Here is a 113,571-nt window from a genome sequence, read left to right as displayed (position 1 = left end):
GGAGAATTCCGGAAAGCACCCTGTTTACGGTGGCGGCCCTTGGCGGGGCTTTGGCTATGCTTGCGAGCATGCTGCTCATCCGTCACAAAACCCGGCACAAAAAATTCATGGCGGGTCTTCCGGCGATCCTGGCGCTGCAGATTCTCACGGCGGGGCTTTGCGTTGTGCTTCTCTGAAGATCCGGCTCATTGAAACGGGCACCCGGAGTCCAAACGGACAAGCAAGGCAACATTTTCCCGAATTGACATGGTTCGATAAAAAAGCTATAATTTATTCTTGCGACGATATGGATAAAAAATCTTTGCAATATTTAGAAATATGAGGTTTTCGGATATGAATCGAAAAAGACGCTCCCCAGATCGCAACGAGCTCTCTTTGGGCGATCTCCTCTATTGGCTGATGCGGAAAAAATGGCTGATCCTGCTGGTGACGGCCGCCGCCGCTGCCGGGGGATATTTTTATGCATATGCAACCCATATTCCCCAATATACCACCACTGCTACTATGGTGTTCAACGTCACCCAGCAGTCCTCGAACCCATTAAACACCACCGATACCCTGCGCCTGGTGGACACCTTTTCGGAAATCGTCAAGAGCGACCGGGTGGCGGAGCAGGTTTGCAGCGCTTTGGACCTGACTTTGTCGGCGGAGAAGGTCAAGTCCTTTGTTTCGGTTTCCGTCACGGAAAACACGCCTCTTGTAAAAATCCAGGTGACCACCACGGATCCGAAGCTCTCTTATAACATCGCTCAGCAAATGATGGTCTATTCCCCTCAGGTGATTAACGATACTTTGAAAACCGGATCGGTCAACGTGCTCGACCAGCCCAAGGAGCCTACCGCTCCCATCCCCTTCGCTCCGCTCAAGAATATTCTCGTCTTCGCCGTGGTTGCATTTCTGGCCATGTGCTTGGGTGTGGTAGTCTATAGCCTGCTCTTTACCAAGATTAAAAACGCCAGGGATGTGGAGCAGAACTTTGACAGCGAAGTGATCGGCGAAATTCCCCACGTCAAGGGAAGGGACAAAAAACGCGCCCATCTGGTCACCGACAACGACATCTCCGACAGTTTTCTGGAAGCCTACGCTTCCTATTCCATCATCCTGATGCGGGAGCTGGAAAAGCTACAGGTGAAGAGGTTTATGATTACCAGCACCCATCAGTCGGAAGGCAAGTCCACCGTCGCTATCAATACTGCTATGAGCTTGGTAAAAGCGGGCAAGCGGGTGCTTTTGCTAGACGTGGACCTGAAGCGGCCCACGGTTTACCGGCGGATTGCACCGGATAAGGCCGCCATTGATATTCATTCTCTGATCGAAAAGGAAATTCCCGCTCAGTCGGCCATTCTGAAGACCGACTACGGGTTCGATATTCTGCCGTGCATCTATCCGAGCAAGGAATCCTCCAACCTTCTCTCCCTGATCGACTTTAACGAACTGCTCGAAGGGGTAGAGGCGCAATACGATTATATCATTTTCGACACGCCGCCGGTAGGTATCATTTCGGATGCTATGCTTCTGATGAAATACGTCAACACCGTCGTGTTCGTCATCAAACAGGAGGAATGCACCATTCGAATGATCACCGATACAGTGGAACGCTTGGATAAGGCGGGCGCGGAAATCGTGGGTATGGTGCTCAACGACATCCGCCATCACAACCTAGGTTCGGGCTACACCTATAAATATGGATACGCGTATCATTATAAATACGCACGGTACTACTCCGACACGGACAAGACCAAGAACAACGATCACAACTGAGGAAAGAACAGCCGGACTTGGGACTCAATATCCCAGGGCCGGCTTTTTTCTCCGATGGAAAAGAGGAATGCCTAATGTATGTGGATTTTCATTCTCATCTTCTTCCCCGGGCCGATCACGGCTGCCAGACCACGCGGGAATCTATGGCGATGCTGCAAACCGAGCTTGCCCACAAAATAGAGACCGTGGTGGTATCGCCTCATTTTTATCTCAAGCAAAATTCCATTGAGGAATTCCTCGCCCGCCGGAAAAAAGCGCGTGCAAGGCTCGAAGAGGTCATAACGGAACGGGGTAAGCCGGTGCCGCAGATCCGGACCGCCGCGGAGGTACAATTGTCTACCGGCGTGTCCGAGCTGGAAGGGCTAGACCGGCTTTGCATCGAAGGAACCCGCTTTATTCTCATCGAGCTGCCCTACACCTTCTGGGGCAGGGCAGTCTTTCGTTCTTTGGACCAAGTAATGGAGGAGCATAAACTCCGGCCGATCATCGCCCATCTGGAACGCTTCCCGGCAGAAAACAGCCGGGATCTTCTTCGCCGGTATGCGGACAGTGACCTGATCATCCAGATCAATGGATATTCTCTGGTACAGATGTTCACTCGCCGCCGTTCCCTGTCCATTCTGCGATGCGGGATGCCCATAGTTCTAGGAAGCGACTGCCACGGAGACCGGGACAATATTTTAGATCTGGCAAAAGCGTACCGGATGGCGGAGGAATACCTGGGGAAGGAAACGCTTTTGGCGCCGATTGCACGAGTGTTCGGCGAAGAAAAGAACAGGACGGGACAAACGCAATAGAAAAAAGCGGAGCCTGAACGCTGTTGTCCAGATTCCGCTTTTTGTTTCTCCATAAAAAGGCTCTACATCAGAAAACGACCTGAGAAGAAGGCTCGCAGGACCGACCCGATCCCCTGCAGAATCAAAATCACACCTGTCACGGCACCCAAAGTCAGTGCGCCCGCCACCGGGTCCAGGAAGGACAAAAATCCGCCTACCACGAACAGGATACCCAGTGCCAAAAACCAACCCCAGCCCCGCACACCGATCATTTTCAGATCAAAGGAGTTGACGATCTTGGAAATACCGGAGAAAAGGAGCCACATACCGAAAATAAAGGGCAAGGTGAGCATGGTAAAGGCCTGGTTGAATAGGACGAAAAGCGCCAAAATCACGGTGAGAATCCCATCCGCCAAAAACCAGCCAGAGCCGTGCATATAGGTATGTCCCTTGGCAAAGATAACGATGTCCACCGCACCGGAGATCAACATTACGATGCCTAAAAAGACTGCCAGGGTCGTAAGCGCGACGCCGGGCCACGCCAGACAGATCACACCGGCCGCCATCAAAAGCACTCCGGCGACTACCCACAGAATACGGGATACGGTCTTGCTCATATCATCACACCCTTTTTGTTGCTATCTGCATACTACCTCTCAAATATGAAAAAAGTCCATTCGAATCATGAACAAACCGTAAATTTAGCACTCGATATAATAGAGTGCTAAATTATAAACCACCATAAAATCGAATTTCCTGCCGTAGTCGGCGCAGTAAGAAAAAAAAAGGACAGGAAAAAAGAGAATAGAGCCTCAAAGTCGTATAGCTTGTAAGTGAACAAGCATCTAATCCGGCTACAAAAACCGTTTCTCTTCTTCCTGAGGAAAATCCGGAAAAGGCCCCAGGCCGGCTGAAGAAATTACTGTTTTACTAGGAATGCGATTCGAATACAGGATTTTCTATTCCTGTCGTCTGTGTTCCAGGCTTGCACAAACAAACAACAGGCAAACCGGTTTTGTTTTCTGTTGGACGTTGGCTGCAGGAAAAGAGGCACTGCTATATAGAGCAGTGCCTCTTTTCCGCTTATGCCTGGAAGAATACATGAAATGCCTGATGGGCCATATACACGTCCAGCTTGCTGACCAGCTCAAAGGGGGCGTGCATGGAGAGGACCGGAACCCCTACGTCCACCACGTCCACGTTCAGCGACGCGATGAACATGGCCACCGTTCCTCCGCCGCCGGCGTCCACCTTGCCAAGCTCGCCAATCTGCCACTTGATGCCGTGCTCGTCAAACAGGCGGCGCACCTTTCCCATAAACTCGGCGGAAGCGTCGGAGGTGCCGGATTTGCCTCTGGCGCCGGTGTATTTGGTGACCACTACACCGTAGTTGACATAGGAGCTGTTGCGCGGCTCGCTCACGTCCGGCCAGGTGGGATCGAGGGCGGCGTTTACATCCGCCGAGAGGCATTCGGAGTTGGCCAACACCACGTAGGACGGTACGCCGGCCGCGTCCGACAGGGCGGTGATAAAGTCTTTCAGATAAGCGGAGTTGAGGCCGGTATTGCCGTCCGAACCGATTTCTTCCTTGTCGGTGAGGACGGTGACCGCCGTGTGTTTGGGCCGATCGCACGCGAGAATGGCGGTCAGGGCCGGGTAGGCGCACACCCGGTCGTCATGACCGTAAGCGCCGACAAGGGACCGGTCGAGACCCACGTCCTTGGCTTTGTGGGCGGGAACCAGAGTCAGCTCGGCGGAAAGGAAATCCGCTTCCACGATGCCATACTTTTCGTTGAGCAAGCGCAGGACATGGAGCTTTACAAGCTCGTCTTCCTTGGCCTTGGCTTCTCCCAGAGGACGCGAACCGATGACCACGTTGAGCTCCTCGCCCTTGATACCCTGGGCGAGCGTGCGCTTCATCTGTTCGTCCGCCAGGTGGGGCAGCAGGTCGGTGATGCAAAATACCGGGTCGCTCTCCTCCTCGCCGATGCACACGTCCACGGCAGAGCCGTCCTTCTTGATGATGCGGCCGTGAAGCGCCAAGGGCATTACCGTCCACTGGTACTTTTTGATGCCGCCGTAGTAATGGGTCTTGAAATAGGCAAGCTCCCCGTCTTCATAGACCGGGTTGGGCTTTAAGTCGATCCGGGGGGAATCAATATGGGCGGCGGTGATGCGCACCCCTTCGGTCAGCGGCTTTTCGCCGATGACGGCGAGAATGATCGCCTTGCCGCGGTTGACAAAGTATACCTTGTCGTTGGGCGCGTATTGTTTTCCATAGGCAAAGGGGACGAAGCCCGCCTGCCGGGCGGCGTTCTCGGCATAGTTTACCGCTTCCCGCTCGGTTTTCGCCTGGTCTAAAAATGCCTTGTACCCGTCGCAGTACCCGTCGGCTTTGGACACGTCGCCCTCAGAGAGGCCCACCGCTAGGTTCTTGCGAGTCATGAGCAGCTGCTTTTTCAGAGCGTCAAAGTTTTGTTCCATGATAAATCCCTCCATCAGCGGAAAATTTCCGCGTTTTTCTTTTATTTCTGCGAACTGGCTGTATCGTAATAAAGACGCTGGTAGGTTTGCCGCGCGTCCTCTACCTTCTTGACATAATTGCGGGTTTCTTCAATGGGAATGTACGATAAGGTTTCCCCATCCTTCGAACACTCCGGGTCTTTAAGCCATTGATTGACCCGGCTACGGCCCGCGTTATAGGCGGCCAGCGCCTCGTCCTGGGTTTCAAACTCGGTCAGCAGAATGGAAAGGAGCTGAGTGCCGTATTTGATGTTGACCGCGGGATCGTTTAAGTCCTCCGAGGTCAGCGGCTCGTCCCACCCGGTCATGAACCGGATCCAATCAAAGGTGGCGGGGGTAATCTGCATCAGGCCGATGGCGCCCGCGTGGGACTCCACCTGGGGCCGAAAGCCGCTTTCTGTGCGGATGACCGCATAGATCAGCGCCTCGTTGACGCCGGTGTCCGCGCTCGCCTGAGTGACCAGGGCCTGATATTCCTCCGGGCGGGGATAAGAGCTGTGCATAAACTGGGTGTATCCAAACCGGAGCACCTGCACCGCCACCGCCAGCACCAGAATCCCGACGACCGTACCCAGCAGTATCTTTTTGCCCTTCATCCGGTCATCCTCCTGCGAAGTGTTTCCATTAGCGTCCTTACCTGTGTGTTCAGATGCGCGGCGTCCCCGTTGTTTTCGAGCACATAGTCGCACCGATCGGTATAAAAGGACGCGGGCGGCTGGGCGGACATACGCAAGCGTGCTTCAGCCAGGCTGATCCCGTCCCTTGCCATGATGCGGGCAAGCCGTGTTTCTTCATCGGCCACCACGCAGGCGGTAACGTCGCAGATTTGGTCCGCACCGCTCTCGAAAAGCAGGGGCGCGTCAAACAAAAGAAACGAGTTTCCAGCCGCTGCCAAAGCCTCCATCCGGCTTTTCGCCCGCCGGCAGATGGCCGGGTGGGTAATGGCGTTGAGAGCGGCGCTCCCTTCCTTGCTGGAAAAGGCCCGTGCAGCTAGAAGCCTGCGGTCCAGGGACCCGTCTTCCCGAAGAATGTCCGACCCGAACCGGTCGCTCAGTTCCAAAAGCAGAGGGGAACCCGGCTCCATGACCTCCCGGGCCACTAGGTCTGCGTCGACGACGGCGAAGCCCAGGCCGGAAAGGAGGCCGGCGACCGTGCTTTTCCCCGCGCCGGTGGGGCCGGTCAACCCTAGGATTACATGACTCACAGTTCGATCACCTCGAATGCGGCGGCGCGAATAAGCCGGTTATAAACGGCAAGCCCCACGCCTGTCTGCTCCGGGCAGCGGGCATAGGCGAGAACGGCGCCCAATTGGTCGATCGTCCGCAGAGCGTCGAACAGGCGCCGTGCCTGCTCCTCCCCGTCCTTTTCAGGGCCAAGAGAAACCGCCGGCACCTGCACAGCGGCAACGTCCTCATCAAAGCACAAGGCTGCCGCGCCCTCTCGCTTGTGCGCGTTTACATACCGGATATAGTCTTCCCCGCCGCCCTTTAGAATAACCACCCTGGCTTTGGGTGAATAGTGTTTGTATTTCATGCCGGGAGAGGACACCACCGCATTTTTTTGCACCGCGTGGGTAACGGCAGGGTCAATCTCCACAGCACCGAGTACCTCTTCGAGCTGCTCATGGGTGACGCCACCCGGGCGCAAGAGCCTGGGCCGGTTTCCGGCCAGTGAAACCACGGTGGATTCGAGCCCGACGCCACAGTCGCCTCCGTCCACCACCGCTTCGATCTTTCCACGCAGGTCATGAAGCACATGCTCGGCCTTGGTGGGACTGGGACGGCCGGAGGTGTTGGCCGATGGAGCGGCCAGCGGCAGGCCGCTTGCCTCAATGATGGCTCTCGCTACCGGGTGGGAGGGAAAGCGCACCGCCACCGTTTCAAGCCCGGCGGACACTTCATCCGGGATGCAAGAGGCTTTGGGCAAAATGATGGTCAGAGGCCCCGGCCAGAACTGGTCCGCCAGCGCCAGCGCCTCATCCGGCACAGAGGCCACCAGCTTGGGTAGGGTATCCAGAGACGCGATATGCACGATCAAGGGATTGTCCTGCGGGCGGCCTTTGGCTTCAAAAATCCGCTTAACCGCGCTGCCGTCGAGCGCGTTCGCCGCCAGGCCGTATACCGTCTCGGTAGGAATGGCCACCAAGCCTCCCGCTTTCAGAAGAACGGCGGCTTTTGCGATATCTTCTTTCTTCGTTCCGTTGAGCAGTGCCGTTTCCATGGGCTTATTCCTCACCGGACGCTTTGAGTTTTTCCGCCCGGTCGGCGGTGATGAGGGCGTCGATCACCTCATCAAGATCCCCGTTGAGGGCGCTTTCCAGCTTATAGAGCGTCAGGCCGATGCGGTGGTCGGTGATGCGGCTCTGGGGATAGTTATAGGTGCGGATACGTTCGGAGCGGTCGCCGGTTCCCACCTGGGCCTTGCGCTCGGCGGCGATGGCGTTCTCCTGCTCGGCCCGTTTGCCGTCGAGGATTTTCGCCTTGATAAGCTTTAGGGCCTTATCCTTATTCTTATACTGGCTGCGCTCGTCCTGGCACTCCACCACGATGCCGGTGGGAATGTGGGTGATGCGGATGGCGGACTCGGTCTTATTGATGTGCTGCCCGCCGGCGCCAGACGCGCGGAAGGTATCAATCTGCAAATCGGCGGGATTTAAGTCCAGCTCCACGTCCTCCGCTTCCGGCAGCACCGCCACCGTTACCGTAGAGGTATGAATGCGGCCCTGGGACTCGGTTTCCGGCACCCGCTGAACCCGGTGCACCCCGCTTTCGAATTTGAGCCTCGAATAGGCTCCTTCCCCGGAAATCAGGAAGCTGATTTCCTTATAGCCGCCGAGCTCGGTTTCGTTGGCGGAAATGACTTCCGTTTTCCATCCCCTCTGCTCAGCATACATGCTGTACATCCGAAAAAGGGAGGCGGAAAACAAAGCCGCCTCTTCCCCGCCGGCGCCGCCGCGGATTTCCACGATGACGTTTTTGTCGTCGTTGGGGTCGTGAGGCAAAAGGAGCACCTTGAGCTCCTCGGCAATGCGCTCCATGTCCGCCTTGGACTGGGCCCATTCCTCCTCGGCAAGCTCTCTTAGCTCTTTTTCCAGCGCCGAATCCCCCATCATGGCCTTGGCCTGGGCGCAGTTTTCACTGGCCTTTTTATAGTCCCGGTAGGCTTCTACAATGGGAGTCAGCTGTTTATGCTCGCGCATCAGGGACCTGTATTCCTCCTGGTTGGCGATGACCTGGGGGTCATAAAGCCGCCCGGAGATTTCCTCGTATCTCTTTTCGACTTCTTCAAGTCTGTCAAACATGGCGTTCCCTCCGTGTGTGTTGTGCGTATTTTGGGTTCGAAAAGGGACACGCTAGAGCGGCCCGTTTTTGTTTTCGCCGGCCGAGGCAGGCAGAATTTTTTTGATGTTGCGCTCCGCCTTCACCCGGGGCACCATAATTTCGTGCCCGCAGCCCAGGCAGCGGATGCGAAAGTCCATCCCCGAGCGCAGCACCAGAAAGCGGTTGCTGCCGCAGGGATGCTTTTTCTTCATTTCTAAGGTATCCCCTACATTGACGTTCATGCCGCCGCCTCCTTTGCCGGGATTGTTTTAGCCGTCCTTACGTAAGAAAAACCTGGTATCGCCACAGTAGAGTTATTATACCACACTGCGGTAAAAAAGCCAGAGGCTTTTTGTCGTTCCCTTCCGGCAAAAAGGCTTTCGGCGGGCCGATGCAGGCGGACTTTGCTAGAAACAGCTTTCTTTTTTGATAGCATTTGGAAAAAAGATACAAATATCATCCTTTCCACATTGTTGCATGTATGCCGCTTTTTCATACGGGCAAAATAGGACTGAAACAAAGGAAAGTAAGGTGGCAAGAATGAGTACCCGAATCATTGCAGAGTTTGAAAATATAGATTCCGCCGAAACGGCGGCGCGCCTCATCCGTTACCGCATCAACGACGTACACGCGGTACGGCTCAATTCCCGCGAGGAAATCCACGATGTACGCAGAGGCGACGTGACCATGGCGTTCCCCATCAACGACGACGTCTCCATTGCTCCGGTTCCGCTGATGTCCTCCTACGGCTCGGCGGGGGACCTCTCCAGCGCCTTTCACCCCTACCGTTCGGTGGACCCGAAGGAGTACGAACCGGCGCTGCGGCAAAACACCATCCTCACCGTGGAGGTAGACGACGACTGCGCCGGGCTTGCCAGCAACCTGATGTACAGCCAAGGCGGGCACGACGTGAAAAAAGTAATCGTCTCCTAAAAAAGGAACCTTTGGTCCGTGTTCGGGAAGCCTCCCGGGCGCGGGCCTTTTCTTTTTGGCATAGCCTTTGCTCGTTCTGCATAGATATTGGCTGAAGGCAACTTTGAACAGCAAAAACTGCGGCGTTTTGATTGAAGGAAAGCCCTCCGGCCGGGGCGGTGCGCTAGGAAAACAAGGACCGGAGGGCATCCAGCGTAAAAAAAGGAGGCATATGAAAACGTGAACACATTCAAACCGGAAGGCTATCTTCTCAACTCTCTGGAAAACAAGTCCCGCACCCGCAGCCGCGCCGCCTTGGCGGACGCCATTGCGGAACAGCATATTTTAGAAGCCAAGGCTGTCTTGTGCGACAGCGCCCACAACCTCTGGGTGGACCTGGGGTGCATGCGGGGCATGATTCCACGTCTGGAAGGCGCCATCGGCATTGAGGAAGGAAACCTCAGGGACATCGCCATCATTTCCCGGGTCGGAAAACCCGTCTGCTTTGTCGTCACCGGGTTTCAAAGCGACGAAAAGGGCGAATACGCTCTGTTATCCCGCCGGGCGGTACAAAAGGAATGTCTGGCCGATTACATAACGAGGCTCACGCCCGGCGACGTCATCGACGCCCGGATTACCCATCTGGAGCCCTTCGGCGCGTTTGCGGACATCGGCTGCGGACTGCCGTCCCTGCTCCCCATCGACGCCATTTCCGTTTCCCGCATTTCTCATCCCAGGGACCGGTTCCAGACCGGCATGGATATCCGCGCGGTGGTCAAGAATGTGGAGGAAGGCGGACGCATTACCCTTTCCCACAAAGAGCTTTTAGGCACCTGGGAAGAAAACGCCGCCTTGTTCGAACAGGGGCAGACGGTGGCGGGCACCATCCGCAGCGTGGAAAGCTATGGGATTTTCGTGGAGCTGTCCCCCAACCTGGCGGGGCTGGCGGAGCCGCGGGACGACGTGTACGTGGGCCAGCAGGCCAGCGTTTTCATTAAGAGCCTGATTCCGGACCGGATGAAGGTAAAGCTCATCATCATTGACTCCTTTGAAGCCTGTGTGCTGCCGGAGGAACCCCGGTATTTCTTTGAAGGAGAACATATGGACCGGTGGCAGTATTCGCCGGAAAGCTGTTCGAGGGTGATCGAATCGGTCTTTGAGCCACAGGAATGAATACCAGCCAAAGCCCCGTGTTTATAATAGCACGGGGCTTTTTCTTTTTTTCATGCAATGGAGGAGCGTTCCCCTCTTTTCTTTTTTCTTTTGTTCCGGTATACTAAACGGGACGGAAAAAACGAGAAATGAGGTGCTCTATGAAACAGGAAACTAGATTTTATAACATCCTCTTTCCGGTATGGCTGCTGCTGATTTATCCGGTTGGCTGGATTTTCGTCATCATCGGAAACTTTCTGATCGACACCATCGTGTTCCAGGTGGGCGGAAAGTTTCTCAAAGTCAAGCGGTTGGACCTTGTGTACAAAAAGACCATATGGAAGGCGTTTTTGCTGGGGCTGGCGGCGGACCTGGCGGGGTCCGGCCTTCTTCTTCTGGCCGTGCTGGGGCCGGACGGCTGGTGGATGAATACCATTGGAGGGCCGGTATCCCAAAACCCGTTTCAAAGCTTCCCCGCCTTTCTTTTGGTCCTGCTGGTGGTAGCCTTATGCGGCATCCTTATCTATTGGTTCAACCGGAAGCTTACCTTCCGAAAGGTGGACCTGCCTGCCCGCAGCAAGCACATTCTTTCCCTGTACATGGCTATTTTCACCGCTCCCTATCTCTTCTTTCTGCCCACTGAATGGCTTTACTGAGCGATGGCGGAATAAGAAGCTGTTTTTCGGATAAGGCAAGACGCACCGCCCCATGGATAGGTTTATTCCCCTAAGGACACGCTCCCAACGGACTAATTTGGCCGATCGCTATAAAAAAGCGGCTGCATATGCAGCCGCTTTTTTCCTTGATTTAATCGTCCGCCGACGCCTTGGGATTTCGCAGGGTCTGGCGGGTTTTTCGAAGCTCGGCAATCTGATGGGTGAGCACGTCGTCATTATTCTTGACCTGACGGCGGTGGTCGTTTAACAGCTGAGTCATGACGTCTTCCTGGTTCTTCGCCGCTTCGCGCACATGGGAGAGATTGGCGGTAAGGGCGTCGTCCGCCCGCTTCATCAGGTCGTCAATGTAATCGCTGGCTGCTTTGCGCATCTCCCGGGCTTTGAGCTGGGCCTGACCGAGCATGTCGTTTGCCTTCTGCTGGGCCTGCTTGACAATTTCCTCCTGTCCGACCAGCGCGCGCGCCCGTTCCTCCGCGGTACGGATGATGGATTCCGCCTCCCGCCGGGCGGTGGCGATGATGTCGCCCCGGTCCGACACGATGGCGCGGGCCTGACGCAGCTCCTGGGGCAGGTTTAAACGGATGTCGTCGATGAGCTCTTGGATTTTGCCCGAATCCACAAAGCATTTCCCACCCGACAGCGGGACCAGAAAGGACTTTTCCACCATTTCGTCCAGCTGGTCGAGAATATCTTCTACGGTCATGATTGGTCATCCCCCTTTTTAAGAAGCCTTTTGTTGATATCGTCAATGATACAGGTCGGAACGAATTCGGAGATGTCCCCTCCATACATGGCGATCTGACGAACCACACTGGAGCTCAAAAACATGTTTTCCGCGGTGGTAGTCAAAAATACGGTTTCCAGGTCCGGATTCAGGCGCTTATTGGCAAGCGCCATCTGAAATTCATACTCAAAGTCGGACACTGCCCGCAGGCCCTTGACCAGCGCCTTGGCTCCTTTGATGCGGGCATAGTCGGCCAGCAGGCCGTCGAACGCGTCCACTTCCACATTGGGCAGGTCGATGGCCCTCTTTAAGAACGCCACCCGTTCCTGGGCGGTAAAGCATGGGGTCTTGGCGTAATTGCCCATAACGGCGACGATCACCCGGTCGAACATGGACGCAGCCCGGCGGATGATGTCCAGATGCCCCAGCGTCACCGGGTCAAAGCTGCCCGGGCAGATTGCGGTAATCAATCTTCCGTACCCCCTCTGTAGACCGACAGGCGGATTTTTCCGTACCGGTAGGTGCGTATCAGGGCAAAGCCCCCGCCGATTTCTCCGGGCGGATTTTCCCGCTCAGAATGCTCGCAGAGAATGACCCCGCCGGGGTTCATTTTTGGGGCAAGCAGGGGGAGCGCCTTTTCCACAAAGCCCTTTTCATAGGGCGGGTCCAAAAACGCAAGGTCAAAGCGGTCGGCGGTACTCAGCAAAAAGGCGTCGTACCCGGTGGTGAACACCTGGGCCTTGCCTTCAAAGCCTACCGTCTCCAGGTTCTTTCGTACCACCTCCACGCTTTTGGCGCTTTGGTCCACAAACACGGCGGATGCGGCTCCCCGGCTGAGGGCTTCGATGCCCATCTGCCCGGAGCCTGCAAACAGGTCGAGCACCTTGCGGCCCTCCACCTCGAACTGTATGATGCTGAAGGCCGCTTCCTTCACCCGGTCGGAAGTGGGACGCACATCCTCCCCTTCCCGGGTAATCAAACGCCGGCCTCTGGCGGTTCCTGTTATGACTCGCATGGGTTTTCCCTCCATGTGGTGCTCCCCGTCCGGCAGCGAACGACAGCCGGTATGCGTGGGGATATTTTATTTATTATCCCATTTTTCGTCGGTTCTTGTCAACCCCGGACGATTTCTTTCTGCTCCGGATTGTTGCGGTAAACCTCCCTGGAAATGACAATTCCGTTTTTCAGGGTATATTCCCGGTTGAGATAGTCGTAATAGGTGCCGGGCGTAACCAGGCCGTTGATGCCCAACACGTCGGTCCCGGAAGAGCCGATGACCTCGTCGGCCAGCTTGACGCAGTTGGTAGTAAGGACAAAATAGGTTTTAAAAGAGCTTTTGGTGAACTTATAAAATTTCGCTTCCGTCACCCGGTAAAGCCGGCTGGCGTATTCCTTATACTTGTCCAAATCCGTTTCCCCGCGCCTCATCGCTTCCACCACCGGCGGATCCCATTCATAGAGATAGCTGAAGATTTCATCCATCTTCTGATCCACTCGCTTTTTCTGCTCCTCGGTCAGGCGAAGGCCGAAGCAAAACAGAGTTTTTCCCGCATAATTATTGCAGAAATTCACGTATTTTTCCTTTTTGTCAATGGTAAAAAGCACCCCGTCTCCCATGCCGCCGTCCAGCTTTTGAGACGCCTTGTCATAGCAGCCGTAGGAGATAACCTGGCCCCGGTAAAAAAGGTCCATATGCCCCATGACGCCGGTACCTTTTTCCATGACGTGGATGAACACCTCAATATCCGGCGGGTTCTCATCCTTGACCGGGCTTTGAGGGACCTCCTCCTGCTTGGAGGACTGAAGAAAATTGTTGATCTTCGAAAGCATCAGCTTGGGCATAAAGGAGACAAATACCACCGGCAACGTGATGCGGATGTGTCGCTTGATCTTACCGGGGTTCTTAAAGGGTAGTATTTCCCGGAAAAAGTCGATCAAATAAGTCGATCCGTAAAAAATCAGGAAAATCCCGATGATGAGCATGACGGTAGACACGCTCTCGTAGGGATTACTCATAATGACGACGGAAAACACGATCATGACCAAGCCGGAAACCAGCGGGTAAAGCCGGTAAATCAACTTGTCCTCCGTGTACTGGAAAAAGGAGATGAGCTTGATGATAGCTAGAATCATCATATAAAGTCCCAGCAGAATGGGTAAAACCGCCTTGAACTTATCCGGGTCCAGATACAAAAGGACACCCAAGCCAATGGTCAAAAGGCCCGATAGAATCTTTAAAAGACCGTTTTTGAAAAAAGGCTTGCTGGATACCGCGGTAACCAACTGCACCACTCCAGCGATAGCCAAGAGCCCTGAAGTGACCAGGTAGACAATGGACAGCAGAGACTCTCTCCAGATAATCGCCGCAATCCCAAAAAACACAAATGCAAAACAAGACAACAGCAGCGAGCTGGCGCTGACGTAGCTTTTGATCATAGACCTATCTCCTGTCCCTTATTCTTCCATCGTGTCAAAATAAAGCCGGATGGCTTTCGCCGCCGGTGCCGATACTCCTTTGACCGCGGCAAGTTCTTCTTCGCTTGCCTGCTTGATACGCCCCACGCTTCCAAAATGGGAAAGCAGGGCCTTTGCGCGGGCGGGCCCCACTCCTGGAATCGAAAGCAGCGTGGAGGACAGTGCCGACTTGCTGCGCCGCTGGCGGTGGTACCCGATGGCGAACCGGTGAACCTCTTCCTGAATGGTGGAAACCAGGGTATAGGCGCTGCGGGTCATGGAAATGGCGATTTCCCCGTCCAGCGACGCGATGGCGCGGGTGCGGTGCTTGTCGTCCTTGACCATGCCAAAGAGCGGAATCGAAAGGCCGAACTGCCTGAGCACCGGAGCTACCGCCGCCACCTGACCTTTCCCCCCATCGAGCAAAATCAGGTCCGGTAGGCGGCCGAAACCCCTGCCCGTGTCCTTTTCCTCCTCGTAGTGGGAAAAGCGGCGGGTGAGCACCTCGTTCATGGAGGCATAGTCGTCCTGCCCCTGGAACCCTTTGATCTTGAACTTTTTATAGGCCGACCGCAGAGGCCGTCCGTCTTCAAACACCACCATGCCGGCCACGTTCTCGCTGCCGGCGGTGTTGGAAATGTCGTAAGACTCGATGTAGTGGGGCGGTTCGGAAAGCCCCAGAAGCCGTGACAGCTCGTCAAGCGCCGCCGCTTCCTTGCCGGTCCTCCCATTTTGCTGGGCAAGCTTTTCGGAAGCGTTCGACCGGCACATTTCCACGAGTCTTTTCTGTTCCCCGCGCTGGGGGACATGGATATGTACCCGCCGGCCCGCCTTCTGGCTAAGCCACGCCTCCAGAAGCGGCGCGTCCTCCACCGGCTCGTCCAGCGTGACCACGGGAGGCACTGTTTCCCGGATGGAATAGTACCGCTCCAGAAATTCCTTGCGTGCGGCGACAGCCGTGTCGATCTCCCCTAAGAGGAAATCCTCCCGGTCAAAAAGCCGCCCGCCCTTGAACCGGAACACCTCCACCGCCGCCTGAGTTCCAAGCGTGGCCAACGCGATCACGTCCTGCTCGGGAATATGGGAATCCACGATCTTCTGCTTCTCGGTGATCTTCTTGATGGCGTTGATCTTGTCCCGAAGCTTCGCGGCCCGCTCGAACTCCAGATTTTCCGCAGCCCGTTCCATCTGTTCGGTGAGGGATTTCACCGAAAAGCTGCTGCCGCCTCTGAGAAAATCAATGGCCTGGGAGACAAACTCCCCGTATTCCTTCTCGGAAAGCTTTCCCCGGCAGGGGGCGCAGCACTGGTCGATATAAAAATTCAGGCAGGGGCGGCCCTTGCCGAACTCCTGGGGGAATTTGCGGCTGCAGGTGGGGAGCTTAAAAATCTTGTTCGCCTCGCCTACCGCCTGTTTGACCGTCCAGGAGCTCACATAGGGGCCTAGATAATTGGCCCCGTCCTGCACAATCTGCTTTTCGCTGGTGATACGCGGCCAGGGTCCTTGGGTGATCTTGACGTAATGATAGCCCTTGTCATCCTTCAGGAGAATGTTATACTTGGGCGAATGCTGCTTAATAAGGCTGCATTCGAGCACCAGCGCTTCAAACTCGCTGTCGGTAACGATATACTCAAAGTCCTCTACCCGGCTGACCATCTGGCGCACCTTGTCGGTATGCCCGCTGCCGGCGCCGAAATACTGGCTGACCCGGTTTTTAAGCGCCTTTGCCTTGCCGATGTAGATAATCTTGCCCTGCTTGTCATGCATAATATATACGCCCGGCTCCAAGGGAAGGCGCCTGGCCTTTTCCCGCAGCCGTAAAAGGGTATCCTCCAAAATTGCCCTCCTTTAAAAAACGCGCGGTTTGAATCGGTTACTGGATCATTTGGATTTTGCGTGGCAGAATGCAGGCCGCGATGATATAGGCGATGAGGCCGGCACCCGCACACAACACAAAAGTCCACGGATGTGTATCAGACCTGGGTCAATGCCTAAACACTTGGCCATCCTGCCCTCTTCCATCCTGTAAAGCCGCTTGGGCTGCATAGTACCGCGCCTTTCCGCTTTCCTCTCCCGGTGCCGGCAAAAACGGCGGCCGAATTCCTTTATAAGAATGATTTTCCATCTAAGTATATGCGAAGGAAGTGAAAAAAACAAGAGGGCCGACTTTTCTCAAGTCCGCCCTCTTCATGATATCGGGAATATTCCTCCTGGTATAAGCGCAGCGGGTTGATTCGTTGACGCTTATTCGGCAAAGCCGGACTGTACCAGGTTCACCAGGCTGTCCACAGCCTGCGTCTCATCGTCACCGTCCGCAATGATGCGGATCGTCGTTCCGCCGACGATGCCCAAAGAAAGGACGCCCAGAAGACTTTTCGCGTTGACCCTGCGTTCTTCCTTCTCCACCCAGATGGAAGACTTGTATTCATTTGCCTTCTGGATAAAGAAGGTAGCGGGCCGCGCATGCAGACCTACCTGATTCTGAACGGTGACATCTTTATAAGTCATCTTCGAAATTTCCCCCTGTCAATAGCAATTCACTCTAGTATTCTTCCTTTTATCCTATTATAAGCAAATTTGCCCGCAACGTCAACGATTTTGGTTTCCAATCGGGGCCGTGCGCTATATTTCGTATTGATGACCATAGCGCGCTGCAATAAATTCCGCCACGTTTGTTTAATTTGACCCTTTTCTTTTCCCGGCTTGGACAATTCCACAAATAATTATACAGCATTTTCGTTCCCATTATACCGAATCCCGCTCAAAATACCGAATGGGTTTCAGAAAATAATGGAAATTTCCTGTTATTCCCTATTTTTTGACTTTTCCCGGGCATGGATTTGTTCGAGCAGCTTCTGGTCGAGCCGGTCAGGCACAAAGGATTCCATCAAATCGGGGCGGCGATCCATCGTACGCCTCAGAGACTGCTCCCGCCGCCAATCGGCAATGTTTTTATGATGCCCGGACAGGAGCACCCCCGGCACCTCGCGGCCGTGCCAGACCGGGGGTCTGGTATACTGAGGATATTCCAGCAGGCCGCTAAAATGGCTTTCCTCGGTAAAGCTCAGCTCGTCCGCCAGCACGCCGGGTACCAGGCGAAGCACCGCGTCGGCCACCGCCAGGGCCGGCAGCTCACCGCCGGTGAGAACAAAGTCCCCCAGTGAAATCTCCTCATCCACCAGCTCTTCGATCACCCGTTCGTCGATTCCCTCGTAATGGCCGCACAAAAACGCGATGTGCTCCATCTTGGAAAGCTCCACCGCCCGCCGTTCGGTAAATACCTTTCCCTGGGGGGAAAGGTGGATCAGGTGGGGACGGGAGCCGGCGGCCCGGCACACCGCCTCAAAGCAGTCGTAAATGGGCTGGGCCTGCAAAAGCATACCCATTCCGCCGCCGTAGGGGTAGTCGTCCACCCGGCGGTGGATATCCAGGGTATACGCGCGGATGTCGTGACACTCCACCGTGACGAGCCCTTCCTGCCGGGCGCGGCCTACGATACTTTCCGACAGCACCGCCTCGCACATGGCGGGAAACAGGGTGAGCATGTCAATGCGCATCGTCAAACAACCCCTTGATGGGACGGATCTTCATAATACCGCCCTCGATGTCGGTTTCCACAATCACGTCGGGGATGGCGGGAATGAGCACTTCGCCCTGTGTGGTTTTCACATGGTAAACGTCGTTGGCTCCGGTGCGGCTGACGTCGGACAACTCTCCGTAGGTTTCGCCGGTATCCGCGTCCTGCACCTGAAGGCCCTGCAGGTCCTGGATGAAGTATTCCCCGGGAGCGAGGGTCACATCCGCTCGGTCGATGTACAAAACCCGGTCCCGCAGGGTTTGGGCGGCTTCGATGCCGTCAATCCCTTTGAGCTTTAGCAGGACCATCGTCTTGTGGGGGCGGGCGCTTTCCACCGTCACCGGCTCTTCCCCTTTTTTGAAATAGAGGGTATCAAACCCGCACAAAAAGTCCGGGCCGTTGGCCCAGGGCTGCACCCGCAGTTCCCCGCGGATGCCGTGGGTCCCGGTGACCTTGCCTACCTCCAGATACCGCTTTTTCATGTTCCGCTCCCTTCCCCGGCCTTTTGCCGCCGGATTGCTTTTCGCCTCCTGACCACGCCAAAACGGCGGGGCGGCGGTCCCGCACAAGCCAAACGGCTGGAATCCAAAGCGCAATGTGCCCGGGATTTCAGCCGTTTTGATGGTTTCTTAGTCGATTTCCACCGCGATCTTCTGGGAAGTGCGGCTGGCTGCAGCACGCATGACCGTGCGCATTGCCTTGGCAATGCGGCCCTGCTTGCCGATGACGCGGCCCATGTCGTTTTGCGCCACATGCAGATGGTAAACCGTCACGCCCTCTTCATTGGGTTCGTCGACGGTCACATTCACCGCGTCCGGGTCTTCCACAAGGCCCTTGGCAATGATGATCAGAAGTTCTTTCAACAGTTCCACCTCTTGCCCTTACAGAACGTCGTTCTTCTTGAACAGCGCCTTGACGGTATCGGTCGGCTGAGCGCCGTTGGCGATCCACTTCTTGGCCTTTTCCGCGTCCACCTTCACGGTAGCCGGCTCGGTCAGGGGATTGTAGTAGCCGATCTCCTCAATGAAACGGCCGTCACGGGGATAGCGGGAATCCGCCACTACGATGCGGTAGAACGGGGCTTTTTTCGCGCCCATGCGGCGCAGTCTGATTTTTACTGCCATTGGTCAGTTACCTCCTGAGAATAATAAAATGTAGTATCGTCAACACCAACAAACAAGTTTGCTTGGTACGCTGCGACTTTGTTACCTGGGGAACGCGCCCGGAGGGGGCATCCCCATCATCCGGCGGCGCTTCTTTCCCTTGCCGCCGAACTGCTTCATCATCTGCTGCATTTGCTCGAGCTGCTTGATGAGGCGGTTGACATCCTCCACCTTCGTGCCGCTGCCCGCGGCGATGCGGCGCTTACGGGAAGGATTGATGGCGTCCACACACGCCCGCTCCCGCTTGGTCATGGACAGGATGATGGCCACCGTGCGGTCCATCTGTTTGTCCATCTGGGAGTCGTCAATGTCCGCTTCTTTCAAATGCTTATCCATGCCCGGCAGGCTGCTCAGAATCTGCTTGATGGGGCCGAGCTTGCGCACCTGGGCAAACTGATCGAGCATGTCGTTGTAATCCATTTTGTTTTCCGAAAAACGCCGGGCCATCTGCTCGGCCTTTTTCACGTCCAGCTGGGACTCGGCCTTTTCAATCAGGCTCAGCACATCGCCCATGCCCAAAATCCGCGACGCCATGCGTTCCGGATGGAAGACTTCGATTTCCTCGATCTTTTCGCCGGTACCCGCGAACTTGATGGGCTTTCCCGTGACCGCCCGGACCGAAAGGGCCGCGCCGCCGCGGGTGTCGCCGTCGAGCTTGGTGAGAACCACGCCGTCAATGCCCAGCGCCTCGTCAAAGGCCTTGGCCACGTTGACCGCGTCCTGGCCGGTCATGGCGTCCACCACCAGCAGGATTTCATGAGGGCCTACCTCCGCCTTGATCCGCTTAAGCTCGTCCATAAGCGTCTCGTCGATGTGCAGCCGGCCGGCAGTATCCAGAAGCACTAAGTCGTTGCCGTAGTCCTTGGCGTGCTTGACCGCTTCCTTGGCGATCTTGACGGGGTTTCCCTGGCCCTGCTCAAAAACAGATACCCCTGCCTTTTCTCCCATGACCTTAAGCTGGGTGATGGCGGCGGGACGGTACACGTCGCAGGCGACCAACAGGGGCCGGCGGCCCTGCTTCTTAAACATATGGGCCAGCTTGGCCGCATGGGTGGTTTTACCCGAGCCCTGCAAGCCGCAGAGCATGACAATCGTAGGGGGCTTTGGCGCGGAAGCAATGCGCACGTTCTCGCCGCCCATGAGCGCCGTCAACTCTTCGTTGACAATCTTAATCACATGCTGGGCAGGCGTAAGGCTTTCCATGACCTCGGCGCCCACCGCCCGTTCGGATACCTTGGCCACAAAGTCCTTGGCGACCTTGTAGTTCACGTCCGCCTCCAGCAGGGCCAGGCGCACCTCGCGCATGGCTTCCTTGACGTCGGACTGGGACAGCTTTCCCTTTGACCGCAGCCGCTTAAACGCATTGCTCAGCTTATCCGAAAGACCTTCAAAGGCCATTGTGTCTCCTCCATTCGAGCACGTTTATTCCTCGTCGCACAGCGCCGCGGCCACCTTCGCGATCCGCCGCGCCTGCTCCTTTATAGTCGGCGAACCGCCGCAGCGGATGTTCGCCTCTTCAATCAGCCGGGCCGCTTCCAGAATGCTTTGCAGGCCCTCTTCCATTTTTCCAAACCGCTTGGCAAGCCCTAACCGCTCCTCCATTTCAAAGAGCTGGGCTTCCCCCCGCTTGATGGAATCCCGCACGCCCTGACGGGTAATTCCTTCGTTTTGCGCAATTTCCGCCAGCGACAGGTCGTCGTTGTAGTACAGGTCGATCACGTCGCGCTGCTTATCGGTGAGCATGTCGCCGTAAAAGTCCAGCAACACCGAGACTTGTAGGTTCTTTGCCAACCGAAACGCCCCCTCGCCTGTAAAGAAAATTGCTTTACAGGTTTGTATTATACAAGGTTTTCCTCCCACTGTCAAGGCTTTTTCTTTACACCGGTTTCTCTTTTTTGCATTTCCTCTCGTTTCCCAGCTTTATAGAGGTGTGCTTCTTCACCATGGACGCCATAAAAAGCCTTTGACCGGCAGGTGTTTCAAAGCGTCCAACCCGCCGCTCGAAAACGGGTGCTTGTGCTCTGAGCGAGGCTTATGCTATTTTATGGCTTGCTTCGCTCCAGCTACAAGGGCTGCCTTAACCGGCGTTGCCGGTGGACCAACCAAACAAAGAGGCATTCCTTTCGGAACGCCTCTCCTGCAACGATTATTTCATGCCGATGCGGCCGATGTCGGTGCGGTAGTGCGCCCCGTCGAACCGGATGGTTTTTACCGCGTCGTACGCTTTGTTAAGCGCTTCGTCCAGGGTGTCCCCCAGCGCCGTCACGCCCAGCACCCGGCCGCCGTTTGTAAAGAACTTGCCGTCCTGATACGCGGTGCCCGCGTGGTACACAATCGCGCCGTCAGCCTGGCCGTTTTCGTCAAGCCCGGTGATTTCGATGCCCTTGGGGTAGCTGCCCGGGTACCCGCCCGACGCCATAACCACACAGGCGCAGGCTTCCTGGGACCACTGTATGCTAAGCTCATCAAGGCGCTCGTCGATCACTGCGTCGATGATGTCCAGCAGGTCGGTTTTCAGCCGCGGGAGCACCACTTGAGTCTCCGGGTCGCCGAACCGGGCGTTGTACTCGATGACCTTCGGGCCCTTCTCGGTAAGCATCAGGCCGAAATAGAGGCAGCCCTTGAAAGGGCGGCCCTCCTCGTTCATGGCCTTGACCGTGGGCAGGAAGATTTCCTCCATGCAGCGCTTTGCCATCTCGTCGGAGTAAAAAGGGTTGGGGCTCACGGTACCCATGCCGCCAGTGTTGAGGCCCTTGTCCCCGTCCAGCGCACGCTTGTGATCCTTGGAGGAAACCATGGGGCACAGGGTCTTACCGTCGGTAAAGGACAGCACGGACACCTCCGGGCCGGTAAGGAATTCCTCGATGACCACCCGGCTGCCGGATGCGCCGAACACTTTGTCCTCCATAATGGAGTGAAGGGCGTCCTTGGCCTGCTCCTCGTTCTCCGCCAGGATGACTCCCTTGCCCAACGCAAGGCCGTCCGCCTTGATGACGGTGGGATAGGTGTTCTGCTCCTGAATGTAGCGCAGAGCCTCTTTCGGATCGTCGAATACTTCGTATCCAGCGGTGGGGATGCCGTACTTTTTCATCAGGTTCTTGGAAAAGACCTTGCTGCCTTCAATCAGCGCGGCGTTCTGCCGGGGGCCGAAGGCGCGTATGCCTTCCTTCTCCAGCGCGTCCACCAAGCCTGCCATCAACGGATCGTCGGGTGCGACGAACACCAAGTCTACCTTCAGCTCCTTTGCGAGCTTGACGATTCCGTCCACATCGGTGCCGGACACGTTGTGGCACACCGCGTCCCGGGAGATGCCGCCGTTGCCCGGCGCGCAATGGATGGCGCCACAGCGCTTGCTTTCCTTAAGCTTGCGGATGAGGGCGTGCTCCCGCCCGCCGCCGCCGACCATTAAGATATCCATTGGGATTCCTTCCTTTCGGGAGAAAATAAAGTTTAGTGCTTAAAATGGCGCATGCCGGTAAAGACCATGGCGATGCCCGCCTTGTCGGCGGCGTCGATGCTTTCCTGGTCGCGGATGGAGCCGCCGGGCTGGATGATGGCGGTGATGCCCGCCTTCTGGGCGGCTTCTACGCAGTCAGGGAACGGGAAGAAGGCGTCCGAACCCATGACGCTGCCCGCCGCCTTATCGCCGGCGTACTTGATGGCCAGCTCCAGGGCGGTGATACGGTTGGTCTGACCTGGGCCGATGCCCACAGTGGCGTTGTTCTTCGCCAGGGCGATGCCGTTAGACTTCACGTGCTTGACCACTTTCCAAACAAACCGAAGCTGCTCCATTTCTTCAGGGGTAGGCTCACGCTTGGTGACGCATTTCAGGTCCTCCTCGTGCAGAAGCTCGGTATCCAAGCTCTGGACCAGCAGGCCGCCGGCTACCTTCTTCATATCCAGAAGGTCCTTGGAGTTGGGCTTTGCCAAGTTCGGCAGCTTTAAGAGACGAATGTTTTTCTTCTGGGTGAGAATCGAAAGCGCATCCTCATCAAAGGCAGGCGCCAGGATGATTTCCAAGAAAATTTTTGCCAGCTCCTGGGCGGTATCCTTGTCCACCGGGCGGTTTAACGCCACGATGCCGCCGAAAATGGAAACCGGGTCGGCGTCATATGCGTTTTTGTACGCTTGGCAGATGGTTTCGCCGGTGCCCACACCGCAGGGATTCGCATGCTTGACGGCCACCGCCACCGGCTTTTCCTCACCAAACTCCTTGAGCAGGTCGAGCGCGCCGTTTGCATCGTTGATGTTGTTGTAGGAAAGCTCCTTGCCGTGGAGCTGCTCGGCTGCGTCAAGGGTATTGTCGTGGTTGCCGATCTCCCGGTAGAAGGCGGCCTTCTGGTGGGGGTTCTCGCCGTAGCGCAGGTCCTGCACCTTCTCATAGGTCAAAGACAGGTCGTCAGGCAAGCCCTCTTCCCCGCGCTGGCGGCGCAGGTAGGTGGAGATCATGGTGTCGTACTGGGCGGTATGGTCAAATACCTTTCCCGCCAGGGCGAACTTGGTGTCTCTCGAAACCGACCCGTTCTCTTTATACTCCGCGATCACCTTGCCGTAATCCGCCGGATCCACGATCACCGATACGTCCTGCCAGTTTTTCGCGGCAGCGCGGATCATGGTGGGACCGCCGATGTCGATATTCTCAATGGCGTCCTCCAGGGTAACGCCGGGCTTTAGGATGGTCTGCTTAAAGGGATAGAGGTTGATGGCCACCACGTCGATGGGGGTGACGCCCAGCTTCTCAAGCTGCTGCATATGCTCAGGGTTGCCGCGCATGGCAAGGATGCCCGCATGGATCATGGGATGCAGGGTTTTTACCCGGCCGTCCAGGCATTCCGGGAACCCGGTCACATCGGACACGCCGGTGACCGGCACGCCCGCTTCCTTCAAAGCCTTGGCGGTTCCGCCCGTGGAGATCACCTCAAAGCCCAGAGCCACCAATTCCTTTGCAAAATCCACAATGCCCGTTTTATCGGACACGCTGAGTATCGCACGTTTCTGATTCATCCCGCAAGTCTCCTCTTTTCGTTTCTCGTGTAACCGAACACAGGACACCCGGCGAACGTTTGCCAGGTGCCCTATGTATTTACCGAATTCTGGTGTGATTGCCGTCGATCTCCACCCGGCCTTCGCAGAACAGGGAAACCGCCTTGGGAAGCAGCTTCCATTCCGCTTCTTCCATCACCCGCCGCTGCAGGGTTTCCGGCGTGTCCGACTCAAGCACCGCTACCGGCTGCTGGAGCAGGATGGCGCCGCCGTCGGTCACTTCGTTGACAAAGTGCACCGTCGCGCCGGTCACCTTTACGCCCTTCTCCAAGACCGCCTCGTGGACCTTCAGGCCGTAAAAACCGTCCCCGCAGAAGGAGGGGATCAAAGAAGGATGGATGTTTAAGATTTTGTTGCTGTACCGGGAAAGGACCCGCTTTCCTAAAATGGAGAGAAAGCCAGCCAGCACCACAAGGTCCGCCTTGCATGCATCCAAAGCCTCGGTGAGCGCCTGGTCAAACTGCTCGGGAGTGCGGCCCTTGCGGGCTACCACTTTGGCGGGGACCCCCGCCTTCTTCGCCCGCTCCAAGGCATAGACGCCTTCCCGGCTGGCGATGACCTGGACGATCTTCCCGTTTTTGATCTCGCCTCTCGCTTGGGCGTCCAAAAGCGCCTGCAGATTGGTGCCGCCGCCCGATACCAAAACCGCGATGTTTAGCATAGCTCGACACCCTCGCCGTCCTTCACTTCGCCAAGGGCGCAGGCGTTCTCGCCCGCTTCCTTGAGCACGGAAATCGCCTTATCCGCTTCGTCGGCCGGCAGGGCGATGCACAGACCCACGCCCATGTTGAAGGTGTTGAACATGTCCCGCTCAGGCACGCCGCCGGTACGCTGGAGCACATGGAAGATGGGCAGCACCGGCACGGCTGCTTTTTCAATGCGGGCCATCTGGCCGGGACGGAGCATACGCGGGATGTTCTCATAAAAACCGCCGCCGGTGATGTGAGAAACAGCATGCACGTCGCATTCCTCCATGAGCTTTAAGAGGGGTTTGACGTAAATCTTCGTGGGAGTCAGCAGCTCCTCGCCCAGGGTCTTGCCCAGTTCCTCCACATGCAGGTTCAGGTTCTGCTCGCCCACATGGAAGATCTTGCGCACCAGGGAGAAGCCGTTGGAATGCACGCCCGAGGAGGACACGCCGATGAGCACGTCCCCAGGTTTTACCTTGCTCCCGTCGACAATCCTGTCCTTGTCCACCATTCCTACCGAGAAGCCAGCCAAATCGTATTCGTCCACCGGGTAAAAGCCGGGCATTTCCGCCGTTTCGCCGCCGATAAGGGCGCACCCCGCCTGCACGCAGCCTTCCGCCACGCCGGAGACGATGGCCGCCACCCGTTCGGGAACGTTGCGGCCCACGGCAATGTAATCCAGGAAGAAAAGGGGCTTCGCGCCCGAGCAGACCACGTCGTTGACGCACATGGCCACGCAGTCGATGCCGACGGTGTCGTGCTTATCCAGCAAAAACGCGATCTTCAGCTTGGTGCCTACCCCGTCGGTACCGGAGACCAGCACCGGGTTTTTTACACCGCTCAAATCCGGCTCAAACAGGCCGCCGAAGCCGCCGATGCCCGACAGCACGCCCGGAATCTTCGTGCGCGCCACGTGGGATTTCATCAATTCCACCGCTTTGTAGCCGGCGGTCACGTCAACGCCCGCCGCCTTGTAGCTGTCCGAAAAACTGTTCATTCCTACCACCATTTCCCCGGCGGCCTTCCTTTGCCGCCAGTCTCTCATAGTCAAACGGCAACCGCCGCCGTATCGCTTATTTTGGGCTTACGCCTTTATTTTCTGATCGTATTTATCCTTGGGCATCTCGTCGGGCACCTCAATGGGATACCGGCCGGTGAAACAGGCGTCGCACATACTGAGGTTCGACTCCTTGGCGATGGCGTGCACCCCTTCGATGCTCAAGTACCCCAGGGAATCCGCGCCGATGTGGTCACGAATTTCGTCGATGGACATCTTACATGCAATCAGGTGCTCCCGGGAGCTGATGTCGGTTCCGAAGTAGCACGGGTGCATAAAAGGCGGAGAGGAGATGCGCATATGTACCTCTTTCGCGCCTGCCGCCCGCAGGTTGGCTACGATATTCGCGCAGGTAGTGCCGCGGACGATGGAATCGTCCACCAGTACCACTCGCTTGCCCTTGACCGCCGCGCCCAAAGCTCCCAGCTTGATGCTCACCGAGCGCTCCCGCTGCTTCTGGGTTTCCTGGATAAAGGTGCGGCCTATATACCGGTTCTTCACAAAGCCCATGCCGTAGGGAATCCCCGATTCATAAGAATATCCCAGAGCCGCGTCCAGCCCCGAGTCGGGCACGCCCATAACCAGGTCCGCTTCCACTGGATGCTCCTGAGCCAGGATACGTCCCGCGTTCTGGCGGGCAAAATGCACGCTCTGGCCGTCGATAACCGAGTCGGGCCGGGCGAAATAGACAAACTCAAAAATACACAAAGACGACTTCTGGCCGCAGTGGTCTTTGAGGCTGCGAAGGCCGTTTTCATCCACCACTACCACCTCACCGGGCTCCACATCGCGCACATAATCGGCGCCCAGAGAGGTCAGTGCGCAGGTCTCCGACGCGAAGCAGTAGCTTTCCCCGATTTTGCCGATGCACAGTGGCCGGAAACCTTGAGGATCTCTGGCGGCGATGAGCTTCTTGGGGGACATCATGACAAGGGAATAGGCGCCCTTGAGCTTTTTCATGGTGTTGACCAGCGCCTGCTCGATGGAACCGGCGTTGAGCCGCTCCCGGGCGATGATATAGGCGATGATCTCTGCGTCGCAGGAGGTCTGGAAGATGGCGCCGCCGTATTCCAGCTCCTTTTTGAGCTCAGGAATGTTCACAATGCTGCCGTTGTGGCCGATGGCAAGGGTCCCCTTGACATAGCGCATCACCAGCGGCTGAGAGTTCGCCCTCTCCAGCTTGTCGCTGGGGGAATAGCGCACGTGGCCGATGGCCAGCTGCCCGCTTCCCAGCTTCTTGATGGTCTTTTCGTCGAACACGTCGGGCACGAGCCCCATGTCCTTATGGACGGTGATGACGCCGCCGTCGTTGACCGCAATGCCCGCGCTTTCCTGGCCCCGGTGCTGCAAGGCATAGAGGGCCAGATAGGTCTCCTCCGCCACCTGCAATCCGTCTTTGTTGTAAATCCCAAATAGTCCGCATTCTTCGTGAGGCTTGTGCGCCATGCTAACACTCCTTATCCGTTTCGTCCTGGGTTTCTTACGTTCCCGCATCCGGCTTACAGGGCAGCGAGCTTTCCCTCAAGCGCCGCGTCCTTTTTGAGCACGCCTTCGGTCATGTCCTTCTTCATGGCGGTAAGCTTTTCGGCCACCCCTTCGTCGGACAAGGCCAGTATCTGGGCGGCCAGGATGGCCGCGTTCTTCGCCCCGTCAATGGCGACGGTGGCCACCGGGATACCGCTTGGCATCTGCACGGTGGCAAGCAGCGCGTCGAGCCCGTCAAGCGTGGAAGATTTGATCGGAATGCCGATGACCGGCAAGGTGGTATGGGCGGCCAGCACGCCCGCCAAATGGGCGGCCTTCCCCGCCGCGGCAATAATCACGCCGAAACCGTTGTCTTTCGCGTTCGACGCGAAGGCCATCGCCTGGGCCGGGGTGCGGTGGGCGGACATGACATGGGCCTCCACCGGGATGCCGAATTCCTTGAGCTGCTTGACGGCGGCGGACACCACCGGCAAATCGCTGTCACTTCCCATGATGACGGCTACCTTTTTCGTTTGCTGCATCGTCCTTCTCTCCTTTTCTCCAAAGCCTGTCCGCCTCAAAAACAAACAGGAAGGCTGCGACGCATAAAATCGACGCAGCCTTATCTTCTTTCCAACGCTATGGTCTGTCCGAGGCGGCAAAAATGGACACACGACCCGTGGGATGTCTCCTGCCACATACAAAACAAACGTTTTTGAGCACGGTTTCGCCACCCCACACTGTTTTCTACCTGCTATTTTATACGATTTTTCGACCAAATTCAAGGAATCCGCCAACGAATCGTAAATTTTGTGTAGTTATCAGCATAAGGGCCGAAAATAGTTTCTTCTTTTGTGCATTATTGTTTCAGTTGCACATCATTCTTGGCCAGTTCTCCAATGGAGGTCACCAGGCCCGCCAGGCCCTGGATCTGGGACGGAATGATGATCTTAGTGGCCTTACCGTCGGCCGCCTTGCCGAAAGCCTCCAGGCTCTTGATGGCGATGACCTGCTCGGACGGGGACGCTTGGTTTAACAGCTTGATGGAGTCGGCCAGAGCTTCCTGCACCTTCATGATTGCCTGAGCCTCGCCCTCCGCCTCGCGGATTTTGGTTTCCTTCACTGCGTCGGCCCGCAGAATGGCCGCTTCCTTGTGGCCCTCAGCCACAAGAATCTCGCTGCGCTTCTCGCCTTCCGCCCGGAGAATCGCTTCGCGGCGTTCCCGCTCGGCTTTCATCTGCTTCTCCATGGCGTCCTGAATCTCCCGGGGCGGGAGGATGTTTTTGAGCTCTACACGGTTGACCTTGATGCCCCAGGCGTCGGTAGCCTCGTCAAGGATGACGCGGATCTTGGAGTTGATCACGTCGCGGGAAGTCAGTGTGTGGTCGAGTTCCATTTCACCGATGATGTTACGCAGGGTGGTGGCGGACAGGTTCTCAATGGCGGAAAGAGGCCGCTCCACGCCGTAAGCATACAGCTTTGCGTCGGTAATCTGGTAATAAATAACCGTGTCGATCTGCATGGTGACGTTATCCTTGGTGATGACCGGCTGGGGCGGAAAATCCACCACCTGCTCCTTGAGGGAAACCTTCTTGGCAATGCGCTCCACAAACGGAACCTTCCAATGAATGCCCGTACCCCATGTGGATTTGTACGCGCCCAGACGCTCCACCACATAGGCATTGGCCTGGGGTACAATTTTGATGTTTGCAATCAGAATGATGAGCGCCAGAACCACAAGAGCAATGACAACATAAATGACGAAATCCATAATACCCTCCTAAATTGCACGTTCTTTTTACAGACCGTCCTTTGAAAACGGCCTGATTGCGACAAAGAGAAAACAGCCGCCCTTTCTACCGCAATACCAGCGGCAGAAGAGCAAACACAATACCCATAGCCATAAAGAGAACACCGCCCGCTTTGGTGCTCATCCGGTACCAGTCGGACGGTTCCTCCGCCCGGTAGGATTTCCACCGCTCCGTGACCGCCCAAAACCACTGAGGCTTTAAAAACAGGAACAGACCGATAAGAATACAAATGATACCAAGCGCTATGCTCCACCCCATGTTCGCTTCCTCCTTAGGGGATGCACCCACAGCTGACCCAGGTCAGACGGGTCCAGAGAAATCTTCCTCTTATTTCTGCGGTCCTTCGTCCTCCACCGGCACCACAATCAGCTTGACCCCGTCAATGGCCTCCACCCTGACCCTGGCTCCCTCGGCGATGGCCGAGCCGTCGGCGGACCGGGCAGTCCAAATGCTGCCAAGCACCTTCACCTGTCCTTTGGCAAGGGAATTGTCAATGGCATCGGTAACCACGGCGGTCTCCCCCACGTATCGGTCGGCGTTGGTGCTGACCTTTTTGACGGCCAGGTACTTTTTCAAAAACGGCCGGGTCAGAGCCAGCGACAGAATGGATACGGCAACAAACACAATCAACTGCACCCAAAGCGGGGTGTTAAACAGGTTTGCAACAAACGCGCCCACGCTGCCCACCACAAACCAAATGGCGACCAACTGGGTGGTCCCCGCCTCTACCAGGGCCAGAACAAGAATGGCGACCAGCCAGACAATTGCGAAAACATCCATCCAGCCTCTCCCTCCTTCCAGGAACGATGATTCTCATGCATATGCATTCACGCAGCCGGTTTATTCCCGGCCTTCTGCGCTATGGCACGATTATACCACACCCAAATACGAAATACAAGAGATTTTACGCGAAAAAGTCAATAATATTTACACGCAAACGTGCCGCTTCTATACCAATAGCGTCAACCACCTTTCGCGGTCCGTTTTCTCCGTTTCCGGCCGGGCGCAAAGCGCCCGGTATCGTTGCACCAAAGAATCACGGCTCCCGCCGCCAGAGAAACAACGGAAACGATCCCGCCGAGTGGGAGGCCCTGCGGCACAAAGGTAAATTCTATTTCATGTTCCCCGGCGGTGAGATTTACCGCCAAAAACGCATCCGCAATCCGTACAAGCTGCGCAGGTTCTCCGTCCACAGTGACCGAGAAGCCAGGGTCGGCGGGAATGGAAGTAAAGAGAAGGCCGCCCTCGCCTGCGTCCACCCTGCCCTTGATAGAAGAATTGCCTTCCTCGATGGCAAACATCTGGTGCCCCTTGAGCATCCCGCACATGGCGGAGAACCGGTCGGCATCGAAGCCGTACAATAGGGGCGCCTGGAGCATAACAGGAGAACGATTGATGGAAAAGCTGACGACCACTTCTTCTCCGGCTTCAAAATACCCCAAGTCCATCAGGCCGATAAAGTCATATCCCGTTCCGTTGAGGGGTATGCCATTTACATAGACCGTGGAGGTATCGGAAAGGCCGGCGCTCTTGATAGAAAAGCACAGGTTCTGGGATTTGGGATTGACAAAGCGGTAGCGCATGGTACCGGCATAGCCGTTTTGGGACTCAATATAGTCCCACTCTCCCTGTCCGGTAATCTTCAGGTTGTCGGAAGGGATGGCTTCCTGCAGAGGGATGCGCGTGTAAACGGGCTTATTTTCACCGGTCATAGCGCAAAGCAGCTCGTTTTGCAGCTTGCAGGGGTCGTATTCCTCCGGATCATAGGTAAAGTCCTGCAAAGAGGAATCTACCATGTATCCCAAAGACAGGGCGTTTTCGTTTTGATAGACGTGTTTTCCGCTTTCCAGGGATTTTAGCTGAGTAAAACCCGCCCGGCGTTCGTCGCTTCCCAGCACGTACTTGACGCCGAAAAGAGAATCGGTTACCGTGGAAGCCCCGTAATACCGCCAAAACCGGTTCTGGACGTTGGACACCATTCCCAGGTGATTGACAAAGCGGGAGGTTTTCTGATTGGTAAAGGAGCTGTAATGAGCGATGCCGTTGTAATCCAGAGACAACGCGTCGTTGGCGTTTCGCATGTCGTGGTTTTCCAGGCGGTACCAGCCGTCGTCCATCTCCTTGACTGCCTGCACCGCTTCTCCGGTAATACGAAGATGGTTTTCGTATTTGCTGTGGTTGTCGTAAGGAAGCTCCCGGTCAATGGACCGGATGAGCTCGCTTGCGTTTGCAAACATCTCCACGCTCACAAGCAGGCACAGCCCCACGCATACCATCTTTCTCATACGGGGCCGGTATTTCATAAGCAAAACCGCCCCTCCATAGAGAGCCAGCAGCACCGCTGAAACCGCCACCACTTTGACAGTCACATCGGTGCGGGTATTGGGCAGCAGCACTTTGAGCCCCAGCCCGTCCATGGTGTCGTAAAGCCAGTCGGAGCTGGTCACAAGCAGCATGAGGGCCGCGAAGGCGGAGGGGGCGGCAAAGCTGACGGCCACGTGCCGCCAGGTAACGCCGTCCAGGTTGCGAACCGCCTTGACGGCCAGCAGCAGCATATAAAAGCAGACCGCGAAGGTATACCGGTAGGGAAACCAAGTGGGCTCGTCCCCGCCGTGCCAGAACAGGTTGATAGGCCAGACCATCATGCTGATGAAAAACACGGCTAGAACGCCGGCGGATACCCATTTGTCCCGCTTTTCGATGTTACGATTTAAGAAATAGAGGGGAAGCAGAAGCAGGGTCAGCATACCGCAGAAGAGATTGGGCAGACCGTAGGTAATGGTGTCATAACTGCCGAAAAACAGTTTTCCCAGCACGTCCAGGGGATTGAGGACCATAGGACCCACGCTGCCGGTTTCAATATAGTAATAAACGTATTGAAGGGAAAGATAGGTAGGGACAAGCAGCACGGCCGCCATCCCGGCGGCCAGAATCCCACTCAGGGCAAACCGCCAGAACCGATTCCAGAATTCCCGCAGGGTCAGCCCCTTTTTGCGCAGCAGTTCACTGACCAGATAGATAGTGGAAAAAATGGCGATCATAAATCCGATGTAAAACTGGGTCAAAAAGCACAGGGTCATGCAGATAGTGAAAGGAGCCATCCGTTTCTTCTCCATCAGACTGTGCAGGGAAAGGGCGACCAGCGGAAGCAGAATCACCCCGTCGAGCCACATGATGTTGAGCGCATAGACCACCACATAACTCATAGCGGCGTACATCACCGAGAAGGTCACATTTTTGGCGTTCCTTAAGCCGAGGATCCGTTTGGCAAATATGCTGAAGGTAAGCCCCGCGCAGGCTGCCTTGAGCAGGGTGATGAAAAAGAGCGCATCCTGCACCTGAGTGCGCTCAAACAGCAGCACCAACAGGGAAAAGGGACTTGCCAGGTAAAAGCTGAAAATCCCCGTCAGGTTCATACCCATGCCGGTATTCCAGCTGAAGAACAGGCTGTCCCCACCCTTGACCGCATCGTAGAGCCAGGAATGGAAATCTACATATTGCTGGCTCATGTCGGTGACCAGAACCGACTTTTCCCCAAAGGGAAAAACGCCGAACACCGCGTAGGCGGCAAGCAACACTGCCGCGGGCAGCAGGAAAGACAACGTATAGGTAGCCGCATTCGGCCAAATTTCTTTTCGTCTCAACGGTTTCATGCTCTCCTCACCTGACCGAAAAATCAAACGGCGCCCTGCTTTCCCCAGGAAATTCCGTCGCTTAATTTGAGAAATTTTCCCTCTAAGCCTACAATACTCTTCCCTGCAAGTCAATAACGAAACCATGAATTTTGTCAAACAGGTTTCCGCATTTTCTCCTGTTATCATGGGCAGGGGCACCGCCCCTATGCGCTTTGGGCCATAAAAAGGAACGGCGGACAAGAAAAAATATGCATTTCTCTCTGTCCATTGGCAAAAAAACGCTTGCTTTTCGTAACATTTTCTGCTATCATAGCAATGTTGACTTACTCGAGGTTCTAAAGGAGGTGCAGACACATGGCAAAGTGCGACATCTGCGGTAAGGATGTATCTTTCGGAATTAAGGTTTCCCACTCCCATCGCCGTTCCAATCGGACGTGGAAGCCCAATATCAAACGCGTGAAAGCAATCGTCGAAGGCAGTCCCAAGAGAATTTATGCCTGCACCCGTTGCTTGCGTTCCGGCAAGGTAACCCGTGCGATATAACAAAGCAGACAGCTGAGAGCGAACCGTTTTTAAAACGGTTCGCTCTTTTTCGTTTATTCCAGGAAAAAGGCCGCCCCCATATTTTCGCCGCTGCTTTTTTCGGCATTCATAGCGCCTTCCTTTTTCGTGACAAAGCGGCGGCATGGTCTCATTCTTTAAAAAGCAGCAGCCGGAAGGGAATTTTCCCTTCCGGCTGCTGCTATCACGATCACGTCTGCCAAACGACAGACCGATTTCCCAACATCCGAACAGCTTATTTCAGGTTGAAGACCGTCTCGATTTCCTCAACCTCTTCGTCGCTGATGATGTTAACCTTGCCCAAAACCTCGGAATCAATGATGGACTTAGCGGAATACTCGGCTACCTCCAAACGGTCGAAGGCGTTTAAGAGGCTGGCGCCCGTGACGATGATGCAATCGTTCTCCACCAGGACCACCGGGTTAGAGGGAGTGAGCATCTCGGCGACCATTTCCGGCTGCATGAAGGAAGATCCATAGGGGACCTTGCTTACCGTGCGCAACTGGATGTAGCTCTCCGGAATGGTGCGGCTGTCAAACTCCCGGTCGGTGACTGCAAAAGCCATAATGTGGGGCGCGTGGGCGATGATCACGGAGTTGATCTCCGGATGCTTGTCGTAAATGTTCTTATGCAGCATGACCGAGCGGCTGGGGGTCTTGCCGGCCTCCCGCTGTTCACCGTCGATACGGACAATGTCCTCCACCTGCAGGTACTTGCGGTCCTTCATATAAGGGGTGATGAGGAAGGAATTGTCATTCAGGCGCACGGAGAAGGTGCCCTCGGTGCTGTTGAACAGTCTCTGGTCGTAAGAACGGTGAATGAATTCCACCATTTCCCGGCGGGAATTGTTTTCGTCCGCATAGTGGCGATTGGGAATGAACTCGTCGAGCTCACGGCAGGTGTTTTCCTTAAGATGGGACATGCGCAGGTGCTTGTCGGTCAGGGAATGCACCGTGCCGATGCGATTGGCGTTGATCTCCAGGCGGGCGCAGGACTCCAGGGTCTCGAACGCCATGAAGGCCTTGAAGATGTTCTCAGAGCCGACTACCACGCCGTGGTTTTCCAGCATAACTACATTGTAACCCTCTTCAAAGACGCTGGCGATCTTGTCGCCCAGCTCCTTGCTACCCGGAATGGCATAGGGGGCGAAGCCCACCCGGCCGCAGACCAGGTCCACGTTGGGGATGATGTGGGTGTCCGGGATGCGGGAAACGTTGGAGAACGCCACCAGGGCCGGCGGATGGGCGTGCAGCACCGCGGACAGGTCGGGGCGCAGCTTGTAGATCTGCTGATGGAAGGGAAGCTCCACGGAAGGCTTGTGTCGGCCGATGATCTGCCCGTCAGGCAGGACATGCACCATGTCCTCCCGGCGCAGGTTGCCCTTGTCGATGCTGCCAGGAGTGATCCAAATATCCCCTTCCGGCGTGCGAATGGAAAGGTTCCCGCCGGAGGTGGTCGTCATACCGTACTGATAAATGCGCTCCATCATAATGACGAGCTGGTCGGCCGGATGAAGTAACTCAAAATTCATTTACAATGCACCTCTCACATAATTTATACTTTGTGGATTTTATCTAATCCTGGCGGTGAAAATCCAGCCAGGTGGTTTCCGCTTCGCTTCGTTTGGGACGTTCCATCAAGTCGGTGATGGCGAGCTTGGGGTCCTTATCGTGGAAAAGCACCTGATAGCACTCGGCGGTAATGGGCATTTCCACGCCGTATTTTTGAGAAAGCTTATAGGCCGAATGGGTGGCCAAGTATCCTTCCACCATTCCCACCTGCCTGACCGCCTCCTTGGGTTCTATCCCTTTGCCGATCAGAATGCCTGCCCGGCGGTTTCGCGAATGCATACTTGTGCAGGTGACCACCAGGTCGCCGATGCCGGTCAGGCCCGCAAAGGTCTCCTGCTTGGCCCCCATCTTCACGCCCAGGCGGGCGATTTCAGTCAAACCCCGGGTCATCAGAGCGGCCTTGGTATTGTCCCCCAACCCAAGCCCGTCGCAGACACCGGCGGCCAGCGCGATGATGTTTTTCAGCGCCCCGCCCAACTCTACACCGGTCAGGTCGGGATTGACGTAAACGCGAAGCGCAGAATTCATCAGGGTATCCTGCACAAAGCAAGCGGCTTCCTTCGACCTGGAGGCGGCCACCACTGTGGTGGGAACCCCTCTGGATACCTCCTCCGCGTGGGATGGACCAGATAAAACCGCTACCCGTGCCTCGGGCAGTTCTTCCTCGATGACCTGGGACAGCCGCAGCAGATGCTCTTCTTCAAAGCCCTTCGCCACGTTAACCACCACAGTCCCCTCAGCCAGCACGCCCTTTAAAAGCCGCGCCGTATCCCGCACGGCAAAGGAGGGCACCGCCAGAATCACCAAATCCGCCTGCGCAGTGGAAGCCAAGTCCCCGGTGATCTCGATGGAATCCGGGATTTTCACCCCAGGCAGCAGCTTTTTATGCTCCCGTACCTTAGATAGACGCTCCACCTCTTCCTCGAACACCGACCACATGCTCACCTGGTGGCCGCTGCGGTCGGCCATCATGGCAAGGGCCGTTCCCCAGCCGCCGGCGCCCATGACACGAATCTTCGCCATCAGCCTTCTCCTTCTTTCTTTTTCGCACCGATCTGCTTCTCCTCGCCGCGGAAAATCCGCACAAGGTTGGTGCGGTGTTTGGCAATGACAATCACGCCCATGACCAAAGCGATCGTTGTGGTAATGACCACCATGGTAAAGTTCGCATGGGTGGGCGCGGAAAAATAATCGAGAAAATAGGTCATGCTAAAGGTTGCCAGAGGGTAAGCCACTGCGGCCGAAACCGACGCAAGAGACACCATCCTCGACAGCACCAGCACCACCACAAAAACCGCCACCACAATGAGAAAAATGCGCCAGTCCACAAACAGGATCATCCCGGCGGTGGTGAGAACCCCTTTGCCGCCCTTAAAGCCGAAGTAACAGGGGAACAAGTGCCCCATCGTGCAGCAAAAGCCCGCCAGATAGGTGGCATAGAGCATCCGGGTGTCCATGGAAACGTCCGCAGCGCCCAGGTACTCAAACAGCAACCGGCCGATTACAATGGCAATCGCCACCTTGGCTACGTCCCCTACCGCCGTCAAAATACCCGGCAGCTTTCCAGAGGAACGCAGCACGTTGGTCATCCCCGCGTTGCCGCTCCCCTGGGTGCGCACGTCTTTACCGGTAAACAGCCTGGAAAAGATGACCGCCGAACTGATGCTTCCAAGCAGATACGCGGCCGCCGCCGTAAGGACGAAGGCCAGCGCGTTTTGCGCGATAAAATCCCCAATCTCACCAAAAAAGCCGGCCATGCCGCTTTTGCCTCCCCTTTACGGCGCACGTTTCCCCGCGCCGCTGCGATTTTGTGCGTGCCGTTACGCCTTGCCGTCGCCCCGTTCCCGGATGATAAAGCGCACCGGCGTTCCTTCCAGGCCGAACACTTCCCGAATCCGGTTCTCGATGTAGCGCTGGTAGGAAAAATGAAAGAGCTCCGCCCGGTTTACAAAACAGACAAAGGTGGGCGGACGAGTGGATGCCTGAGTGATGTAGTAGATTTTCAGCCTCTTGCCCTTGTCGGACGGGGGCTGCACCCGGGCGGTGGCGTCCCCGAGCACGTCGTTGAGCATTCCGGTGGAAATGCGCATGGCGTTCTGGCTGTTGACAAACTTAATCAACTCCATCAGCCGATCAACCCGCTGGCCGGTCTTTGCGGATATAAAGATGATGGGCGCGTAGGACATAAAGGAAAAATCCTGCATCAGCTTCTTGCGGGCTTCGTCCATGGTACGCCCGTCCTTCTCCACCGCGTCCCACTTGTTGACCGCGATGAGACAGGCCTTTCCCGCCTCGTGGGCAAGGCCCGCCACCTTGGAATCCTGCTCGGTGAAGCCCTCGGTGGCGTCGATGAGGATCACGCAGACCTGGGCCCGCTCAATGGCCATCTTTGCCCGCAGGATGCTGTATTTCTCAATGGCGTCCTCCACCTTGGACTTGCGCCGGATGCCGGCGGTGTCAATCAATAGAAAACGCCCGAACTGGTTTTCAATCTCCGTGTCCACCGCGTCGCGGGTGGTGCCGGCAAGGTTGGAAACGATCACCCGCTCCTCGCCGGTGATGCGGTTAATCAGGGAGGACTTGCCCACGTTGGGCTTGCCGATGACCGCTACCTTAATCAGGTCCTCGTCCTCCTCGTCCTCTTCTTCGGGAGGGAGCAGGTCGTACACCGCGTCCAAAAGGTCGCCGGTGCCGTGGCCGTGCGCAGCGGAAACCGGTATGGGATCGCCCAAACCCAGATTGTAAAACTCATAGAATTCCGCTGGCGGCGCGCCGATGGAATCGCATTTGTTGACGCACAAAAGCAGCGGCTTGCCGCTTTTCTGCAACAGCACCGCGACCTCCGCGTCCGTTGCCACAACCCCGCTTTTCAAATCGGTCACCAATACAATAACGTCCGCCTTTTCAATGGCCAGCTCCGCTTGGCGGCGCATCTGGGACAAAATGATATCCTGGGAATAGGGTTCGATGCCGCCGGTATCCACCAGGGCAAAACGCCGGTCGCGCCATTCGCAGTCGGCGTAAATTCGGTCACGGGTGACGCCGGGCGTATCCTCCACAATGGAAAGACGCACACCGGCCAATTTATTAAACAGGGTGGATTTCCCCACATTCGGCCGCCCTACAATCGCTACCAGCGGTTTCGACAAACCATGCACCTCCTAAGACTGCGTGCAACAATTCGGATCCGTCGTTACCGACGGGGATGACGGGTACCCCCAGCGCCTCTTGCAGCTGCGACAGGGACACGTCGTCTAAAAACAAATCACCTTCCCGGCGCAGCATACTCGACGGAAGGAGCACTTCCTCCCCAAGCGCGCGGCCGGTGAGCTGACTCATGATATCTTGCCCGGTAATCAGGCCGGAAACCGTAATCTGCGGCCCAAAAAATTCGTTTTCAATGGCTATGACCTGACCCTCTAAATTATGCCACCTTTTTTTCGCCTCGTCAATGAGCGAAGTGATAAAAGGTGCGGCTGCTTTTCCCGTAACTATGGTGATTGTGCGCGATTTTGTCAGATCGCCCCGGGTGGCTGCAAGCGCCTCGCGAAACTGGGCGCAGAGGAGGGAAAGCATTCCCACGCCGTTTTCCAGCTGAACGAATTCCTCATAAAAGGAGACGGGCGGAATGGGACGCTTCGCTTTGAGATAGAACTCGTCCGCCGGGTAGCAAAGCCGGGTGCCGAATTTCTTTAAGCATTCCTCGCCGAAGGCTTCCGCCAGGTCCACTACCGCCCCCGCTGTCTTCTCATCAAAGGCGGTCAGGGGGGCAAGCCCCTCCCGGAACTTCGTAAGCCCCACCGGCACCATGCAGATGCTCTGCACCGCCGGGCGCAAAGCCGCCAGGTCCCGCAGGGACCGGGCCAGCTCCTCCCCGTCGTTGTAGCCCGGGCAGAGGACAAGCTGGCAGTTGAGAGAAATGCCGCCGTCGGCCAGCATGTTGAGATACCGCAGCACCTCCCCGGCGAAGCGGTTGCCCATCATCTTCACCCGCAGGGCGGGGTTGGTGGTGTGCACCGACACGTTAACGGGGCTGATGCGCATGTCTATGATGCGCCTGACCTCTTCCTCTTTCAAGTTCGTCAGGGTGATGTAATTGCCGAACAGGAAGGAAAGGCGGGCATCGTCGTCCTTGAAATAAAGGCTTTCCCGCATCCCCTTGGGAAGCTGGTCGATGAAGCAGAAGATGCAGTGGTTGCGGCAGCTTCGCTGCTGGTCCATCAGGTAGGTTTCAAACTGCAGACCTACGTCCTCGTATTCCTCCTTGCGCACCAGCACCGTGCGCACCTTCGCCCCCTGCTGCACCGTCAGGCGCAGCTTTCGCTCCAGGGTGTAAAACTGATAGTCGAACACGTCGGTAACAGCGTGTCCATTGACCGATAAAAGCGCATCCCCCCTGCGCAGGCCCGCCCGTTCGGCCGGGCTTTGCGGGTCGATTCCCGTAATGGGCACCGCCATGAAGCATCCTCCTCGTCGTTTGCGCATCCGGCCCGCGGCAAACAGGCGCAAGGCCCTTTGCCGCAGGGTTTCTCTTCTAGTGTTGCCGTTCTTTTCAAAATCACGCATTTCGCAACCAAGACCGTTTTCCAAAAAAAATAGAGAAGGATTTCTCCTCCTCTAATTCTTTTTCGAAAGGCTTAGGCTTCCTGGGCCGCTTTTACGATGATCTGTCTCCCCCGATAGGTTCCGCAGCTATCGCAAACTCGGTGAGGCCGCTTCAACGCCCCGCACTGCTCACATTTGATGAGAACAGGGGCCTCGATCTTCCAGACATTGTTGCGTCTCTTGTCGCGTCTTGCTTTCGAATGCTTTCTCTTCGGCACCGCCATGGTCAGCACCTCCCTCTTATAATAACACTAATCCAATAGCTTTCGTAACGCCTCAAGGCGCGGGTCCACCGGCTTTTTCTTGCAGCCGCAGTCCCCTTCGTTGAGGTTTTTGCCGCACTGCGCGCACAAGCCCTTACAGTCTTCCCTGCAAAGATGCTTCATGGGCAGAGTAAGCAAAAGGTCCGACATCACCAGCTCGTCCAGGTCGATCTCTTGGGATTCCACCAGGATCAGCTCGTCGTTGTCTTCCCTGTTCAAAGAGGTTACCAGCACATGCTCCACCGGCACCGAATGCGCTTCTTTATACGAGGTCATACACCGGTCGCATAGAAGCGATAGGGTGAACGCGGCGGTAAGCGTCATGTACACGATAGAGGATTTGCCTTGAAGCTTCCCCGTCACGTGGATGGGAGAGCATCCGGCCAGCAGAGCTTCGTCCGGCGTAAAGGTATAGTCCACATGACGGACGCCGTCCTCTGCAAACAATGTTTTCAATCCAACAACCATAGGTCACCTCATATACCACGATACAATATTATATCTTCGGCTCCTTGCTTTGTCAAGGAAATTCTTTCTCTTTTGGGAAATGCCCCGTCTTTTGTCACAAAAGGGCGAGAAGCTCCATAGGAGAAGCGATCAAATGCCCGGCGCCGTTTTCCAGCAGTTCCTCTTTGGTGCGAAAGCCCCACAGCACGCCCACGCCGGTCGCGCCGCTGTTTTCGGCCGTGCGCATATCCACTCCTGAATCCCCTACAAACAGGCAGTCAGCCGGTTCGGCCCCAAGCTCGCCCATCACCTTCCAGGTCAGCCCCGGGTCGGGTTTGACCCGATAGCCCGGCTGGTTGCCGGCGATGGCGGCAAAGGTGCCGGGGGCGAACAGTTCGGCCAGAATCCGCCTGGTCTGGTCGTCGGGCTTATTGGATACCACCGCCGCCTTTACGCCTCTTTTCTTGAGGGCGGAGAGCAGCTCCACAATGCCCGGGTAGGGCTTCGTTTTGTCGCAGCAGTGTTCCAGATACCGCTTGACGTAGGCGCCCCGCAGGGCCTGGATGCGTTCCTCGGTGGCTTCTCCCGGCGGCAGAATCCGCTCCATGAGCTTGGGCACCCCGTCGCCGACAAAATAGCGGAAATCCTCCACCCGCTCCTGTCTCGGATATCCGAACTGCCCGAGCGCGTAATTGGACGCGTCTGCCAAGTCCTCAAGCGAGTCAATGAGCGTTCCGTCCAGGTCAAATAGCACAAACCGTTTTCCCATGAAAAGCCGTCCCCTTCGTCTATTCTTCGCTGCGGGCCGCCAACGCCTGCAGCTCGTCTTTGGTAAAGTAATACTTCTTGTCGCAGAACTGGCAGCAGACCTCCGCCTTACCTGTGTCATCCGCAAGGCCGGTCAGGTCCTCCTCCTTCAAGGTCAAAAGCGCCTGTTCCACCCGCTCGCGGCTGCAGTCACACCGGTAGGATACCTCCGCTTCGTCGAGCAGGTCGGTTTCAAACCCGTCGAGGGCTTTTTGACAGATGTCGTCAATGGTCAGGCCCTGCGAAAGCATTTGGGTGATGGATGGGAGGGCCTCGATGTTCTTTTCCAACGCAGCCACCGCCGCTTCCTCGGCAAAGGGCAGCAGCTGGATGAGCAGGCCGCACGCGCAGTTGACGGTCAGATCGGGATTGACGAGTACCCCCAGGGCGCAGACGGTGGGTACCTGCTCGCTTACCGCATAGTAGCTGGTGATGTCCTCGGCGATTTCGCCCGAAACAATGGGGCACTGGCCCACATAAGGCTCGCTCATTCCCGTGTCCCGGATGACGGCAAGGCGGCCGTCCCGCCCCACGGCGCCGCCTACGTCCAGCTTTCCCTTGGCGTTTAGGGGCAGCTCTACGATGGGGTTTTGGGCGTATCCTTTGACGTTTCCTACGCTGTCAGCCACGGCGAGAAGCGTCCCGCAGGGGCCGCCGCCGTTTAAACGCAGGGTAATGGTGTCCTTTTCCCCTTTGAGCATGCTGCCCATCAAGCTCGCTGCGGTCAAAAGCCGCCCTAACGCCGCGGTCACCACCGCTGAGGTTTTATGAATGCGCTCGGCTTCCCCCGCCAGGTCGGTGGCGTCCACCCCGCAGGCGACAATGGAGCCGTCTTTGGTTATCCTTCGAATGCGTCTTCCCATAGTTTCTTCCTTTCCTCGAAAAAACGGCAGGCAAAAAGCCTACCGGCATTTTTCCACGATATAGACCGCCCGCTGGGTCTCCTCCCTCACTTCCCGCATGGTCATTTCCTCGAACACGTCGAGCACCTCCAGGCCAGCTTCGTGCAGCCAGCCGGTCAGTTCCTCTCTCGTATAAGCCCGCTCGCGAAAGGACTCGCTCATACGGAAATAACGCCCGTCCTCTTCCTCTTCGAAAAAGTCCAGGTCAATGTCTACCGTCCGGGTGGCCGGGTCATACCCGCACTGCCAGACGCAGTAGAGATCCCCCAGGTCGTAAACAAAGGAGTGATCCCCCAATACCTTTTCGTGCTTATAAGGAGTATTCACGTCAAAGAGAAAGATGCCTCCCGGCTCCAAAAACAGGGACACCCTCGACAGCGCCTTCTTTACCTCCCTAGGATCGGTGATGTGGTTGAGGCTGTCGAGCGTGCATACGGCGCTGTCCACCGTGCCGTAAAGGTCCAGCTCCTGCATGCTCTGGCACAAAAAGAGCACCTCGAGCCCCTGCTCCACGGCCTTTTCCCGGGCCACCGTGAGCATTTCCACCGAATCGTCCGCGCCGATGACGTCGATTCCCCGCCGGGCAAACTCACAAGCCATGCTTCCCGTGCCGCAGGCCAGGTCCAGAAGGAGACGGGGCGGACGGGGGGAATACCGGCCGAACAAGTCCAAAAGATAAGCAGCCCGGGCGGGATAGTCCACATTGCCGGTCAGGGCGTCGTAATAGGCGGCAAAGCAGGTGTATCCGCCGCTCACTTGTCACGAATCCTTTCAAAAACCAGCCGGTATCCGTCGCAGCCATAGGCAAGGGAACGCTTGACCCGGCTGATGGTAGCGGTGCTGGCTCCGGTAGCGGCGACGATTTCGCTGTATACGTGGTTCTCACTGAGCATTTTGGCAACCACCAGGCGCTGGGACATGGCCTTGAGCTCCGGCACCGTGCACAAATCCTCGAAAAAATCGTAGCACTCCTCCATGTTCTGGAGGGCCAAAATCGCCTGGAACAGCAGGTCCACATTTTCATCCTTTACTTTGGCGTTCATGTTATGCACCTCTTTTACAGCGCCGCGGACAAGCTCGCCCGCGGAAAGCTCGTATTCTTATTTATAATTTATCACACTGCATTGTAAAAGTAAAGCGATGTGTTTGGTTTCCCAAACGGTTTTTTTCGCCTTCGCCTATCGAAGCGCGTTAGGGACAGTCCAGAAAGCCGGCGCTATATCGAAGGTGCAAGGATACCCGGCACAGGAACAAAAGCGCGCGCGAAAAACAGCTTCTTTACGGTGTTTTTTTATTCCTTCATTCCTAAAAGGCGCAGGGCGTTTTTATAGAAAATCTTATCGTAGAGCTCCGCCGGCAGCTGAAGCTCATAAAGCTGTTTTACCGCCTCCCCTTGGTTTACCCAGGGGCTGTCGGTGCCGAAGAGCACCTTGTCCGGGTCCCAATTGCGGATGATGCGGGCCATCTGCTCTTTTTGGCACCAGCCGTAGGTATAGCTGGTGTCGATATACAGGTCCTGGCCCATTAAAAGGTCCTCCACGTCGTCCCAGTACCGCCAGCCGCCGGTATGGGCGCAGACGATGGTGGCTCCCTTGAGCTCTCTTAAGACGTTTAACAGCCGCTTGGGCGTAGAATGGTGCACATCAGGATAGGAAATGTCCGCCCCGGCATGGATGACGATGGGCAGCCCTTCCTCCGCCGCCAGGCTCATGGCCCGGATGGTCTCAATGTCGTCGAGAAACACATCCTGGAAATCCGGATGGAACTTGACCCCCCGAAGCCCCAGCCGCTTAATGGCGCGAATGTCCCCCCTCACGTCTTTGCTCAAGGGATGCACACTTCCAAAGGGGATAAGCCCCGGGATTTTTTGTAGTTCCCCGGCAAAATGCAGAATGGATTTCGTCTGGGCGGGACGGGTGACGATGGGCAGCACCACGGAGAAGTCCACCCCGTTTCGCTCCATGGAGCTGAGCAGCGCCGGATAGGTCCCCTCGATGGCCGCCTGAGTGGAGCTGGACGCTTCCAGCGAACCAATGGCTTTGGCGGCAATCTTCTCCGGGAATGCGTGGGTGTGAAAGTCAATGAGCATGATCGTTTCCTCCTGGTCTGAAATTCCACATTCGGCTGCATTTGCACGAAAAAAACACCGGTTTCTTTGCAAAACCGTGCAAATTGTAATTATCTGGATATTATTCATATTTTATTAACAATTTGCCAAAAGGGTTCTATTACAATAAGGTTTAGTTTCTCGCAACCGTCGCCGCGCCCAGGGCGCAGGACGTTCCACATACAAGACACTGAAATCAAAGGAGTGCATGAGCTTGAAGAAGATCATCAACAGAAAGGTTTACAATACCGAAACCGCCGACAAAGTGGGAACCGCCGTTTCCGGCACGTTCGGCGACCCGGCCGGATACGAGGAATCCCTCTATAAGACCAAGAAAGGCCTGTATTTCCTGCACGGCATCGGCGGAGCCGAGTCGCCCTATCCCGAAGAGGATATCAAGGCTCTTACCGAAAAGGAAGCCACCGCTTGGATGGCCAAGAACGCTCAGTAGCTTTTTTTCGTCGGAAAATCCCCGAAGGGACGGTTTTGTCCCGGTCGGGGATTTTTTGTTGCGCTGAAAAGGACGGCGAAGGACTGCGCCGATAGGGCGCCGCTCTTCTCTTGCTTACCGCGCCTGCCTCTTTTGCTGGCGGATATCCCGTCCCAAAAAGACCAGCCGGTCGTACCCGCCGATGATGCGGGAGGTAAATCGCTCGGTGTATTTGTCGTTTAAGTCCTTCATGGACAGGTTCGTGCTGATAATGCTAGGTTTGGCCGCAAGCAGCCGGGAGTTTACCAGGTTATACATGGAAGCGGTGACAAACTGGGTGGTAAACTCCGTGCCCAAATCGTCTAGAATCAGCAGGTCGCACTCGAGCATGGCTTTCGCGCTCTCCCCTTCGTTTCCCCGCCCGAACCGTTCCTCCTCGAGCTTGGCCATCAGGTTCTGAACCGACCCGTAGATCACGCCAAACCCCTTGTCGATGGCGGCCCGTGCAATGGCCAGGGACAGGTGAGTCTTTCCAAGGCCGGTGGAGCCCTGCATCAGGATGCTGCGGGAATGGGCCCCGAACGAATCGGCGTAGGCTTTGCAGTAGCGCAGGATGGTTTCCATCTGCCGCCTGGGAGACGTGTTCCCATTTTGCAGGGGCTCGTCTGGGTAATAGGAAAGGGAAAAGGTTTCAAAGGTATAATCTTTCGCGGGGGTCAACTCATTTAGACGGCGAAACGCCTCCTGGCGCATCAGCTCCTTGACGCATTCGCAAAGCCCGCCGTCGCAGTATCCCTCGTCATGACAGGCCGGACAGCAGTACTGGAGAAGCAGGTAGTCTTCGGGATAACCATGGGACGAAAGGAGCGCGTTATACTCCTCTTGAAGCCTCAAATTCTCCTGCATTAGCCGCTCCAAGTCCGCCTCCACGTTTTGAGAGCCCAACACCGCCCGCGCCGCCTCAAACCCGGCCGACGCAATTTTGCGCTCCAAGTCAAAGAGCTCAGGCAGGGACGCCTGCAGCTCCGCCCGGCGCCGTTCGGTCTGCATGCGCATGGCGTTTCGCCGCTGGGACAGTGTCTGCATGGCGGCCAGATAAATTTCCCGGCTGTATCCCATCTGGATTCGGCCTCCCTTTCGTCACCGTTTGGTGTGATTGTCAAAATTTTGGGGCATGACGCTGGTCATGCGGTCGTACTCCTCCAAATCGAAGGAGGGTGCCCGTTCCTGCCCGGCCAGCTTTTTCTGGGTGCTGGGCTTGGCCGCGGCCAGCGCGTCCGGGGGGGCCCCCCCCCCGCCCCTCTCCCACCGTTCGAGTACCTTATTGATATATGCAAGACTTAGCTTGCCGGTGTTGTCCACGCATTCCTCATAGGCAAGGCGCACCATATCGGCGGAAAATTTCCACAGGCCGAACCACTTGTCCGCATACCCTTCCTCCCGGGTGCTGGGCACGCGGGGGGAAATGCCCACGGCTTTGCAGAGCCTGTCCCAGTTTTTGCGGGAGGTATGGATTTCGTTGAGCTTCTGCTCCGCTTTTTCCACCGAGTCGATCTCTTCGTTTGCCCAGCTGACGGCCACCTTCTCAATGTAGCGCATGTTGGCCTTGTCCTCCGACAGGGCGAACTCGATCACCATCAGAATCACCCCGCAGGGCAGGCCGTTATAATCGTGCAGCCAGACCAAGGTGGAGGTTTCCGCCGGAGAAAGCAAACGGCCCAGCCGAAGCTGCGCCTCCTGAAGCAAAAAGGCAATATCGCCGCACTGGGCGGCCCGTTCGTTTACCTCCTCGCTGGTGGGCTTGGGGGTAGCGACCGTCAAAGCACGGGCTGGTTTGAGGGCCGCCTTTTCCTCTTTTGCGGGCGGCTCTTTTGAAGAAGGAGGCTGCGGTTTTGCGTCGGCAGGCTTTTCCTCCGCCTTCGGCGGGGCGAGCGCCCCCGTTTCCTCTTTCCGGAGGATTCCAACCTCCACCCAGTATTGCAGGGCGTCGGCCGCGTCCATCCGGGAAAGGCCCACCGCCTTGGCCAGAGCTTCCATCCCAGTGTCCTCCCCCGCGTGGCGCAGCAACCACAAAAGCACTTTCAGCTGAGCGGAACCGGCGAGCTTCAAATGCTGATCCACAACGGCGCTCGGCACGGCGAACACCGCGTTCCAAGCGCCCAAATTCAATTGATAATCCATGCCGATCCCGTTCCTTTTCGTTACGCCCGCCGCCGTCTGAGCTCTTCCGTGTGGGTTTTGGGCTTGGAATGAATGTAAACGCTGAGCACCAGACCGATCCCCAGGTACAGGGTGGTGGTGGAGGATCCGCCGGCGCTGAAGAAGGGCAGGGTCACGCCTACCACCGGCAGCAGACAGATGTTCATACCCACGTTCATAAGGGTCTGGGCCGTCAGGGTAGCGAACATACCCATGCACATCAAAGAGCCAAGCATATCCTTGGCATTTCGGGAAACAAAGAAAATCCGCAGGATGATGGCAACCAGAATCGCAATCACCAGCACCGAACCGATAAAGCCGAAGGTTTCCCCGGAAACCGAAAAGATAAAGTCATTCTGCCGCTCGGGCAGGTTAATCTGCCCGCTGCCCGCAATGCCCTTGCCGGTCAGCTTGCCCGAACCAATGATCATACGGGACTGGTACTGCTGGTACCCTTCGTCCAGCCGGGCGTTTTCCGGGTGAAGAAAGATGGTAAACCGGTCCCGCTGGAAGGGCTGGAGCACGTAAAACCATAAAATCGGCGCGGCAATGGCCGCAAGCACACCGCCGATGACAAAATACCGCAGCTTGATTCCCGCGGCAAACATCATTACCACAAAGATAAACAGAAACACAAGCGCCGTCCCATCGTCCCCCTGGAGTATAATCATGCCCACCGGCACCGCTCCATGGATGCACAAAAGCAGCAGGTTCAGAGGGGAATTGAGCCGGTCCCTGGTTTTATACAGATGCAGGGAAAAGGTAATAATAAAAGCGATTTTCAAGAGCTCGGAGGGCTGGAAGGTCATCCCGATGCCTGGAATCATCAGCCAAGCCTTGTCATCCGCGGCGCCGGTGTCCATCCCGATGAAATAGGTCAGCACCACCAAAACGACCGAAATAGGCGCTAAAATCCACCAGCACGCGGCGAGAATCTCATAATCGACGGCCGATATGATCAGCGCGGCGATGACGCCCAGCACCACCGACGCGAACTGCTTGACGAACTGCATGGTAATATCCAAACCGCCCACCGTTGCGAGCACCGTGCTGCTGTCTTTCATGTCGTTGGCCTGCCCGGCCACCAGCAGCAAAACGAGGCCATATCCGGTGGCAAGCAGGCAAAGCAGCAGCAGCAGCTTGTCCGTTTGCCGGAAATACTCCCCGATGGACGAAAAAACTTTCCGCATTCTCTTCACCTCAATGCTCTTATTATATCTGCCCCGCTCTCTTCGCGCAAGGGCGAATGGTCTATCCAGGACGGGAAATTTTCGCCCGTGTGTATTTGCTTTGGATTCAAAGCGGCTCAGGGCAACACCGTCCATGAAATTCATCCGACAGCCTAAGTTCCTTTGAGAATGCAGCCGGGCGAAATTCGTTTCTATCATACCTTCTGTGTGGGAGACAATTGTGAACAAGTCCCGAATTTTTGCGTTATTTTGTAGTGAAAATGCGGAATAACAGACGGCAAAACCAACAGGAAATCTTTCACAATTCCGCCTTGCATCCCTCCCAAAAAGGGGGTACAATATTTATTATATAGTTCTAAAAAATTCATTTGAAAGCAGGGAGGGCTCGATTTGATATGGCATAACCACTGCGCCGCGGATGTTGCGGCCGAGCTGCAAAGCGACTTGGAGAAAGGGCTGACCGCCGAGAAAGCGGCCGAGCGCCTTGCGATATATGGAAAAAACCGCTTGAGCGATCAGAAAAAGAGAACCTTCTTGCAGCGCTTCGCCGCGCAGATGAAAGATTTCATGGTCATCATTTTGCTCATAGCGGCGGCGGTCTCCATTATTGTGACCATTATGGAGGGAAAAAACGACTGGCTGGAGCCGATTGTAATCGTGGCCATCGTGGTGCTCAATGCGATGCTGGGGGTGATCCAGGAATCGAAGGCCGAGGCGGCGCTGGACGCGCTCAAAAATCTGGCTGCTCCTCATGCGAAAGTGGTACGGGGGGGAGAAATCTCGGTGGTCAGCGCCCAGGAGTTAGTGCCGGGCGACGTGATTTTTCTGGAAGCGGGGGACTTTATCCCCGCCGACGCCCGTCTTGTGGAAGGGCAAAGCCTGCGGTGCGACGAGTCGGCGCTGACGGGCGAATCCATTCCGGCGGAAAAGGACGAAACCACGCAATTTGAAGAGATTGCCCCTTTGGGAGACCGACGCAACATGGTATACGCTGGCTGTACCGTTTCCTACGGCCGGGGAAAAGCCATCGTGACCGATACGGGGATGAACACCGAAATGGGCAAAATCGCCGCCATGCTGGGCACCCAGCTCGACGACGTAACCCCGCTGCAAAAGAAGCTCGCCAAGCTGGGGAAAACCCTGGGGCTGCTGGCGCTGGGAATCTGTGTGATCATTTTCCTTTACGGGATCATCACCGGGCAGGGGATTTTAGAAATGTTCATGACGGCGGTGGCACTGGCGGTGGCCGCTATTCCGGAAGGGCTGCCCGCTATCGTCACCATTGTGCTGGCCATGGGCGTATCCCGCATGGTCAAGAAAAACGCCATCATCCGACGGCTGCCGGCGGTGGAAACGCTGGGTTCGGCCTCGGTCATCTGCTCGGATAAAACCGGGACTCTGACCCAAAACCGGATGACGCTGACCAAAACCTATGCCAACGGCAAGCTTTTGGACTTTGATCCCAAAACCGAAGACCCGTCCCGGGATTTTCTTTTAAAGCTGGCGGTGCTTTGCAACGACGGACGCATCGAAAAGCAGGCGGACGAGACGGTGCGCTACATCGGCGACCCTACCGAGACGGCGCTCATCGCTGCAGGAGACCTACTGGATCTGAAAAAAGGTGAACTGGAAATCGATTTTCCCCGCATGGCGGAGATTCCATTTGACTCGGACCGCAAGCTGATGACCACCGTCAACTTTGTAGATGGACGCAATATCGCGGTGGTCAAGGGCGCGCCGGACATTTTAATGAACCGGTGCAGTAACCAGGCTGTCATCAAGGACGCGCTCAAGGCCAACGAAACGATGGCAGGGGAAGCGCTGCGGGTGCTGGCCATCGGCTACAAGGAGCTGGACGAAATTCCGGCAAACCCCACCCCCGACGAGCTTGAACAGGATCTGCGTTTCGCGGGGCTTGTTGGGATGATCGACCCGCCCCGAGAGGAAGCGATGGACGCCATCGCCACCTGCAAGACGGCGGGCATCACCACGGTGATGATCACCGGCGACCATGTGACCACCGCCTCGGCCATTGCAAAAAAGCTGGGAATTATGGAAGGCGGCAAAGAAGCCATTACCGGCACTCAGCTGTCCCAGTTAAGCGACGAGCTGCTCAGCCGGGACATCCGCAAATACGCGGTGTTTGCCCGGGTGACGCCGGCGGATAAAATCCGCATCGTGAAGGCTTGGCAGCAAAAGGGCGAAATCGTCGCTATGACTGGCGATGGAGTCAACGACGCGCCCGCTTTAAAAGCAGCGGACATTGGCTGCGCCATGGGTGTCACCGGCACCGACGTGGCCAAGGGAGCGGCGGACATGGTGCTCACCGACGATAATTTCGCCACCATTGTCACCGCGGTCAGGGAAGGCCGGGGCATTTTCGACAACATCCGCAAGTCGGTTTATTTCTTGCTCAGCTGCAACCTGGGAGAGGTGATGGCGGTCTTTGTCTCCATGCTCATCTGGCACACCTCCCCGTTGCTTCCCATCCAGCTTTTGTGGATTAACCTGGTAACCGACAGTCTCCCTGCCCTGGCATTGGGGGTGGAGCCGGCGGAGTACGACATTATGAAGCGAAAGCCCCGCCCCAAAAACGAAGGCATTTTCGCCGGAGGCATGGGGATTGTCTGCGCGCTGCAGGGCGTCATGTTCTGCGCCATTACGGTGGCGGCCTACCTTCTGGGACGGACCCATTTCTTCTCCGGCGGGGACGACCCGGTGATGGGCCAAACCATGGGATTTGCGGTTCTGGCTTTCAGCCAGCTCTTTCACGCTTTTAACGCCCGTTCCCGTCATTCCCTTTTTCGCATCGGCCTGTTCTCCAACCTGCGAATGCTGGGCGCCTTCGCCGTTTCCGCGCTAGTCATGCTGGCGGCCCTTCTGGTCCCGCCGCTGCAAACCCTGTTCGGCCTAACGGCCCTTCCTCTGCACGAATGGGAGTGGATTGTAGGTCTTTCTCTTTCCCCCATCGTGGTGGTGGAGCTTTCCAAATTTGGGATATGGGTCTATCGGAAATGCAGGCGCAAAAAGAAACTCGGCGAGTAAAAAACAAAGAGACGAGGGGCAAGGCCGGATGGCCTTGCCCCTCGTCTCTTTGTTGGAGAAGGAATTCATCTATCGAAGCTGCCGTTCTTCTTTCCCCCGCCAGGAGGTCCATAGCAGAGGAAAGAAACGCAAGGAACGGCATAGGAGTAAGCAAACGCTACCATTAGTCTCTTCCCGTGGGAAAAAGATTAATCTCCCCACGATGCTTTTCCAGACGGGTGGAATCGGTAATATGGTACACAAGGGTCAGCACGGCTGCGAACAGCAAACACAGGTATCCGACACCCGTGAGAGATAATCCGATCGCAGCCGGCCGCCAAGAGGACAGCAACCAAAAAAGAAAAAGCCCGAAAAGCGGAAGAAAAAGGGAAACAGCCGCCCGTACACGCAGGCGTTTGGAAAACGCCAAAACAAGGACGCCCGCTGCCGGGATCACCAAAAAACCAACGGCACAAAACCAGAAGCCTTCCCTTAGGAAAGAAGCTGTGCACAAAAAAGCAAAGCCGCTGATTTCTTCCCCGCCTCCAGACGAGTCCGTCTGAAAAAAGGGAAGAAACAGGACGAGCCACAGCAAGACGTACAAGGCCATCTGCGCATATTTGATCATCCGCATAGCCTTTTCATCCTCCCCTTTACCAGCCAGACAATTCGCTGCAACCCATACAAATGTATAAGTTTCTTCCTGATTTTAGATAATAATACAGCAGAATCTTATGAGTGTCAACCCCAAATTCGAAGATTTATTACAATTTTTACGAAGAATTCGACAATTTCTTATAATAAAGAAAAGAGGAGGGGAAATCATGATTGGTGAACGCCTGCAGGAGCTGCGCAAGGACCACGGCATGTCCCAGCTGGAGCTGGCGCAGAAGCTCCATGTCTCCTTTCATACCGTCTCCTCCTACGAACGGGATCGGAGTATGCCCAATGACGAAATCAAGCTGAAAATCGCCAAGCTGTTCGACGTCTCTCTGGATTTTCTTCTGGGGCTTATCGACGTCCCCCTTTCCTACAACCGGGAGCCAAACTGTCTGCCGCTGCCCAGGGATTTTTCCGAGCAGGAAGTGGAACAGGTGCGCAACTATGTGGAATTTCTGACGTTTCAGCGGGAAAAGGGGCACGAGAAGGCATGAAAAAGCGGTGAATCCCGATGACAAACTTTGGTTTGGCTATTGCAATCGGGCTCCTGGTTTGTTATGCTTTTCCGCATAGGAGGTGTTTCTGATATGAGTAAGGAACACGGCATAAAATTATACGCATTGACGCTCGATTGCAAAGACCCGCATGAATTGGCGAAATTCTATGCGGCGCTGCTCCAATGGGAAATTCCCTTTTATGATGAAGAATACGCATGTGTCGGCGCTCCGGGAGCGGCCCAGGGCGCATATCCCGGCATCACGTTTCAAAGGAACCCGGAATACAAGCCGCCGGTGTGGCCGGCCGAGCCTGGCGCGCAGCAGCAAATGGCGCACATGGATTTCGCAGTATATGATTTGGAAAAAGCGGTGCAGCATGCGATCCAGTGCGGCGCGGCTATGGCGGATCAGCAGTTTTCGGACGGTTGGAGAGTGATGTTTGACCCCGCAGGGCATCCTTTTTGCTTATGCAAGATGTCCCCCCTGTTTGAAAGCGCCGTTTTTGCGCTGCGGTAGGAAACCACAGGGCAACATCCCATTTCCCATTTCAGCGGCCGCCTTCGATGCATTCGGTACAATCAGTCCGATTGGCTTAGAACACAAAACCGGTGAGGATTTTTCCTCACCGGTTTTTGCTTTCGTATTCCCGCCTATTCTATGGCAGTATTTTTTGCCGGGCCGTCCGGCAGGGCGCTTACCAGGGCGGCGAACTGCTCGAGCGTCAGCTGTTCGGCCCGGGCGGTCGGAGAAAGCCCGGCGGACTCAATGGCGGCAAGCAAGGTTTCCTTTGGCATGGAAAGCCCGGCGCTGACCGCATTCAAGATGGTTTTGCGCCGCTGCCCGAAGGCGGCCTTGATGACGGCGAAGAGCCTGCGCTCGTCTTGCACCTGCACCGGCGGCGTTTTCCGTACCGTCAAAGAAATCACCGCCGAGTCCACATGGGGCGCGGGCAAAAAGGAACCCCGGCTGACTTCAAAGAGGACCTTGGGGCTCGCGTAATACTGCACCGCCAGCGAAATGGCGCCCGAGGCACGGGTGCCGGGTGCGGCACAGATGCGCTCGGCCGCTTCCTTCTGCACCATGACGGTGATGGAGGAAACCGGCAGGCGGCTTTCCAGCAGGGCCATAAGAATAGGCGAAGTGATGTAATAGGGCAGGTTCGCGCAGACGGCCACCTGCATATCTGGGAACTCCTCCCGCAGGAGAGCGGCCAGGTCCAACTTTAATACGTCGCCGTTTATCACCTTAACGTTGTCGAATTCCTCCAGCGTTTCCGCTAAGACCGGCAGCAATCTGCGGTCCAGTTCGACAGCCACCACCTTTTTCGCCTGCTTGCAAAGCTCTGTGGTCAGCACTCCGATGCCGGGGCCGATTTCCAGAACGCCAGTCTCCTTGTCCGCTCCGCACAAGCCCGCCATGCGGGGGCAGACGGTGGGGTTTATGAGAAAGTTCTGCCCCAAGGACTTGGAGAAGGAAAACCCGTGCCGGGAAAGAAGGGTCTTGATGGTGCCGATGTCGGAAAGGCGGTCCATGCGTGTTCCTCGCTTTCGTATTGGATCAAAGTAACGATTGCGTATTCGGAAAAAATCCGGTATGATGAAGAAAAAGAGGCTTTTTGGAAAAAGCCGAACAGGAGGGAATCCCCCATGACCAGACGGGACAAGGAGAACTATTATCTGGACATCGCCCAGACCGTAGCCGAGCGCGGCACCTGCCTGCGCCGCAACTTCGGCGCCATCATCGTCAAAAACGACCAGATCATCGCCACCGGCTACAACGGCGCGCCCCGGGGCCGGAAAAACTGCTGCGACATCGGGGTGTGCATGCGCGAAAAGCTGGGGATTCCCAAAGGGGAAAGGTACGAGCTGTGCCGCTCGGTCCATGCGGAGGCAAACGCCATCATTTCCGCCGCCCGAAACGACATGATCGGCAGCACCCTGTACATGGTCTGCCGGGACGCGAAAACCAATGAAATCGTCCCCGGTACCAGCCCCTGCTCCATGTGCCGCCGGCTCATCATCAACGCCGGTATCAAACGGGTGGTCATCCGCAACACCGAGCAGGAATTCACCGCCGTCTACGTCCAGGAATGGGTGGACAACGACGAGGTCCTCACCGGAGTGGGCGGGTATTGATCCGCTTTTCCTGTTAGGCGTCCCGGACGATTTGCAGCAGGTAGAATTTCAGGTAATAGGACTGCTCGTCCGCCCAGAGAATGGGATGGTCGGGAGACTGGGTGCGAAATTCCAGCTGGCGCACCCGGCAGCGGGCGTCCCCGGCGGCCTGGCGGATGACCTGGGCAAAAAGCTCCTGGGTCATAAAATGCGAGCAGGTGCAGGTGGCGAGATATCCCCCGTCGCGCACCAAGGCCATGGCTCGGCGGTTGATCTCCCGGTAGCCTCGCGCCGCCGCCTTCACCGAGCTGCGGGACTTGGTAAAGGCAGGCGGATCGAGTACCACCACGTCGTACCGCTCTCCCCTCTCCTCGAGCTTCGGAAGCAGGTCGAACACGTCGGCGCACCAAAACTCCACCCGGTCCTCAAAGCCGTTTAAAGCGGCGTTTTTCCGGGCCTGTTCCACTGCAGTCTCGGACGCGTCCACCCCCGTCACCCGCCTGGCGCCGCCTTCCGCGGCGTTTAGCGCGAAGGACCCGGTGTGGGTAAAGCAGTCGAGCACTTTGGCCCCTTTGCACAGCTTGCGCAGGGCCAGGCGGTTAAAACGTTGGTCGAGAAAATAGCCGGTTTTCTGCCCTTCGGCCACGTCCACCTCAAACTTGAGGCCGTTTTCTTCAATCTGAATCTTCGTATCGAAAGGCGCACCCAAAAAGCCGGAGAACAGCTCCATTCCTTCCTTGCGGCGCACCTTGGCGTCGGACCGTTCGTATACGCCGGTGACCGGGAAGCCTTCCGCTTCCAGCCGATCGCACAACAGGCGAAGAAGGATGCCTTTGAGCCGGTCGATGCCCAGCGCCAGGGACTGGACCACCAGAACACTTCCATACTTGTCCACCGTCAGGCCCGGCAGAAAGTCCGCCTCGCCGAACACCAGGCGGCAGGTCTGGAGCCCCGTCACCGCTTTTCGCAGATTTACACAGGCATCAATCCGGCTGCGCAGGAAGTCTTCGTCGATTTCCTGCGCGTTTTTTCTGGTAAGCAGCCGCACGGTGATCTTCGACCGGGTGTTGAGAAAGCCGGCGCCTTGAAAATAGCCGCCGAAATCCATCACGTCCACAATATCCCCGTCTTTTGGCTCTCCCTTGATTTGGGCGATCTCATTGTCATACACCCAAAGGCCGCCGGCCTTTAAAGCCCGGCCCTCGCCTTTTTTGAGCCATATCTGTCCTCTTTGCAATGCGCCTCTCCCCTTTCCTGACAAAACTTCGAGCATTATACCACATCTTCTTCGAAAAACATACCAGTTTCGGCCGTTCTTTACGGTTTTCTGCAAAAAAACTGCTTTACTTTGCTGTGCTAATATAGTAGAATACCAGTGGAATTAATCCCATAAACCCGGATGTTTGCGGGAAAACGCGGCGGGAAACGCCATCGGTAGCGGCATGCGTTTGAAACCGCGGCAATTTTGTTTAGGAGGGTATTTTTGCATGAAAAAGAAACTGACACTGGTCCTGGCTTTCGTTATGGTACTGACCATGTGCCTGTCCTTTGCGTCCTGCAGCAAGGCCGAGGGCAAGCTGGTGGTTGGCGTGGACAACGCGTTTCCGCCCATGGGCTTCGTGGACGACAAGGGCAACCTGACCGGATTTGACATCGAGCTTGCCAAGGAAGTGGGCAAGCGGCTCAACCTCGACGTGGAAATCCAGGCCATTGACTGGAAACGCAAGCAGGACGAGCTGGACGCGGGCAATGTGGACTGCCTGTGGAACGGCTACACCATCACCCAGGAGCGCCTGGATGCCTGCACCATCTCCGAGCCTTACATGAAGAACCGCCAGATCATCGCCGTCAAGGCCGATTCGGACATTGCGTCTTTGGACGATCTCAAAGGCAAAAAGTTGGCGCTGCAGTCGGAATCCTCCGCCGCCGAGGCGCTGGACAGCAAGCCGGATTTCAAGGCTTCTCTGGGTCAGGTGCTTCTCTTCGACGACAACAACCAGGCCCTTCTCGATCTGGAAGCGGGCGGCTGTGACGCGGTACTGCTGGACGAAGTGGTGGCCAACTACCACGTGAAAACAGATGCCAAGATTAAAGTGCTCGACATTTCTCTGGCCGACGAAGAATATGGAATCGGCTTCCGCAAAGCGGACACCGCCCTGTGCGAAAAGGTGGAAAAGGCGCTGCACGAGATGAAGGAAGACGGTTCTTTGGCGGAGCTGTCCACCAAGTGGTTCGGCAAGGACGTAACCACCGTCAAATAAGAATAATCCTTAAAATATCGAACAATTTGGGAGCCCGCGCGGGCAGACGGCGCGGGCTCCTTTGGAGGTTAAATGCAGATGGACGGTTTTCTCGCATGGCTGCAGGATTTCGGGAGCTTGTTCGGCCAGCTGGCCGAAGGCTTCGGCACCACGGTGCTGATTTTCCTGCTTACGCTGGTGTTCGCGCTGCCCCTGGGCATGCCGCTGGCGCTGGGACGGATGTCCAAGTGCGCCTGGATTCGCAAGCCCATTGAAATCTTGCTGCTCATCGTGCGGGGCACGCCGTTGATGCTGCAAATTATTTTTGTGTATTTCGGCCCCTATTTTCTGTTCGGGATTCCTCTTTCCGGATACCGCTTCCCGGCGACCATCATTGCCTTCTCCATCAATTACGCGTGTTATTTCGCGGAAATCTACCGGGGCGGCTTGGAGTCCATCCCGGTGGGGCAGCACGAGGCGGCGCAGGTGCTGGGCTTTTCCAAAAAGCAGACCTTTTTCCGCATTGTGCTTCCACAGGTGTGCAAGCGGATTCTGCCGCCTATGTCCAACGAGGTCATCACTTTAATTAAGGACACGGCTTTGGCACAGACGGTGGCGGTGATGGAGCTGTTTCGGGTGGCGAACGCCGCGGCAAACGCCCGCACCTCCTTGATGCCGATTGTGCTCGCCGGTGTTTTCTATCTGTTCGGCAGCTTCGTTATCACGCGGGTCTTCAACTTTGCAGAGCGCAAGCTCGGCTATTATCGGTAAAGGGGGCGTCAGACAATGGCAGTATTAGAGGTATTAAACGCCCGCAAGTCCTTCGGTGAAAACGAAGTGCTCAAGGACATATCCTTTTCCGTGGACAAAGGAGAAGTGGTGGCCATCATCGGGCCCTCCGGATCCGGAAAATCCACCCTTCTTCGCTGCTGTACCATTCTCGAACGGCTGGACGCCGGCTGCATCCGCTATTCCCAGGACACGCTGGTGGAGACTACAGTGGACGGCAGCGCACGGTACGCGGACAAGACGACTATGAAACGCATCCGGCAGCGGTTCGGCCTGGTTTTTCAGAGCTTTAACCTGTTTCCCCACCTGTCGGTGATGGATAATCTGACAGAAGCGCCCGTCCATGTGGTTGGGGTAGACAAGGGAGCGGCAAAGAAAAAGGCGGTGGAGCTGCTGGCGAAGATGGGCCTGTCCGACAAGGCGGGCGCATATCCCTTCGAGTTGTCCGGCGGGCAGCAACAGCGGGTAGCGATTGCACGAGCCATGGCGCTCGACCCGGAAATCCTCTTTTTCGACGAGCCCACCTCGGCCCTCGACCCGGAGCTGACCGGGGAAATCCTCAAGGTCATGCGGGAGCTTGCCCAGGAGCATATGACCATGGTGGTGGTGACCCATGAAATGTCCTTTGCCCGCAACGTAGCCGATCGGGTCATTTTCATGGACAAGGGCCTCATTGTGGAGCAGGGCGATCCACGCAATGTGATCGACCATCCGGAAAACGAACGCACCAAACTTTTTTTACAGAAAATTGCAGAAAAATAAAAAAATCACCCCGGTCCTCAAAAAGGATCGGGGTTTTCTTCTGGGCAGGTCCGCACGGTATCATGATCGCGGCAATCCCGGGAATACTAAGGCTGCAGGGATTTTGATGCCTGCACCGTCATAAGGAAAGGAACGAATGGTTTTGGACAGGAATCCGCCTAAGATGCTCCTTCCCTTCCGAAATTCGGTTGCAATCAGGGCGGTTTTGTGATAGAGTATAGTATATTATTTGCATCCATATGGATAAATTGCCCCTGTTTTGTAGCAAAACAAACCGATTATGGGATGCGCGTTGTTTGCTGAAAGGACTGTTTCTGCTTTTATGAAGACAATAACCATGATGTCGGAAGCCGATATGACCAAAGGGCATGGCGTCTTATCCGTGTACGACGAATTGATGATGCTGTTGGAGAATTACTATCCGGATAAGTATATCGTGCGCAAAAATTCCCTGGCTCATGCGGATATTTTCCATTACCACACCATCAATCCGGAGTTTTACCTTTCCATTCCTCTGGTGCGCAAAAAAAGCATCACGGTGGGCTTTGTCCATTTTATGCCCAAGACCTTGGATGAAAGCCTTCACCTTTGGAAGATTGCAAAAATTCCATTTTATAAGTATATCATCAAATTCTATCATTCCATGGATTACCTGGTAACCGTTAACCCTCATTTTATCAAAGAACTGGTGGATGCGGGCATCGAACGGGATAAAATTACCTATATTCCCAACTGCGTTTCCTCGGAGCATTTTTTTGAGATGTCCAAGGAGGAAAAGAAAGCGCTGCGGGAGAAGCTGGGCATCCCGCAAGACAAGCGCGTGGTCATCGGCGTAGGCCAGCTGCAAATCCGCAAGGGCGTGCTGGACTTTGTTGAGGTGGCGAAAAAAAATCCCGACAAGCTGTTTTTATGGCTGGGCGGGTTCTCCTTCGGCAAGATCAGCGACGGCTATAATGAAATCAAAGAGCTGATGGAGCATCCCCCGGAAAACGTAAGGTTTGTGGGGATGGTGGAGCGCTCGGAAATGAACGACTATTATAATGCCTCCGACCTGCTGCTGCTTCCTTCCTTCGCGGAGCTCTTCCCCATGACCATCCTGGAAGCGCTCAACTGCAAGCTTCCCATCGTGGTGCGCAATCTGGAGGAATATCAGGGTATCGTGTCCGACTATTGCCTGTTGTGCGAGGATGTGGACGGGTTTGACCGGGAAATCAACCGGCTATGTAGGGACAGCGCCTATTACGAAGAGGCGAGAGCCAAGTCCGCGGCGGGACGTGACTATTATTCGACGCAAAACGTGGCGAAAATGTGGGATCAATTCTACAGCGGCCTGACCAAAAAGGTACGCAGCAAAAAACTTTCCTGTGATAAGGGCGGGGTGGCACGTTGAAGTCGAACAAGCTGAATATTTTTGTCTTATTGACCTGCAGCCTGATTATTGTCGGGTTTGTCTTTTTTTCCTCGGGCGTCGAAAATCTGGTGCATAACTTCAACTCCCTGAATTTTTGGTGGATCGCGGCTGCGATCGGCTGTATGCTTCTTTACTGGCTGCTGGAATCCGTGATTTTGCATATTATGATCAAGCCCATGTACAAAAAGCAGAAGTTTCTCAATTCGGTGCGTGTTTCCATGGGCGGCCAATATTTTAACTCGATTACCCCCTTCTCCTCCGGCGGACAGCCCTTTCAGGCCTATTACCTGAAAAAGCAGGGCGTACAGCTGGGTGTGGCCATCAACAGCCTACTTTCCAAGTTCATCATTTATCAGGTGGCGCTGGTTATCGTTTCGGCGGTGCTCTTGGGTCTACGGCTGGGATACTTCCAGCAGAAGGTCAGCAATTTTGCCCTCATTGTGCTGGTAGGCTTTCTCATCAATCTGATCGTGATGCTCTGCCTGATCGGCTTTGCTCTCTTCAAAAACACCACACGCAAAATCAGCCGGGGAATCATCCGGTTTCTTGCTAAAATCCGGATTTTTAAGGACCCGGACGAGAAAATTGCGTACATGGACGGGGAACTGGAAAAGTTCAGCGCTTGTTTTAAGGAAATGGTTAAGGACCTGCCTACCATGATCGTTTCTTTTCTGTTGTCTATTGTACAATTGATCGTCTATATGGCGGTCCCTTACATGATCTACAAGGCCTTCGGCCTGAGCGAAATCGATTTTTTGACTATCATCGCCGCCCAATCCTTTGTGATGATGATATCCTCCTTCATCCCGATTCCGGGCGCGGGCGTTGGTGCGGAGGGCTTTTTCTATTTCTTCTTCCAGCAGTTCTTCATTAAGGAGGGCCAGCTGGGTCTTGCGTTGATTTTGTGGCGGGTGATTACCTTCTACTTTACCATTGTGGTAGGTGCTTTCTTTGCCGTTAAGGCGAACAAAAAGAACGGGCCCGAACCGGACAGCATCGAAGAAGATGTTCCTGCAGGCGAAGAAGACATACAAGTTTAAACAACAAAAAACAGCCGCCGGTGAGCCAGCGGCTGTTTTATTGCGTTTATACTTACCACATGGAAAATCCAAAAATGTCCTGGCAGCAGTACCAAACCGTACGGGATACTGCCGCGGGGGTTCAGCCCTTATCCCGCAGCCGCTCCACCAGCGCCTCCTCCGGGGTCACATAGGCGGTCTGGTTGGTGGTGTAAATCACCATACCGGGTTTGGCGCCCTGGGGCTTCTTGACAAACTTGACCGGCGTATAGTCCACCGGTACCTGAGCGGAATCCTTGGCCCGACTGTGGAAGGCGGCGAGAGACGCCGCTTCCTCAATGGTCCGTGCAGGGACTTCCCTGCCCCCGGTACAGACGATCACATGAGAGCCGGGGATGTTCTTGGTGTGAAACCACAGGTCCGACCCTTTCGCCTGCTTGAGGGTCAGGCGGTCGTTTTGCTGGTTGTTGCGCCCGACCAGGATGGGAAAGCCATCGGAGGAGGTAAAAGCAAGGGGCTTTAAGGGCGCGGGAGCCTTCTGCTGCCGCCCTCCTTTTGCGAGCCGCCCGTACCCCTGGCCCGCCAGTTCCGCGCGGATTTCAGACAGCTCCCGTTCCGTATCCGCCCGGGACAGGGCATCGAACACCGTATCGATGTAATCGAGCTCCTGCATTCCCTTTGCAATCTGCTCGTTTAAGATTTTTTCCGCCGTTTGGGCCTTGCGGTAATCCTTATAATACTTCTGGGCGTTTTGTACCGGGGTTTTCGCCGGGTCCAGCGGAATGCGGATGGGAGGGTTCCCTTCCTCGAAGAAGTTGTCCACCTGGGCCACCGGCATCCCCTTTTCCAGATGATATAAGTTCGCGTTGAGCAGGTCGCCGTACCGGCGCAGGCGTTCCCGGTCGGCACACTGCAAAAGCTCCGCTTTCTGGGCGTTGATCTTTCGGGAAATCCGCTCGGAGGCGTTTGTCAGGGTTTTGAGCAGATCCTGGGCCCGGTGGCGGATGCGGTCCACCCGGTCCCGCTCGGCATAGAACCCGTCGAGCAGCTCGCTGTAGCTCTCAAACGGGGTCAGGGCGGCGGCGGTCCCGTACTGGGTGATGGTGAGGAAGGAAAAATCAATGGGTTTTCCCTGGGCCACGTCGGTGACCATCACAGGACGGCCTTTTTGTGTCTCTAAAATGTCCTTGATCTGGCTCAGATAAAACTGCAAGCGTCCTTGTTCGGTTTCATTAAGAGCGGCGCTGCGCAGGGCGGCGCCCCGGCCGGTATAATGGGCGATCTCCCGGCAGACGATGGGCGACACGCCCAAAAGCAGGCTCAGAAGCGCCTTTTCCAGCGCTTCGTCCTTTCGCCCGGCAAGGGCGGCAACCATATCCGAAGGCTCGTCCTTCGTCAGATCCATCCGCCCAGGGGCCTGCGGGGGCAACACATACCGCATCCCCGGCAGCACCATGCGCACCGAAGACATGTCCGCGTCCACCCGCTTGACCGCGTCGATGATGCGCCCATCCTCCCCGATGAGGATGAGGTTGCTGTGCCGGCCCATAATCTCCACCGCCAGAGTCAGGGCCACATGGTCGCCCAGCTCATTGGTGGTGTCAAAGTCGAGAAAAAGGACTCGTTCCAGCCCCGGCTGGCGGATGGCAGTAAGCTTCGCCCCGGTCAGGTGCTTGCGAAGCAGCATACAGAGCATGGGGGGCTTCGCGGGATTTTCGGGGGCGTGGGTGGTAAAATGAATCCGGGGCGAGGAGGCCCGGCAGGACAATAGAAGCCGTCTCGACCCTGCCCGAGAGCGCACGGCAAGCACCAGCTCCTCCTTAGAGGGCTGGTAAACCCGTTCCACTCGCGCGTCCGGAATTGCGTCGAACAGTTCCTGTTTTAATAAATATAGCAGCGCTCCGTCCAGAGCCAATGGGATACACAACCTTTCTTTTGAAAACCCCCGCCGGCAGCGTCCGCCTTTGAGCGGCCGGAGCCGGCGGGGTATTGCGTTCTTTTTTCGCCGTCATCAGGAGACCGTACCGAAAAAGGGCACTCTTCTCTTTTCCCTGCAAGGACCGGCGTCTTCAAACGCACCCTCTCCCCGCCGCTTCCTTCGATTGGGATGGGTGCTGCTTGCGCGTCTCTTTGGGCCTTCTTTTTCATGAAAAGCCCGGTTTGTAACAAGAATAACCACAAAAGCCGGGCTTACTCCTTCTCCAAAACCTTGACGATCTCCGCCACGAACAGCTTGTGGTAATCCTTGCTGGGGTAATAGGTTTCATCCAAGGTCTTGTCAAGAAATCCGGCAGGGTCTAAGTCGCTCGTATAGAGCTTTTTGCATACAAGAATGCGTTCAGCCTGGGAAAAAGCCGCGGTCCCGTCCAGGAAAAAAGGAGTCAGCCCGGTTTCCTTGGCCTTATCATAATCCCGGCCTGACTTGCTGCCGCAGAACTTGAGCGCGTCTCTCCATTCTTCTGAAAAGAAGGAAAGGGTGAAGAGGTCGTTTTGCTCCACAAAGCCCAGGGTATACCGCTGGGGCCGGATGCCGATGGTCACGACGCATTTGTTCCACATGATGCCCATTCCGCCCCAGCTGGCGGTCATGGTATTGTACCCGGTTTCATCCCCTGCGGTCACGAGCATCCATTTGTCGCCGATGTCGGAAAAAACGTTGCTTTCGATTTCTTTGGGGCTGATTTCTTTGTATGCCATGGTGTTCCCTCCATTATGTCAATTGTTTCAGCCGAACAGACGAAAAATTCTACGAATTGCCGGCAAAAGAATTGCTATTATTGTAGCATATTTTGCGTGGGTTTCAAAGGGGATTGCGGTTGAAAAGCACACAAGGGTTCGGTATAATATATGTGGTTTTTCGCAGCGGTACCACGAGAGAACCGCCGAAGCTATCGGCAGACCTTTTTCGACCGCGGGCGGACATTTTGTGCAGAGTGCTGAATTTGCAGTAAAATGAATATTTATACGGTTTTATCTTGCATTTTATTCAGGATGAGTGTATGATTATTCACAACGAAAGAGAGGGACTTATTATGGGTAAGATTAAGAAAGTAGTATTGGCGTATTCCGGCGGACTGGACACCTCCATCATCATTCCATGGCTCAAGGAAAACTACGACAACTGCGAGGTCATCGCGGTAGCGGCGGACGTGGGTCAGGGCAAGGAGCTGTCAGGCCTGGAAGAAAAGGCGAAGAAAACCGGCGCCTCCAAGCTCTACATTGAGGACCTGACCAAAGAGTTCGTGGAAGACTGCATTTGGCCGACCCTGAAGGCAGGCGCCAAGTATGAGAACATGTACCTGCTGGGCACGGCGTTTGCCCGTCCGGTCATCGCCAAGCGGATTGTGGAAATCGCGCTGGCGGAAGGTGCGGATGCCATCTGCCATGGCTGCACCGGCAAGGGCAACGACCAGGTCCGCTTTGAGCTGACCATCAAGCACTTTGCTCCCCACATGCAGATCATCGCCCCCTGGCGCACCTGGGAGCTCAAGTCCCGGGATGAGGAGATCGACTACGCGGAGGCGCACAACGTCCCGCTGAACATCACCAGAGAGACCAACTATTCCAAGGACAAGAACCTGTGGCATCTGTCCCACGAGGGCCTTGACCTGGAAGACCCGGCCAACGAGCCCAAATACGACGAGATTCTGGAAATGGGCGTTTCTCCCGAGCAGGCGCCCGACAAGCCCACCTATGTGACCATCTCCTTTGAGAAGGGCGTGCCGGTTGCCGTCGACGGCGAGAAGCTTAGCGCGGTGGACATTGTCAAGAAGCTCAATCAGCTGGGCGGCGAGAACGGCATCGGCCTTCTGGACATGGTGGAAAACCGGCTGGTGGGGATGAAGTCCCGCGGCGTGTACGAGACGCCCGGCGGCGCCATCCTCTACTACGCCCACGACGCGCTGGAAACCCTCACCCTCGACCGGGATACCCAGCATTATAAGCAGCAGCAGGTGGCAGGCCAGTTTGCCGACCTGGTGTATTTCGGCAAGTGGTACACCCCGCTCAGGGAAGCCCTGTCCGCCTTTGTGGACAGCACCCAGGAAACCGTCACCGGCGATGTCAAGCTCAAGCTTTACAAGGGCAACATCATCAACGCCGGCATGACTTCTCCCTACTCCCTCTACGACGAGGAGATTGCCACCTTTGGTGAGGACGAAGTGTATAACCAGATGGATTCTCAAGGCTTCATCAACCTGTTCGGCCTGCCCATCACGGTCAAGGCCATCAAGGACGGCAAAGGCAAGAAATAAGGTTTGCGTAAAAGCTGCCCGGGACTGCTAAACGCGGCCGGGCGCATGCCCTAGGAATTGGACACATCATTTTAAGCAGGCGTTTGGGCGGGAGTGAAAGCTCTCGCCTTGTCTGCATCAATGGAGGGATGGCCTTGAAGCTGTGGGCCGGAAGATTTTCCAAGGAAGTGGACAGCAAGGTAAACGATTTTAATTCCTCGATTTCCTTTGACAGCCGGATGTACCGGGAGGACATCGAGGGTTCCATCGCCCACGCCACCATGCTGGGCGAGCAGGGAATCCTTTCAGACGGGGACGCGATGCAGATCATCGCCGGGCTCAAGCAGATTCTTGCCGACATCGAGGCGGGAACCTTGGCCATCGACCCGCAAGCGGAGGACATTCACACCTTCGTGGAAGGGGAGCTGACCGCTCGCATCGGCGACGCGGGCAAGCGCCTGCATACCGGGCGAAGCCGCAACGACCAGGTGGCGCTGGACCTGCGCTTGTATCTGAAAAAGCAGGTGGATCTGCTTTATGGGGAAACAAAGGCGCTGTGCGAAGTGGTAGCCAAGCAGGCGGACGCATATGCGGACACGGTGATGCCCGGCTACACCCATTTGCAGCGGGCCCAGCCCATCACCTTCGGCCATCATCTGCTGGCCTGGGGCGAAATGCTTCTGCGGGATTTGGGCCGGCTACAGGACTGCAAAAAGCGCATGGACTGCTCGCCCTTAGGCTGCGGCGCGCTGGCAGGCACCACCTATCCCTTAAATCGGGAACGCACGGCCGACCTTCTGGGGCTGGCGGCGGTGGCGCGCAATAGTCTTGACGGCGTATCCGACCGGGATTACGCTTTGGAGCTTTGCTCCGCCCTCTCCATTTTGATGATGCACCTCTCCCGCTTTTCCGAGGAAATCATCCTCTGGTGCTCGTGGGAATTTAAGTTTATCGAGCTCGACGACGCTTATTCCACCGGCTCTTCCATCATGCCGCAGAAGAAAAACCCGGATGTGGCGGAGCTGGTGCGTGGAAAGGCGGGCCGGGTGTACGGTGACCTGATGGGGCTTTTGACCGCGATGAAAGGCCTTCCTCTTGCCTATAATAAGGACATGCAGGAGGACAAGGAGGCGGTTTTCGACGCGGTGGACACGGCCCATCTTTGCCTGACTACCTTCGCCCCCATGCTCGCTACGATGAAGGTCCTTCCCCAGAACATGCGCAAGGCGGCGGCCGGCGGCTTTATCAACGCCACCGACTGCGCCGATTATCTGGTGAGCAAGGGCCTCCCCTTCCGGGACGCCTATAAGGCCACCGGTTCTCTGGTTGCCAGATGCATTGAACTGGGAACCACGTTGGAGGCGCTGCCCCTTGAGGAATACAGGGCGGTGTGCGACCGATTTGATTCGGACGTATATGACTTCATCAGCTTGGACACCTGCGTGTCCCAGCGCAAGGTGCTGGGCGGCCCGGCGCCGGAGAACGTGAAGGCGCAGGCACAGGCGATGCTAGAAAGGCTCAAGGAGGGAACCGCGTTATGATTCGAGCGGGAATTGTAGGCGCCACCGGTTATGCGGGGGCGGAGCTTTGTCGGCTTTTGTATGCCCATCCGGAAGTGGAAATTGCGGCGGTCAGCTCGGTGAGCTTCGAAGGGCAGGCCCTTTCGGATGTATATCCCGCCTACCGCGGGTTTCTCGACCTTATCTGCGGCAACCAGGAAGAGGTGGTGGAAAAGAGCGACGTGATCTTCGCCGCTCTTCCCCACGGCCTTTCCCAAGAGTTGGCGGCCCAGTGCATAGAGAAAAACAAGGTGTTTATCGACCTGGGGGCGGACTTCCGCCTGGAAAACGAAGAGGACTACAAGGAATGGTACGGCGGGACCTATTTGGACAAAAGCCTGCACGCGCAGGCGGTTTATGCCATGCCGGAGCTTTTCCGGGAGCAGATCAAGGGAAAAAAGCTGATTGCGAACCCGGGCTGTTACACCACCGGCGCGCCTCTGGCTCTGGCGCCGGCGGTGAAGGGTGGTCTGGTGGAACCCCAAGGGATCATTGTGGACTCCAAGTCGGGCGCGACCGGCGCGGGACGCGGCCTTTCCCAGACCACTCATTTTACCGAGCTCGACGGGGCGTTTCACCCCTATAAGGTAGCCTGCCACCGGCACACGCCGGAAATCGAGCAGACCCTCTCCCACCTAGCGGGGAAACCGGTGCGCATCACCTTTGTCCCCCATCTGCTGCCGGTGGACCGGGGGATTATCTCCACCTGCTACGCAAGGATTATGCCGGGCGTAACCAAGGAGCAGATCCGTCAGGCATACGAGGACTTTTACAAAGACGAAACCTTTATCCGTCTGCTGCCCGACGGCAAGGTTGCGGACATCAAGGCGGTCAAATACACGAACCTGTGCGACATTTCCCTGCATGTGGACACACGCACCGGCACGCTGGTTGCAGTGTCGGCTTTGGACAACATGGTAAAGGGAGCAGCGGGGCAGGCCATCCAGAACATGAATATCGTGTTCGGCCTGCCGGAAGAAACCGGGCTCAAGCTCGTCCCGCCCGCGTTTTAACCCCATTGTTTTGTCGCCTTTTGGGGCGAAAAACGGGATCGCAAGGTTCTCTCCGGTACCCGGAGAGGCAAACAAGGAGGAATCACCAATGGCTTATACCTTGATCCCCGGCGGCGTCACCACACCGGCCGGGTTTACCGCGGCGGGAACTCACTGCGGGGTACGCAAGAACAAAGAGAAAAAAGACCTGGCCATGATCTACTGCGAGAAGCCCTGCGGGGCCTGCGCGGTCTATACGCAGAATTTGGTCAAGGGCGCACCCATCCTGGTTACCCAGAGAAACATTCGCCAGGGCCGGGCGCAGGCGGTCATCTGCAACTCCGGTAATGCCAACACCTGCAACGAGGACGGGGTGCAGAAGGCCAACCGCATGTGCGAGCTGACGGCGAAGGCCTTGAAGATCGACACGAGGGACGTAATCGTCGCTTCCACCGGCGTCATCGGCCAAACCTTGCCCATCGACCCCATTGCCGAAGGGATCCCTGTCCTGGCCGCAAGCCTCTCCAAGGAAGGCGGGGCGGACGCGGCCGAGGCCATTATGACCACCGATACCGTGCGCAAGGAGCTGGCGGTGGAATTTTCCATCGGTTCGGCCACCTGCCGCATCGGCGGCATGGCCAAGGGCTCTGGGATGATTCATCCCAACATGGCCACCATGCTCTGCTTTTTGACCACCGACACGGACATTCACCCTGAGCTTCTGGACAAGGCTCTTCACGAGGCGGTGGGCCAGAGCTTCAACATGGTTTCCATCGACGGGGACACCTCCACCAACGACATGGTGTCCATCATGGCCTCCGGTCTTGCGAAAAACCCGAAGATCACCGATTTCGGCGACGGGTATCAGATCTTCCTCTGTGCCCTCAAAGCTTTGTGCACGGCGCTGTGCAAGCAGGTGGCAAAGGACGGCGAAGGGGCTACAAAGCTGCTGGAATGCCGGGTAACGGGGGCGAAATCTCTTCCGGCGGCGAAAACGGCGGCGAAATCCGTCATCTGCTCGAGTCTCGTAAAGGCCGCCATGTTCGGCGCGGACGCCAACTGGGGCCGGGTTCTCTGTGCCCTCGGATACGCAGGCACTCCTATCGACGTGACCGGTGTGGGCGTTGCCTTTGAGAGCAGGGCCGGGCGCATCCAGGTCTGCGAAAACGGGGCGGGTATGGACTTTGACGAGGAAAAGGCCAAGCAGATCCTTTTGGAGGACGAAATTCTCATCGACGTGACCCTCAAGGACGGCGAAGCAGAGGCGACCGCCTACGGCTGCGACCTGACCTACGAGTATGTGAAGATCAACGGCGACTACCGCACCTAAGCCTTCGACCGGTTTATCCATTATTCTGACGAAACAGGTGATACCATTTGCAGCAGCAACCCAATTTTATCTCCAACTACGATAAGGCGAAGGTGCTGGTTACGGCCCTACCCTATATCCAGAAATATTACGGAAAGACCATCGTGGTCAAGTACGGCGGCAATGCCATGATTTCCGAAGAACTCAAGGACGCGGTGATGAGCGACATTGTTCTGCTCACCTTGGTTGGCATCCATGTAGTGCTGGTCCACGGAGGCGGCCCGGAGATTTCCGATACCCTCAAAAAGATGGGCAAGGAAAGCAAGTTTGTGGGCGGCCTGCGGTACACCGACGAGGAAACCATGGAAGTGGTGCAGATGGTGCTGGCGGGCAAGGTAAACAAAGACCTGGCCCAGCGCATCGCCGGCCACGGCGGCAGGGCCATTGGCCTGTGCGGTTTGGACGGAGCGATGATCACCGCTGAGAAAAAGCAGGGCATGGACCTGGGGTTAGTTGGCGAGATTACGAAGGTGGACGTGTCGGTCATCCAGGACGCGCTGGATAAGAAATACATCCCGGTGGTGGCCACGGTGGCGGCGGGAGAACACGGCGAATCCTATAACATCAACGCCGACATCGCCGCCTCCCGCATCGCGGCGGAGCTAAAAGCAGAAAAGCTCATTTTGATGACCGACATTCCCGGCCTGATGCGGGACGTTTACGACGAAAGCACCCTCATCCCGGTGGTACAGGTCAGCGAGGTCAACTCCCTCAAACGGGACAATATCATTTCCGGCGGCATGATTCCAAAGATCGACTGCTGTGTGGATGCGGTGCGCCGTGGGGTCAACCGGGCCCACATCATTGACGGCCGGGTTCCCCATTCCATCCTGATCGAAGTTTTGTCCGACGAGGGCATCGGAACCATGTTCCTGTAACCAAAGAGGCTGGGTGGATTCCCAGCCTTTTGCCAAAAGAAAGGACGCGATGCGCATGACCATATCTGAAGCAATGGAGCGGGAGTCCCAGTACCTGATGCCTACCTACAAACGCTTCCCCGTGGTGCTGGAAAGCGGGAGCGGCGCTACGGCTACCGATGTGGAGGGAATCTCCTACATCGACTTTGGCGCCGGTATCGGCGTCAACTCCTTAGGCTACTGCGACGAGGGCTGGGTCAAGGCGGTCTGCCAGCAGGCGGGCAAGCTCCAGCACATCTCCAATCTCTACTATAGCCCCATCCAGATTGAGCTGGCTGAAGCGCTGGTCACTCTGACGGGTATGAGCCGGGTGTTTTTGTGCAACTCCGGCGCGGAAGCCAACGAATGCGCCATCAAGGTGGCACGCAAGTACAGCTTTGACAAGTACGGCGAGGGGCGCAGCACCATTCTGACGCTGCAAAACTCCTTCCACGGCCGCACGGTGACCACCCTGGCCGCCACCGGACAGGATGGTTTTCATCAGTACTTCTCCCCGTTCACGGAAGGGTTTGATTACATCCCAGCCAACGACAAGGACGCGTTGCTCGAAAAGCTGGGTCCTGGCGTGTGTGCGGTGATGCTCGAATGCATTCAGGGGGAAGGCGGGGTTTGCCCGCTTGACGCCGATTATGTCCGCTTTGCAGCCGAGGAATGCAGGAAACGGGACGTGCTGCTGTTGATCGACGAGGTGCAGACGGGAATCGGCCGCACGGGGACGCTGCTGGCAAGCGAGCAGTTCGGCGTGAAACCCGACGTGGTGACCCTTGCCAAGGGCCTGGCCGGCGGGCTGCCCATCGGCGCGTGCCTTTGCTCCGACGGCCTTAAGGACACCATGAGCGCCGGCATGCACGGCTCCACCTTCGGCGGCAACCCGGTTTCCTGCGCGGCTGCTCTGTACGTGCTCGACCGGGTTTCCAAGCCCGCTTTCCGAACCGAGGTCAAGGAAAAGGGCGCTTATCTCAGAGAACAGCTTCTGGCCCTTCCTCACATCAAAGAGGTGCGGGGTATGGGGCTGATGCTGGGCGCCGTGCTCGACGAAGGGCTCGCCGCGGGTGAAATCGCGGTAAAATGCGCCAAAGAAGGGCTCTTGGTCTTAACCGCAAAGGCGCTTTTGCGCTTTTTGCCGCCGCTGACCATTACCAAAGATGAAATCGACCGCGGGCTTGCGGTTTTAAAAACCATTTTGACAAGGGAGGACTCGTAATATGAACCATCTTCTTCGCATGCTGGACCTCTCCACCGACGAAATCACCCAGATTCTCAACCTGGCGGACCAACTCAAGTACGAGCTCAAGCACGGCATTGAGCATAAGCTCCTGGCCGGTAAGACACTGGGCATGATCTTTCAGAAGGCGTCCACCCGCACCCGGGTTTCCTTTGAGGTGGGCATGTACCAGCTGGGGGGCTACGCTCTGTTCCTGAGTGCCAACGATCTGCAGATCGGCCGGGGCGAGCCGGTGGAGGATACCGCCCGGGTCCTTTCCCGGTACTTGGATGGCATCATGATCCGTACCTTTGAACAAGCGGAGGTGGAGGCGCTGGCGAAGCACGGCTCCATCCCGATCATCAACGGCCTGACGGACATCTCCCATCCCTGCCAGGTGCTGGCGGACCTTCTGACTATCCGGGAGATGAAGGGCCGGTTCGACGGGCTCAAGATGTGCTACATCGGCGACGGCAACAACATGGCAAACTCCCTGATCGTAGGCGGCCTGAAGGTGGGGATGCAGGTATCGGCGGCCTGCCCGGCCGGGTATGAGCCGCTGGTGAACGAGGACCCGTTTGTAAAAGGCAACAAAGCCTATTCCTTCTGCAACGATCCGATGGAAGCGGCCAAGGGAGCGGACGTGGTGATTACCGATGTGTGGGCCTCCATGGGCCAGGAATCGGAGGCTGCCAAGCGCAGGGAAGCCTTCCAGGGCTACCAGGTGAACAAGGAGCTGATGGCGGCAGCCAACGGCGACGCCATGGTTCTTCATTGCCTGCCTGCCCACCGGGGCGAGGAAATCGCGGCGGACGTGTTTGAGGCCCATGCTTCGGAAATCTTTGAGGAAGCGGAAAACCGGCTGCATGCCCAGAAGGCGGTCATGGTCCTTTTGATGGGCGAGAAAAAAGCGTAAGGAAACCCCAAAAATTTACGGCCCCAATTTCGTGTTTTTTTCCGCCTTTTTCGATCATTGCCCTTGCTTTTTTTCCTAGGCGTGTTAAAATAGACACGTAACAAAAAAGGAGGTGTACATAATGGCCTATTTTATCAACGACGAATGCATCAGCTGCGGCGCTTGCGAGGCGGAGTGCCCCGTTTCCGCGATTTCTGCTGGTGACGGCAAATATGTCATCGACGATAGTCTCTGCATCGATTGCGGTGCTTGCAATGGCGTATGTCCGGTCGGCGCCCCGCAACCCAAATAAACAAGGTTTTACGCCAGACAAAAGGCGGAACGCTTTTGAGGGACGGCAGGTAGAATATTTTTTCTGCCGGGTTTCCCTGCTTTGGCGTTCCGCCTTTTTCCGTATCCATAGCAAAAGGAGAGTCTTTATGCAGCAGAGCAAGCGCCTGCCCCTGGGCGGCGGGCATGTGATCTTTGTGTCCCGCCGGCACACCTTCGGCACCGACGCGCTGCTGCTGGCTCATTTCGCCGCGCCAAAGATTTCCGACCAGGTTTGTGACCTGGGTACCGGCTGCGGGATCCTTCCCTTGCTCTGGCTGCGGGATCAAGCGGTCGGTACTCCTATAGACGCGGTGGACATCCAGGCCGATGCCTGTGCTCTTCTCGGCCGCAGCCTGTTGGAAAACAGCTGGGAAGGACGGGTGCGCCCAATCTGTGAGGACTTAAAGGATCTTTCTCTGCCTGCCGGAATGTACAGCCTGGTGACCTGCAATCCCCCCTACCGGCGTCCCGATTCAGGAAAGCTCTGTGAGGACGAGGGGAAAAACATCGCCCGGTTCGAGCTCTGCTGCACGATTTATGACGCGGCCAAAAGCGCTGGCCGCCTGCTAAAAACAGGCGGGCGTTTTTGCCTGTGCCATCTGCCCGAACGGCTTACTGACTGCGTACAGGCCATGCGGGAGGCGGGAATCGAACCCAAACGGCTGCGCCTGGTAGAGCAGCAGGCCGGGGCGGCTCCCTGGCTTTTGCTGCTGGAAGGAATCAAAGGCAGGCAGAACGGGCTGAAGTTACTCCCCTCTCTGACGCTGCGGAAGACAGATGGGACGGCTACGGAAGAAGCCCGCAAAATTTATGCGGGGTTTGACCTCTGACTCTGGCTTAGTCCGGATTCGCCCTCTTTTTACAAGGGCCAACAAAGAAAGAATGCTATACTGGAATCAAGAAGGAGGCAACCGCATGCCCGGCAGACTGGTCTTGGTGGGAACCCCCATCGGCAATCTAGCGGATTTCTCTCCCCGCGCCCGGCAGGCGCTGGAGGAGTGCGACCTGGTCGCGGCGGAGGACACCCGCGTCACCCTCAAGCTCTTAAACCACTTTGCCATCAAAAAGCCCCTTGTCAGCTATTACGAGCACAACCGCCGGGAAAAAGGCGAGCTCATCTGCGCGCGGCTTCTGGCGGGGGAAACCGTCTGCCTGGTCACTGACGCGGGGATGCCCGCCATCTCCGACCCGGGAGAGGACCTGGTGGCCCTGTGCGCCGAACAGCAAATCGAGGTGGCGGCGGTACCGGGGCCCAGCGCGGTGGTGACGGCGCTGGCTCTCTCGGGGCTTCCTACGGGCCGGTTCTGCTTCGAAGGGTTTTTAAGCACGGCAAAGGTCAGCCGCAGCGAGCACCTGGAGGAAATCAAGACGGAGCGGCGCACGCTGGTGTTCTACGAAGCGCCCCACAAGCTTCCTTCTACGCTCAAGGACTTGTACGAAGCCCTGGGAGACCGGCGGATTGCCATCTGCCGGGAGATGACCAAGCTGCACGAAGAAGTCATCCGCACCACTCTTGGAGAAGCCGCCCGGCGCTTTGCAAAAGAAACGCCACGGGGCGAGCAGGTTCTGGTCATCGAAGGGGCGCCCAAGCTGGAGCCGCAAACGCTTTCCCTTAAGGATGCGGTGGCGCTGGCAAGGGAGCAGATGGACGAAGGGCAGGCAGCCGCCCAGGCGGCTAAGGAAGCGGCAAAAATTAGCGGCCTAAAAAAGGGTGACATCTACCGGGAACTGATGAAAGCGGACAACGCCGCCGAGAAAATACAGAAATAAGGAGTGAGACTCATGGAAAAGAAACTAGAAAAGCGGTACGGACTGGAGCTGGCGGTAGGCGCGGCGGTGCTGGCCGCCAGTACGATTACCGCCTATTTTCTGATGCGAAAGGACCGTAAATTGCTGGAAGAAAAGGTCAAAGCGTTCATCCGCTTAGGCGAGCGATACCGGCATCTGACCGGGCCGCTTTTTGACACCATTCCCCAGCGCCAGCTTTATCGGGCGGTAACGGCCAACTTAGACGGAAAACTCAAAGACGCTGCCGATCCCAATGAGGTGCTCTCCTCTTTTACTCCCGAGCAAAGTACCATCTACATTATCCACGACGTATGCCGTTCCATTGTGTCGGGCGGGTTTATTAAACTTTTTACCGGCGAACACAGCGTGTTTGCCCAGAGCGCGCCGGAAATTTTCGAGCAGGTGGGCGCCCACGACTACACGGATATTTTAAGCCGGGCAAACGCCATCTTTGAGGGCGGGGTCAACGCCTCTGAATTTCAGCCGCTGGACGCCGCGTTTTTGACCTTGCTGAAAACCAATCCCATCTCCCAATGCTGCGGCGTGTTCATTTCTGAGCACCGTTCGGCGTTTCTGGATGCGTAATCAGTTGCGTTTAGGGAAAACAAAAAATAGGGAAAAATTTTTTCAAATTTCTCTTGATATTATACCAAATTAGTGTATAATAAGAATAACATCAATTTATAGGAGGTTTTATCATGGTTGATTTTGAAAACAGCAAGACAAAAGCAAACTTAATGGCCGCATTTGCCGGGGAGTCCCAGGCGCGCAACAAATACACCTATTATGCTTCCAAAGCAAAAAAGGAAGGTTATGAGCAGATCGCTGCGATCTTCGCGGAAACCGCCGCCAACGAGAAAGAACATGCCGAACTGTGGTTTAAGCACCTGCATAACGGCGAGATTCCCGATACCCTTACCAACCTCAAGGACGCTGCCGACGGCGAGAACTTTGAATGGACCGATATGTACAAGAACTATGCCGAAATCGCCCGTGAGGAAGGCTTCACCGCTCTGGCTACCCAGATGGAGTTGGTTGCGAAGATCGAGAAGACCCATGAAGAGCGTTACCGCAAGCTGATTGCAGCCATTGAGAACGGTACTGTTTTCAAGAAGGATCAGCCGGTGATGTGGGTATGTCGCAACTGCGGCCATATTCATGTGGGCGTTGCCGCTCCGGAAATCTGTCCTACCTGTAAGCATCCGAAGGCTTATTTCGAGATCAAGGCGGAAAACTATTAATTTCTATCGCCAGTTGTACCATAGAAGTCAAAGCAGTCACCCATTCATCTGGGTGGCTGCTTTTTTATACGGCGTTTGTTCCATCCGGAAAGGGACGGCACCTGTTCCCTGTCCCGCCGCCTACCTGCGGCATCCAGCTTAAGGAGAAGGCGCCCCCAATCAAAGCCGGCCGCACCGCGAGAAACGCGGCGCAAAAGCCCGGGCTTTCCGCTATCCTTGTTCCATGTCCTCTTCCCACACGATTGCGGCCGCGTATATCCTGCTCTTTCCTGCGAGCAGAGTCGCTTTTTCGTGGTTTGCTCATACCATCCGGCGCGCCCTTTTTCCAGGTGTCCTACGGACGTGCGGGCGGCTTTGACGATTTGCCTGGCCCCGAGCATCGCGGCAGACCGGTTCAAACAGCAGGCACGGACATTCGCCGACAAATGCCTGCCCGGTCTTTATAAAAAAACCGGTATGTCCAGAGCCGGGCTCTGGACATACCGGAAATACCATGCTTTCGTGATATTGCACCCGTTACGGATTGACAATCTCCGCGTCCACCTGGGGGATATCCGCGCTGGCAGCCGAAACCGACAGGGTAATGGTGGTCTTGCTGGCGTCCGACAGAGCCTTAAGCTTGTTGGCAAATGTGCCGAAAGCCTCCAGATCGCTGCCACCGATCTTCAGAGTACCGTCGATGAAGATATCGGTCACATCGTAGTTGGCTGCGCAGATGCCGCTGACAAAGCCGAAGAATGCGTCAAAGCCGCAAATTTGATAGGCCTCCGCGTCAACGAGGCGGATCTGATGGCTGATGTCATAGGTAAGCTTGGAGCCTTTCTCAATAAAAACCACGTCGCCCTTCGTATTCTTCATAGCGTCGTTGGCCAGATCAATCAACACCTTGGTTTTGCCGGTTCCTTTTTTGCCGACGATTAACTTAATCATGGTCATTACCTCCTAAATATTTTCGTTGCACACAGCGGTGAAAGAAGCTTCTATTTCTCAAATGCCCCAAAGGCAGGTTACGCGGGTTATTTGAGCCGCTGCTCGAGCAGTTCCTTCTGTTCCTCGTAGCCGGGCTTGCCCAGCAGCGCGAACATGTTCTTTTTGTAGCTTTCCACGCCGGGCTGGTCAAACGGGTTGACGCCCAGCAGATAACCGGAAATGGCACAGGCCTTTTCGAAGAAATAGGTCATATATCCATACTCGTAGGCGTTGGCCTCGGGGATGGAAAGAACCAGATTGGCCACGCCCCCGTCGGTATGAGCGAGAACCGTGCCCTCAAAAGCCTTGCGGTTGATATAAGACATGGGCTTGCCAGCCAGGAAATTGAGGCCGTCGCCGTCGTTTTCCTCTTTTTCAATACAAATGTCCTGCTTTGCCTTTTCAAAGAGCACCACCGTCTCGAACATGGTGCGCGAGCCGTCCTGCACGAACTGGCCCATGGAATGCAGGTCGGTGGAAAAGTTGACCGAGGCCGGGAACAGACCCTTGCCGTCCTTGCCTTCGCTCTCGCCGTAAAGCTGCTTCCACCATTCAGCCACCATGACGAAATTGGGCTCGTAGGCCACCAGCAGTTCGATGGCTTTGCCCTTGCGGTACATAATGTTGCGCAAAGCCGCGTATTTGTAACAATCGTTCTTCTCAAGGTCGCAGACCGCATAGGCTTCCCTCGCGTCCGCCGCGCCTTTCATCATCGCGTCAATGTCCGCTCCGGACACCGCGATGGGGAGAAGGCCTACCGCCGTAAGCACCGAGTACCGGCCGCCTACGTCGTCTGGTACCACAAAGGTCTCGTACCCTTCCTCGTCCGCCAGCTTTTTCAAGGTGCCGCGGGCCTTGTCGGTGGTGGCGAAGATGCGTTCCTTCGCCCCGTCCTTGCCGTACTTCTTTTCAAGATAGGCCTTGAACACCCGGAATGCGATGGCGGGCTCGGTGGTAGTGCCGGACTTGGAGATGACGTTTACCGACACGTCTTTGCCCTCGCAGATGGAAAGGACCTCGGAAAGAGCCGTGGAACTGATGGAATTGCCGACAAAATAAATATCCGGCGTGTCTTTTTTCAGGCTGTTATAAAGCGGAGAATTTATAAACTCCACCGCCGCGCGGGCACCCAGGTAGGACCCGCCGATGCCGATGACGATCAAAACGTCAGAATTCTTCTGAATCTTCTGGGCCGCCTTTTTGATCCGGGAAAACTCCTCCCGGTCATAATTGACCGGCAAATCCAGCCAGCCGATAAAGTCGCTGCCCATACCGGTGCCTTTGTTAAGCATCTCGTGCGCCGCGGCCACCTGCGGAGCAATCCCGCAAAGCTCATGGGCGCGGACAAAGCCGTTCATATGCCTATCAATCAGTTTCACTGCCATGCAACCGCCTCCTAAATAGGTTGGTTTCATTTTACCGTATTTCCACCATATTTGCAAGGCGAAGGCATGTCAATTTTTACTTTTTGTGTAACATTTACAGTTTCGTCATGTTTAAACCGCCAAAAGCCCTTGGATGAGCAGACAAAACGCCTTGAAGAAGGACATCTTTTCCACGCTCTCCGCCGCCACTAAGGGAACTTCCGCGAGGATCTCGTCCCCGGAGGTAATGACCGCTTTGCCGATCTGCTGTCCCTTTTCCACTGGGGCCTCCACCTGTTCCATCAGTTCGATACTGGCGGACAGTTCCCCGGCTTTGGCCTTCTCGATGAGAATTTTGCTCGTGCCCGATACCTCGACCATCACCTCCGGCTGCATGCCATGGCTGACCGGGATGGGGACAATCTCTTCCATGTTGATAGGCGGCTCTACCAAAGCGTAGTTGGCAAAGCCCCATTCGAGCATGCTGCGCGCGCCGTTAAACTGGTCGTTTTTCTCCTCGCCGCCTAAAACCACCGCCACCAGGTGCAGGTCGTTTTTCATGGCCGAGGCGGAGACGCACCGACCGGCGTTGTTGGTGGTGCCAGTTTTCAGGCCCGTGGCCGGCTCATAGAAGCGGATAAGCTTGTTGGTGTTGGCAAGGCCGGTGGCCCCGTCGCGCAGCGAACCGGTCCAGATTTTCGTATAGTCCATGATCTTCTCGTGCTTTAACAGCTCACAGGACATGACGGCGATGTCGTGGGCGGTGGTCATGTGTCCATCCTCGTCAAGGCCGTGGGCGTTTTTGAAGGTGGTGTCGTTCATCCCCAGCTCCTGGGCCCGCTGGTTCATCAGGGCAACAAAAGCTTCCTCGGTGCCGGAGATATACTCGGCCAGGGCTACCGCCGCGTCGTTGGCGGAGTTGACCATCAGGCCCTTCATCAGATCGTCCACCGACATGGTTTCCCCCGCTTCCAGGAAGATGGTGGTGCCTCCCATGGCCATGGCGTTGGGGCTGATGAGCACCATGTCCGTCAGCGAGATGCTCCCCTTTTCCACCGCTTCCATGGTCAGCAGGGCCGTCATAACCTTGGTAATGGACGCGGGCGCCCGTTTTTCATTGGAATTCATTTCATAGAGAACCTTCCCGGTGGTGACCTCCATCAAAATGGCGGACTTGGCCTTGACTTGAATCTGGCCGGAATCTTCGGGGGCGATGGTGGGCAAAATCCCCCCGTCGTCGGTCAGCTCCGACGTAATATCCGACGCACTGGCAAGGGCGCCGGTAGACCCGCATAGCACCAAGACAACCGCCATGAACAAAGACAAGAATTTTGTCAGTTTCCTCATTACTGCACACCTCCGCAATCTTCTGTGCTAAAGCTTATGCGGGGAAAGGCGAAAACATGTACAAAGAAACGAAAGACCGCCGGGCTTGTCCGATTTTCCCGGACGCCCGGCGGCCCGCTTGGCAAAAAAAGAGGGGCAAGCCCTAAAAAGGGCCTGTCCCTCATACGGCAATGCGTTTTTACTTCGCAAGGAAAGGCGCGATCTCGTCCATAAACTTGGAATTGCCCTCGCAGTCAGCCTGCAGCAGAAGCTTCTGGGAAAGGTCCAGGCTGAAAATACCCATGATCGACTTCGCGTCGATGACGTACTTGCCCAGCACCAGCTCCACGTCGAAATCATACTGGTTGACGATGTTGACGAAGTCCTTTACGTCCTTGATGGAATTGAGCATGATGTTTACGCTTACCATCTTTCATTCCTCCAAATCGTTATTTTTCTGACTATCTTATTATAGTCGCCCGTCTGCGGATTATCAAGAGTTTGTGGCGCGAACCTTGAAAAAAGGACAGTTTTCCTATATAGTTAGGAGGAAAATCCAAATTATTTGTGAGGCGAAGAACTTGACAATTTGTTTTCATACCCTCGGCTGCAAGGTCAACCAGTACGAGACCGAAGTGATGGCCGAACGAATGCAGAGGGCTGGATATACCCTGGCCAAAGCGGATGGAGAATGCGACGTAATCGTCATCAATTCCTGCACGGTGACCGGGGAAAGCGACACGAAGGTGAGAAAGCTTCTGCGCCGGTGCAGGCGGGAACATCCGGGAGCGGTCATCGCGGTGACCGGCTGCTATCCCCAGGCGGTGGACGGGGCGGCGGACGCGCTGCCGGAGGCGGACATTGTGATGGGCACCCGCAACCGTGCCTTCCTGCCGTCCTATGTGGCGGACTTTTTGGAGCACCGCCAGCGCATTGTCGCCATCCGCGCCCACGAGGAAGGCGAGAACTTCGAGGCGATGCAGGTGGGAGGCTTCGAGGAGCGCACCCGAGCCTTTGTCAAAATCCAGGACGGGTGCAACCGCTACTGCTCCTACTGCATCATTCCCACCGCCCGGGGGCCCATTCGTTCCAAGCCCCTTTCCTCCATCACGGAGGAGCTGGCCGCTTTGGCAAAGGCGGGCTACCGGGAGGCGGTGCTGGTGGGGATTAACCTGTCCGCCTACGGAGAGGAATCCAGCCTGACTTTGCCGGACGCCATCGAGGCGGCGGTATCGGTGGAAGGAATCGAGCGCATCCGGCTGGGGTCTTTGGAGCCGGACAAGTTTGACGACGCTTTTATCGCCCGGCTTGCCGCCTGCCAGAAGCTTTGCGGGCAGTTTCATCTGTCCTTGCAAAGCGGGTGCGGCGAAACTCTTCGCCGGATGAACCGGCACTATACGCCCGAAGACTACGAAAAAGTGGTGATCCGGCTGCGCGCGGCCTTTCCTAACTGCGCCGTCACCACCGACGTGATGGTAGGCTTCCCTGGGGAAACCGAAGAGGAATTCGAAGAGTCTCTTGCCTTTGTCAACCGTATCGGGTTTGCCAAGGTGCACACCTTTGCCTATTCCCCCCGCCCGGGCACGGTGGCCGCCGGCTTACCTGGCCAGGTGCCCAAGGAGGAAAAGGAGCGGCGCAGCCGGCGGATGATCGCCGAAACCGCCGCCCACCGGGCTGCTTTTCTAACATCCCAGGCCGGCCGGAAGGAACCGGTCTTGTTCGAGCAGGAAGCGGCCAGCGGCGTGTGGGAGGGGTACACGCCCAATTACACGCCTGTGCGGGTATGCAGTGGGACCGCCTTAAACGGAAGGATTCTCCCGGTGCGCCTGACCGGCAGCTATGGAGACTGGTGCGTGGGGCGGCTGGCAGAGCCCCAAGAGGAGGAGGAAACATGACTAAACCGATCATCGCCGTTTCCAGCGGGGACCCGGCCGGAATTGGGCCGGAAATCGTTTGCAAAGCCATGGTGGACAAGGAATTGGCCGAAACTGCCCTTTGTGTCGTAGCAGGAAGCCGGAAGGTTTTTGAAGAGGTACTGGGCCGTCTTTCCCTGCCGCTGGCAATCCGCTCCGTCCAAGCCCCAGAAGAAGCCGTCGCCGGGCCTGGGATCCTTAACCTTATGGATTTGGATAACATTGACATGGATCGGTTCGCTTACGGGGAGATTAACTCTATGTGCGGCCGGGCGGCCTATGCATACATCGAGCGGTGCGTTTCCCTGGCAATGGAAGGAAAAGTGCAGGCGGTATGCACGGCGCCCATCCACAAGGAGGCGCTGCGTGCGGCGAAGGTTCCCTACATTGGTCACACGGAGATTTTCGCGGCCCTGACCCATACCGAGGACCCCCTGACCCTCTTTGAGGTACGGGGGATGCGGGTGTTTTTCCTCACCCGGCACGTATCCTTGCGGGAAGCCTGCAACCTTGTGACCAAGGAGCGGATCGTTTCCTGCACAAAGCGCTGCTTTGCCGCCTTAGAACGGCTGGGGGTGCGGGACGCGACGATTGCGGTGGCGGGGCTCAACCCCCACAGCGGGGAACACGGCCTCTTCGGCAGCGAAGAAGTCGACGAGGTTACACCGGCGGTGGAGGCGCTAAAGGCGCAAGGCTACCGGGTGGAAGGCCCCATCGGGGCGGACTCGGTCTTTCATCTGGCGCTGACCGGGCGGTATCAGGCGGTCCTCTCCCTCTACCACGACCAAGGGCACATCGCCGCCAAAACGCTGGATTTTGAACGCACCATCGCCATTACCAACGGCATGCCGATCCTGCGCACCTCGGTGGACCACGGCACCGCCTTCGATATTGCTGGAAAAGGCGCGGCAAGCCCGGTCAGCATGATCGAAGCGATTCGCCTGGCCGCCCGTTACGCTCCCTTTTTCCAGGGATGCCGGTAGGTTCAAGCGTTCTGCACGAGGCCGGCGGTATGGCCGGCGATCCCTGGACGGAACGGCACCATGCTTTGCTTTCTTGGGAGATGTCCGGGGCCTATCTCTTCAGGTTTTCGGGCGTCCCATTAAGCCTGCTGCTCCTAAGACGCTGTAAGTAAAGGAAGGGAGGACTGCACGTGCAGTCCTCCCTTCCTTTACTTATTTACCAGTTCCTTCACACCCATCAAATAGGGCAGCGCCTCCTCCTGCGGCATGGGTTTTGCGTACAAAAAGCCTTGGATCAGCTCGATCCCGCACCGCTGTGCAAACGCCGCCTGTTCCCCGGTCTCCACCCCTTCGGCAATCATCCGGATGCCCGCTTGTCCAAAAGTGCGCGACACCGCTTCCACCAAAGTGGCGCACCGGTCGTTGTTGAGGGAAGACCAGATCAAGCTGCGGTCGATCTTGACCATGTCCACCGGCAGATGCATGACATACGACAGATTGGAGTAGCCGGTGCCGAAATCGTCCAGCGCGAACTGCACGCCCTTTTTCGCCAGCTTCTCCATCACCGACAGCACCGCCTCATAGTTGGAGGCCACCACGCTTTCGGTGATCTCCAGCTTTATGAAGCGCGCCGGGATCTGGTAATAATCCAAGATCTCGGCAATATGGTCGGCCAGGTCCCTTTGCATAAACTGCAGCACCGAAAGGTTCACCGATACGCCTTCCAGCTTGGCCCCTTCGTCCAGAAGCCGGCGTACAAACTTGCATACCTTGGCAAGGACCAAATAGGTCATCTGCACAATCAGACCGGTTTCCTCTGCTATGGGGATGAACTCGTCCGGGTAAATGGGGCCCAGCGGGGTGTCCGGCAGACGAAGAAGCGCTTCCGCCACGGGGAAACCGCCGTCTTTGCAGCGGTAAATCGGCTGGTAATAAACCTCAAAGCCCTGGTTGAGCAATTCCTCCTTGAGAATCTCGGTGACCGCATGCTTGCGCTTCATCCGTGCCACCATCCGGTCGTCGCATACCACTACCCGGCCGGTGCTGCCTTCCTTTGCCTCGGCCACCGCGCATTCCAGAGCGCTGACCAGTTCCTCCACCGACAGCTTCAGCTGCCAGGCCCTGGCCACTCCGATTCCCGCGTACACCATACAGCCCGAGCCGAATACGTCCCAGGGCTGGGAAAACTGCTTGCGCATCCGGCGGATGCGTTTGTCCGCGTCTGTCTCGCTTTCCATCAGCACGGCAAATTCGTCGCCGCCGCAGCGGTACACCCGGTCGGGAGCCGCCTCTTTGGACAGGAATGAGGCAATCTGGCTGAGCACCCGGTCGCCGCTTTTCTGACCGAAGGTGTCGTTGATGAACTTAAAGTCCATCAGCGACACCACCACAACGGTGATGGGATGCTTTTGCCGCAGGCGCAGCTCCAGCATGGCGGTATAGGCCTGCCGGTTAGAAAGGCCGGTGAGCGGGTCTACGGTTATGCGCTTATTCTGCAGATAAAGATAGATGACCAGCAGGGCGCACGCCGCGGCCGAGCCGGACAAAATGTATTGCGGTACAACCTGCTGCACCACTATGACCACGGCTGCCACCAGGGGAAATGCGTAGAGAATGCGGCGGATGGACGGATCAATATGCTTCCTGCGCAGGGCAGTGATCAGAAGACAGCCGACGCAATAGGCGTAAAAGACCACATAGGGCAGAATCTGAAGCGGGCCGCGCTGGTAACCGTTTTGCACATCGTAGGAGAACAGCCAGTTGGTCGCCGGGTCGGCCAGGGCAAGGCCCATATAAACGGCATAGGGAATGGTGCTGATGAGGTAAACACGGCGGATGCGGGCGCTGTGCTCATAGACATAGGCGACCGTATAATAAAAATAGGTCAGGGCCATGGCGGGAGTAGCTACAAAATAAAGGGTATTGACCACATCGGTGAGTATCACCGGTACGGCAGACCCCGCCGCAATCAAACAAACGGAAGCGATATTCAGACCGATGGAAAGGAAGGTGGTAAACAAACAAAGCTGGAACACCCGGTTTTTCAGGGTTGGGAGCATGTTGCCTTCCCGGGAATAAATGAGAATAATTCCCACAATGACAAAGGCGACCATTTCCGCTTCCACATGCCATGACATGGGGCCCACTTCCCTTCCGCAATTCTTTTACACGTGGAGCACTATACCACACTTTAAAAGAACACCGCAATAAAAAGATTGCCTTTTGCCTGTAATTCCGGCAAAAGACAATCTTTTTGTTATCCATTAAGAAAATGGCGGACCAGCGCTGCTCATTTCTTTACAGAGGCCATCTCCAGCTATGCGGGAAAATAGCCCGCCGAAACGCCAGGCGCTTTGAGAATAAATTCCCGGTCCAGGTGGAGTAACAGGGAACGTTTCCCCGGGCAAGGACCTCTTCAGGTTCATGACCAGGAAGCGCCCCAGCCCATTTTCCCTGCTTTGCACACGCATGTCCACTCCAATCTGCCAAAGCCGGGCGCTGTCCATCATCGCCGCGGTTACTCCCGCCGCCTCTCTCTCGAACCCAGCCAGGGTAAGCGCCGCACATTCCCGGGCAAACGCGTGGGGAAAACGGCGGGTTTTGCGAAGCGCGGCGGTTTCCCCATGCGTCAGGAAGCGAGGCGCAATTCCCTCCGGGATGGGACACCCGGCAGAAAAAGCCCGGCAGGCCGCCGCGGCTGGCTTTTGCAAGTGCCCCGTCGAGCCGGGCCATGGCTGGAAAATCAAACAAGCGGCTTCCCTCGATTCCTGCAAAAAGCGGGCGGTAAGAAAATAACCTTGAAGGATGGACGGCCGCCACCGCGCCTTTCCCGAAGCAGGCCACGCAAAGTTCAGGGGCGCATTCAGGGCATTCCCGCGCACCCGGCAGGGCGCGAAAGGAACGACGGTATTCTCCGTGCGGTCAAACGCGGCCGGAGAGCATCCCAAATCCAGCGCAAGCGGTTGCTTTGCCAGAACGATCCGCTCTTTCTCTGCGGACATGGTGCGCCTGTGTTTCTCTCTAAGGAAGACGGCGGAAAAGTTCCTCCGTGTACGCCCGAAAGGCGCTGGGAAGGGCGATTTCCTTTGAAAGCTGCTCTTTGGTCACCCAGGTAAGCCCGTTTGCCGTCCGTTCTTCCTTAACATATGCGGCGTAGCCGGTCATATGCCATTCGATGTGAGAGAAGATGTGCTTGGCGTCAAAAAGCGGCTCCGCCCGGACTCCGGAGAAGCCCCATTCCTCCAGCTGCTCCTCCACCTCCACCGGCGCGAGCCTGCCTTCCACATTGGGAAGTTCCCAAAGCCCGGCAAGCAGCCCCTTCTTCCCTCTTTGGCGCACGGCGGCCTTTCCCTGGCACAAAAGGAGCAGCACGGTGCGTTCCTCCTCCCTCCTGGGCTTTTTCTTTGCCTTGACCGGCAGCTCCATCACCCTTCCTTCCCGGTGCGCTTTGCAGCAGCCCTGCACCGGGCACCGCTCGCACAAAGCGACGCCGTTTGGCAGGCAGACGGTGGCGCCCAGTTCCATAAGCGCTTGGTTAAAATCGCCGGGCCGGTCTTTCGGGAGGACGGCGGTTAAGGAACGCTCCACCGTTTTTTTGACAATGGGTTTGAGAATGTCCTCCTCACTTGCAAGGAGGCGGGATACCACCCGCAGCACGTTTCCGTCCACCGCGGGCACAGGCAGGCCATAGGCGATGGAGGCCACGGCGCCGGCCGTGTAGGAACCGATGCCGGGCAGGGTGAGCAGCGCGTCAAAAGACGCGGGCAACGCGCCGCCGTAATGTTCCATCAAAACGCCCGCCGCTTTTTTCAAATTGCGCGCCCGGCTGTAATACCCCAGACCCTCCCACAGCTTCATAAGCTGGTCGTCCGTAACCTGAGCCAAATCGCATACATCGGGCAGCGCGGATACAAACCGCTCGAAATAGGGCTTTACCGCCTCCACCCGGGTCTGCTGGAGCATGATTTCCGAAATCCATACCCGGTAAGGGGCAGGCTCTTCCCGCCAGGGAAGAATCCGGGCGCTGCGGTCGTACCAGGAAAGCAGAGGAGCGACGATCCCGGAAAGCGCCTCGCTTTGCGCGAGGATCTTTCCTTCGTCCAACATTTGCTTCATTCGCGTTCCTCCTTGCTGCAAAGGTCCTCGGCACGGTTAAGCAGTTTTCGAAAAACAGCCCGCATGTGCGCCTCCCGGCAACACTCGTCCAGCTTTTCCACCGGCGTCCAGCACAAGCCGCCGGTTTCCGCCGAATTCGCATGAAGAGGCTGTTCTTCCCCGGCGAGCAAAACAAAGGAGGCGCTCAGGTGGGTGTGGGCCGGAACCAAGCAGCCGCCTTTCCGGTTTTCCGAGACCGGCAGCAGGTCCAGGGACAGGATCTCCCTGCTAAGCGGCACAGCGTCTGAAAGTCCGGTCTCCTCCTTCGCTTCCCGGACGGCGGCTTCCAGCAGGTCTTCATCCCCGTCCGCGTGGCCGCCCGGATAGGTCCAGGACTGAAACTGCCTGTGAAAGATAAGCAACGTTTTGGTCCGTCCGGGGTTGAGAATGAGGGCGGAGCTGGTAAAATGGGCCGGTGCGGACCGGTACAAAAGGGCGTCCCCCTGTTCTCTGATTTTCTGGAGAATCTCCGCTTTCGCCCGTTCTTCCTCCCGGGTTGAGGGGATAAATGCCTTTATCTGATTGATGTAGTTCATTAGGATGCCTCCTATTAAAAAGCCGGGACGGCCCGACGCGTCCCGGCTTTTTCTTATTTGTCCGGTTTCTCCGCTTCCTCATCCTTGTCCTGCCGTTCCACGATATAAGGCGGGCGGTTTCGGGTGGCGTCGAACATTCGCCACATATACTCGCCTAAAATCCCAATGGAAAGCATGATGATGCCGAAGCTCAGCAGCACCAGGGCCGCCACTGTAGTAAACCCGTCCACCGTGATCTTTCCCACCAGCTTTTGGATCAGCAGCACCACCAGCCAGACAAACGAGCCCAGGAAGGAGACGATCCCCACTCCGGAAATAAACCGGATAGGAAAATAAGAAAAGCCCAGAAAGGAATCGAGGGCCATTTTGATCTTTTTAGAAAGGGTCCATCTGGACTTGCCGATTTGCCGCTTGGGACGGATGTATTCAATGACCTCCATAGGAAAGCCGCACCAGAGGATTTGCTCGGTCAGCGGCGTGTTTTTCTCCTGCATGGACACGAGCACGTCGATCACCGGACGGGCGATCAAGTAACTGTCAAACCCGCCTTTGGGCATATTCTTGAGCGCGAACTTGCGCATCAGAAAGCAATAGGTATTGGATAAGAAGGTTTGCAGCGCCGGCTCGTCCCGGCCCTTGCGCGCGGCGATGACCACCGGAGCGCCGGCTCGGTATTTTTCGAGCATTTCCAGAATCATTTCGCTGGGTTCCTGCAAATCGGCGGACTTGCGCACCGCACAGGTTCCCGTGCAAGCGGTCAGCCCTGCCAGCGTGGCCTCATGCTCGCCGAAATTACGCGCCAGCTTTACAAGGCGGATCTTCGGGTCGATTTTCTTTAAGTTGCACATCACCTGGTAAGACCGGTCCTTCGACCCGTCATCTACCAGCACCAGCTCATAATCCCAGCCGTGCGGAAGCTTTTCGAGGACCTTTTCCTTTACATCCGCGTAAAGGGGAAGCAAATTGTCCTCACTAAAGTAAACCGGCACCACAATGGAAAGCTTGTCCATAAAAATGCGTCAGATCCTTTCCGGGCTTTTCGTCGTCACTCTTAACAAACGCCTTTAAATTATAGCATGGCGCTGCAAAAAAGCAAGGAAGGGGAAGAAATCCGGTTATGTCCGAAACGACAGGAAAATCAGGCTCTTTCTGCATGAGTGCTTTGGTTTTTGCCCACTCTCATTCTTGTAACAAATCAATAAAGTTATGCCGGCGTCGATTGAGATTTTACGGATGTGGTGCTATACTAGCCGTTAAAAGAAGTAAAGTGGATTTTCCAATAAAATGGAATACTCCTCTTGATGAAGAACTTGGAGCGTTTGCAATGAGAACAGTGAAAAAAGAATATCTCCTGACGTCTGGTATTCTTGTGCTTTTGTTCGGCTTTTATGTGGTCTGGGCGGTTACACAGCCTTATAACTCGGCGCCGGATGAATACATGCGCTACCAGATTCCCGAATTTATCTATCAGCATGGGGCGCTTCCCCATGGCGGAGACCCTTCCATCCGCAATCCTATATGGGGCATTTCTTACGGGTTTACCCCCATTTTGTCCTACATCATCAGCGCCGGGTTTATGAAGGTGACCAGCCTTTTCACCACCGACCCGTTCGCCCTTCTCATGTCCGCCCGTATGGTCAGCATCCTCTGCTGCGTGGGCGTCGCGTTTTTCTGCATTCTGATTGGGAAAAAGCTCTTCAAAGGCGGGTATCGCTATCTGTTTGTGCTGCTGGTGGCGCTGCTGCCCCAGTTTGTCTTCATTTCTTCCTATGTCAACAACGACGCGCTGGCCATGTTCTCCTCCGCAATGATTGTTTATGCGTGGATTTTGGGCCTTCAAAAGCGGTGGGACGTAAAAAGCTGTCTGCTGCTTGCCGTCGCAATCGCCGTGTGTTCCCTGTCTTATTACAATGCCTACGGCTTTATTTTGTGCAGTGTTCTGCTTTTTGCAGCTTCCTTCTTTTTCTTTGAAAACAAGCGGTACGATTACAAGTCCATGCTCAAATACGGCGTTTTCATCGTGGCTGTGGTTCTTCTCCTGGTGGGATGGTGGTTTATCCGCAACGCCGTTCTTTATAACGGCGACTTTCTCGGCATGCGCACGTCGGACGAATACGCGCAGATGTATGCAAGGGAGGACTTAAAGCCCTCCAACCGGGTTACCCCCCAAGCGCAGGGCGTATCCATTGCGTATATGCTCTTTGATATGCTTTGGCTGAAAACCTCCTATCGAAGCTTTATCGGCTTTTTCGGATATATGAGCTACCCGCTGCCCACATGGATGTATCTGCTTTACACAGCTCTCTTTTTTGCCGGGTTTCTCGGTGTGGCCGTCAAGGTGGTCAACGCTTTGTCCCGCATTCGTGGGCGCAGCCGCGAGGAATGGAAAAAGGCGCTTTTCTTCGGGACGATGGTGCTTGCCTTGTGCATACCGGTACTGCTAAGCCTGTATTACTCCTATTGCAGCGACTTCCAGCCCCAGGGGCGCTATCTTCTCCCCATGCTCATCCCGTTTATGTTCCTGGTAACGCTGGGGCTTAAAACGCTGATCGAACGGCTGTTTGTCAGCAAAAAATTCCAAGTCTTTTTGCAGGCCTGCATCGGGGCGGGCGTGGTTGCGTTGAGCGTGCTTTCCTATGCGCTGGTACTCTATCCCGCTTATGTGAAATAATTAAAAATTAAAAAGGAGGGGCGAAAGATCCCCTATGATTGATTTTAATATTCCTCCTTTTATCGGCAACGAAGCCGTTTATATTGAACAGGCCATCGCCCAGCATAAAATCTGCGGCGACGGGGAGTTTACGAAAAAGTGCACCGCATGGCTTATGGACCGGTTTTCGGTTCCCAACGCCCTGCTGACCACTTCCTGCACCCATGCGCTGGAAATGGCGGCGCTGCTGTGCGGCATCGAAGAGGGGGACGAGGTCATCCTGCCCTCCTACACCTTTGTCTCCACGGCGGACGCCTTTGTGCTGCGGGGGGCAAAGCTGGTGTTTGTGGACATCCGGCCGGACACCATGAATTTGGATGAAACCCTTCTGGAAGGGGCAATCACTCCCCGCACCAAGGCCATCGTGCCGGTACATTACGCAGGGGTCGCCTGCGAGATGGACACGATTCTTTCGATTGCAAAGAAGCATAATCTGCGGGTGGTGGAGGACGCAGCCCAAGGGGTAATGGCCTTCTACAAGGGAAAAGCGCTGGGGACCATCGGCGACTTCGGCTGCTACAGCTTTCACGAAACCAAAAACTACAGCATGGGCGAAGGCGGAGCGCTTTTGTTCCACGACCCCGTCTACAAGGAAAAGGCGGAAATCATCCGGGAAAAAGGGACCAACCGCAGCAAGTTCTTCCGCGGCCAGGTGGACAAGTACACCTGGGTGGACTTTGGTTCCTCCTATCTGCCAAGCGAATTAAACGCCGCCTATCTATGGGCCCAATTACTGGCGGCCGACCTCATCAACGAGGACCGGCTGCGTTCCTGGAACTATTACCATGAGGCTCTGCGCCCGCTGCGGGATGAGGGATTGATTGAACAGCCGGTGATTCCCGAGGGCTGCGTACACAACGCCCATATGTACTATATAAAATGCAAGGATTTGGACGAGCGCACCCGGTTCATCACCTACATGAAGAGCCGGGGCATTCAGTGCGTGTTTCATTACATTCCGCTGCATTCCTCCCCTGCCGGCAAACGGTTCGGCCGCTTTTACGGAGAGGACCGGTATACCACCAGGGAAAGCGAGCGGCTGGTACGTCTGCCTATGTATTACCAACTCGCGGAGGAATCGCTCGCTTCTATTGTCGAGGCCGTCCGGGACTTTTATCAGGGCCCCTCTTTGTAACGCAATGAAACAAAGGAATGGATTATAGATGGACAGAAAACGAATCGCGGTCATCGGCGCCAATTCCTTTCAGGACCCGCTGATCCGCAAGGCAAAGGAAATGGGGTTTGAAACCCATGTGTTCGCCTGGAAGGAAGGCGCGGTGGGGGCCGAGACGGCGGATTTTTTTTATCCGGTAAGCATCACGGAAAAGGAAGAAATCCTCACTGTCTGCCGCGACATCCACCCAGACGCGGTGGCCACCATCGCCTCCGACCTGGCTGCCATTACGGTTCAATATGTAGCCCAGCGGCTGGGCCTTCCCTGCAACAGCGCCGTCTGCGTGGCCCGCTCCACCAACAAGTTTGCTATGCGCAAGGCCTTTTTAGAGGCCGGTATTCCCACCCCAGGCTTCCTAAGCCTGCGTGCTGGCGAGACTTTTGATCCGGGACGCCTTTCCTTCCCTGTGATCGTAAAACCCACCGACCGGTCGGGAAGCCGGGGGATCACCAAACTGGACTCGCCAAAAGGGATCGGGACCGCTCTTGCGGCCGCGTGGGAGAACTCCTTCGAAAAGCGGGCGATTGTGGAAGAGTTCCTCGACGGAGAGGAATTCAGCTGCGAATGCATCTCTCAGAACGGAACACACACCTTCCTGGCGCTGACGAAAAAGTTCACCACCGGCGCGCCTCATTTTATTGAGACCGGGCATGTCCAGCCGGCTGGGCTTTCGCCCGCCCTTCTTGAGGCCGTTGTCTCCACCGTCTTTTCCGCTCTCGACGCGCTGCATATTACCTGCGGCGCCTCCCATTCAGAGCTGAAGGTCACCCAAGACGGGCAGGTTCGCTTGATTGAGGTGGGCGCGCGCATGGGCGGAGACTGCATCGGTTCTCACCTGGTCCCTCTTTCCACGGGGTACGATTTTATCCGCATGGTAATCGAGGCGGCGGCAGGGATGCCTGTGACATTCGCCAAAGGCCCTCATTATGAAGCAGCCGCCATCCGGTTTGTGTTCGGCCGGGAGGATTTGGACCGGCTTCATTTCATCCGCAAAGAGGCGCCGGAGCTTGTGCGCTTTGTCAGCGAAATCGAACCCTTTACCCGCCAGGTTGTGGACAGCTCCACCCGGTACGGCTACTATATTGTGGCCGGCAACGATCGGGAAACGCTCAGAAGGGTTTCTGCGCTATGAAAAAACAACAGCAAAACCAACTGCCAAACGCGCCAAAACGCGTCAAAGCTACCATCAAGAGCATCCTGCTGCTTCAATTGGTGGTAATGATCTACACCCTTTCCACGGTGGCGGCAAAGTTTGCCTCTGGCTTTGCCTTTCTCTCCCCCGGCTTCCTCGGATGCTATGGGCTGGAAATCGTCATTCTGGGCGTTTATGCGCTGCTGTGGCAGCAGATCATCAAACGGTTCGATCTGTCGGTGGCCTATGCCAACCGTTCCATCGCGCTGCTGTGGTCCATGCTGTGGGCGGTGGTGTTTTTTCATGAAACAGTGACAATCCAAAATGCCATCGGCGCGGCGGTGGTCATTGCGGGAACGATTGTGGTGAATACCGATGAATCTTAATGGTTACTGGCTGCTGCTCTTCGCTTCGGTGACGGTGGCCTCCTTCTCTCAGATCCTTTTGAAGAAAAGCGCCCAGAAGGAACACGGCTCCTTTCTCAAGGAATACCTCAATGTCCATGTGATCGTGGGCTACTCCCTGATGGTGGTGTCCACCCTGCTAACCATCTTCGCGTTCACAGGGATGGATTATAAAAATGGGCCGATTATCGAGTCGGTGGGGTACATTCTGGTTATGCTTTTAAGTTGGTGGCTGCTAAAAGAAAAGCTGACCCTACGCAAGGTTCTGGGGAACTGCCTGATTTTAGTGGGAATCCTGATTTTCTATCTGTAGGCGAGTTTGGTTCCCTCCTGCCCCGGCCGTTTTTGGGCAGGGAATTCTCTCCCGGAAAGCATCCCTACACCGTATCTTCCTTTTCGCCTTACCTTTAACAAACAGCCCGGCAGCTTAAGCTGCCGGGCTGTTTGTTAAAATGGTTTGCATCGGGTTTAGACGGAAGGTTCCGGTTTACCTGCCGGGAGCATCCCTTTTGTTTCGTCCGCTTACAGCTTGCACTTTAAAAGCCGGGCGGAATTGAGCACCGCCAGCAGGGCCACGCCGGTATCCGCCAGCACCGCCGCCCACATGGGCGCCATACCGAAAGCGGCCAGCACCAGTACCGCGGCCTTGATGGCCAGGGCAAACACAATGTTAAAGCGTACCACGCGCATGACCTTCTTGAAGAGCTGGATGGCACCTGCCAGGCGGGAAGGTTTGTTCTCCACCAAAACCACGTCCGCCGCTTCGATGGCCGCGTCCGACCCCAGGCCCATGGCGACCCCCACGTCCGCCGCCGCCAGGACCGGAGCGTCATTGATACCGTCGCCCACGAACACGGTGGTTCCGGACTGGCTGCGGATTTCTTCCATCAGACGCACCTTGTCCTGGGGCAGGAGCCCTGCATGGAATTCGGGGATCCCAGCCTGGGCGGCAATTTCCTTCGCCACAGGCTCCGCGTCGCCGGTGAGCATGACCAGGCGCTTAACGCCCTGTTCTTTCAAATCCCGGGTCAGGCCGGCTGCGTCCTCACGCAGGGTATCGCGCACTTGAATGGCGCCCTTGACCTGCCCATTCACCGCCACATACACCGACGCTTCCGGCAGGGAAGCGTCGTCAATGCCAAGCTGGGTGAGCATCCTTCTTGCGCCCACCGCCACCTGCTTGCCGTCTACCTTCGCTTCCACACCATAGCCCGGGCGCTCGTTGTACGCTTCTCCGGTCAGGCCGGTTTCCCCCGCCGCCCGGCAGATGGCCTGGGCGACGGGATGGGTGGAATAACGTTCGGCCGCCGCGGCTATCTTTACAAGGTCATCGCTTGCATAGGAGTCGTCAAAGGAGACAGCCTCGGTCACCTGAAGCTGGCCGCTGGTGATGGTGCCGGTCTTATCAAAGACCGCCGCGTCCGCTTTGGAAAGCAATTCTACGTATTTGCCGCCCTTGACCAGGACGCCTTGTTTGGACGCAGCGCCGATGCCTGAGAAGAAGCCCAGCGGCACCGAAATCACCAGCGCGCAGGGGCAGGAGGCAACCAGGAAAACCAGCGCCCGCTGGAGCCATTCGGTGAAGGCACCCATTCCAAAAAGGGGCGGCAGCACCGCAAGCAAAATCGCCAGCACTACAACAATCGGCGTATATACCCGGGCAAAGCGGGTGATGAACTTCTCCGAGCTTCCTTTGCGGGAGGCGGCGTCCTGCACCATGGCGATGATGCGGGAGGCGGCGGAGTTTTCAAACCGGCTGGTAACCTTGACCTTCAGCAGCGTCTCGCCGTTGACCATGCCGGAGAGAAGCTGCGTTCCCTTTCCAGCCTCAAGGGGGACGCTTTCGCCGGTGAGGGCGGCGGTATCCACATTGGAGTGCCCTTCCAGCACCACGCCGTCCAGAGGCACCCGTTCAAAAGGGCGCACCGCAATTACGTCGTCCACCTGCACCTCTTCGGCGGGCACCACCTTGGTAGAGCCGTCGGGCAGGTACTTTGCCGCTTCGGTGGGCTGAATTTGGGCAAGGGCCTCGATATCCTTGCGGGAACGGTCCACCGCCCGTTCCTCGAACATTTCACCCACGCAGAAGAGAAGGGCTACCCCTGCCGCCTCCGGGAAATCTCCCAGCGCGAAAGCGGCCACCACCGCGATGGTCATAAGCAGGTTTTCATCCACCTGGAGATGAACCAAGCTGTTGATTCCCTTAAGCAGGGTTTCATAGCCGCCCAGAAGGGTGGCGGCCGCAAAAATCATGGCATAGACAAGGGTGGGAACCCCGGCGTAAGAACAAATAAGCCCTGCGGCAAAGGCGGCTGCCGCCAGGCCCAAAAGCAGGTACTTCACCCAGCTGCCGCTGTGCTTTTCAGGTTTCCCCTCTTGCTCCGGCACCACCAGCTTGGCATCCGGCTCCATTTTTGCGATGATTTTTTCTATGTTTTTTTGCAGGCTGGGGGCATGCTCCTCGTCCACCGTCACCACAAAGGAACGGGTGACGAAGTCCAGGTTGGCACTGCCCACCCCTTCCAGCTGGGCCACCGCATGCTCAATTTTCGACGCGCAATGGGCGCAGTCAAGATTGTGTACTTCATATTTCTTGCGTACCATGTTACGACCCCTTTTCAAACGTAAAATAGAGAAAAGAACCGGGAACTCAGCGTTCTTCAATATGGGCTAAGCCTTTGTCGAAGATTTCACGGACGTGCTCGTCGTCCAAAGAATAATAGGCCATTTTCCCATCCCGGCGGGAGCGCACCAGGCGGGCCGACCGCAGCAGCCGAAGCTGGTGGGAAATGGCCGACTGGCCCATTCCTAGAAGCTCGGAAATATCGGTCACGCTCAGCTCCTGCTCAAACAGTGCGCACATGATGCGCACCCGGGTGGTATCACCGAACACCTTGAAAAGCTCCGCCAGATCGTAGAGGGTCTCTTCGTCGGGCATCTGGTCTTTGACCTGGGCGATCAATTCCTCGTGGGAAAGGTTGGCTTGCTGGATGGACTCAGGATTTGCACTCATTTTCTCAACCTCAATTCATATGAGCATTTGTTCATTTGTTTGATTGTATTATACCAACAAGATATGCGTAAGTCAATGGGTTTGTGCAAAAATTTTTCTTTTCTTTTGAATATCCGTTGTGTCCGTTCCCAGGATGCAGGTTCGCCGTTTCTTCCCTGCTGTCCGCGCTTGCGGTATGCAAAGGAAAGGACCTCCGCCTTCAAGCGGAGGTCCTTTCCTTTGTCTTTTAAGTAAGCATCAAGCTTTCCTGTTTCCACTCTCCGAAACGGCAAGATTCATTACTATCAATCCTTTCTTTTTGGCATATTCAACCGTATAGGCGGTACCTCCGGAGTGCTTGGTTAAATAACAAATACAATAACTGCTACAATCAACCAGATGACGATTGCGTTCATGCATGCAACCATACGTATACGCATCCGAAATATAAATATATTTATCGCAAGCTTTTTTGATATTTTCATAAGTTGCTTTTTCTTCTTCATTCCAACCACGAGTTTGCGTTTTACACGGGAGAACCAGGATTAACTTGATTTGCGGATATTGCTCTCTTAACGCAAGTACTGTCTGAGCAGCCATGGTATCAAATCCCAAAGCGCCACCAGCTCCAAAATAGATGACGCCTTGTTGAATCATCGCCGTAATTTCGGACTTAAGCCGTTTTATAATCTCTTCATATTGTTCAGGGGGAATTTTTCTGTGTCCGGTGAAACAACATGTTTGTTTTTTCATAACAGCACCTCTTTGTATTCTAAATTGTATTCGAATATAGACTCTATATTTAGAATACAATAAACCATATACTTATGGCAAGAGGTGAGTGGAAATATGTCTGATTTTGTCCCAAAGCCGTATAAGAAAGATCCCATTACCATTCGGATCGATTTTGAAAAGCTAGAAAGAATCGATAAATTGGCATACAAATATAATTTAAGTAGAAGTGAGTTTATCAATCAATGCATTGATTACGCTCTTGACCATATTCCGGACTTAACAAAACAAGCGGACGAAGAATAACCTTCCTTCGTCCGCTTGTTTTGTTATTGGACCTCCGGCAAACGAAAAAGGCCGCCCGTTCACGGCGCGGCCTTTTTCGTTTCCTTCGCTTCAAGCAAACTTTCTTCCTTTAACTCCCGTCCCTCCCGGAGCAGGGTGCGCAGCCCGTCGGCGTCTTCATTTGCAATTGCCTGACGGTATTCGGCGAGCTTTTCGAGAATGCAGTCGATTTCCGCCAGAAGCGGGTCCTTGTTCATCAGAAACAGGGTGGTCCACATGTCCTCATTGAGCTTGGCCACCCGGGTCAGGTCCTGGAAGCTGCCGCCGGTAAAGCCGCCCTGCTTTTTCAGGGTGGGGCTTTTGACGTACGCGTTGGACACTACATGGGCAAGCTGGGAGGTAAAGGCGATAATCCGGTCGTGCTCCTGGGGGGTGGTCAGCACGATCCGGGCAAACCCGATTTCCTTGGCCAGGGCTTTTACCGCGTCGATACTGGGGGCTGGGGTATCCGCCGAGGGGGTAATGATAAAGCTCGCCCGGTCAAAGAGGCTGTCGAGTGAATAGGCAAAGCCGGAAAACTCCCGTCCCGCCATGGGATGGGTTCCCACAAAGGAGACGCCTCTTTGCCGCAGCGGAAGGGTCACCTGGTCCACCACCGTTTTTTTGACGCCGCATACGTCTGCCACGATGCTGCCCGGGCGAAAATGGGCGGCGTTTTCCAGGATAAAGTCGATGGTCTGCCGGGGATGAAGGCAGACCAAAGTCAGGTCCGCCTGGGACAGGCCCTCAGGCTCGATGACCCGGTCGATGGCCCCCTGGTTTAAGGCGGCGTGCAGGGTTTCCCCGCTTTTATCCAGCCCAAAGCACAGATGCTTGGTGCGGTGCTTGATCGCCTTGCACAGCGACCCGCCGATCAAACCCAGGCCTACTACCGCAATGTTCATGCTTTTTCCCCTTTCGCCGTGGTGATGAGAAAACGAAGAATGTCCTTGTACACGTCGCTTCGATTGATCTCGTTGATGATCTCGTGCCGCCCGCCTTTATAAAGTTTGCAGTCCACCTGCTTGACTCCAGCCTCGCGCAAACGCCGGCACACCTTCTCCACCCCTTTGCCGAACTGGCCCACCGGGTCCATATCCCCGCTGAGCAGGAGAATGGGCAGGTCCTTGGGCACGCTTTTGGCCCATTCCTTTTTGGAAACGGTCTTTAGAAGGTGAAACAGGTTATAAAAGCCGTTGAGAGTAAAGAGAAAATGGCAGTAGGGGTCCTCCACGTACCGGTCCACGATTTGCGGATCGCGGCTGAGCCAGTCAAAGGAGGAGCGATGCTGCTCATACTTGCGGTTATAAAAGCCGAAAGCCATGCCGTTAATGAGACGGCTGCGGTGCCGATCTCCTTTGAATAGGCCGATGAACTTGGCAAGCGCCATTCCGACACCCGCCAGCGGTTCTCCCCCACTGGTACCCACAATCAGCGCCCCAGTAAGCTCCTGGCCGTACTGGCTCAAATAAGCCCGGGCGGCGAAGGAACCCATGCTGTGCCCCAGCAGGAAGATGGGAAGGCCGGGGTACTGGCTGCGGATTTTGGCCGTCAGTTGGTGCAGGTCCTTGGGCAGGGTGCGCCAGCCATCCTTCTGGTCGAAGTATCCTAAGTCCTCCTGTTTGGGTGCGGTCTTACCGTGGCCCAGATGGTCGTTACCGCACACGAGAACGCCCGCCCGGGTCATTTCCTCTAGAAAAGGCACCTGCTCGTACCGTTCGATGTATTCGCACATGCCGTGGGAAAGCTGCAGCACCGCCCAGGGCTTTTCCCCTGGCGTATACACATAATAAGCGACTTGATCGATTCCGTTGGCGCTCAAAAAGAACCCGGTGGTCTTTTGGTAGGGCACGTTTCCTTCCTCCTTCTGCTGCAAGGCGGTTTATCCGCACACAAGCTCCACTTTGCTGCCTCCCTTGGGATCGGGGGACACCTCGATTTTCGCGGCGATCCGTTCCCGAAGCTCCCCTACATGGGAGATGATCCCGATCAGCCGTCCGCCCGACTGAAGCTCGGACAGCGCGCCCATAACGCATTCGAGCGTCTGGGCGTCCAGAGTGCCGAACCCTTCGTCAATGAACACCGAATCCAGCCGGATGCCGCCGGCGTAGCTTTGCACCGTGTCCGCCAGGCCGAAGGCCAGAGCAAGCGACGCCAAAAACAGCTCGCCGCCCGACAGGGTGTTGACGCTGCGCTCGCCGCCCCGGTAGCCGTCGAGCACCGCCAGGTCCAGCCCTCGGTAGCCCTGGCCGCCCTGACGGTCCATGCGCACCAGGTTGTACTGGCCCCGGCTTAAACGCAAGAGATACTGGTTTGCGGCGCTTACAATGTCGTCGAGCATGATGCCCAGCACAAACTGATGCACCGGAATTTTACGGGGATTTTTTCCGCTTAAAAGCTCTGCCAGAGCCCCCGCCGTGCGGTACTGCTCCTCTAGTCCTTCCTGCTCTTTGCAATACGCTTGGGCTCGGCTGCAGGCCTCGCTTAGCGCCGTCTCCCGCTCCTGCAACCGACCGATGGCCGCATCCTGTTCGGCCTTTTCTTTGGAAAGAGCATCCCGCTTTTCGGTAAGGTTCGCCAAATCGGGAACGGATACGCCGGACAGCTGCTCCTGAAGCTGGGCAATCACATCCTTGACCGCCGCCTGCTCCTTGTCATACTGGTCGATGGCCTGCTCCATTTGAGGCAGCCGGTCGAGCAGTTCTTTTTGCAAAGCGGGGTCCTCCCCGGGTGTAAGCCCGGCGGCTGTGCACTGGTGTTCATATTCGGTCTGGGCATGGGTTCGCTGACCGTAGGCTTTTTTGACCGCCTCCAAAGCGGCGGCCGCCCCTTCCCTCGCCCCGGACAGGTTGGATTTTGCCTGGGATAAGCTTTCCTGAAGCCGGGCAACCGACTCTTTCTTTTGCTGCAAACACAGCCGATGCTCGCCGATCGCCGCCGTCAGCTTTCCAGTATCCGTTTCCTGTCCCTGCAGCGCCGTTATTAGCTCCTGGACGCTTGCCTGGGCTTTGGCTGCGGCCACCGCCGCCTGCTGCGCGTCCTTGCGGCTTTGCTCAAGCCGCTCCTTTGCCGCGGGCAGGTCCCGGCGCAGCTTATCAAGCAGCGCTTCCCCTTTCAGCCGGTCCCGCTGGGCTTTCTGGGCCGCAAAAAGCCTCTCGTTTGCTTCCGACAGGGCCGGTTCGATGGCGCTTTCTTCGATCTCGAACCGAGCAAAGGCATCTTTTGCCCGCGCCAGCGCCTGTTTTGCCGCCTCATAGGCTGTTTCCCTGCGGTGAAGCTCCTGCTCCGCCGCTTCCTGGGCGTCCTTCGCCGCCCGCTCGTTCTCCCGCGCGGCCTGAACCTCTTCTGGAGCCGGCACATTTTCCGCCGGCCGTGCGGGAGCCGGATGATGCATCGACCCACACACCGGGCAGGGTTTTTCTTCCTTTAATAAGGACGCCAGCAGGTAGGCCGCGTCCGCCCGGGACGCCGCCTCGAACTGCAAAAGCGTTTCCCTTCGGGCGGCAAGGGCTTGTTGAGCGTCCGCCGCCCGCTTGCCCGCCGCCAGTTTCGCGGCGAACATCTCCCGCTCGGTTTCCTGGGCGCTGTGCAGGGCGGACAAAGCGTCCTTTGCTGCGGTCAGCGTCTGCACCCGCAGGGAGAACTCCGGGAGCCTGGACAGATACGTTTCAAACTGCTCGCGCAGATAGTTTTCACCCTTTTCAACGCGCGCCTGCAATGCGGCAGCCTCGGCAGCAGCCTCTTGTTCCCGCTTGCCCGCTTCCTCAGCGGCCTTTGCCGCCAAAGAGGCCGTCCGCCTCGCCTGGGTCAAACGCTTTGCATCCTCCAGCGCCCGTTCCAGGACGCTGAGCCTGCGGCTTTCCTCTTCCGCTTCCTCTTGCAAACGTGGAATGGCGTTGGCCGCCTCCTGGGCCTCACGGCAGGCGGCCGCGGCGGCGCTTTCCCGCCGTCTGCTTTCCTGCTCTTCTCCCTTTGCGTCCCTTTCCCGCTTGACGGCGGACTGCCACATCTGAAAATAAGGCTGCACCCCTTTTAGCTTAACCCCATAGGCGTACTGCTTACGAAACCCGTCCATCTCCTCCGCTTTAAGACGAAGCTGCGCTTGCCGTTCCTTGGCGGAAGAAAGCCGGTCGAACCGTTCCTTTTGCCGGGCGGCTTCCTGCAACCGAACATTTGCTTCCTGTAAGGCTTTCTGGAGCAAAGCCTCCTGTTCCTTTGCTTGCTGCCCGTCCCGCCGGCAGGCGTCCCGTTTTTCCAATAAACCGGAAAGGTCCTCCACCTGGTAAGACGCAAGCAAAGGAGCGAGCCCGGCGGATATCTGTTTGAGCTGCTCTTTGAGCTGATTCGCCCGCTCGTTTGCCCGCTCGGCAATCCGTTTCCACTTTCCGGTGGCGAACAGCACCTCTAAAATGCCTTCCTTTTCACTGGAGGAAGCGGTGAGCAGCTTGCGAAATTCCCCCTGAGGCAGCACAATCACCTGGGAAAACTGCTCGTAGGTAAAGCCCAGCAGTTCCTTCGCCTTCTGGGCCACCTCCAGCCCGGTTCCCAGCAGCCGCCACCCGTCCGCCGCCCAGACAAAGCATTCCGCCGTGCTCTCCTGCTTGAGTTCGGTAGCGCCCGACCGCTTCTTGACCATGCGTTCCGAAAAGGTGCGCACAAAGCGATAGCGTTCTGCTCCCAGGGTAAACTCGAATTCCACCACCGTGGGCGTTTCCTGAGAGGCACCGGTGCTGCGAAGCTCCTTCCAGTCCCTGCGCAAAGCCCCGGTAGCCCTGCCGTAGAGGGCGCAGCTCATGGCGTCGAGCAGGGTAGTCTTGCCCGAACCGGTGGGGCCGGAAATTAAAAAAAGGGGTGCTCCGGCGAGTTTCAGAAAATCCACTTCGCTTCGGCCCAGATAAGCACCGAAGCACTGCATGACGATCTTTACCGGTTTCACAGGCGTTCCTCCTCTCCGGCAAGCTCACAAAAAAGCCGGGTGAGTTCCTCATCCGGCTCTCGGTCGCAGACCTGCCGCAAAAACGCCTCGAACACCGCCCGGTCATCCACCCGCTTGGCCCGAAGGCTTTTGCGAAGGGCGTCCCGGCCGGAGGACTGGTCGCTACCGCCCCGCAGCCAAACGCATTCCAGCCCTAAGAGGTTCGGATACCCTTCCCGCAGCCGGGCCATGGGCTCGAACACGGGGGCCTCGTCCAAAAGAGTGGCGTACAAGAAATCCTCTCGGCGCTCGTCCGTTTTCGCTGCCCTTAGCAGCTCTTCCAAAGTCCCCTCCACCATGCGCATGTCCCGTTTGGGCGTGATGGGAAGCTGCCGGACCGCTACCGTTTTTTCTCCCAGCTCCACCACCGTCAGCGACTTTTTGTGATGCGCCTCGTCAAAGGAATATTTTAAAGGCGAGCCCGCGTACCGGGCGTTTTTCCCCGCCGGCTGAGGCCCGTGCAGATGGCCCAGGGCCACGTAATCGAACCCGGAAAACAGCGCGCCGTCCACTTCGCCGCTGCCCCCGATGGACAAAGGCGATTCCGACTCGCTCTTTTTCGAACCCGTCACAAAGCAGTGAGCCATAAGAACCTGCCGTGCCCCCGGCGTCTGCCGTTCCCTAACCGCCGCGAGCACCCGCTCATACGCCTCCTGAAAGCCCCGTATCGTCTCGTCCTTATAGACCTCGCGCACCTGAGCAGGATCGAAGTAAGGCAGCATCCACAGCTCGATTGGCCCAAACTCGTCGCAAAGCCGCACCGGTTCGGGCTCTGCTTTGATCCGGGAAGCAATATAAAGCCCCTGCTTTTTGAGAATCTCCGCGCCTACCGTCAGCCGGTCGGCGCTGTCGTGGTTTCCGGAAATGATGGCCACCTTTCGCCTGCGTTCGGCGCATAAGGCATAAAGCAGGTCGTCAAACAAGCGGATGGCCTCCACCGGCGCAATGGGCCGGTCGAACACGTCCCCGCTGATCAGAATCAGGTCCGGGTCCTCCCGGTCCACCGCCGGAAGAAAGGTTTCGTAGAGAAACTGTTCCTGCTCTTCCAACAAAGAGCGGGAAAAGATCACCTTGCCCAGGTGCCAGTCGGCCGTATGCAGCAGCTTCATACCCGCCTCACCGCTTCTTTTTGTTCAGGTCCAGCGGCAGCACGTCCCCAAACACCGCGATCTGCCGGGGGGAAATCACCTTGTCCACATGGCAGCTGCCGAAAAACCAGCGCTTGAATTTGCAGGTTTTCGCCACCTCGTCGAAAAAAATATTCAGGGAATTGATATAATCCTCCCCGATGTTGAGCATCCCCTTGACTGCCGCGGACGGCTCATGGGTGATGATATAGTCCACCTCATGGAAGGACGCCTCCAAATTGCGCCGCCCTTCCTCGATTTCCTCAGGAGAAGGGAGTTCTCTTGCCCACCAGTGCCCGTCCTCCCGGCGGATGTCCTTGTCCGGGCTTTCCCCGCCGCCGAAGGCGAAGATCCGTTCCCCCTCGATCTCGTAGATTTCGCCCCGCATCAGCTGCACCGTGTTCTCCTGCAGCCAGCGCACCTTGCCGCCGCACCACTCGCTTACGGGCAGCCGCTCAAGCAGCTCGAAGTTTTCATGGGCGCCGTCTACAAAGGCGATGGTAAACGGGAATTTCCCCAGAGCTTTGAGCGCTTTCTGTTCTTCCTTGCTCCCATCCCACACAAAGCCGAAATCGCCGCAGACCAAAAGGGTGTCGCGCTTCTTGACCACCTTCATCTGCCGCTCGGAGAACCGCGCCAGTTCCCCGTGCAGGTCGCCTGTCACGTAAATCAAACCAAAAATCCCTCCAGAACAATATGGGCGTGCGCTGGCAAACCTTACGTCTTTCTTACATTCTTCCAAAGACCCTTCCTTTCGGAAAAATGCCTTTCTTTTTTGCCAGAACCCTGATATACTAATTAAGATCATATCATGAATATATAGTATATCACATTGGAGGGAAATGTCCATGAACAAAAAGGCAATTTTCCTGTCTGCCTTGCTGATTGTCGCGCTGCTGCTCATGCCGTTTTCCGCGTCGGCCTCCTATACGCCGCCGGACAGCGTGCCGGTGCGCTCCCAAGCGGTTTTGATGGCAAACGTGGAGACGGGCGAGATTGTATATGAGAAAAACGCGGATCAGAAAATGTACCCCGCTTCTCTGACCAAGGTGGTCACGGCGATGATCGCATTGGAGGAATGGGGCGACCGGCTGGACGAACAGGTCACTGTGGACGGCGCTTTGTTCGACGATTTGGGCTGGGGCTATTCCAACGCCGGGCTCAAAGACGGCGAGGTGCTGACCATGCGCCAGCTCCTCTACGCCATGCTCATCAAGTCCGCCTGTGAGGGCTCCAATGTCATCGCGGACGCAGTGGGCGGAAGCGTGAGCGATTTTGTGGATAAAATGAACGAGCGGGTCAAGGAGCTTGGGTGTGAGAACACCCACTTCGTCAATCCCCACGGCCTTCACGACGACGACCAGTATACTACGGCGCGGGATCTGTATAAAATCGTGCAAAACGCTATGAAACTGCCGGTGTTTATGGAAATCTGCTCCACGGCCCGGTACCGGATGCCGGCGACCAATATGAACGAGGAACGAACTCTGGTAACCACAAACCTGCTGATGGACCAGGCCACCGGCGGCGTCAAGTATTATTACAGCCCCGCCAGGGGCATTAAGACCGGGTATACCCCGGAAGCGGGCAGGTGCCTCATCTCCACCGCTTCCCAGGACGGGTACACCTATCTGCTCATCACCCTGGGCGCGCCGGTGGAAGACGAAAACGGCGAGCCCATTACGGACATGTACAATTTCATGGACGCCATCAACCTGTACGAATGGGCGCTGCCTAATTTTCAGGTCAAATCCCTGGTGGACCAGCAGGAACCCAGCGGGGAAGTCAGTATACACCTAGGCGAAGAAAAGGACAGCGTGCTCGCCTATCCCGGGGAGGATTTCTCCGCACTAGTACCCAAGAACATTGAAAAATCCAGCATTCTGCTGGTTCCCGAACTACCCGATACGGTGGACGCTCCGGTAAAGAAGGGGGACAAGCTGGGGACCGCCAAGCTGATGCTGGCAGGGGAAGAGCTGGGCACTATCGACCTGGTGGCAGGCGAGTCGGTCAACCGCAGCGAATTCCAGTTCTATATGGAAAAAATCAACGAAATTATCTCCTCTACTTGGTTCAAAATCGCAATTGTCGCGGTGGTAGGTTTGATTGTGGTCTATGCAGTTATTGCCGTGATTGTCAATCAGAAACGCCGCAAAAACAAGCGTGTCAACCGGACGAGAAAAATGTAGGAACCGGAAAAAACGGTGTATGTTTTTTCTTCAAAAGATTTACATTATTGTAAGGCACATTGACAAGCAGAAAAAAAAGAGATAAAATTAAGTCGAAGAAATGAGATTGATGTCAAAAAGGTGGATACGCCCATGAAACAAAAGAATACATTTTTTCTGCCGGTGTTGCTGCCCAAAATCGGGCTGGCTTTGTTGGACGTGTTCGTAGTCAACACAGCTGTAATTTTTTCATATTTGCTGCTTAACAATTTTGTCCTAGACACCGGGCTGCTCTTAAATTATTTTCAGAGTTTTTGGGCGCTTTCTATTTTCACCATTCTCAGCCTCTGCGCCTACCGGGTCTATCACGTGCTGTGGATTTACGCCTCCTCGCTGGACATTGCGCGGATTACTATGGGTTCGATTACCGCTATGGTATTCTATTACCTCTACGGATTGATTCTGAATGTGCCCCTTCCCTTGCCGGTTTATGTGATGGGAACCATTATTTCCATTGGGTTTCTTTTGTTTTCCCGTTTTGTTTACCGGTATATCCACGTTCGCGCTTCTATTGCCTCGGTGGAAAACAAGGTTTCCCGCCGGATCATGGTGGTGGGTGGCGGCAACGCCGGTTCCTCTCTGGTGCATGACCTGCTCAACGAAGGCCCCAAAAGGGGAACGCCGGTGCTTGTGGTGGACGACGACATTAAAAAGCACCACACCCAGATCCGCGGCGTGACCGTCCTCTATGGCGTAGACCGTATTCAGGAACTGGCGGAGCAATTCTCCATTGACGACATTTATATCGCCATTCCCTCCGCCACCTCCGATCAATACGAACGGATCGTCAGCAATTGTACCAAAACCAAGTGCAAGATCAAGATGGTCCCTCCCTTGAGCGAAATCCAGGACGGTACCCGCCCCATCGCCGAAGTGCGGGAGCTGCACATTTCCGACCTGCTGCTGCGCGATGAGGTAAAGCTCGACATGCAGAGCATCAGTGATTATTTGAAGGACAATGTGGTTCTGGTCACAGGCGGCGGCGGTTCCATCGGCTCGGAGCTTTGTCGGCAGATTGCCCGGTTCTCACCAAAGCTGCTAATCATCTTCGACATTTACGAAAACAACGCTTACGAACTGCAAAACGAACTCAAGGACCGGTACGGCAGCGCGCTCAACAGCCTGATTTTGATCGGTTCGGTGCGGGATGAGGCAAGGCTGGAGGAAATCTTTACCCAGTACCATCCCAGTATTGTTTTCCACGCGGCGGCCCATAAGCATGTCCCGCTGATGGAGGACAGCCCTGCCGAGGCGGTGAAGAACAATGTGTTTGGAACCCTCAACGTGGCCAAATGCGCCGATAAATATGGAGTCAAGCGGTTTGTGCTCCTGTCCACCGACAAGGCGGTCAATCCCACCAATGTGATGGGTGCCACCAAGCGGGTGACGGAAATCATCATCCGGCATATGGCTTCGATCAGCAAGACCCGGTTTATGGCGGTACGCTTTGGGAATGTCCTTGGTTCCAACGGAAGCGTGGTTCCGTTGTTTAAAAAGCAAATTGAGTCAGGCGGCCCGGTCTGCGTAACCCACCCGGACATCACCCGGTATTTTATGACCATCCCGGAAGCGGCGCAGCTGGTGCTGCAGGCCGGGGGTATGGCGGAAAGCGGCGCGATTTATGTGCTGGATATGGGAAAGCCGGTCAAGATTGACGATCTGGCCCGCAACATGATCCGCCTGATGGGCTACACGCCGGACATCGATATTATGGTGAAATACGTAGGCCTTCGTCCGGGAGAAAAACTTTACGAAGAACTGATTCTCGACGACGAGCGCGATCGTCTGATCACCACCGCCCACAATCGCATTATGATTACCCGTCCCCTTCCCGGTGAGGGCGACCATCTGCAGGAAAAACTCGACGAACTCCAGGCGGACATTCAGCGCGATCCCAAAAACGCGACGGCGTATCTGCAGCGGATCGTTCCTATCCGGAAGATGAACACGCCGGACTTCGATGTTTCCGAGGAGATCGTGGAAGAACAAGTCATACAGACGGCTTCAGTCTGATCATTTCTCAAGATGATAAAAGCGCCTTGGGCTTTTCGCCCAAGGCGCTTTCTTTATCCAATCGAATTTTTTTGAACCATGTGAGGCTTGACCCTCTGGTTTTGTTCCAGCCAACCCACCGTGTCTTTCAGCGTGTCGACAAGCGGGCGGGGCTGATACCCAAGCTCCTCTTTCGCCTTTTGGTAAGAGAAATTAGCGTTGCTGCCCAGGGTAAACAGAGAATATCTGGTGTAAAGCGGCGGCTGGCGGCGCAGCTTATAATACCACTCCGCTAAAGGCGCGGTAGCCTTGGCAAGCCAGGTGGGAAGAACCGTTTTGACCGGCTTGCGGCCGCTGAGTTCGCTGAGGGTTTTCAGCAACGCGGGGATGGCACAGTAATGCCCGGAAAGAATGTAGCAGGCGCCGGGCTTTCCATGCTCCGCCGCGGAAAGAATCCCGTCCGCCACATCCCGCACGTCTACAAAATCGTAGCCGCCACTTACACAGGCCACCAACCGATGATCCAGGTAATCCATAATCAGCTGGGTCAGATGCCCGTGGCCGTAGTCATACGGCCCGATGATGCCGGAGGGATGGACCACAACCGAGTCGAGGCCTTCCTTTGCCGCATCCAGCACCAACTGGGCGGCCTGGGCCTTGGTTTTCGCATAAAGTCCTTCCACCGCATTCGGGTCAAAATGGGTGACTTCCGACAGTACGGTTCCCTTGGGCGCCGGAATGGCGTGGACGGAGCTGGTATAGATGAGGCGCCTGGTCGGATATTTCCGGCACAGGGCAATGATGTTGGCCGTGCCGGTCACATTGACGTCAAACACCTTCTGCTGAAACTTGGATGCGATGGAAACAATGCCGGCGGTATGAATGACGATCCGTTCACAGGGCTCTTTGGTCTGAAAAGCCGGTTCAATGGAAGCGGGGTAGCAGATGTCCCCCTCGAAAATCTCCACATCCAGCTGGTTGAGCGCCTGGGACGGGTCTCCCGGTAGGGCCAGGCCTCTCACCCATTTGCCCTCACTTTTGAGCCTGCGAATGATGGTATTTCCCAGGTGCCCTTTCGCACCGGTCACCAAATAAAGCTCCTTCACGGCCGCCACTCCTTTCTATGCCTGCGCGGCGAAACGGTAAAAACAAAGAAACCGCATTGTAGAAACTGTAAAATATTTCAACTTTATTATACCACATCTTCTTGCAAGGAATGCAGTTTTGTGTGAACAATTTGTTAGAAATCTATGCACGCTTCCACCCGTCTTTTTACCTTGGCCGCTCTGTACCAAACCGGGTATACGGTTGGAGAAAACCGCGCTGTCCGCCGCACTCAAAAGGCAGCGCGCCCGGGGTTCACGGCATTCTTCACAAGACGGCGGCCAGAATAAAAGGGCCCGGCAGCGAAGTGTGCTGCCGGGCCCGCGCCGATCTGAAAATGACTTATGAGAGCAGCGTATTCATGGAAGCCTTGAGCTGCTCGGTGATTTCGTCTGCTTCTTTGCTGGTAGGCGCCTTCGCTGTATAATAAATTTTCACCTTCGGCTCGGTGCCGGAAGGACGGACGATGACCTGTGCGCCGCCTTCGAGCCGGTAGCACAGGACGTTGGACTTGGGCAGATGAATGACGTTAACCGTGTCCGATGCAAGGTCGGTATCGGTGGACTGCTGGTAGTCGGCAATTCCCGTTACCTTCCGCTCGGCGATTTGAGCCGGCGGGTTTTTGCGCAGCTTTTCCATAATCCCCTGAAGCTCCGCCATGCCAGCCGCGCCTTCCCGGACAATGGAATCCACCGCGTTCTTATAGAAGCCGAACTCCTGATACAGGTCCTGCATCACGTCGTAAAGGGTTCTGCCCTGCTGCTTATAGAAGGCCGCCATCTCGCAGATGAGCATAGAACCCACCACCGCGTCCTTATCTCGGACATAGGAGCCTGCCAGATACCCATAGCTTTCCTCAAAGCCGAAGACAAACCGGTCGTCCTCGCCCTTCTTTTCCAAAAGCCCGATCTGCTCGCCGATATACTTAAACCCGGTGAGCACGTCGATGAGCTGCACCCCGTATTTCTTGGCAATGGCCGCCGTCATCCGGGTGGAAACAATGGTCGTCACCGCCACGGGGTCTTTGGGCATGGTGCCGTTTGCAATACGCTGGGAGCAAATGTAGTCAAAAAGTAGGGCGCCCACTTCGTTGCCGGACATGAGGACATATTCCCCATCCTGGCGCACGGCGATGCCTACCCGGTCGCTGTCCGGGTCGGTGGCCAAAAGAATGTCCGGCCCTACCTGCTCGGCAAGCTTTAAGGCGCACTCGAAGGCCTGGCGGATTTCCGGGTTCGGGAAGGGAGCGGTGGGGAAGTTGCCGTCGGGCATCTCCTGCTCGGGCACCACATACACCTGCTCAAAGCCCTCCCGGGCGAGAATCTTGCGCACCGGCACATTGCCCGCACCATTTAAGGGGGTGTAAACCACCTTTAAGCCCGCCTGCTTGCCCACACCATGATGGATGGCTTTCGCCGCCACCGCATCCAAGTAGGCGTTTAGCAGATCGTCCCCGATGATGGAGATTTTTCCCGTGCGCACGCCTTCGTCAAAATCCATGGTCTTGGCCCCGTCGAACACGTCCACCGCCTGCATTTTGCGCATAACCGCGCCCGCCGCTTCTTCGGTCATCTGGCAGCCGTCCGCCCCGTAAGCCTTGTAGCCGTTGTACTTGGAGGGATTGTGGCTGGCCGTAACCACCACGCCGCCCTGGGCCTTCAAATACCGGATGGCAAAGGAAAGCACCGGAGTAGGCTGCAATTCCTTGAAAATATGAACCGGGATACCGTTGGCGGCGAAGACGCAGGCCGTCTCTTTTGCGAACAGGTCCGACTTGATGCGGCTGTCGAACGCGATGGCAACCGAAGGCTTATCAAAAGTTTCCAGCAGATAGTCCGCATAGCCCTGGGTGGCCCGGCGGACGGTGTAGATGTTCATGCGGATGGTTCCGGCGCCGATGACGCCGCGCAGCCCGGCGGTACCGAATTGCAGCTCGTCGTAAAACCGGTCCTTGATGGCCACCTCATCTCCGGCAATGCTCGTAAGCTCCTGTACCAAATCCGGGTCGCCCACCGCCTTTTGCTTCCAAAGCTCGTAAAGCTCCATTTCCTTCATATCCGTCACATCCTTACTTGTTTTTCTTGGAATCTAGGATACCATAGCTTTTGAAAATTACACGTCGCATTTGCCCGAAGAAATCCCAAGCCTCCTTGATTTCCTTACCCTTCCGGCGCAACGTCCTCAATGGGGGTATGGTCGCACAGTTCCCGTACTTTATCCCGCAGCTTGACAAAATCCTCAAACGCCTCGGGCTTATTGGAGGGATAGCGCAACAGCGCCGCAGGATGGAAGGTACCCATAAACAGGGTGCCGTGCTTCTCAAAGAAGATGCCGTGCTCCTTGGTCACCTTAAAATTGGGACTGATCATCTTCAGAGCGGCAATGCGCCCTAAGCAAACCACAATCTTCGGCTTCATTAAGTAGAATTGGTTGCGCAGCCAGCCGATGCACTGCTCCTGCTCCTCCGGCTTGGGGTCCCGGTTTTCGGGAGGACGGCATTTGACGATGTTGGCAATGTACACACTTTCTCTGGAAAGCCCCACCGCCGCTAGAAATTTATCAAGAAGCTGGCCGGCCCTCCCCACGAAAGGCTCCCCCTGCTCATCCTCGTTTTTGCCCGGGCCTTCGCCCACAAACAGCACCTCCGCCTCCTGGTTTCCCACGCCGAACACCACATTCGTACGGGTGGCGGCCAGAGGGCACCGGGTGCATTCCTTACATTGGCGCTCCAGCTCTTCGAAGCTTTCGATCATGCGCCTACCACATCCTTTGCTCTATTTATCCAGCGCATACTTGCTCGGCGGCACGCCCTTGTAGCGCTTAAACACCCGCGAAAAGTACAGCTGGTCGGAAAATCCGGAAGAAAAAGCCGCTTCGCTGACCGAAAGGCCCTGGGAGCGCAGCAGCACACAGGCCTCGTCGATGCGAAACCGGGTCAGATACTCGTTGGGAGACATGCTCAGATGTTCGATGAAGAGCCGGTAAAGATGGCTGCGGCTGATGCCTACACTGTCGGCAATGTCGCCCACGCTGATGCTGTGAAAATAGTTATACTGGATAAAGCGCAACGCCTTCTCGATGTACCGCCTGCCGGTACCGGTGTCCCGCTGGGTTTCGTTGGCACCGCAGTATTCAATAAGCGTGGACAAAAACTCCATCAGCCTGCCCCGCATACGGATTTCATCCGACACCCGCGATCCCGTGGCGTCAAAAATAGAGGCAAGATTCGCCGCCAGCGGGCTTTCCAGCGGACAATGAAAAATCGGCTTGTCCTGCGAAAGGCCGGCCAGCTTGACAAGACGTTCCGCTTCGGTGCCGTTAAAACCCACCCAGGAATATTCCCATGGATCGGCCCCGTCCGCCCGGTAATGGATGACCGTGGAAGGGAATGCCAGAAAGCCGTCTCCGGCCGTCAGCTCATACCGCTGCCCACCGGTTTCGTAGCTGCCCTTTCCGGACAGAATGTAGTGAATCAAATAGTGGTCACGCACCGCCGGGCCCCAGCTGTGTCCCTCTTCGCACTTTTGGATGCCGCAGTTATACACCGCCAGCCCCACATATTCAAAATGCTCCACCTTATACGAATGCTTAAAGGTATCGTTCATGATTATATCCTCACCCCGATTGCCACATAAAATAGAAAGGACGCAGAGGATTCTTTCTACGTATCAGTATACCGCATATTCCCCTCCCTTTGCAACCGGTCGGAGGCATTCTCTTTGCAACTTTTGTCCTGATTTCCGTATGACGGCTTTTGTTTACAAGGAGGGACAAGTGTGCTACACTTATTTTATCTGCAAATTTATCCGAAATGGATCGGGAGAAGCATCGTATGGTTTATTTGAGCGCAACCAATGTTTCCAAAGCCTTCGGCGAGGAAACGCTTTTCGAAAACGTATCCTTCCACGTGGAGGAACACGACAAAATCGGTTTGGTGGGCGCCAACGGCGCGGGAAAAACCACCCTGTTTAAAATGATCATCGGCCAGATGGAACCGGACACCGGCGGCGTCTACGTCAACCGGGACGCCATCGGTTATATGGAGCAGTACGCCTGTCTCGACGACGGGCGCACGGTGCTGGAAGAGGCGCTGTCCGGTTTTTGGAAGTTTCACCGGATGGAGGAGGAGCTGCATTCCCTGACTGCCGCTCTGGACAAAGCAGGTGATGACGCGGGCCTCATTGAGCGCCAGCAGTTTCTAACCGAGCAATACGCCGCTCAAGGGGGCCTTACTTATCAAAGCCGGGTACGCGCGGCGCTTTTGGGACTTGGGTTTGCGCCCGAGGACCTTGAGCGTCCTCTCTTTTCCCTAAGCGGCGGCCAGCGCTCTAAGGTGAGCCTTGCCCGCCTGCTCACCTGCGACGCGAAGCTGCTACTTTTGGACGAACCTACCAACCACCTGGACATTCGTTCCGTGGGGTGGCTGGAGGATTTCTTAAAGGCCTACGACGGGGCCTACTTGGTCATTTCCCATGACCGGTATTTTCTCGACCAGGTGACGAAGAAAACCTTTGAGCTCGAACACGGGCATCTGCGGATGTACGGCGGCGGATATTCCGAATATCTGTTGCGCAAGCAGGAAGACCGGGAGGTGCTGCAGCACCAGTACGACAGCCAGATGCGGGAAATCAAGCGCATTGAAGGCATCATCGCCCAGCAGCGCCAGTGGAACCGGGAGAAGAACATCAAGACCGCCGAAAGCAAGCAGAAAATGGTGGACCGGCTGCGCGGGCAGCTGGTCAAACCGGAGGCGGAGCTTTCCGCCATCCGGTTTGCGTTCAACGTCCTGCCCGGCGGAGGCAACGACGTGCTTCTGGCGGAAGAGCTTTCCAAACGGTTCGGGGAAAAGAAGCTGTTCGAGCATGCAAAACTGCACATCCGAAATGGAGAACGGGTGTTCCTTCTGGGGGAAAACGGCTGCGGGAAAACTACCCTTCTTCGCATCATCACCGGGCAGCTCCCTTCCGACAGCGGGTTTCTCCGTCTGGGTGTGGGCATCAAGGCGGGGTATTACGATCAGAATTTAGAAGGGCTTAACTATGACAAGGACGTAATCCACGAAGTCTGGGACAAGTACCCCCAGATGACCCAGACCCAGGTGCGAAACGCTCTGGCGGTGTTCCTGTTCACAGGAGACGACGTGTTTAAGCCTATGCGCGCGTTAAGCGGCGGAGAGCGAGCCAGAGTCGCCCTCTTGAAGCTGATGCTCTCCAAGGCGAACTTTCTACTTCTGGACGAGCCTACCAACCATCTGGACATTGCTTCAAGGGAAGCGCTGGAAAGCGCGCTGCTGGGGTATGAGGGCACTCTTTTGATGGTGTCTCACGACCGGTATTTCATCAACAAGCTGGCCGACCGGGTTCTTGTCATGAAAGAGAACGGCATAGAAGAGTGCATCGGCAACTACGACGATTATCTAGCGCGGGAAGAGGCCAGGCCCAAATGCGAAGAGGCAGTGCAAAAAGCGGTCCCGAAAAAGCAAAACGATTACCAGCGGCGAAAGGAGCTCGAATCCCAAAAGCGCCGCACGGCGGGGCAGCGAAACCGCACGGAAACCGCCATTGAGGAAACGGAAGCCCAGATTGAGCAATTGCAGGAGGCGATGGCTTCTCCACAAGTGAGCGCGGATTACAACAAGATTTTGGAACTGACCGGTCAGCTCGACGAAACCAAACAAAAGCTCGACGGGCTTTACGAGCAGTGGGAGCAGCTGGAGGAACAGCTGCGCGAGCTGGAAGAAATGGATGCGTAAGGAGGGACCGGGAATGGAGAAACCGATGCAGGCGGACAATAAGAGTAAGCCCCGGAGCCCACGCATCCGGTGGGAGCTATTCAGCTGGGTTCGTCTCATTCTTGTTTCCCTGGTGCTTGCCTTTCTTATCAGTAACTTTGTGGTGGTCAACGCCGTAGTTCCTACCGGGTCTATGGAAAATACCATCCAGATATCGGACCGGATCATGGCCTTCCGGCTGTCCTATCTGTTCGAGGACCCGGCCCGGGGGGACATCATCATCTTTGAACCTCCCGACGGGGACGAGGACTGGTACGTCAAGCGGATCATCGGCCTGCCGGGGGACACGGTGGAGATCCATGACGGCGGGGTTTACATCAACGGCACGCGATTGCAGGAGGACTATGTAAAGGAACCCACGCAAGGGGTGTTCGGCCCTTATCATGTCCCGGAAGACGGTTACTTCATGATGGGAGACAACCGCAACGACTCTCTGGATTCCCGCTTCTGGAAGAACCACTATGTGCGCCGGGATCAGATCAAGGGGAAGGTTCTGTTTGAATATTATCCAAAGCTGCAATGGGTGAATTGATTGGGAAAAACCATTTCGTTGCGGGAATGTAAAACCCTTTCTTCTGGGAAGACATCGAAAAGAGCAGGTACAGCGGTTGCTTGAGGAAAACGGCGGACGTGAGAAGAAGCTGGACTGTACTTCGATTTTTACGACTTGCGGCCAGCCCAGAGCTTCGGGGAACAGGCGAAAAAGGCAACTGTGCTAAGCCTTCACAATAGATGTATTTTCCAGCTCGACGGAGCTGCGAAAGGCGCCCGCAGGCCAATCGGCCCGCGGGAGAT

General features: G+C 56.2%; 111 protein-coding genes (1 of these 111 only partly in view). 41 read left to right on the top strand and 70 right to left on the bottom strand.

The window, feature by feature from the left end; all coding sequences use genetic code 11:
• The 3 genes from WMO26_RS05580 to WMO26_RS05570 all read left to right on the top strand — a co-directional run.
• Window positions 1-176: the 3' portion of a DUF1294 domain-containing protein gene (locus WMO26_RS05580; protein ID WP_349218765.1), read on the top strand. Its footprint begins 106 nt before the window's first position; 176 of the gene's 282 nt are visible here — the last part of the coding sequence; its start codon lies beyond the left edge, outside the window; its stop codon occupies window positions 174-176.
• A gap of 157 nt (window positions 177-333) precedes the next feature.
• Complete coding sequence (locus WMO26_RS05575) at window positions 334-1,761, top strand: polysaccharide biosynthesis tyrosine autokinase (RefSeq protein WP_349218763.1); 1,428 nt, start codon at window positions 334-336, stop codon at window positions 1,759-1,761.
• A 74-nt stretch (window positions 1,762-1,835) separates the two neighbouring features.
• Window positions 1,836-2,558, top strand: a complete 723-nt coding sequence (locus tag WMO26_RS05570) for a CpsB/CapC family capsule biosynthesis tyrosine phosphatase (protein ID WP_349218762.1) — start codon at window positions 1,836-1,838, stop codon at window positions 2,556-2,558.
• 62 nt (window positions 2,559-2,620) lie between these two features.
• Here the strand turns inward: WMO26_RS05570 and WMO26_RS05565 are convergent, their stop codons facing one another.
• From WMO26_RS05565 to WMO26_RS05535, 7 genes are all read right to left on the bottom strand, one after another.
• Window positions 2,621-3,154, bottom strand: coding sequence for an HdeD family acid-resistance protein (locus WMO26_RS05565; protein WP_349218760.1), 534 nt, complete (start codon window positions 3,152-3,154; stop codon window positions 2,621-2,623).
• Window positions 3,155-3,620: 466 nt separating this feature from the next.
• The gene (locus tag WMO26_RS05560; protein ID WP_349218758.1) at window positions 3,621-5,021 is read right to left on the bottom strand and encodes an aminopeptidase; all 1,401 of its coding nucleotides are present in this window, start codon (window positions 5,019-5,021) and stop codon (window positions 3,621-3,623) included.
• A 41-nt stretch (window positions 5,022-5,062) separates the two neighbouring features.
• Window positions 5,063-5,656, bottom strand: coding sequence for a lytic transglycosylase domain-containing protein (locus tag WMO26_RS05555; protein WP_349218756.1), 594 nt, complete (start codon window positions 5,654-5,656; stop codon window positions 5,063-5,065).
• Window positions 5,653-6,264, bottom strand: coding sequence for a dephospho-CoA kinase (gene coaE, locus WMO26_RS05550; RefSeq protein ID WP_349218754.1), 612 nt, complete (start codon window positions 6,262-6,264; stop codon window positions 5,653-5,655). The genes WMO26_RS05555 and coaE overlap by 4 nt, the downstream gene beginning before the upstream one ends.
• Window positions 6,261-7,280, bottom strand: a complete 1,020-nt coding sequence (locus WMO26_RS05545; protein WP_349218753.1) for an L-threonylcarbamoyladenylate synthase — start codon at window positions 7,278-7,280, stop codon at window positions 6,261-6,263. Before WMO26_RS05545 ends, coaE begins: the two co-directional genes overlap by 4 nt.
• Window positions 7,281-7,284: 4 nt before the next feature.
• On the bottom strand, window positions 7,285-8,361 hold the full coding sequence (gene prfA / locus WMO26_RS05540) for a peptide chain release factor 1 (RefSeq protein ID WP_349218751.1): 1,077 nt from the start codon (window positions 8,359-8,361) through the stop codon (window positions 7,285-7,287).
• 51 nt (window positions 8,362-8,412) lie between these two features.
• Window positions 8,413-8,622: a DUF951 domain-containing protein gene (locus tag WMO26_RS05535; RefSeq protein WP_349218749.1), complete on the bottom strand. Its 210-nt coding sequence runs from the start codon at window positions 8,620-8,622 to the stop codon at window positions 8,413-8,415.
• Window positions 8,623-8,920: 298 nt separating this feature from the next.
• Between WMO26_RS05535 and WMO26_RS05530 the strand changes: the two genes are divergently transcribed.
• The 3 genes from WMO26_RS05530 to WMO26_RS05520 all read left to right on the top strand — a co-directional run bounded on the left by WMO26_RS05530 (window position 8,921) and on the right by WMO26_RS05520 (window position 11,100).
• Window positions 8,921-9,313, top strand: coding sequence for a hypothetical protein (locus WMO26_RS05530; protein ID WP_349218748.1), 393 nt, complete (start codon window positions 8,921-8,923; stop codon window positions 9,311-9,313).
• Window positions 9,314-9,532: 219 nt separating this feature from the next.
• Window positions 9,533-10,465: a S1 RNA-binding domain-containing protein gene (locus WMO26_RS05525; protein WP_349218746.1), complete on the top strand. Its 933-nt coding sequence runs from the start codon at window positions 9,533-9,535 to the stop codon at window positions 10,463-10,465.
• Window positions 10,466-10,605: 140 nt separating this feature from the next.
• Window positions 10,606-11,100: a hypothetical protein gene (locus tag WMO26_RS05520; protein WP_349218744.1), complete on the top strand. Its 495-nt coding sequence runs from the start codon at window positions 10,606-10,608 to the stop codon at window positions 11,098-11,100.
• 151 nt (window positions 11,101-11,251) lie between these two features.
• On the opposite strand, the gene WMO26_RS05515 is transcribed toward WMO26_RS05520, so the two are convergent.
• The 22 genes from WMO26_RS05515 to WMO26_RS05410 form a co-directional block, all read right to left on the bottom strand.
• On the bottom strand, window positions 11,252-11,824 hold the full coding sequence (locus WMO26_RS05515) for an ATP synthase subunit B family protein (RefSeq protein ID WP_349218743.1): 573 nt from the start codon (window positions 11,822-11,824) through the stop codon (window positions 11,252-11,254).
• Window positions 11,821-12,315 (bottom strand): pantetheine-phosphate adenylyltransferase, encoded by a 495-nt coding sequence (gene coaD / locus WMO26_RS05510; protein WP_349218741.1) that lies wholly within the window; start codon window positions 12,313-12,315, stop codon window positions 11,821-11,823. The genes WMO26_RS05515 and coaD overlap by 4 nt, the downstream gene beginning before the upstream one ends.
• A complete protein-coding gene (rsmD, locus tag WMO26_RS05505) occupies window positions 12,312-12,860 on the bottom strand; it encodes a 16S rRNA (guanine(966)-N(2))-methyltransferase RsmD (protein WP_349218740.1) in 549 nt (182 codons plus the stop codon). The genes coaD and rsmD overlap by 4 nt, the downstream gene beginning before the upstream one ends.
• A 98-nt stretch (window positions 12,861-12,958) precedes the next feature.
• Window positions 12,959-14,281, bottom strand: a complete 1,323-nt coding sequence (locus WMO26_RS05500) for an HdeD family acid-resistance protein (protein ID WP_349218738.1) — start codon at window positions 14,279-14,281, stop codon at window positions 12,959-12,961.
• An 18-nt stretch (window positions 14,282-14,299) separates the two neighbouring features.
• Entirely contained in the window at window positions 14,300-16,135 is a 1,836-nt protein-coding gene (gene uvrC, locus WMO26_RS05495) for an excinuclease ABC subunit UvrC (protein ID WP_349218736.1), read from the bottom strand.
• A 408-nt stretch (window positions 16,136-16,543) separates the two neighbouring features.
• Complete coding sequence (locus WMO26_RS05490) at window positions 16,544-16,807, bottom strand: HPr family phosphocarrier protein (RefSeq protein ID WP_349218734.1); 264 nt, start codon at window positions 16,805-16,807, stop codon at window positions 16,544-16,546.
• Window positions 16,808-17,103: 296 nt separating this feature from the next.
• Entirely contained in the window at window positions 17,104-17,856 is a 753-nt protein-coding gene (gene trmD, locus WMO26_RS05485) for a tRNA (guanosine(37)-N1)-methyltransferase TrmD (RefSeq protein ID WP_349218732.1), read from the bottom strand.
• Window positions 17,846-18,358: a ribosome maturation factor RimM gene (gene rimM, locus WMO26_RS05480; RefSeq protein ID WP_349218731.1), complete on the bottom strand. Its 513-nt coding sequence runs from the start codon at window positions 18,356-18,358 to the stop codon at window positions 17,846-17,848. The genes trmD and rimM overlap by 11 nt, the downstream gene beginning before the upstream one ends.
• A gap of 147 nt (window positions 18,359-18,505) precedes the next feature.
• Entirely contained in the window at window positions 18,506-18,739 is a 234-nt protein-coding gene (locus tag WMO26_RS05475; protein WP_349218729.1) for a KH domain-containing protein, read from the bottom strand.
• 18 nt (window positions 18,740-18,757) lie between these two features.
• Window positions 18,758-19,000: a 30S ribosomal protein S16 gene (rpsP, locus tag WMO26_RS05470; RefSeq protein WP_349218728.1), complete on the bottom strand. Its 243-nt coding sequence runs from the start codon at window positions 18,998-19,000 to the stop codon at window positions 18,758-18,760.
• Between the two features lie 81 nt (window positions 19,001-19,081).
• On the bottom strand, window positions 19,082-20,437 hold the full coding sequence (gene ffh, locus WMO26_RS05465; protein ID WP_349218726.1) for a signal recognition particle protein: 1,356 nt from the start codon (window positions 20,435-20,437) through the stop codon (window positions 19,082-19,084).
• Window positions 20,438-20,461: 24 nt separating this feature from the next.
• Complete coding sequence (ylxM, locus tag WMO26_RS05460; protein WP_349218724.1) at window positions 20,462-20,830, bottom strand: YlxM family DNA-binding protein; 369 nt, start codon at window positions 20,828-20,830, stop codon at window positions 20,462-20,464.
• Window positions 20,831-21,185: 355 nt separating this feature from the next.
• A complete protein-coding gene (gene purD, locus WMO26_RS05455; protein WP_349218722.1) occupies window positions 21,186-22,457 on the bottom strand; it encodes a phosphoribosylamine--glycine ligase in 1,272 nt (423 codons plus the stop codon).
• Between the two features lie 32 nt (window positions 22,458-22,489).
• Entirely contained in the window at window positions 22,490-24,043 is a 1,554-nt protein-coding gene (gene purH, locus WMO26_RS05450; protein ID WP_349218720.1) for a bifunctional phosphoribosylaminoimidazolecarboxamide formyltransferase/IMP cyclohydrolase, read from the bottom strand.
• Between the two features lie 79 nt (window positions 24,044-24,122).
• Window positions 24,123-24,743: a phosphoribosylglycinamide formyltransferase gene (purN, locus tag WMO26_RS05445; RefSeq protein ID WP_349218719.1), complete on the bottom strand. Its 621-nt coding sequence runs from the start codon at window positions 24,741-24,743 to the stop codon at window positions 24,123-24,125.
• A complete protein-coding gene (gene purM, locus WMO26_RS05440) occupies window positions 24,737-25,768 on the bottom strand; it encodes a phosphoribosylformylglycinamidine cyclo-ligase (protein ID WP_349218812.1) in 1,032 nt (343 codons plus the stop codon). The genes purN and purM overlap by 7 nt, the downstream gene beginning before the upstream one ends.
• A gap of 87 nt (window positions 25,769-25,855) precedes the next feature.
• Window positions 25,856-27,274, bottom strand: coding sequence for an amidophosphoribosyltransferase (purF, locus tag WMO26_RS05435; protein WP_349218717.1), 1,419 nt, complete (start codon window positions 27,272-27,274; stop codon window positions 25,856-25,858).
• 53 nt (window positions 27,275-27,327) lie between these two features.
• Window positions 27,328-27,834, bottom strand: a complete 507-nt coding sequence (purE, locus tag WMO26_RS05430) for a 5-(carboxyamino)imidazole ribonucleotide mutase (RefSeq protein ID WP_349218715.1) — start codon at window positions 27,832-27,834, stop codon at window positions 27,328-27,330.
• A 317-nt stretch (window positions 27,835-28,151) separates the two neighbouring features.
• Entirely contained in the window at window positions 28,152-29,063 is a 912-nt protein-coding gene (locus tag WMO26_RS05425; RefSeq protein ID WP_349218714.1) for an SPFH domain-containing protein, read from the bottom strand.
• 85 nt (window positions 29,064-29,148) lie between these two features.
• Window positions 29,149-29,361 (bottom strand): DUF6199 family natural product biosynthesis protein, encoded by a 213-nt coding sequence (locus tag WMO26_RS05420; RefSeq protein ID WP_349218712.1) that lies wholly within the window; start codon window positions 29,359-29,361, stop codon window positions 29,149-29,151.
• Window positions 29,362-29,430: 69 nt separating this feature from the next.
• Window positions 29,431-29,883 carry an NfeD family protein gene (locus WMO26_RS05415; RefSeq protein ID WP_349218710.1) on the bottom strand — a complete coding sequence of 151 codons (453 nt, stop codon included), beginning with the start codon at window positions 29,881-29,883 and terminating at the stop codon, window positions 29,431-29,433.
• 182 nt (window positions 29,884-30,065) lie between these two features.
• Complete coding sequence (locus WMO26_RS05410) at window positions 30,066-32,756, bottom strand: YfhO family protein (RefSeq protein ID WP_349218708.1); 2,691 nt, start codon at window positions 32,754-32,756, stop codon at window positions 30,066-30,068.
• Window positions 32,757-33,092: 336 nt separating this feature from the next.
• Between WMO26_RS05410 and rpmB the strand changes: the two genes are divergently transcribed.
• Entirely contained in the window at window positions 33,093-33,281 is a 189-nt protein-coding gene (gene rpmB, locus WMO26_RS05405) for a 50S ribosomal protein L28 (protein ID WP_349218706.1), read from the top strand.
• A 253-nt stretch (window positions 33,282-33,534) separates the two neighbouring features.
• On the opposite strand, the gene WMO26_RS05400 is transcribed toward rpmB, so the two are convergent.
• From WMO26_RS05400 to WMO26_RS05345, 12 genes are all read right to left on the bottom strand, one after another.
• Window positions 33,535-34,830, bottom strand: coding sequence for a class II aldolase/adducin family protein (locus tag WMO26_RS05400; RefSeq protein WP_349218704.1), 1,296 nt, complete (start codon window positions 34,828-34,830; stop codon window positions 33,535-33,537).
• Between the two features lie 43 nt (window positions 34,831-34,873).
• Window positions 34,874-35,893, bottom strand: a complete 1,020-nt coding sequence (locus tag WMO26_RS05395) for an NAD(P)H-dependent glycerol-3-phosphate dehydrogenase (protein WP_349218703.1) — start codon at window positions 35,891-35,893, stop codon at window positions 34,874-34,876.
• Window positions 35,893-36,627: a glycerol-3-phosphate 1-O-acyltransferase PlsY gene (gene plsY / locus WMO26_RS05390; RefSeq protein WP_349218701.1), complete on the bottom strand. Its 735-nt coding sequence runs from the start codon at window positions 36,625-36,627 to the stop codon at window positions 35,893-35,895. Before plsY ends, WMO26_RS05395 begins: the two co-directional genes overlap by 1 nt.
• A gap of 63 nt (window positions 36,628-36,690) precedes the next feature.
• A complete protein-coding gene (gene der / locus WMO26_RS05385; RefSeq protein WP_349218700.1) occupies window positions 36,691-38,019 on the bottom strand; it encodes a ribosome biogenesis GTPase Der in 1,329 nt (442 codons plus the stop codon).
• Window positions 37,958-39,328, bottom strand: coding sequence for a DUF512 domain-containing protein (locus WMO26_RS05380; RefSeq protein ID WP_349218698.1), 1,371 nt, complete (start codon window positions 39,326-39,328; stop codon window positions 37,958-37,960). Before WMO26_RS05380 ends, der begins: the two co-directional genes overlap by 62 nt.
• Before the next feature lie 179 nt (window positions 39,329-39,507).
• Entirely contained in the window at window positions 39,508-39,699 is a 192-nt protein-coding gene (gene rpmF / locus WMO26_RS05375; RefSeq protein WP_349218696.1) for a 50S ribosomal protein L32, read from the bottom strand.
• A gap of 27 nt (window positions 39,700-39,726) precedes the next feature.
• A complete protein-coding gene (locus WMO26_RS05370) occupies window positions 39,727-40,206 on the bottom strand; it encodes a YceD family protein (protein WP_349218695.1) in 480 nt (159 codons plus the stop codon).
• Window positions 40,207-40,300: 94 nt separating this feature from the next.
• Entirely contained in the window at window positions 40,301-40,954 is a 654-nt protein-coding gene (locus WMO26_RS05365; protein ID WP_349218693.1) for an HAD family hydrolase, read from the bottom strand.
• 19 nt (window positions 40,955-40,973) lie between these two features.
• Window positions 40,974-41,855 carry an Hsp33 family molecular chaperone HslO gene (gene hslO, locus WMO26_RS05360; RefSeq protein WP_349218692.1) on the bottom strand — a complete coding sequence of 294 codons (882 nt, stop codon included), beginning with the start codon at window positions 41,853-41,855 and terminating at the stop codon, window positions 40,974-40,976.
• A gap of 39 nt (window positions 41,856-41,894) precedes the next feature.
• Window positions 41,895-42,650 (bottom strand): class I SAM-dependent DNA methyltransferase, encoded by a 756-nt coding sequence (locus WMO26_RS05355; protein WP_349218691.1) that lies wholly within the window; start codon window positions 42,648-42,650, stop codon window positions 41,895-41,897.
• Window positions 42,647-42,937, bottom strand: coding sequence for a YerC/YecD family TrpR-related protein (locus tag WMO26_RS05350; RefSeq protein WP_349218690.1), 291 nt, complete (start codon window positions 42,935-42,937; stop codon window positions 42,647-42,649). The genes WMO26_RS05355 and WMO26_RS05350 overlap by 4 nt, the downstream gene beginning before the upstream one ends.
• 248 nt (window positions 42,938-43,185) lie before the next feature.
• The gene (locus WMO26_RS05345; protein WP_349218689.1) at window positions 43,186-43,983 is read right to left on the bottom strand and encodes an amidohydrolase family protein; all 798 of its coding nucleotides are present in this window, start codon (window positions 43,981-43,983) and stop codon (window positions 43,186-43,188) included.
• A 232-nt stretch (window positions 43,984-44,215) separates the two neighbouring features.
• Here WMO26_RS05345 and WMO26_RS05340 point away from each other — a divergent pair, with 232 nt between their 5' ends.
• Entirely contained in the window at window positions 44,216-44,452 is a 237-nt protein-coding gene (locus WMO26_RS05340) for a hypothetical protein (RefSeq protein ID WP_349218688.1), read from the top strand.
• A gap of 114 nt (window positions 44,453-44,566) precedes the next feature.
• Here WMO26_RS05340 and WMO26_RS05335 read toward each other — a convergent pair whose 3' ends face one another.
• From WMO26_RS05335 to WMO26_RS05325, 3 genes are read right to left on the bottom strand one after another with little or no spacing between them, the layout of a single operon-like run.
• Window positions 44,567-45,550, bottom strand: coding sequence for an ATP-binding protein (locus WMO26_RS05335; RefSeq protein ID WP_349218687.1), 984 nt, complete (start codon window positions 45,548-45,550; stop codon window positions 44,567-44,569).
• 21 nt (window positions 45,551-45,571) lie between these two features.
• On the bottom strand, window positions 45,572-46,612 hold the full coding sequence (locus tag WMO26_RS05330) for a DnaD domain-containing protein (protein ID WP_349218685.1): 1,041 nt from the start codon (window positions 46,610-46,612) through the stop codon (window positions 45,572-45,574).
• A 20-nt stretch (window positions 46,613-46,632) separates the two neighbouring features.
• Window positions 46,633-47,820 carry an FtsW/RodA/SpoVE family cell cycle protein gene (locus WMO26_RS05325; protein WP_349218683.1) on the bottom strand — a complete coding sequence of 396 codons (1,188 nt, stop codon included), beginning with the start codon at window positions 47,818-47,820 and terminating at the stop codon, window positions 46,633-46,635.
• Window positions 47,821-48,210: 390 nt separating this feature from the next.
• Between WMO26_RS05325 and WMO26_RS05320 the strand changes: the two genes are divergently transcribed.
• Complete coding sequence (locus WMO26_RS05320) at window positions 48,211-50,865, top strand: calcium-translocating P-type ATPase, PMCA-type (RefSeq protein ID WP_349218681.1); 2,655 nt, start codon at window positions 48,211-48,213, stop codon at window positions 50,863-50,865.
• 163 nt (window positions 50,866-51,028) lie between these two features.
• Here WMO26_RS05320 and WMO26_RS05315 read toward each other — a convergent pair whose 3' ends face one another.
• Window positions 51,029-51,478, bottom strand: coding sequence for a hypothetical protein (locus WMO26_RS05315; protein ID WP_349218679.1), 450 nt, complete (start codon window positions 51,476-51,478; stop codon window positions 51,029-51,031).
• 190 nt (window positions 51,479-51,668) lie between these two features.
• Between WMO26_RS05315 and WMO26_RS05310 the strand changes: the two genes are divergently transcribed.
• Both WMO26_RS05310 and WMO26_RS05305 read left to right on the top strand, forming a co-directional pair.
• Window positions 51,669-51,998 carry a helix-turn-helix domain-containing protein gene (locus WMO26_RS05310; protein ID WP_349218677.1) on the top strand — a complete coding sequence of 110 codons (330 nt, stop codon included), beginning with the start codon at window positions 51,669-51,671 and terminating at the stop codon, window positions 51,996-51,998.
• A gap of 93 nt (window positions 51,999-52,091) precedes the next feature.
• The gene (locus WMO26_RS05305; protein ID WP_349218675.1) at window positions 52,092-52,517 is read left to right on the top strand and encodes a VOC family protein; all 426 of its coding nucleotides are present in this window, start codon (window positions 52,092-52,094) and stop codon (window positions 52,515-52,517) included.
• A gap of 134 nt (window positions 52,518-52,651) precedes the next feature.
• Here WMO26_RS05305 and rsmA read toward each other — a convergent pair whose 3' ends face one another.
• Window positions 52,652-53,533 carry a 16S rRNA (adenine(1518)-N(6)/adenine(1519)-N(6))-dimethyltransferase RsmA gene (gene rsmA / locus WMO26_RS05300; RefSeq protein ID WP_349218673.1) on the bottom strand — a complete coding sequence of 294 codons (882 nt, stop codon included), beginning with the start codon at window positions 53,531-53,533 and terminating at the stop codon, window positions 52,652-52,654.
• A 114-nt stretch (window positions 53,534-53,647) separates the two neighbouring features.
• Between rsmA and WMO26_RS05295 the strand changes: the two genes are divergently transcribed.
• Window positions 53,648-54,136 (top strand): deoxycytidylate deaminase, encoded by a 489-nt coding sequence (locus WMO26_RS05295; protein ID WP_349218672.1) that lies wholly within the window; start codon window positions 53,648-53,650, stop codon window positions 54,134-54,136.
• A 13-nt stretch (window positions 54,137-54,149) separates the two neighbouring features.
• On the opposite strand, the gene WMO26_RS05290 is transcribed toward WMO26_RS05295, so the two are convergent.
• Window positions 54,150-55,352, bottom strand: a complete 1,203-nt coding sequence (locus tag WMO26_RS05290) for a class I SAM-dependent rRNA methyltransferase (RefSeq protein WP_349218671.1) — start codon at window positions 55,350-55,352, stop codon at window positions 54,150-54,152.
• 250 nt (window positions 55,353-55,602) lie between these two features.
• Here WMO26_RS05290 and WMO26_RS05285 point away from each other — a divergent pair, with 250 nt between their 5' ends.
• The 5 genes from WMO26_RS05285 to WMO26_RS05265 all read left to right on the top strand — a co-directional run bounded on the left by WMO26_RS05285 (window position 55,603) and on the right by WMO26_RS05265 (window position 60,357).
• Complete coding sequence (locus WMO26_RS05285; RefSeq protein WP_349218669.1) at window positions 55,603-56,376, top strand: amino acid ABC transporter substrate-binding protein; 774 nt, start codon at window positions 55,603-55,605, stop codon at window positions 56,374-56,376.
• 78 nt (window positions 56,377-56,454) lie between these two features.
• Window positions 56,455-57,126, top strand: coding sequence for an amino acid ABC transporter permease (locus WMO26_RS05280; RefSeq protein ID WP_349218668.1), 672 nt, complete (start codon window positions 56,455-56,457; stop codon window positions 57,124-57,126).
• A 15-nt stretch (window positions 57,127-57,141) separates the two neighbouring features.
• Complete coding sequence (locus WMO26_RS05275) at window positions 57,142-57,906, top strand: amino acid ABC transporter ATP-binding protein (RefSeq protein ID WP_349218667.1); 765 nt, start codon at window positions 57,142-57,144, stop codon at window positions 57,904-57,906.
• 322 nt (window positions 57,907-58,228) lie between these two features.
• A complete protein-coding gene (locus tag WMO26_RS05270; RefSeq protein WP_349218666.1) occupies window positions 58,229-59,296 on the top strand; it encodes a glycosyltransferase family 4 protein in 1,068 nt (355 codons plus the stop codon).
• Window positions 59,293-60,357: a lysylphosphatidylglycerol synthase transmembrane domain-containing protein gene (locus WMO26_RS05265; RefSeq protein WP_349218664.1), complete on the top strand. Its 1,065-nt coding sequence runs from the start codon at window positions 59,293-59,295 to the stop codon at window positions 60,355-60,357. The genes WMO26_RS05270 and WMO26_RS05265 overlap by 4 nt, the downstream gene beginning before the upstream one ends.
• Before the next feature lie 121 nt (window positions 60,358-60,478).
• Here WMO26_RS05265 and WMO26_RS05260 read toward each other — a convergent pair whose 3' ends face one another.
• Window positions 60,479-62,251, bottom strand: coding sequence for an Rqc2 family fibronectin-binding protein (locus WMO26_RS05260; RefSeq protein WP_349218663.1), 1,773 nt, complete (start codon window positions 62,249-62,251; stop codon window positions 60,479-60,481).
• A 275-nt stretch (window positions 62,252-62,526) separates the two neighbouring features.
• Complete coding sequence (locus tag WMO26_RS05255) at window positions 62,527-63,033, bottom strand: flavin reductase (protein ID WP_349218661.1); 507 nt, start codon at window positions 63,031-63,033, stop codon at window positions 62,527-62,529.
• Window positions 63,034-63,368: 335 nt separating this feature from the next.
• Between WMO26_RS05255 and WMO26_RS05250 the strand changes: the two genes are divergently transcribed.
• From WMO26_RS05250 to rbr, 12 genes are all read left to right on the top strand, one after another.
• Complete coding sequence (locus WMO26_RS05250) at window positions 63,369-64,589, top strand: argininosuccinate synthase (RefSeq protein WP_349218659.1); 1,221 nt, start codon at window positions 63,369-63,371, stop codon at window positions 64,587-64,589.
• 128 nt (window positions 64,590-64,717) lie between these two features.
• Entirely contained in the window at window positions 64,718-66,109 is a 1,392-nt protein-coding gene (gene argH, locus WMO26_RS05245) for an argininosuccinate lyase (RefSeq protein WP_349218658.1), read from the top strand.
• On the top strand, window positions 66,106-67,140 hold the full coding sequence (gene argC, locus WMO26_RS05240; protein ID WP_349218657.1) for an N-acetyl-gamma-glutamyl-phosphate reductase: 1,035 nt from the start codon (window positions 66,106-66,108) through the stop codon (window positions 67,138-67,140). Before argH ends, argC begins: the two co-directional genes overlap by 4 nt.
• An 88-nt stretch (window positions 67,141-67,228) precedes the next feature.
• Window positions 67,229-68,449 (top strand): bifunctional glutamate N-acetyltransferase/amino-acid acetyltransferase ArgJ, encoded by a 1,221-nt coding sequence (gene argJ, locus WMO26_RS05235; RefSeq protein ID WP_349218655.1) that lies wholly within the window; start codon window positions 67,229-67,231, stop codon window positions 68,447-68,449.
• Between the two features lie 47 nt (window positions 68,450-68,496).
• On the top strand, window positions 68,497-69,366 hold the full coding sequence (gene argB / locus WMO26_RS05230; protein WP_349218653.1) for an acetylglutamate kinase: 870 nt from the start codon (window positions 68,497-68,499) through the stop codon (window positions 69,364-69,366).
• Window positions 69,367-69,421: 55 nt separating this feature from the next.
• Window positions 69,422-70,609: an aspartate aminotransferase family protein gene (locus WMO26_RS05225; protein ID WP_349218651.1), complete on the top strand. Its 1,188-nt coding sequence runs from the start codon at window positions 69,422-69,424 to the stop codon at window positions 70,607-70,609.
• 1 nt (window position 70,610) lies between these two features.
• Window positions 70,611-71,525, top strand: a complete 915-nt coding sequence (gene argF / locus WMO26_RS05220) for an ornithine carbamoyltransferase (protein WP_349218650.1) — start codon at window positions 70,611-70,613, stop codon at window positions 71,523-71,525.
• Window positions 71,526-71,646: 121 nt separating this feature from the next.
• The gene (gene fdxA, locus WMO26_RS05215; RefSeq protein ID WP_349218649.1) at window positions 71,647-71,817 is read left to right on the top strand and encodes a 4Fe-4S ferredoxin; all 171 of its coding nucleotides are present in this window, start codon (window positions 71,647-71,649) and stop codon (window positions 71,815-71,817) included.
• A 127-nt stretch (window positions 71,818-71,944) separates the two neighbouring features.
• The gene (locus WMO26_RS05210) at window positions 71,945-72,667 is read left to right on the top strand and encodes a tRNA1(Val) (adenine(37)-N6)-methyltransferase (protein WP_349218647.1); all 723 of its coding nucleotides are present in this window, start codon (window positions 71,945-71,947) and stop codon (window positions 72,665-72,667) included.
• Between the two features lie 85 nt (window positions 72,668-72,752).
• Window positions 72,753-73,607, top strand: a complete 855-nt coding sequence (rsmI, locus tag WMO26_RS05205; protein WP_349218646.1) for a 16S rRNA (cytidine(1402)-2'-O)-methyltransferase — start codon at window positions 72,753-72,755, stop codon at window positions 73,605-73,607.
• 12 nt (window positions 73,608-73,619) lie between these two features.
• Window positions 73,620-74,210: a DMP19 family protein gene (locus WMO26_RS05200; RefSeq protein WP_349218645.1), complete on the top strand. Its 591-nt coding sequence runs from the start codon at window positions 73,620-73,622 to the stop codon at window positions 74,208-74,210.
• A gap of 113 nt (window positions 74,211-74,323) precedes the next feature.
• Entirely contained in the window at window positions 74,324-74,866 is a 543-nt protein-coding gene (gene rbr, locus WMO26_RS05195) for a rubrerythrin (RefSeq protein ID WP_349218644.1), read from the top strand.
• 516 nt (window positions 74,867-75,382) lie between these two features.
• Here the strand turns inward: rbr and WMO26_RS05190 are convergent.
• The 4 genes from WMO26_RS05190 to WMO26_RS05175 all read right to left on the bottom strand — a co-directional run bounded on the left by WMO26_RS05190 (window position 75,383) and on the right by WMO26_RS05175 (window position 78,955).
• The gene (locus tag WMO26_RS05190) at window positions 75,383-75,796 is read right to left on the bottom strand and encodes a hypothetical protein (protein ID WP_349218643.1); all 414 of its coding nucleotides are present in this window, start codon (window positions 75,794-75,796) and stop codon (window positions 75,383-75,385) included.
• A gap of 86 nt (window positions 75,797-75,882) precedes the next feature.
• A complete protein-coding gene (locus tag WMO26_RS05185; RefSeq protein ID WP_349218642.1) occupies window positions 75,883-77,220 on the bottom strand; it encodes a glucose-6-phosphate isomerase in 1,338 nt (445 codons plus the stop codon).
• A 111-nt stretch (window positions 77,221-77,331) separates the two neighbouring features.
• The gene (locus WMO26_RS05180) at window positions 77,332-78,546 is read right to left on the bottom strand and encodes a D-alanyl-D-alanine carboxypeptidase family protein (RefSeq protein ID WP_349218640.1); all 1,215 of its coding nucleotides are present in this window, start codon (window positions 78,544-78,546) and stop codon (window positions 77,332-77,334) included.
• Between the two features lie 178 nt (window positions 78,547-78,724).
• Window positions 78,725-78,955, bottom strand: coding sequence for an HPr family phosphocarrier protein (locus tag WMO26_RS05175; protein WP_349218639.1), 231 nt, complete (start codon window positions 78,953-78,955; stop codon window positions 78,725-78,727).
• A 151-nt stretch (window positions 78,956-79,106) separates the two neighbouring features.
• Between WMO26_RS05175 and mtaB the strand changes: the two genes are divergently transcribed.
• Both mtaB and pdxA read left to right on the top strand, forming a co-directional pair.
• Window positions 79,107-80,420, top strand: coding sequence for a tRNA (N(6)-L-threonylcarbamoyladenosine(37)-C(2))-methylthiotransferase MtaB (gene mtaB / locus WMO26_RS05170; RefSeq protein WP_349218638.1), 1,314 nt, complete (start codon window positions 79,107-79,109; stop codon window positions 80,418-80,420).
• Window positions 80,417-81,421 carry a 4-hydroxythreonine-4-phosphate dehydrogenase PdxA gene (pdxA, locus tag WMO26_RS05165; protein WP_349218636.1) on the top strand — a complete coding sequence of 335 codons (1,005 nt, stop codon included), beginning with the start codon at window positions 80,417-80,419 and terminating at the stop codon, window positions 81,419-81,421. The genes mtaB and pdxA overlap by 4 nt, the downstream gene beginning before the upstream one ends.
• 188 nt (window positions 81,422-81,609) lie before the next feature.
• On the opposite strand, the gene WMO26_RS05160 is transcribed toward pdxA, so the two are convergent.
• From WMO26_RS05160 to WMO26_RS05140, 5 genes are all read right to left on the bottom strand, one after another.
• A complete protein-coding gene (locus WMO26_RS05160; protein WP_349218635.1) occupies window positions 81,610-83,538 on the bottom strand; it encodes a putative bifunctional diguanylate cyclase/phosphodiesterase in 1,929 nt (642 codons plus the stop codon).
• A gap of 126 nt (window positions 83,539-83,664) precedes the next feature.
• Complete coding sequence (locus WMO26_RS05155; protein WP_349218633.1) at window positions 83,665-84,402, bottom strand: hypothetical protein; 738 nt, start codon at window positions 84,400-84,402, stop codon at window positions 83,665-83,667.
• Between the two features lie 19 nt (window positions 84,403-84,421).
• A complete protein-coding gene (mutY, locus tag WMO26_RS05150; protein ID WP_349218631.1) occupies window positions 84,422-85,516 on the bottom strand; it encodes an A/G-specific adenine glycosylase in 1,095 nt (364 codons plus the stop codon).
• Window positions 85,513-86,091, bottom strand: a complete 579-nt coding sequence (locus WMO26_RS05145) for an NUDIX hydrolase (protein ID WP_349218629.1) — start codon at window positions 86,089-86,091, stop codon at window positions 85,513-85,515. The genes mutY and WMO26_RS05145 overlap by 4 nt, the downstream gene beginning before the upstream one ends.
• Before the next feature lie 53 nt (window positions 86,092-86,144).
• Complete coding sequence (locus tag WMO26_RS05140; protein WP_349218628.1) at window positions 86,145-87,101, bottom strand: glycosyltransferase family 2 protein; 957 nt, start codon at window positions 87,099-87,101, stop codon at window positions 86,145-86,147.
• A gap of 314 nt (window positions 87,102-87,415) precedes the next feature.
• Here WMO26_RS05140 and WMO26_RS05135 point away from each other — a divergent pair, with 314 nt between their 5' ends.
• The 5 genes from WMO26_RS05135 to WMO26_RS05115 are packed head-to-tail and all read left to right on the top strand — an operon-like array spanning window position 87,416 to window position 91,824.
• Window positions 87,416-88,762, top strand: coding sequence for a DUF2142 domain-containing protein (locus WMO26_RS05135; protein ID WP_349218627.1), 1,347 nt, complete (start codon window positions 87,416-87,418; stop codon window positions 88,760-88,762).
• Between the two features lie 34 nt (window positions 88,763-88,796).
• Window positions 88,797-89,936, top strand: a complete 1,140-nt coding sequence (gene rffA / locus WMO26_RS05130; protein WP_349218625.1) for a dTDP-4-amino-4,6-dideoxygalactose transaminase — start codon at window positions 88,797-88,799, stop codon at window positions 89,934-89,936.
• Window positions 89,937-89,964: 28 nt separating this feature from the next.
• Window positions 89,965-91,107: an ATP-grasp domain-containing protein gene (locus WMO26_RS05125; RefSeq protein WP_349218623.1), complete on the top strand. Its 1,143-nt coding sequence runs from the start codon at window positions 89,965-89,967 to the stop codon at window positions 91,105-91,107.
• On the top strand, window positions 91,104-91,493 hold the full coding sequence (locus WMO26_RS05120) for a transporter (protein WP_349218621.1): 390 nt from the start codon (window positions 91,104-91,106) through the stop codon (window positions 91,491-91,493). The genes WMO26_RS05125 and WMO26_RS05120 overlap by 4 nt, the downstream gene beginning before the upstream one ends.
• Window positions 91,483-91,824: an EamA family transporter gene (locus tag WMO26_RS05115; RefSeq protein ID WP_349218620.1), complete on the top strand. Its 342-nt coding sequence runs from the start codon at window positions 91,483-91,485 to the stop codon at window positions 91,822-91,824. The genes WMO26_RS05120 and WMO26_RS05115 overlap by 11 nt, the downstream gene beginning before the upstream one ends.
• A 209-nt stretch (window positions 91,825-92,033) precedes the next feature.
• On the opposite strand, the gene WMO26_RS05110 is transcribed toward WMO26_RS05115, so the two are convergent.
• The 3 genes from WMO26_RS05110 to WMO26_RS05100 form a co-directional block, all read right to left on the bottom strand.
• A complete protein-coding gene (locus WMO26_RS05110; RefSeq protein WP_349218618.1) occupies window positions 92,034-94,115 on the bottom strand; it encodes a heavy metal translocating P-type ATPase in 2,082 nt (693 codons plus the stop codon).
• A gap of 46 nt (window positions 94,116-94,161) precedes the next feature.
• Window positions 94,162-94,524, bottom strand: coding sequence for an ArsR/SmtB family transcription factor (locus tag WMO26_RS05105; RefSeq protein ID WP_349218616.1), 363 nt, complete (start codon window positions 94,522-94,524; stop codon window positions 94,162-94,164).
• Between the two features lie 237 nt (window positions 94,525-94,761).
• Window positions 94,762-95,256 carry an SLOG family protein gene (locus WMO26_RS05100; protein ID WP_349218614.1) on the bottom strand — a complete coding sequence of 165 codons (495 nt, stop codon included), beginning with the start codon at window positions 95,254-95,256 and terminating at the stop codon, window positions 94,762-94,764.
• A 96-nt stretch (window positions 95,257-95,352) separates the two neighbouring features.
• Between WMO26_RS05100 and WMO26_RS05095 the strand changes: the two genes are divergently transcribed.
• Window positions 95,353-95,541 carry a ribbon-helix-helix domain-containing protein gene (locus WMO26_RS05095; protein ID WP_349218613.1) on the top strand — a complete coding sequence of 63 codons (189 nt, stop codon included), beginning with the start codon at window positions 95,353-95,355 and terminating at the stop codon, window positions 95,539-95,541.
• Window positions 95,542-95,600: 59 nt separating this feature from the next.
• On the opposite strand, the gene WMO26_RS05090 is transcribed toward WMO26_RS05095, so the two are convergent.
• From WMO26_RS05090 to WMO26_RS05070, 5 genes are read right to left on the bottom strand one after another with little or no spacing between them, the layout of a single operon-like run.
• A complete protein-coding gene (locus WMO26_RS05090) occupies window positions 95,601-96,464 on the bottom strand; it encodes a prephenate dehydrogenase (protein ID WP_349218612.1) in 864 nt (287 codons plus the stop codon).
• Window positions 96,461-97,411 (bottom strand): alpha/beta fold hydrolase, encoded by a 951-nt coding sequence (locus WMO26_RS05085; RefSeq protein WP_349218611.1) that lies wholly within the window; start codon window positions 97,409-97,411, stop codon window positions 96,461-96,463. The genes WMO26_RS05090 and WMO26_RS05085 overlap by 4 nt, the downstream gene beginning before the upstream one ends.
• A 30-nt stretch (window positions 97,412-97,441) precedes the next feature.
• Complete coding sequence (locus tag WMO26_RS05080; protein ID WP_349218610.1) at window positions 97,442-100,495, bottom strand: AAA family ATPase; 3,054 nt, start codon at window positions 100,493-100,495, stop codon at window positions 97,442-97,444.
• Window positions 100,492-101,643, bottom strand: a complete 1,152-nt coding sequence (locus WMO26_RS05075; RefSeq protein WP_349218609.1) for an exonuclease SbcCD subunit D — start codon at window positions 101,641-101,643, stop codon at window positions 100,492-100,494. The genes WMO26_RS05080 and WMO26_RS05075 overlap by 4 nt, the downstream gene beginning before the upstream one ends.
• A 7-nt stretch (window positions 101,644-101,650) precedes the next feature.
• Window positions 101,651-102,325 (bottom strand): metallophosphoesterase family protein, encoded by a 675-nt coding sequence (locus WMO26_RS05070; RefSeq protein WP_349218810.1) that lies wholly within the window; start codon window positions 102,323-102,325, stop codon window positions 101,651-101,653.
• Between the two features lie 184 nt (window positions 102,326-102,509).
• On the opposite strand from WMO26_RS05070, the gene WMO26_RS05065 reads away from it, so the two are divergent.
• Both WMO26_RS05065 and WMO26_RS05060 read left to right on the top strand, forming a co-directional pair.
• The gene (locus WMO26_RS05065) at window positions 102,510-103,850 is read left to right on the top strand and encodes a D-alanyl-D-alanine carboxypeptidase family protein (RefSeq protein WP_349218607.1); all 1,341 of its coding nucleotides are present in this window, start codon (window positions 102,510-102,512) and stop codon (window positions 103,848-103,850) included.
• Between the two features lie 132 nt (window positions 103,851-103,982).
• On the top strand, window positions 103,983-105,902 hold the full coding sequence (locus WMO26_RS05060) for a polysaccharide biosynthesis protein (protein ID WP_349218605.1): 1,920 nt from the start codon (window positions 103,983-103,985) through the stop codon (window positions 105,900-105,902).
• A gap of 53 nt (window positions 105,903-105,955) precedes the next feature.
• Here WMO26_RS05060 and WMO26_RS05055 read toward each other — a convergent pair whose 3' ends face one another.
• From WMO26_RS05055 to WMO26_RS05040, 4 genes are all read right to left on the bottom strand, one after another.
• Entirely contained in the window at window positions 105,956-106,987 is a 1,032-nt protein-coding gene (locus WMO26_RS05055; RefSeq protein ID WP_349218604.1) for an NAD-dependent epimerase/dehydratase family protein, read from the bottom strand.
• A gap of 340 nt (window positions 106,988-107,327) precedes the next feature.
• Window positions 107,328-109,040 carry a phospho-sugar mutase gene (locus WMO26_RS05050; protein WP_349218603.1) on the bottom strand — a complete coding sequence of 571 codons (1,713 nt, stop codon included), beginning with the start codon at window positions 109,038-109,040 and terminating at the stop codon, window positions 107,328-107,330.
• Window positions 109,041-109,144: 104 nt separating this feature from the next.
• Window positions 109,145-109,738: a uracil-DNA glycosylase gene (locus WMO26_RS05045; RefSeq protein WP_349218602.1), complete on the bottom strand. Its 594-nt coding sequence runs from the start codon at window positions 109,736-109,738 to the stop codon at window positions 109,145-109,147.
• A gap of 21 nt (window positions 109,739-109,759) precedes the next feature.
• Window positions 109,760-110,590, bottom strand: coding sequence for an AraC family transcriptional regulator (locus tag WMO26_RS05040; RefSeq protein WP_349218600.1), 831 nt, complete (start codon window positions 110,588-110,590; stop codon window positions 109,760-109,762).
• Window positions 110,591-110,817: 227 nt separating this feature from the next.
• On the opposite strand from WMO26_RS05040, the gene WMO26_RS05035 reads away from it, so the two are divergent.
• The gene (locus WMO26_RS05035; protein WP_349218598.1) at window positions 110,818-112,737 is read left to right on the top strand and encodes an ABC-F family ATP-binding cassette domain-containing protein; all 1,920 of its coding nucleotides are present in this window, start codon (window positions 110,818-110,820) and stop codon (window positions 112,735-112,737) included.
• 13 nt (window positions 112,738-112,750) lie between these two features.
• Complete coding sequence (lepB, locus tag WMO26_RS05030; RefSeq protein WP_349218596.1) at window positions 112,751-113,308, top strand: signal peptidase I; 558 nt, start codon at window positions 112,751-112,753, stop codon at window positions 113,306-113,308.
• Window positions 113,309-113,571 lie beyond the last annotated feature (263 nt).

Source organism: Solibaculum intestinale (genome assembly GCF_040096205.1).
Lineage (GTDB): Bacteria > Bacillota > Clostridia > Oscillospirales > Acutalibacteraceae > Solibaculum_A > Solibaculum_A intestinale.
The sequence above is the reverse complement of the archived record's forward strand: the minus strand, read 5'-3'. Positions and strand labels throughout refer to the sequence as shown.

Bases quoted from the DNA above. Each gene is read 5' to 3' on its own strand.
- WMO26_RS05575 (WP_349218763.1), top strand. From the start codon at position 334: ATGAATCGAAAAAGACGCTCCCCAGATCGCAACGAGCTCTCTTTGGGC.
- WMO26_RS05570 (WP_349218762.1), top strand. From the start codon at position 1,836: ATGTATGTGGATTTTCATTCTCATCTTCTTCCCCGGGCCGATCACGGC.
- WMO26_RS05565 (WP_349218760.1), bottom strand. From the start codon at position 3,154: ATGAGCAAGACCGTATCCCGTATTCTGTGGGTAGTCGCCGGAGTGCTT.
- WMO26_RS05560 (WP_349218758.1), bottom strand. From the start codon at position 5,021: ATGGAACAAAACTTTGACGCTCTGAAAAAGCAGCTGCTCATGACTCGC.
- WMO26_RS05555 (WP_349218756.1), bottom strand. From the start codon at position 5,656: ATGAAGGGCAAAAAGATACTGCTGGGTACGGTCGTCGGGATTCTGGTG.
- WMO26_RS05545 (WP_349218753.1), bottom strand. From the start codon at position 7,280: ATGGAAACGGCACTGCTCAACGGAACGAAGAAAGAAGATATCGCAAAA.
- prfA (WP_349218751.1), bottom strand. From the start codon at position 8,361: ATGTTTGACAGACTTGAAGAAGTCGAAAAGAGATACGAGGAAATCTCC.
- WMO26_RS05535 (WP_349218749.1), bottom strand. From the start codon at position 8,622: ATGAACGTCAATGTAGGGGATACCTTAGAAATGAAGAAAAAGCATCCC.
- WMO26_RS05530 (WP_349218748.1), top strand. From the start codon at position 8,921: ATGAGTACCCGAATCATTGCAGAGTTTGAAAATATAGATTCCGCCGAA.
- WMO26_RS05520 (WP_349218744.1), top strand. From the start codon at position 10,606: ATGAAACAGGAAACTAGATTTTATAACATCCTCTTTCCGGTATGGCTG.
- WMO26_RS05515 (WP_349218743.1), bottom strand. From the start codon at position 11,824: ATGACCGTAGAAGATATTCTCGACCAGCTGGACGAAATGGTGGAAAAG.
- rsmD (WP_349218740.1), bottom strand. From the start codon at position 12,860: ATGCGAGTCATAACAGGAACCGCCAGAGGCCGGCGTTTGATTACCCGG.
- WMO26_RS05500 (WP_349218738.1), bottom strand. From the start codon at position 14,281: ATGATCAAAAGCTACGTCAGCGCCAGCTCGCTGCTGTTGTCTTGTTTT.
- WMO26_RS05490 (WP_349218734.1), bottom strand. From the start codon at position 16,807: ATGACTTATAAAGATGTCACCGTTCAGAATCAGGTAGGTCTGCATGCG.
- trmD (WP_349218732.1), bottom strand. From the start codon at position 17,856: ATGCGCATTGACATGCTCACCCTGTTTCCCGCCATGTGCGAGGCGGTG.
- rimM (WP_349218731.1), bottom strand. From the start codon at position 18,358: ATGAAAAAGCGGTATCTGGAGGTAGGCAAGGTCACCGGGACCCACGGC.
- rpsP (WP_349218728.1), bottom strand. From the start codon at position 19,000: ATGGCAGTAAAAATCAGACTGCGCCGCATGGGCGCGAAAAAAGCCCCG.
- ffh (WP_349218726.1), bottom strand. From the start codon at position 20,437: ATGGCCTTTGAAGGTCTTTCGGATAAGCTGAGCAATGCGTTTAAGCGG.
- purD (WP_349218722.1), bottom strand. From the start codon at position 22,457: ATGGATATCTTAATGGTCGGCGGCGGCGGGCGGGAGCACGCCCTCATC.
- purH (WP_349218720.1), bottom strand. From the start codon at position 24,043: ATGAATCAGAAACGTGCGATACTCAGCGTGTCCGATAAAACGGGCATT.
- purN (WP_349218719.1), bottom strand. From the start codon at position 24,743: ATGCTAAACATCGCGGTTTTGGTATCGGGCGGCGGCACCAATCTGCAG.
- purM (WP_349218812.1), bottom strand. From the start codon at position 25,768: ATGAACAGTTTTTCGGACAGCTACAAGGCGGCGGGCGTTGACGTGACC.
- purF (WP_349218717.1), bottom strand. From the start codon at position 27,274: ATGGCGCACAAGCCTCACGAAGAATGCGGACTATTTGGGATTTACAAC.
- purE (WP_349218715.1), bottom strand. From the start codon at position 27,834: ATGCAGCAAACGAAAAAGGTAGCCGTCATCATGGGAAGTGACAGCGAT.
- WMO26_RS05425 (WP_349218714.1), bottom strand. From the start codon at position 29,063: ATGGATTTCGTCATTTATGTTGTCATTGCTCTTGTGGTTCTGGCGCTC.
- WMO26_RS05420 (WP_349218712.1), bottom strand. From the start codon at position 29,361: ATGGGGTGGAGCATAGCGCTTGGTATCATTTGTATTCTTATCGGTCTG.
- WMO26_RS05415 (WP_349218710.1), bottom strand. From the start codon at position 29,883: ATGGATGTTTTCGCAATTGTCTGGCTGGTCGCCATTCTTGTTCTGGCC.
- WMO26_RS05410 (WP_349218708.1), bottom strand. From the start codon at position 32,756: ATGAAACCGTTGAGACGAAAAGAAATTTGGCCGAATGCGGCTACCTAT.
- rpmB (WP_349218706.1), top strand. From the start codon at position 33,093: ATGGCAAAGTGCGACATCTGCGGTAAGGATGTATCTTTCGGAATTAAG.
- WMO26_RS05400 (WP_349218704.1), bottom strand. From the start codon at position 34,830: ATGAATTTTGAGTTACTTCATCCGGCCGACCAGCTCGTCATTATGATG.
- WMO26_RS05395 (WP_349218703.1), bottom strand. From the start codon at position 35,893: ATGGCGAAGATTCGTGTCATGGGCGCCGGCGGCTGGGGAACGGCCCTT.
- plsY (WP_349218701.1), bottom strand. From the start codon at position 36,627: ATGGCCGGCTTTTTTGGTGAGATTGGGGATTTTATCGCGCAAAACGCG.
- WMO26_RS05380 (WP_349218698.1), bottom strand. From the start codon at position 39,328: ATGGCGGTGCCCATTACGGGAATCGACCCGCAAAGCCCGGCCGAACGG.
- rpmF (WP_349218696.1), bottom strand. From the start codon at position 39,699: ATGGCGGTGCCGAAGAGAAAGCATTCGAAAGCAAGACGCGACAAGAGA.
- WMO26_RS05370 (WP_349218695.1), bottom strand. From the start codon at position 40,206: ATGGTTGTTGGATTGAAAACATTGTTTGCAGAGGACGGCGTCCGTCAT.
- WMO26_RS05365 (WP_349218693.1), bottom strand. From the start codon at position 40,954: ATGGGAAAACGGTTTGTGCTATTTGACCTGGACGGAACGCTCATTGAC.
- hslO (WP_349218692.1), bottom strand. From the start codon at position 41,855: ATGGGAAGACGCATTCGAAGGATAACCAAAGACGGCTCCATTGTCGCC.
- WMO26_RS05350 (WP_349218690.1), bottom strand. From the start codon at position 42,937: ATGAACGCCAAAGTAAAGGATGAAAATGTGGACCTGCTGTTCCAGGCG.
- WMO26_RS05345 (WP_349218689.1), bottom strand. From the start codon at position 43,983: ATGCTCATTGACTTTCACACCCACGCATTCCCGGAGAAGATTGCCGCC.
- WMO26_RS05335 (WP_349218687.1), bottom strand. From the start codon at position 45,550: ATGGGATACAGCCGGGAAATTTATCTGGCCGCCATGCAGACACTGTCC.
- WMO26_RS05330 (WP_349218685.1), bottom strand. From the start codon at position 46,612: ATGGATTATCAATTGAATTTGGGCGCTTGGAACGCGGTGTTCGCCGTG.
- WMO26_RS05325 (WP_349218683.1), bottom strand. From the start codon at position 47,820: ATGCGGAAAGTTTTTTCGTCCATCGGGGAGTATTTCCGGCAAACGGAC.
- WMO26_RS05315 (WP_349218679.1), bottom strand. From the start codon at position 51,478: ATGCGGATGATCAAATATGCGCAGATGGCCTTGTACGTCTTGCTGTGG.
- WMO26_RS05310 (WP_349218677.1), top strand. From the start codon at position 51,669: ATGATTGGTGAACGCCTGCAGGAGCTGCGCAAGGACCACGGCATGTCC.
- WMO26_RS05305 (WP_349218675.1), top strand. From the start codon at position 52,092: ATGAGTAAGGAACACGGCATAAAATTATACGCATTGACGCTCGATTGC.
- rsmA (WP_349218673.1), bottom strand. From the start codon at position 53,533: ATGGACCGCCTTTCCGACATCGGCACCATCAAGACCCTTCTTTCCCGG.
- WMO26_RS05295 (WP_349218672.1), top strand. From the start codon at position 53,648: ATGACCAGACGGGACAAGGAGAACTATTATCTGGACATCGCCCAGACC.
- WMO26_RS05285 (WP_349218669.1), top strand. From the start codon at position 55,603: ATGAAAAAGAAACTGACACTGGTCCTGGCTTTCGTTATGGTACTGACC.
- WMO26_RS05280 (WP_349218668.1), top strand. From the start codon at position 56,455: ATGGACGGTTTTCTCGCATGGCTGCAGGATTTCGGGAGCTTGTTCGGC.
- WMO26_RS05275 (WP_349218667.1), top strand. From the start codon at position 57,142: ATGGCAGTATTAGAGGTATTAAACGCCCGCAAGTCCTTCGGTGAAAAC.
- WMO26_RS05270 (WP_349218666.1), top strand. From the start codon at position 58,229: ATGAAGACAATAACCATGATGTCGGAAGCCGATATGACCAAAGGGCAT.
- WMO26_RS05255 (WP_349218661.1), bottom strand. From the start codon at position 63,033: ATGGCATACAAAGAAATCAGCCCCAAAGAAATCGAAAGCAACGTTTTT.
- WMO26_RS05250 (WP_349218659.1), top strand. From the start codon at position 63,369: ATGGGTAAGATTAAGAAAGTAGTATTGGCGTATTCCGGCGGACTGGAC.
- argH (WP_349218658.1), top strand. From the start codon at position 64,718: ATGGCCTTGAAGCTGTGGGCCGGAAGATTTTCCAAGGAAGTGGACAGC.
- argC (WP_349218657.1), top strand. From the start codon at position 66,106: ATGATTCGAGCGGGAATTGTAGGCGCCACCGGTTATGCGGGGGCGGAG.
- argJ (WP_349218655.1), top strand. From the start codon at position 67,229: ATGGCTTATACCTTGATCCCCGGCGGCGTCACCACACCGGCCGGGTTT.
- WMO26_RS05225 (WP_349218651.1), top strand. From the start codon at position 69,422: ATGACCATATCTGAAGCAATGGAGCGGGAGTCCCAGTACCTGATGCCT.
- argF (WP_349218650.1), top strand. From the start codon at position 70,611: ATGAACCATCTTCTTCGCATGCTGGACCTCTCCACCGACGAAATCACC.
- fdxA (WP_349218649.1), top strand. From the start codon at position 71,647: ATGGCCTATTTTATCAACGACGAATGCATCAGCTGCGGCGCTTGCGAG.
- WMO26_RS05210 (WP_349218647.1), top strand. From the start codon at position 71,945: ATGCAGCAGAGCAAGCGCCTGCCCCTGGGCGGCGGGCATGTGATCTTT.
- rsmI (WP_349218646.1), top strand. From the start codon at position 72,753: ATGCCCGGCAGACTGGTCTTGGTGGGAACCCCCATCGGCAATCTAGCG.
- WMO26_RS05200 (WP_349218645.1), top strand. From the start codon at position 73,620: ATGGAAAAGAAACTAGAAAAGCGGTACGGACTGGAGCTGGCGGTAGGC.
- rbr (WP_349218644.1), top strand. From the start codon at position 74,324: ATGGTTGATTTTGAAAACAGCAAGACAAAAGCAAACTTAATGGCCGCA.
- WMO26_RS05190 (WP_349218643.1), bottom strand. From the start codon at position 75,796: ATGATTAAGTTAATCGTCGGCAAAAAAGGAACCGGCAAAACCAAGGTG.
- WMO26_RS05185 (WP_349218642.1), bottom strand. From the start codon at position 77,220: ATGGCAGTGAAACTGATTGATAGGCATATGAACGGCTTTGTCCGCGCC.
- WMO26_RS05180 (WP_349218640.1), bottom strand. From the start codon at position 78,546: ATGAGGAAACTGACAAAATTCTTGTCTTTGTTCATGGCGGTTGTCTTG.
- WMO26_RS05175 (WP_349218639.1), bottom strand. From the start codon at position 78,955: ATGGTAAGCGTAAACATCATGCTCAATTCCATCAAGGACGTAAAGGAC.
- pdxA (WP_349218636.1), top strand. From the start codon at position 80,417: ATGACTAAACCGATCATCGCCGTTTCCAGCGGGGACCCGGCCGGAATT.
- WMO26_RS05160 (WP_349218635.1), bottom strand. From the start codon at position 83,538: ATGTCATGGCATGTGGAAGCGGAAATGGTCGCCTTTGTCATTGTGGGA.
- WMO26_RS05155 (WP_349218633.1), bottom strand. From the start codon at position 84,402: ATGTCCGCAGAGAAAGAGCGGATCGTTCTGGCAAAGCAACCGCTTGCG.
- mutY (WP_349218631.1), bottom strand. From the start codon at position 85,516: ATGAAGCAAATGTTGGACGAAGGAAAGATCCTCGCGCAAAGCGAGGCG.
- WMO26_RS05145 (WP_349218629.1), bottom strand. From the start codon at position 86,091: ATGAACTACATCAATCAGATAAAGGCATTTATCCCCTCAACCCGGGAG.
- WMO26_RS05140 (WP_349218628.1), bottom strand. From the start codon at position 87,101: ATGGACAAGCTTTCCATTGTGGTGCCGGTTTACTTTAGTGAGGACAAT.
- WMO26_RS05135 (WP_349218627.1), top strand. From the start codon at position 87,416: ATGAGAACAGTGAAAAAAGAATATCTCCTGACGTCTGGTATTCTTGTG.
- rffA (WP_349218625.1), top strand. From the start codon at position 88,797: ATGATTGATTTTAATATTCCTCCTTTTATCGGCAACGAAGCCGTTTAT.
- WMO26_RS05125 (WP_349218623.1), top strand. From the start codon at position 89,965: ATGGACAGAAAACGAATCGCGGTCATCGGCGCCAATTCCTTTCAGGAC.
- WMO26_RS05120 (WP_349218621.1), top strand. From the start codon at position 91,104: ATGAAAAAACAACAGCAAAACCAACTGCCAAACGCGCCAAAACGCGTC.
- WMO26_RS05115 (WP_349218620.1), top strand. From the start codon at position 91,483: ATGAATCTTAATGGTTACTGGCTGCTGCTCTTCGCTTCGGTGACGGTG.
- WMO26_RS05110 (WP_349218618.1), bottom strand. From the start codon at position 94,115: ATGGTACGCAAGAAATATGAAGTACACAATCTTGACTGCGCCCATTGC.
- WMO26_RS05105 (WP_349218616.1), bottom strand. From the start codon at position 94,524: ATGAGTGCAAATCCTGAGTCCATCCAGCAAGCCAACCTTTCCCACGAG.
- WMO26_RS05100 (WP_349218614.1), bottom strand. From the start codon at position 95,256: ATGAAAAAACAAACATGTTGTTTCACCGGACACAGAAAAATTCCCCCT.
- WMO26_RS05095 (WP_349218613.1), top strand. From the start codon at position 95,353: ATGTCTGATTTTGTCCCAAAGCCGTATAAGAAAGATCCCATTACCATT.
- WMO26_RS05090 (WP_349218612.1), bottom strand. From the start codon at position 96,464: ATGAACATTGCGGTAGTAGGCCTGGGTTTGATCGGCGGGTCGCTGTGC.
- WMO26_RS05075 (WP_349218609.1), bottom strand. From the start codon at position 101,643: ATGAAGCTGCTGCATACGGCCGACTGGCACCTGGGCAAGGTGATCTTT.
- WMO26_RS05065 (WP_349218607.1), top strand. From the start codon at position 102,510: ATGAACAAAAAGGCAATTTTCCTGTCTGCCTTGCTGATTGTCGCGCTG.
- WMO26_RS05060 (WP_349218605.1), top strand. From the start codon at position 103,983: ATGAAACAAAAGAATACATTTTTTCTGCCGGTGTTGCTGCCCAAAATC.
- WMO26_RS05050 (WP_349218603.1), bottom strand. From the start codon at position 109,040: ATGAAGGAAATGGAGCTTTACGAGCTTTGGAAGCAAAAGGCGGTGGGC.
- WMO26_RS05045 (WP_349218602.1), bottom strand. From the start codon at position 109,738: ATGATCGAAAGCTTCGAAGAGCTGGAGCGCCAATGTAAGGAATGCACC.
- WMO26_RS05040 (WP_349218600.1), bottom strand. From the start codon at position 110,590: ATGAACGATACCTTTAAGCATTCGTATAAGGTGGAGCATTTTGAATAT.
- WMO26_RS05035 (WP_349218598.1), top strand. From the start codon at position 110,818: ATGGTTTATTTGAGCGCAACCAATGTTTCCAAAGCCTTCGGCGAGGAA.
- lepB (WP_349218596.1), top strand. From the start codon at position 112,751: ATGGAGAAACCGATGCAGGCGGACAATAAGAGTAAGCCCCGGAGCCCA.